Source organism: Streptomyces sp. CB01635 (assembly GCF_002803065.1).
GTDB lineage: Bacteria > Actinomycetota > Actinomycetes > Streptomycetales > Streptomycetaceae > Streptomyces.
Genome location: NZ_NNBL01000010.1, coordinates 55,615 through 164,294, shown reverse-complemented (window position 1 = coordinate 164,294; position 108,680 = coordinate 55,615). Strand labels below are relative to the sequence as shown.

Here is a 108,680-nt window from a genome sequence, read left to right as displayed (position 1 = left end):
TCTCTGCGGGGGCGCATGCCGCCCTGGACGGCCCGCTCAAGCTCATGTACTTCAGGGACGCACCGCCGCTCTCGTTCGTCGAGGCCCCCAGCATGGGGCAGTTGACGGATGATCTGGCAACAGTCACCCGCCACCAGCTGTCCTACGATCTGCTCAGGGCCGATGCACTCACTCCGAGGCAATCACTGGCCCTGATCGAATCAGTGGCGGAGGATTACGCGCATGAAGATCACGCACCCCGAGCCTGACCTCACCTCGGCCACCTGGCACAAGTCCTCGTACAGCGGCGGCCAGGGCGGCGACTGCCTCGAAGTCACCCACGACCACCCCGGCCTCGTCCCCGTCCGCGACTCCAAGAGCCCCGACGGCCCGAAGCTCGTGCTCCGGGCGGAGGCCTGGACCGCGTTCATCGACGACCTGCGCCGACACTGACCGGACCCCGCCCGGAGCCTCAGCCCCGAGCCCCGAGCCCCGAGCCCTGCTTTCAAGGATGGGGAGGTGGGTTTCAACCCACCCTCCCTCCCTGCGAGTTGGCGAAGCCTGACACTTTCGGGAAGCGACTCGGCCCGCTGACACCCCGCCCGCGACGGGCGGGTCAGAACCGCAGGCCGCACAAGCCGGGTGCGTATCCGGACGGTGCCGACGGCGCAGGGCTCCCGAAGTAGTAGAGCCCGGGCTCGTAGCACGGGGCCGGTGCGAACCCGGGCGACACCAGGCCGGCCGCCTCCGCCTCCTCGTTCGACATGATCACCGTCTGGTGCGGCGGCTCCGGATCGGCGGCGTACGCGCCCGGGGCGAAAACCCCCGCCACCGCCGAAGCCGCCAACACCCCTGTCACCAGAGCCCGCACGGGCATGTTCATCGTCATGCCCGGCGCAACGAACGGCACCGCGTCAGGTCACCCCGGAGCACCGTCCGCGAGCCCCGATGCCCCGCGATATCGTTCAAGCCGCAATCACCTTCACAGGCCGCACACATACTTCGGCCGCACACCGACGCCGGAGCATCCATGCGCGCCCCCTTGCCCTTCACCGCTGCCCTCGTGACCGCCGCCGCCCTGTGCGCGGGCTGCGGCGCGCACGACGACGCCGGGGACGGCTCCGCCGCGAAGAGCACGGCCGCGAAGGCCGCCCCGGCCGACGCCGTGCGCGCCGCGGTCAAGGCCACCCGTGCCACCTCCGCGCACACCCGGCAGAACGTCGAGATCTCCGACGGCCAGGGCCAGACCTACCGGATCGACATCACCGGCGGCTTCGACCTGGACGCCGACCGCGGCGCACTCTCGGTTCGGATGCCCGGGGGCCCCACGGGCAGGATCGACGAGGTCTTCGCCGACGACACGGTCTACGTACGCGGCACCGGCGACCTCGCCATGGACGGCTGGGGCTCGACCTCCCGCTCGGCGGCGAAGGCGCACGCCATGCTGCGCGCCCCGCTCAACGACCCCGAGTACGTCCTCGAGCAGATCTCCGCGATGCGTCAGGTCACCGAGAGCGGCACCGAGAACCTCGACAAGGTCCCCGCCACGCACTACCGCGGCACCCTCGGGCACTCCACCCTGACCCTGCGCACGACCTCCAAGATCCGCGACAAGGCCGACGAGGCCAGGGACTACCTGGGCAGCGACCTGCCGGTGTTCGCCGACGCCTGGATCGACGGCAAGGGCCGCATCGTCCGCGCCCGGACGGACCTGAACCTGGGCGGGGTCCGCATGACCGTCACGCTGTCGCTGTCGCAGCACGGCAAGCCGGTCCGGGTGGCGGTTCCCGATGCCGGGCAGACCTCCCCCGTGCCCGAGTTCGACGGCCCCATGCTGGGCTGATCGCCCTGCGGACACTCTCTCCGCATGCGACCCGTCCCGCCGTCCCGCATCCTGAATTCATGGCTGAGAGCACGTTCTCGAAGATCTCCTGGACCGAGTTCCGTCCCGATCAGGGGCGGCTGACCACCGGCGCCGTGCTGACCGGCGCCGGGATGCTGATCGGAGCGGCCGGTGTCGGCCTGCTCGTGTTCGAACTGGTCCGCGCGGGCCGTACCTGGACCAGCAGCTGGGAGGTGCCACCCGGCGAGATGGCCTCCCGGACCCTCCACCAGGCGCAGAGCGCGGTCCAGGCCGGCCGCGAAGCCTGGACCAGCTACCAGGAATCGCCGGTCCCGCACTTCTAGGGCCTGTCAGGCGGATCGTGTCCCGGTCGCGGGGCCCGGCACGCACACGCCGACCTGCACCGACCGAACGAAGCTCACCGTGCGCGGGCCGTCACTTGGCGGCCGCCCACCCCGGGATCCTCGGCAGCACCTTCTCGGCGACCTGGAACAGCATCGTGTCGTCCGGCACCGCGCCGTCCGAGCGCCACAGCGACAGCTCGAAGGAGCCACCCTTGTCCTTCGCGTCCTGCGCCACGGACAGAACACGGGCCGGGACCCCGGGAGCGCTGCTCGAATCGCTGCCGTCGAGGCGGAACCTGATGCTGATGGTGCGGTCCGAGTAGAGGACCGCCCGGTGGCCCAGGAACGTCCGCCGCTTCTGCGTGTCCCCGAAGAGGCCGGCGGTGTCGGCGACCGGATGGCCGTCGTAGGTGCCCTCCAGCGTCACGGTGTACGTCTCGAACTCGACCCGCGCCGAGGGCGTGGAGATCTCGCGTCCACCGGCCGTCTTGATCGAACTCGCGCTGCCCGACGCGGACTTCGCGATCTCCGTCGGTGTGCCGAGCAGTTCGGCGAGGTCCCGCCGGTTGAGCACTCCGCACAGTTGGGCGCCGGAGACCTGCCCCGCCGCCTTACCGGCCTTCGCGCCCTTCTCGGCCTCCCCGCCCGAGCAGGTCGCCGGCTTCGGCTCGGCGCTGCTCTCGGCGTCCGTCTTCGCGATCGCCCAGAATCCGATGGCGAGCGCGGCCACCAGCGCCACGGCCGATATCGCCTGCCCCCACGCGTTCATGCCCTTCTTGGGCACGTCGTCACTGTCGGTCATGTCCCCCACCCGCCCCGATCCCCTGACATATGCCCGGGGACCTTAACCCGTGATCACCGGGCGGACAAGGAAAACCGACCGGGGAACGCCCGAGGGCGGCACCCCTCGTGAAGAGGAGTGCCGCCCTCGGAAAGGACAGGCTGAACCGTCAGGCTCAGAAGTCCATGTCACCGCCCGGCATGCCGCCCGGAGCGCCGCCCGCGGCGGCCTTCTCCGGCTTGTCGGCGATGACGGCCTCGGTGGTGAGGAACAGCGCGGCGATGGACGCGGCGTTCTGCAGGGCAGAGCGCGTGACCTTCGCCGGGTCGAGGATGCCCTCGGCGATCATGTCGACGTACTCACCGGTCGCGGCGTTCAGGCCGTGGCCGATGGGAAGGTTGCGGACCTTCTCCACGACGACGCCACCCTCGAGACCACCGTTGACGGCGATCTGCTTGAGCGGGGCCTCCAGCGCGAGCTTCACGGCGTTGGCGCCGGTCGCCTCGTCACCGTCGAGCTCGAGCTTCTCGAAGACCGCGGAGGCCTGCAGCAGGGCCACGCCGCCACCGGCGACGATGCCCTCCTCGACGGCCGCCTTCGCGTTGCGAACGGCGTCCTCGATGCGGTGCTTGCGCTCCTTGAGCTCGACCTCGGTCGCGGCACCGGCCTTGATGACCGCAACACCGCCGGCGAGCTTCGCCAGGCGCTCCTGCAGCTTCTCGCGGTCGTAGTCGCTGTCCGAGTTCTCGATCTCGGCACGGATCTGGTTGACGCGGCCCTGGACCTGGTCGCTGTCACCGGCGCCGTCGACGATCGTCGTCTCGTCCTTGGTGATGACGACCTTGCGGGCGCGGCCGAGCAGGTCGAGACCGGCGTTCTCCAGCTTGAGGCCGACCTCCTCGGAGATGACGGTGCCACCGGTGAGGATGGCGATGTCGCCGAGCATGGCCTTGCGGCGGTCACCGAAGCCCGGGGCCTTGACGGCGACGGACTTGAAGGTGCCACGGATCTTGTTGACGACCAGGGTCGACAGGGCCTCGCCCTCGACGTCCTCGGCGATGATCAGCAGCGGCTTGCCGGACTGCATGACCTTCTCGAGCAGCGGAAGGAGGTCCTTCACGTTGCCGATCTTCGAGTTGACGATCAGGATGTACGGGTCGTCGAGCGACGACTCCATGCGCTCCATGTCGGTGGCGAAGTACGCCGAGATGTAGCCCTTGTCGAAGCGCATGCCCTCGGTGAGCTCAAGCTCGAGCCCGAAGGTCTGCGACTCCTCGACGGTGATGACGCCTTCCTTGCCGACCTTGTCCATCGCCTCGGCGATGAGCTCGCCGATCTGGGTGTCGGCGGCGGAGATGGAGGCCGTGGAAGCGATCTGCTCCTTGGTCTCGACATCCTTGGCCTGCTCGAGCAGGGCGGCGGAGACGGCCTCGACGGCCTTCTCGATGCCACGCTTGAGGGCCATCGGGTTGGCGCCGGCCGCGACGTTGCGCAGGCCTTCCTTGACGAGCGCCTGGGCGAGGACGGTCGCGGTCGTCGTGCCGTCACCGGCGACGTCGTCCGTCTTCTTCGCGACCTCCTTGACCAGCTCGGCGCCGATCTTCTCGTACGGGTCCTCGAGCTCGATCTCCTTGGCGATGGACACACCATCGTTGGTGATCGTGGGGGCGCCCCACTTCTTCTCGAGGACGACGTTGCGACCCTTGGGGCCCAGGGTCACCTTGACGGCGTCGGCGAGCTGGTTCATGCCGCGCTCGAGGCCGCGCCGTGCCTCCTCGTCGAACGCGATGATCTTGGCCATGTGAAGTGGTCCTCCCGGACGGGGTGGAAACGCAAACGGACCGTGCTGGTGCCCGCGACGGACGGCCTGCATGCCGTGTGGTTCCTTGCCCCACCCGGCCTGCGAGCCTCACCGACCCGATCCAAGTTCTGTCACTCTCACCTTCAGAGTGCTAACGCAATGATTAGCACTCGACCTAGGAGAGTGCAAGCGCCTCCGGCAGACGCGCGGTCGCCGCGGGCGGCGCGCGCGGGCCGCCCGCACACGCACGAGAGGCCCGCACCCCTCGCGGGATACGGGCCTCTCGGCGTGAGTGTGTCGGTGGCCGATCGCGCCGAGATCAGACGGCGAGCTTGACCATGTCCGCCTGCGGACCCTTCTGGCCCTGCGAGATCTCGAATTCGACTCGCTGACCCTCTTCAAGGGTGCGGTATCCGTCCATCTGGATGGCGCTGTAGTGGACGAATACATCCGCACCACCGTCGACCGCGATGAAGCCGTACCCCTTCTCCGCGTTGAACCACTTGACGGTGCCCTGAGCCATGACTAACTCCCCTATTACTGGCCCTTGCACAGGCCCGCACTTCGCGGACCCGGGTCAGACCTCACGCCCCATTGGTTGGAGGTGTGCGCCGGAACGCGTCGACCGCGGCTGAATGTATCTGCCCAACTGCCGTCTGCAACAGGTCAATCGGACGAGAATTCTGGGCACGGCAGAGCGGTAATAAGCGGCAGATTGATTGGATTCCGGGGCAACTCGGGCCCGACAAATGCCACGAACACCCGATAAGGGTGGGGCACTTTGGCTGCTTCTTGTCGGACGGCGGCCGACTTCATATATGCGCTCGGCACAAGCGCGAAGCTCGCTTCCCAACTCTACCGCGCTCAACCCTGTGGAATTGCCCCCTCCGCTTCTCTCGCGGAGGGGGCAATTCAGATAACTCTGTGTGGCCTCGTCAGGCCGGGCGATCAGCCTCCGGCGACGGCCGGGATGATCGAGACGCCCGCGCCTGCCGGCGTCGCCGTCTCGAGGCCCTGCTCGAAGCGCACGTCGTCGTCGTTGACGTACACGTTGACGAAGCGGCGCAGCTTGCCCTGGTCGTCCAGGACGCGGGCCGCGATGCCCGTGTGGTTCTTCTCCAGGTCGGCGATGACCTCGGAGAGGGTGGCGCCCTCGGCGGCGACCTCGGCCTTGCCGCCGGTGTAGGTGCGCAGGATGGTGGGGATGCGGACGTTGACGCTCATGTCGGGCTGCAGCCTTTCCGTGCGGGTGTCGCGAGGGTTCGCGGGTCTTCGCGGGGTCTTCAGTGGGCGAGGCCCGCGTCGCGGAACGCGTCCAGGCTCGGGCGGATGGTGGCGGTCGCCTGGGACGTCTCGGCGACCGCGTCGAGGGTCTTGAGGCCGTCGCCGGTGTTGAGGACGACGGTGGTGAGCGCCGGGTCGATCAGGCCGGCCTCGATCAGCTTCTTCGTCACGCCGACCGTCACACCGCCCGCGGTCTCCGCGAAGATGCCCTCGGTCTGCGCGAGGAGCTTGATCGCCTCGACGACCTGCTCGTCGTTGACGTCCTCCACGGCGCCGCCGGTGCGGCGGGCGATGTCGAGGACGTACGGGCCGTCGGCCGGGTTGCCGATGGCGAGCGACTTGGCGATCGTGTTCGGCTTCTGGGGCCGCACGACGTCGTGGCCACCCTTGTAGGCGACGGAGACCGGCGAGCAGCCCTCGGCCTGGGCGCCGAAGAGCTTGTACGGCTTGTCCTCGACGAGGCCGAGCTTGATCAGCTCCTGGAGGCCCTTGTCGATCTTCGTGAACTGGGAGCCGGACGCGATCGGGATGACCAGCTGGTCCGGGAGCCGCCAGCCGAGCTGCTCGCAGATCTCGTACGCCAGGGTCTTGGAACCCTCGCCGTAGTACGGGCGCAGGTTGACGTTGACGAAGCCCCAGCCCTCGCCGAGCGGGTCGCCGATGAGCTCGGAGCAGAAGCGGTTGACGTCGTCGTAGTTGCCCTCGATGCCGACGAGTTCGCCGCCGTAGACCGCGGCCATGACGACCTTGCCCTGCTCCAGGTCGTGCGGGATGAACACGCAGGAGCGGAAGCCGGCGCGGGCCGCGGCGGCGCCGACGGCGCCGGCGAGGTTGCCGGTGGAGGAGCAGGACAGGGTGGTGAAGCCGAAGGCGCGGGCGGCCTCGATGGCCTGGGCGACGACGCGGTCCTTGAAGGAGTGCGTGGGGTTGCCGGAGTCGTCCTTGACGAACAACTTGCCCTGCTCGACGCCGAGTTCACGGGCGAGGTTGTCGGCCTTGACGAGCTTGGTCCAGCCGGGGTTCAGGTTGGGCTTCTCGGCGACGTCGGCCGGGACGGGCAGGAGAGGGGCGTAGCGCCAGATGTTGGCGGGTCCGGCCTCGATCTCCTTGCGCAGCGACTCGGGGTCGCCCGTCGGCAGGTCGTAGGAGACTTCGAGCGGCCCGAAACACTCGGCACAGGCGAAGATCGGTCCGAGCGGGAAGCTGGTGCCGCACTCGCGGCAGGAAAGCGCCGAGGCGGGTCCGAGATCAACGGAAGTGGTGGTGGCGACAGTCTGCGCAGCCATGATGGCGAGGCCCTTTCTCCTCATCTTCCTCGCGGCGCATCTCGCCACGAGACGGAATTGGCACCTTCCCCACCTGGACCTCGGCAAGGTCGGCGGGAGGGTTGCCGGGACTTCAACGGGCCGTATCCCTCTGTCCCTCTGGATGAGCGCTATTCGGTTGTTGAGCTGGCGCTTGATCACTCAAGCGCGGCGGCGACCCCGACATGCGATGGTCACCGGCGTTGTTCAAGACTGTAACCGAAGGCCTGGACGCTTGAGATAGTCGTCCGTACCGCGAGATGGATCACAGTGCGTGACCCAGCGGGTTCGGCAGAACCGATAGAACCGAGAGATCCGACAGTGATCCGACAGTGAGGAGCCGCGCACTGTGCTGGAAGAAGTAGAGCGCTGGCTGAGCAGGCGTTCCTGGTCGGTGACCGACCGCCCGCTCCCTCAGCTGATCGCCGCGAAGCGCGCCGCGGGCACCTCGGTGAGCGTGGTGCTGCCCGCGCTGAACGAGGAGGAGACGGTCGGCGAGATCGTCGCCGAGATCCGGCGCGCCCTGATGACGGAGCGGGTGCCGCTGGTCGACGAGCTGGTGGTGATCGACTCGGGTTCGACGGACCGCACGGCCGAGGTCGCGCGGGCCGCCGGGGCACGGGTCGTGCACCGGGACGCGATCCTGCCGAGGATCCCGGCCGTGCCCGGCAAGGGCGAGGTGCTGTGGCGCTCGCTGCTCGTCACCAGCGGCGACATCGTCTGTTTCGTGGACGCGGACCTGAAGGAGTTCTCCGCGGACTTCGTCTCGGGGATCGTGGGCCCGCTGCTCACGGATCCCGGCGTGGACTTCGTGAAGGCGATGTACGACCGTCCGCTCGGGTCCGCAGCGGGTCAGGGCGGCCGGGTCACGGAGCTGGTGGCGCGCCCGCTCCTGAATCTGCACTGGCCGCTCCTTGCGGGGTTCGTGCAGCCGCTCGGCGGCGAGTACGCGGCCCGCCGGTCGCTCCTCGAGCGCCTGCCGTTCCCGGTCGGTTACGGGGTTGAGCTGGGCCTCCTCGTCGACGCGCTGCACACGGTGGGCCTGGACGCGCTCGGGCAGGTCGACGTCGGCGTGCGCAAGCACCGGCACCAGGACGGGCAGGCGCTCGGGCGCATGGCCGCGGCCATCTACCGCACCGCACAGCTGCGGCTCGCGCGCGGGCACCTCGTACGTCCGGTGCTCACCCAGTTCGAGCGCGGGGAACAGGGATTCGAGCCGCGCACGCACGACGTGGACACCGAGGAACGCCCCCCGATGACCGAAATCACCGAGTACGCGGAGCGCCGCGTGGCGTAGCCGGGGGTAATCGTATGTTTTGCCTACATTGCCCTTTATGTGGCTCAGACAAGTTTCGGGTGGGCGACGGCTGCGCGCAGCCGCGACCCGCACCGCCGGGGCGCTCGTCGCCACGGCCACCGCGCTGACGGCGCTCGGCGCCGCGACCCCCGCCTCGGCCGACGTGGTCACCCCGTTCACCAAGCGCTACGACGAAGCGCTGTACGGCGACTTCGTGACCATCGGCAACACCGTCATGGGCTGTCCGGCCGCGCCGGCCGACCTGGCGGCGCGCTGCGCGGTCGCCGCCGGCGGCCGGGGCAGCGACAACAACAACGCGTTCGTGATGCGGCGCGTCAACACGGCCGGTACGACGGCCGGTTACGGCTCGAGCACCGGCCGGGTGACGATCCCGCCGGGCGCCAAAGTGGCGTACGCCCGCCTGTTCTACGGCGGCAACGACGGCACGTACAAGGGCCCGAGCGGCGCGGAGCTCGCGCGGTGCGACATCTCCGGCGCCGATGTGGAGCCCTCGCCGAGCGCCCCGCTCGCCGCCCTGCCCGTGGTCGCCGTGAACGGCAGGGCCGCGGCGAGGGTCTCCACCGAGGACCTGGTCCGGGACCCGGCGGCCACCGACGGCCCGCACTACTACACGGGCGAGGCCGACGTCACGAGCCTGTTCGCCGGCGTCACCGGCACCGGCGCGCCCGTCCCCGTCGCGGTCGGCGGCATCTGGGCGCCCAACGGCAAGGGCTGCGCGGCCGGCTGGTCGATGACCGTCGTCTACAAGTACGACGCCCCGAACTCCATGTACGCCCCGGGCCGGCGCAACGTGTACGTCTACGGCGGGCACGTCCTCCAGCGCCCCGTCTCGCCCGCGACCACGATCGGCGTGAACGGCTTCCACCGCGCGGGCGACGGCAAGGTGCGGGCGGGCGTCACCGCGTACGAGAGCGACTGGAACATGCCGGGCGACCGGTTCCTGGTCGACGGCAAGAACGTCACCGAAGCCCACACCGGCAACACCAACAACTTCTTCATCAGCCAGGACCGCGGCGCCGTCTCTCCGAAGACGGTCAACAACCTGAGCATCGACGCGAAGGAGTTCGAGCTCCCCGACGAGACCGTCCCGCCGGGCGCCACCTCCACCGAGCTGACGTTCACCACCAAGGGCGACACCTACGTCCCCTCGGCGCTCGCCCTGTCCGTCCCGGTCCCCGACCTGGAGGTCACCAGGACGGCGAGCCCGAAGGCGGTGCGCCCCGGCGACACCATCACCTACACGCTGAAGGCGAAGAACATCAGCTCGCTCGACTACCCGAACGCCGAGTTCAGCGACGACCTGACCGGCAACCTCGACGACGCGACGTACAACGGCGACGTGCGCACGGACCTCGGCCACGTCTCGTACACCGCGCCGAGGATCGGCTACACCGGCTACATCCCGGCCGGGAAGACCGCCACCATCACGTACTCGGTGAAGGTCCACGACCCGGTCCGTGGCGACGGGAAGCTGCCGGGCGGCGTCGAGGTGCAGTCACCGCTCTCCAACTGCGGGGCCGGCAGCACCGACCCGAGCTGCGGGACCGCCCCCGAGATCGAGAAGCCGCAGCCCCCGGCGCCGCCCGCCCTGCGCATCACGAACGTGCCGGAGCGGCCCGTCGTGCCGCCCTGCGAGGAGACCGGGAACACCATCACGATCGCCGACTTCTCGGCCAGGAACCGCACCGGCGCCGCCGTCGAGTGGCCCGTGACGGCGGGCTCGGCCCCGGTCGCGTCCACGGGGACCATCACGAAGCGGGGGTCCGTCTACGTCTGGAAGGGTGACGTCGCCACCCACGGCAAGGTAGTCATCTCGCAACGTGTGAAGGCGTCCTGCACGACGGGCGGGACCACCGTGATCACCGTGACGTCGGACGTGCCGCGCACCAACTGCCCGAAGGCCCGGCGCGGCGAGGACGACCCGTGCACGTCGGTCATCACGGCCAGGCGGCAGCAGGGCCGCCCGGGCCCGCCCGGGGAGTCGCACGGGCCGCACCGGCCTGTGGACGGCTCGGAGCTGGCCACGACAGGCGGCTCGCACACGCTCCTGTACGGCGGTCTCGCGGCGGCCCTGTGGGGGCTCGGCGTCCTCGCGGTGGCGGCGGCGCGCAGCCGGCGTGACTGACGCGCAGGGGTAGGTGTCAGGACAGACGAACGGCGGATCGTATACGGCCGGGCTCCCACGGAGTCCGGCCGTACGTTTGAGCGTTTACGGGCCGGGCTACGTTTGCCCGTATGGCTTCCACGCAGGGTGCACAGATCCTCGTCGCGTCCAACCGCGGTCCGGTCTCGTACGAGCTCGGGGCCGACGGGACGCTCGACGCGCGGCGCGGCGGGGGCGGGCTCGTCTCCGGGCTCTCCGCGATCGGACAGGACCCGGACGGCGCGAGCGCGGTGTGGGTGTGCGCGGCCCTCGGCGCGGGTGACCGCGAGGCGGTACGGCGCGGCGTCGGAGAGCCGGGGGTGCGGATGCTCGACATCGACCCCGAGGTCTACGCCGACGCGTACAACGGCATCGCGAACTCGGTCCTCTGGTTCGTCCACCACATGCTGTACCAGACGCCTCTTGAGCCGGTCTTCGGGCCCGAGTTCCGTGCGCGGTGGGCGTCGTACGAGGCCTACAACCGGGCGTTCGCCGAGGCGCTGGCCGCGGAGGCCGGGCCGGGCGCGGCGGTCCTCGTGCAGGACTACCACCTGGCGCTCGTGCCGGGGATGCTGCGCGAGCTGCGCGACGACCTGCGCATCGGGCACTTCTCGCACACCCCGTGGGCGCCGGTCGACTACTTCCGGATGCTGCCGGACGACATCGCGGGGCAGCTGCTGCGCGGGATGCTGGGCGCGGACCGGCTGGGGTTCCTGACGCGGCGCTGGGCGGACACGTTCACGGCGTGCTGCGAGGCCGTGGTGGGCGGCACGTTCGGCACGGAGATCGGGGTGCACGGCCTCGGCGCGGACGCGGACTTCCTGCGGGAGCGGTCGCGGCGCCCCGACGTCGAGGAGCGGCTGGCCGCGCTGCGGGAGCAGATCGGCGACCCGGACCGCAAGGTGATCGTCCGCGTGGACCGCACGGAGCTGTCGAAGAACATCGTGCGCGGCCTGCGCGCGTACCGGCTCCTCCTCGAGGAGCACCCCGAGTGGCGCGAGCGGGTCGTGCACGTCGCCTTCGCCTACCCGTCACGGCAGGACCTGACGGTCTACCGGGAGTACACCGACGAGGTGTCCCGGGTCGCCGAGGAGATCAACTCCCACTTCGGTACGGAGAGTTGGACCCCGGTCGTACTCCATGTGAAGGACGACTTCGCGCGCTCCCTGGCCGCGTACCGGCTGGCCGACGTGGCGCTGGTCAACCCGATCAGGGACGGCATGAACCTCGTCGCCAAGGAGGTCCCGGTCGTCTCCGACGAGGGATGCGCGCTGGTCCTGTCGCGGGAGGCGGGGGCGTACGAGGAACTGGGCGAGGACGCGCTCGTGGTGAACCCGTACGACGTGTCGGCGACGGCCGAGGCACTGCACGCGGCGCTGGTCATGGGCAGCGGGGAGCGCGGCGAGCGCGCGAAGCGGCTCGCCGCCGCCGCGACCGCGCTGCCGCCCGCCCAGTGGTTCCTCGACCAGCTGAACGCGCTGCGGGGGCTGGGGGGCTAGGGCCTGCTGATCGCGCGCGCCAGGTCCGACATGAGTCCCACAACTCCCTGCGGCCCGTCCACCACGACATCCGCCCGTTCGGCCAGTTCCGTGACCTCCGAGCTGCCGCTGCACACCAGAAGGCCCGGCACCCCGTCCTTGCGGAGCTTGTCGACGGCGGCGAACGCGGGCAGGTCGCCGAGGTCGTCGCCCCCGTAGAGCACCGACGTCGCGCCCACCTCGCGTACGTACGCCGTGAGCGCCGCGCCCTTGTCCATGCCGGGCGGGCGCAGTTCCAGGACGAGGCGGCCGGGCTCGACGATCAGGCCGTGGCGGGCCGCGAGGTCGGACAGGGGCGCCCGCAGCGCCTCGAACGCCGCCTGCGGGTCGCCCGCGCGGCGCGTGTGGACGGCGACGGCACGGCCCTTCTCCTCCACCCAGGTGCCGCGCCAGGCCCCCACGGACTCCAGGACTCCGGGCAGTTCGGCGCGGACGGCCGCGACGCCGGGGTGCGGGGCGGGGGCGTGGACGGTGCCGGTGACGGCGTCCCAGCGCTCGGCGCCGTAGTGGCCGAGAACCACGAGGTGTTCGAGGCCGGGGACGCCCGCGAAACCGCCGTGGCGCACGGCGACGCCCGCGGGGCGGCCGGTGATCACGGCGACGGAGGCGACCTGGGGGGCCAGCGCGGCGAGCGCGCGGACGGCGTCCGGGTGCGCCCGGGCCTGTTCGGGGTCGGGCACGATCGGCGCGAGCGTGCCGTCGAAGTCGAGCGCGATCACGGCCCGCGCGGGGTCCGAGAGGAGTGCGTCGAGGCCGTCACGCCCGGCGGAGGTCACAGGCGACGGCAGGTCGTGCTGTGGGCTGCCCATGGGCCGAGCCTATCCGCGTAAGGCGGACCGTACTCCGATGCACGGGTGCGGGTCAGCGCTCCCCGCGGCGGGCCTCCCGTATGCGGCGCAGCCGGTTGACCGTGACCGGGTCGTGGGCGAGGGCCCTCGGGTCGTCGAGGAGCGCGTTGAGGAGCTGGTAGTAGCGCACCGGGGCGAGGCCCAGCTCCTCGCGCACGGCGCGTTCTTTGGCCCCGGCCGACGCCCACCCGCGCCGCTCCAGGGCGAGAACGCCCTGCTCACGCGGGGACAGGCCGACGGGCGGCGCATCCTCCGCGTCCTCGGCGGGCGGTTCGGGCTCTGCGTACGGCGGTTCGCTCACGGCAGCGACGCTACTCCGCGTTCTCCGCCGCGTCGGCCGCCCGCTCCAGCCGGCCGAGGGTGGCACCCGGGTTGCCGTTGGGGCCGACGGTCGAGCCGATCTCGCGCTTGACGCCGGCGCTGACCTGGGCCCAGGACGTCTTGCCGACGGGGTAGAGCTCCGAGTTCTGCAGTTCGCCGAGGAACTTCCAGAGCTTCTGGTCGCGCTTGTCGTCGGCCATCGTGTCCGACGCGGAGTTGGTGACCGGCAGGAGGTCGTACTCGCGGGAGAAGTCGAGGACGTTCTTCTCGCTGTAGACGTAGTCGAGGAACTTGCCGACCTGGTCCTTGTGGCCGTTCTGCCGGAACGCCATCATCCAGTCGGCGACGCCCATGGTCGACCTGGCCCTGCCGTTGATGCCGGGCATCGGCACCGTGCCGAACCTCACGCCCTTCTTGGCGGCCATCTGCATCAGCGTCGGGTGCCCGTTGAGCATGCCGACGTCACCGCGCGTGAAGGCCGCGAAGGCCTGCGCGCGGTCGAGCTTGGCGGGCGGCGTCGGACCGGTGAGGCCCTGGCCGACCAGGTCGTTCTTCAGCCACTCGAAGGTCTTGACGTTCTGCGGGGAGTCGAGGCTGTAGGTGCCGACGTCGTCGGTGTAGCCGGAGCCGCCGCTCAGCATCCACATCATGGTCTCGGCCTGCGCCTCTTCGGGGCCCAGCGGCAGCGCGTAGGGGATCTTCACGCCGCGCGCCTTGAGGGCCTTGGCGTCGGCCTGGAGCTGGGCCCAGGTCTGCGGCGGGGTCAGGCCGGCCTTGTCGAAGAGGGTCTTGTTGTAGAACAGCAGCCGCGTGGACGACGCGAAGGGCATGCCGTACTGGACGCGGGAGACCTCGCCGGCGTCGGCGAGCTGCGGCAGGAAGTCGGACTGCACGGGGATGGAGAGCAGGTCGTTCGCGCTGTAGAGCTTGCCGCTCGCGGCGTAGTCGGAGTACGCGCCGATCTGCGCCATGTCGGGCGCGTGGCCGTCCGCGACCATCTTCTTGACCTTGGCGTCGACGTCGCTCCAGGAGTAGACGCTGACGTCGACCTTGATGCCGGGGTTCTTCTTCTCGAAGGCGGCGGCCAGCTTGTCCCAGTACTTCTGGGAGCTGTTCGCCGGGGAGTCGCCGTAGTCGGCGGCCACCAGCTTCAGGGTCACGTCCTCGGAGCCGGGGCCCCCGCAGGCGGCCAGCGTCGCCGCCATGCCGAGCGCGGCCACCGCCGCCGTCAGACCTGTCATGCGCCGCTGCACAGCCGGTTTCCCACCCTCTTGATGTCGCTCGTCAGGATTTCGGACCCGGAATGCTCACGAGGCCCGGTCATAAGGTCTACACCACACGGGTTTCGCACCCGCAACGGGCCTTCGCCGGGAAAGCGGAAACGCATCATCCGTACACATCGACGCAAGATCCATGCAAGTGGACTAGACCTCTCGCGGGTCGAGGCGCGAGACTGTCCCCGTGAGACACGTCATCGCCCTCGATGTGGGCGGCACCGGAATGAAGGCCGCCCTGGTCGGGGCCGACGGCACCCTGCTCCACCAGGCGCGGCGCGCCACCGGCCGCGAGCGGGGGCCCGACGCGATCGTCGAGACGATACTCGGCTTCGCCGCCGACCTGCGCGCGTACGGCGAGGAGCACCTCGGGGAGCCGGCCGCCGCGGCCGGCGTCGCGGTGCCCGGCATCGTCGACGACGAGCACGGCATCGCCCTGTACGCGTCGAACCTCGGCTGGCGCGACGTGCCGATGCGCAGGCTGCTGAGCGAGCGGCTGGAAGGCATCCCCGTCGCCCTCGGCCACGACGTGCGCACCGGCGGCCTCGGTGAGGGGCGGCTCGGCGCGGGCAAGGGCGCGGACCGCTTCCTGTTCGTGCCGCTGGGTACGGGCATCGCGGGCGCCATCGGCATCGGTGGCCGCATCGAACCCGGCGCGCACGGCTCGGCCGGGGAGATCGGCCACATCGTCGTACGCCCCGGCGGCACGGACTGCAGCTGCGGGCAGCGCGGCTGCCTGGAGCGCTACGCCTCCGCGTCGGCGGTCTCGCTCGCCTGGGCCGAGGCCACCGGCGACCCGGAGGCGGACGCCGCGGACTGCGCCAAGGCCGTCGAGTCCGGGGACCCCAGGGCGCGGCAGGTCTGGCTGGAGGCCGTGGACGCGCTCGCCGACGGGCTCGTCACGGCGCTCACTCTGCTGGACCCGCGCACCCTGATCATCGGTGGCGGTCTGGCCGAGGCGGGGGAAACCTTGTTCACACCACTGCGGGCCGCCGTCGAGGAACGCGTGACGTTCCAGAAGCTGCCCACGATCGTCCCGGCGGCCCTCGGGGACACCGCCGGCTGCCTGGGCGCGGGCCTGCTCGCCTGGGACCTGCTCGCCCAGTCCACCGATTCCACGGAGGTAGTCGCCTGATGGCCGCTCTGAATGTTCTCTCCGGCGCCCGCGTCGTCCTGCCGGCCGGCGTCGTCGAGAACGGACGCGTGATCGTGGACGGCGCGAGGATCGCCGGCAGCGCGCCGGCCGGCGCCCCCTCCACCGATCTGACCGGCCACTGGGTCGTGCCCGGCTTCGTCGACATCCACAACCACGGCGGCGGCGGGGCCTCCTTCACCTCGGGATCGATCGACGACATCCTCAAGGGCGTCCGCACACACCGCCTGCACGGCACCACGACGGTCGTCGCGTCCTTCGTCACCGGCGCTTCGGACTTCCTCACCCAGCGCGCGGGCCTGCTGTCCGAGCTGGCCGAGCAGGGCGAGATCGCGGGCATCCACTTCGAGGGCCCGTTCATCTCCCCGTGCCGCAAGGGCGCCCATGACGAAACGCTCCTGCGCGACCCCGACCCGGCCGAGGTCCGCAAGCTGCTCGACGCGGCGCGCGGCCAGGCCAAGATGCTCACCCTCGCCCCCGAACTCCCCGGCGGCATCGACTCCGTACGCCTCCTCGCCGAGCACGGCGTGATCGCCGCGATCGGCCACACCGACGCCACGTACGAGCAGACCGTCGAGGCCATCGACGCGGGCGCCACCGTCGCCACGCACCTCTACAACGCGATGCCGGCCATAGGCCACCGCGCCCCGGGCCCCGTCTCGGCGCTCCTGGAGGACGAGCGGATCACCGTCGAGCTCATCAACGACGGCACGCATCTGCACCCGGCCGCCCTGGAGCTGGCGTTCCATCATGTGGGCAGCGGGCGCGTCGCATTCATCACCGACGCCATGGACGCGGCGGGCTTCGGCGACGGCCGCTACATGCTCGGCACCCTGGAGGTCGAGGTGAAGGACAGCGTCGCGCGGCTCGTCGAGGGCAACTCCATCGCCGGTTCGACGCTCACCCTGGACCGCGCGTTCAAGCGCGCCGCCACCATCGACAAGCTGCCCGTCGAGGACATCGTCCGCGCGATCTCCGCCAACCCGGCCCGCCTGCTCGGCGTGGACGACAGGGTGGGCTCGCTGGAGCCCGGCAAGGACGCCGACCTCGTCGTCCTGGACGAGGACTTCGACCTCAAGGGCGTCATGCGCAAGGGCCGGTGGATCGTGGAACCCCAGCTCGCGTGAGGTCTGGGCCTACCGCCCGGTCTTTGGCATGATCAGGCCGCGTTACTGAAGGTAGTCCCGAACTGAGGGGTGGGCTGGGGTCTCGTGATCCTCACGGTCACACTGAACGCCGCGCTCGACATCACGTACGACGTGCCGGCGCTGCACCCGCACGCGTCGCACCGCGTCACCAAGGTCACTGAACGCCCCGGCGGCAAGGGCCTCAACGTCGCGCGCGTGCTCGCCGCGCTCGGCCACGACGTGACCGTCACCGGCTTCGCTGGCGGCGGCACGGGCCGCGCCCTCAGGGAACAGCTCCTGGACTCCCCCGGCATCCGGGACGCGCTCGTCCCGGTCTCGGGCGCCACCCGCCGCACCATCGCCGTCGTCGACGGCGCGTCAGGCGACACGACCCAGCTCAACGAGCCGGGCCCGCTCGTCGCCCCCGCCGAGTGGTCCGCGTTCACCGAGGCCTACGAGGAGCTGCTCACGTCCGCGTCCGCGGTGGCCCTGTGCGGCAGCCTCCCGCCGGGCGTCCCCGTCGGCGCGTACGCCCAGCTGGTCCGCGCGGCCCGCGCCGCGTCCGTGCCCGTGCTGCTCGACTCGTCCGGGGAACCCCTGCGCCGGGGGCTCGCGGCCCGCCCCGACGTCATCAAGCCGAACTCCGACGAGCTCGCCGAGCTCACCGGCTCCCACGAGCCCCTGCGCGCCACCCGCGACGCCCGCCGCCGCGGCGCGCACTCCGTGGTCGCCTCACTCGGCCCGGAGGGCCTCCTCGCGGTCACCCCGGACGGCAGCTGGCGCGCCCCGGCCCCGGACCGCGTGAAGGGCAACCCGACGGGCGCCGGCGACTCGGCGGTCGCGGGCCTGCTCTCGGGTTACGTGGAAGACCTGCCGTGGCCGGACCGCCTGGCCCGCGCGGTCGCCCTGTCCGCGGCGACGGTACTGGCCCCGGTGGCCGGGGAGTTCGACCGCGCGGCGTACGAGGAACTGCTCGGCCGGGTCTCGGTGACGCAACAGACGACGACAGCGGCCTAGGGCTCGCGCCCCGGCCGCTGCTGTCCCAGTCTGGATTGCTCAGCCCTTGGTGCCCTTGACCAGCCACATCTGGTCGAAATTGGCGTCGCACTGGTTGCCCTGCTCGCACGAGATCGTGATCGCGTTCGTGCCCTTGCTGAGCTGGACGACGGACCAGGTGGTGGTCCACCCCTTCTCCCAGTCGCCTTCCTTGGCACCGGAGAAGTTGTCCATGTTGAGCGGGCGGGTCTGCACCTTGCCGTTGACCGTGATGGTCGCGTCGGCGTGCTTGCCGGGCACGCCGTAGTTGACGCGCAGGCTGTACGCGCCGTCCTTCGGGATGCCGTTGACCGTCCAGGTGAGCTTGGCGCCCACCTGGTTGAAGCCGGCCACATAGGTGCCGCCGTCGGCCTTGGCGCCCTTGACGTCCGACGCGGTGGCCGTGCCGCCCTCGAGCTTCAGCGCCTTGGCATCGGTCTTCGGGAGGTCGACCGGCTCGTCGGCCTTCTTGGAGGCCGTCTCGCTCGGCTGGACCGACTGCGAGCCGCCGGACGGCTGCCCGCCCGCGTCGCCGCCCTTCGCGTCGTCGTTCGAGTCGCCGCCGAGGACCGCGACCCCGATGCCGATGACCACGGCCGCCACGACGGCGAGCGCGCCGATGAGCAGGCCCTTGGTGTTGGGCCCGCGTCCCCGGCCGCCGCCACCACCGTGCTGCGTGGGCGTCACCGTGGTCGGCGCGCCGCCGGGCAGCGTCTCGGGGGCCGAGTAGTGCGCGTTCGGCTGGCCGTAGCCCTGGGGCTGCTGCTGCGGGGGCGCCTGGCCGTACGCGGCGGTCGGCGCCTGCTGCGGCTGCTGCCCGTACTGGCGCTCACCGACCGGCCGGACCTGGTGGTAGGACCGGGGACCCGGGTAGCCGTAGCCGCCGCCCCCGCTGGGCGGTGTCGCCCCGGCCGCCTGCCCGTCGGCGTACAGATAGCCGAACGGATCGTCGTCCGCGGGCGTGCCCTCGCCGTTGTCAGCGGGCGCCATCCCTGATCACTCCCTACGTATCGCTTACCCGGCGAGCGTACCCGGTGGGAGTGGTCCGAAGGGGTGGCGTTGACCTCACCGATACCCGCGGAAGGAGATCATCCGGCCCGTCGGTGCTGCTTGGCACGCGACCTTTTCTCGATGTACATCCGCTGGTCAGCGGATTTCAACACCTCGTCGGCCGTCATCCCGCAGTGCGCCCAGCCGATGCCGAAACTGGCGCCCACACGAACCGCTCTTCCGTCGACCCGGATGGGCGGAATGATCGCGTTCCGCAGACGGACGGCGAGGTCCTCTGCGTCGGCCCGGCCGAGCCCGTCGGCGAGCACGACGAACTCGTCACCACCGAGCCTCGCGACGGTGTCCCCGTCACGGACACCGCTGGTCAGCCGCCGTGCGACCTCGATCAGGACGACGTCTCCGGTGTGGTGCCCGAACCGGTCGTTGATCGACTTGAAGCCGTCCAGGTCGCAGAAGAGGACCGCCAGGCCCTTCGTGCCGTCGTCGGTGTCCCCCTCGGGCGCGTCGATGTGGACGTGGTGATCGAAGCCATAGTCGTCGTAGATCCCGCCGGAGGGCCCGGACCCGCCGGTCTGCTGTCCGGCCACGGCGGCAGCGGCCCCCGCGAAGTCGAATCCGTGCCCGTTCGTGTCGTACGAGCCGCCGGTGCGGTCCCCGTACGCCGCGTCCAGGGAGTCCACGGCGCTCGGCTCGGGCAGCTGGGGGCGGTGGCACAGGCGGGCCGAGAGGCGGGAGCGCAGCTCCGCCGAGTTCGGCAGGCCGGTGAGGGAGTCGTGGGACGCGCGGTGCGCGAGATGCTGCTCGCGGCGCTTGCGCTCCTCGATGTCCTCGACGTGGGTGAGCAGGAAGCGCGGCCCGTCGGCGGCGTCGGCCACCACCGAGTTCCGCAGGGACACCCACACATAGGTGCCGTCGCGCCGCCCGAGGCGCAGCTCGGCGCGGCCGCCCTCGGCGGAGGTGCGCAGCAGCGTGCCGATGTCCTCGGGGTGGACGAGGTCGGAGAACGAGTAGCGGCGCATGGCGGACGCCGGGCGGCTGAGCAGCCGGCACAGGGCGTCGTTCGTGCGCAGGAGCCGCCCGTGCTGGTCGCCGCCCATCTCGGCGATGGCCATGCCGCTGGGCGCGTACTCGAAGGCCTGGCGGAAGGACTCCTCGCTGGCGCGCAGGGCCTGCTGCTCGCGTTCGAGCCGGACGAGGGCGCGCTGCATGTTGGCGCGCAGCCGTGCGTTGCTGATGGCGATGGCGGCCTGGAAGGCGTACATCTGCAGGGCCTCGCGGCCCCAGGCGCCGGGGCGCCTGCCGTTGCGCGGGCGGTCGGCGGAGATCACGCCGAGGAGTTCGCCGCCGGAGCCGCCGGTGGCGTACATCGGGGCGAAGAGGCGGTCCGACGGGTGCCACTCGTCCTCGAAGCGGGGCGGCGGCCCGTCGGTGAACCACTGGGGTACGTCGTCCTCGTCGAGGACCCAGCCCTCGGTGTGCGGGATGAACCGCAGGTCGCCCCAGGCCTCGCCCATGGACAGGCGGCGGTCCCAGGAGGCACGGGAGCCGACCCGGCCGGTGATGAGGGCTTCGGCGGAGGAGTCGCCGGAGAAGGCGGCAACGACGAGGTCACCGTCGGGGCGCACGAGATTGACGCAGGCCAGCTCGAATCCGAGGCCGTTCACGACTCCGTCGGAGACCGTCTGCAGGGTGTCGGCCAGGCTGCGGGCGGTGTTCATGTCCGCCATCACCTGGTGAAGCTGCCGCAGGGTCGCAAGACGGACGTACGGCTCCGACTCGGTCTCCATGCTCAGCTCTCCCCGAGACCTCGACAGCACTCCAGAATTCTGATCGCCGATTCCGCACGCGCGTATGCACGCTCTTGTTGCAGTGTCTCCGCCACTGAATCACAGCGAGCTGTCCACCCGGTACACAGGGTCAACAAAATATGGCTCCTGTGACTCAAGTCACAGGAGGAGATGAAGGGTTGAGGAGTGCCCCGGCGCGCGCCCCCTGCACTTCCTGAACGAAAAACACCCCCGAACACCTCCATATCCGGACGAGATCCACCACAGGTCCTAGGACCGGCCTCGGCCCAAGGCCCGATGTGGCGGGCACGGCACCGAAGCTAGCGTCGAGACGTGCTGAAGACTCCCCCGCCGCTGAAGAATCACCCGCTCTCCCCCACCGCCCGCACGACCCCCACATACCCCCCTGGCGCTTTCGTCCCCGCGCCCGCCCTGGCCGGGCATGCTGAGGGGGTGAGCAACGACGAGTTCCGCGCCGCCATGTCCCGACTGGCCGCGGGCGTGGTCCTGGTGACCGCGCGCGAGGTGCCGCTCGACCCGGACGACCCGTCGGCTCCCCTGGGCGAGGACGTCGGCATGACGGCCACGGCGTTCCTGTCCGTCTCCCTCGACCCGCCGCTCGTCCTCGTCAGTCTGCGCAACGGCTCCCGCATGGACGACCTGCTCGACGAACAGCCCCTGTGGGCGGTGTCCGTACTCTCCGAGAGCCAGCGCCACATCGCGGGCCGCTTCGCGATGAAGGGCCGCATCAGCGACCGTCTGCTCTTCGAGGACATCCCGTACGTACGCGGCGAGGTGTCCGGCGCGCCCCTGGTGGGCGGCGCGCTCGCGACGCTCGAGTGCCGTACGGAGCAGCGGGTGCCGGCCGGGGACCACACGCTGGTGATCGGCCGGGTGCTCGCGGCGTCGCTGCCCGGCGGCGAGGGCGGACCCCTGGCCTACTTCAAGGGGAAGTACCGGCAGTTGGGTTGATGCCCGACGCCCGGCCCTCTGAGGCCGTTCAGTCCCAGCCGCGCCCCGACCGGCCCCGTTTCGTGTCCGACCGTGCCTTCTTGTTGCGCAGGCGGCGCTCGTTGATCCCCCGGGGTATGCGGGTCGCGCGGCGCGGCTTGGGCGGCGGGGCGGTGGCCTCCGCGAGGAGGGACGCGAGGCGCACGGCGGCGGTCTCGCGGTTGCGCCACTGGGAGCGGTGCTCCGAGGACCGTACGGAGATGACGCCGTCGACGAGTCGGGAGGCGAGCCGCTCCAGGGCCCGCGCCTTCCACACCTCGGGCAGCGCCTCGGTCCTGGCGAGGTCGAAGCGGAGCTCGACCTGGGAGTCGCTGGTGTTCACATGCTGGCCGCCCGGCCCGGACGACCGCGAGAATCGCCAGAGGAGCTCGGCCTCCGGAAGGACCACCGAGCCGCGGATGAAGTAAGGACCGGACATGGGTTCCATGGTCGCGCCTGTACACGCACCGCGTCACCCCCTTTTCCCGGCGGCACACCCATCCCGGCTAAAGCGGGTAAAGAAAGTAAAGACACCTGGAACCCTGGATCCCCCCTTGGCGTTCATAGGGGTACGAGTAGCTTCGTCTACGAAGCGCACGCATCGCTAACGAGGGAAGGACTCCCAACAATGGCAGTAAGCCTGTCCAAGGGTGGCAACGTCTCGCTCACCAAGGAGGCTCCGGGCCTGACCGCCGTCACCGTGGGCCTCGGCTGGGACGTCCGCACCACCACCGGCACCGACTTCGACCTCGACGCCTCCGCGATCGCGGTGAACCCGCAGGGCAAGGTCTACTCGGACGGCCACTTCGTCTTCTTCAACAACAAGGCGACGCCGGACCAGACCATCGTCCACACCGGTGACAACGTCACGGGCCAGGGCGAGGGCGACGACGAGCAGATCAACGTCAACCTGGCGGGCCTCCCGGCCGACATCGACAAGATCGTCTTCCCGGTCTCGATCTACGACGCCGAGAACCGCTCGCAGAACTTCGGCCAGGTGCGCAACGCGTTCATCCGCATCGTCAACCAGGCCGGCGGCACCGAGATCGCCCGCTACGACCTCTCCGAGGACGCCGCCACCGAGACCGCCATGGTCTTCGGCGAGCTGTACCGCAACGGCGCGGAGTGGAAGTTCCGCGCGGTGGGCCAGGGTTACGCGTCGGGCCTCGTCGGCATCGCGCAGGACTTCGGCGTGAACGTCTGACGTTCGCACGGCAGTTGAAGGGGCCCGCCGGCCCGGTGTCGCTCCGCGCACACACCGCCGGCGGGTTCGGCCGGGCCATCCGGGACTACGGATGGTCCGGCTTTCCCTTGCCGTACAGCCAGTCGTCCCACACCGGCTGCAGATCCTTGCCCGGGTTCTGCTTCTCCACGTACCCGGTGAAGTCGGCCGTGTCCGCGTTGCCGTAACGGTGCGCGGCGGGCCAGCTCTTGAGCAGCTCGAAGAACTTGGCGTCCCCGACCGTCTCGCGGATCTTGTGCAGCACCATCGCGCCGCGCTCGTAGACCGGCGGATCCGAGATGTGCGCGGCACTCGACGGCCTGGCGGGCGGGAAGGCCCAGATCGGGTTGCCGCTGCCCTTCGCGTAGTAGGAGTCGAACGTCTTCTGCGCGCTGTCGCCGCCGTGCTGCTCCGCCCAGAGCCATTCGGCGTAGGTCGCGAAGCCCTCGTTGAGCCACATGTCGCGCCATGACTCCGGTGTGACGGAGTCCCCGTACCACTCGTGGGCCATCTCGTGGACGAGCGTGGACAGAGGAGGGGTGCCGGGGAAGACGGGCCGGTTCTGGGTCTCGAGCGCGTACCCGGCGTCGCCGTGCCGGTCGACGACGGCGCCGGTGGAGGAGAAGGGATAGGGGCCGAAGGTCTTGGACTCCCACGCCATGACGGCCGGGATCTTGGCCAGGACCTTGGCGCTCGCGGCCGCCTCGACCGGGTCCACGGCGGTGTACACGGGCAGCCCGTCGGGCGTCTTGTAGGCCTTGGTCTCGAACTTCCCGATCGCCAGCATCGCCAGGTAGCCGGCCATGGGCTGCGGGACGTGCCAGTCGAACGTCGTCCGCCCGCCGGCCGTCCGCTCCTTCGTCAACTCCCCGTTGGATACGGCCTTCAGGCCCTTGGGAACGGTGACGTGGAGGTCGTACGACGCCTTGTCGGAGGGGTGGTTGTTCCCGGGGAACCAGGCCATGGATCCCGTCGGCTCGCCGAGCGCGAGGACCCCGTCCTGCGTGGGGAGCCAGCCCTCCTCGGAGCCGTCCGGGTCGGTGATGGTCACGGGTTTCCCGGAGTACCGCACGACCGTGCGGAACGTGGAGCCCTTCCGCAGCGCCTCGGCCGGACGGATCGTCAGCTCGTGCCCCGCCCGCTCGAACCGGGCCTTCCGACCGTCGACGGTGACGCCGTCGACCGTCAGGCCCTTGAGGTCGAGATTGAACGCGCTGAGGTCCTGGGTGGCCTTCGCGGTGATGTCGGCGGTGCCGGTCAGCCGGTGCCGGTCGGCATCGAGGGTGAGGTCGTAGTGCGTGGCGTCGTAGCCGCCGTTGCCCAGCTTCGGAAAGTACGGGTCCCGCACGCCCGCGGCACCGGGCGTGCCGTGCACACCGGCGGCGGAACAGGCGCCGAGGGCCAGGACGAGAGCGAGCGCGTGGGCGGGGGCACTTCGTGGGCTACGGGGCACAGAGCGATCGTAGGGGCGAACGCCGTGGAGGCGCCTGCCAACGGGCGGGCGCCTCCACGGGGGTCATGGCGTCACCAGGGTCCTTCGTTCGGATCGGGCTGGATCAGGGAGCGAGGTCATGGGGGTCCCCCTCCTCGAGCGCAGTCGAGAACTCGGGGGCGTGCGTGCCGGACCCCGCGAGCCCGGCCTGATCCAAACGACTGGCCCTAGCGGTTCAGCGCGGCGACGCCGGCCTGGGCGAACTTCTCGTCCAGGTCGCCCGACGGCGCACCCGCGACGCCGATGCCCGCGACCGGGGCGCCCTTCGCCGCGACGGGCGCGCCGCCCGCGAGGAACAGGGTGCCCGGGATGTCCTTCAGGTTCGGGGCCTGCTCGAGGCGCTTGGCGAGCTCGGACGTCGGCGCGTTCCAGGACACCGCGGTGTACGCCTTCTTCACGGCGGACTCGTACGACTGCGGGCCGGCGCCGTCGCCGCGGAGGGTGACGATCGTGTTGCCGTTGCGGTCGACGACGGCGACGGAGACGCGCTGGTTCTCCTTCTTCGCGGCGTCGAGGGCGGCCTGCGCGGCCTTCGTGGCGGCGGCCGTCGTCAGGTGCGTGGACTGGGTGAGGTTCTTGGCCGGGGCGTCCGCGGTCACGGCGGCGGGGGCCGCGGCCGGGGCGTCGGCGCTGGCCGAGACCGCGCCGAAGGTACCGGCGAGGACGCCGGCGAGGACGGCGCCACCGGTCAGGACACGGGCGCGCTTCGAGATCTTCTTCATGACGGGTGCTCCTTGGAGGCGGTCGGGTCGGTCAGAGGCGGTCGGTGAGTCGCTCTGCCATCGATCCTCCGGCCGGAAACCGGCCCGCACCGTCGACGTACCGGCTGCGACCGGAGCGCGGCTCGGCTGACGTCAGGGTCAGCCGATCGGTTGACCCGCGTACCGCCCGAGGGGGCCACAATGGGGGTGTTTGACCAGTTCAGCAGCGCGAGAGCGGTGCGGTGACGGCGCAGCGGCGGAAGCTTCCGCGGCGCGACGGCCGGGCAGCGGCGGAAGCGGAGAGGGGCACGGGCGTGGAACACGAGACGCGGGATCCGGACGCCCGCTGGCTGGCCGCGGTCATGCACGCCGCGTTCTTCCTGCTGCTCGGCGGAGCCCTCGCCCGGTTCCTGCTGCGCCACCCCGGCGAGACCCGCACCCCGTGGATCATCGCCCTGTCCGTGGTCCTGGCCGCGCTGTACGTGCTCGGCCCCGCGCTCGGCCCGGGCAGCGGCACCCGCCCCACCCCGCGCCGCATCACCTGGCTGGCCCTGGTCGTCGCCGTGTGGGTGGTCCTCGTCGTCCTCGCGCCGAGCTTCGCCTGGTGCGCGGTCCCGCTGTTCTACACGGGCCTGCGCACCCTGCCCGCCCGCGCCGCGCTCGTCCTGATCGGCGTGCTCACGGTGTTCGTCGTCGCGGCTCAGCTGCGCCTCGCGGGGAACTTCGACCCGAATCTGCTGCTGGCGCCGCCGGCCGTCGCGGCCCTGGCGACCGCCGTCTTCGTCCACATGGAGCGCCAGGCGGAACGCCAGCGCGCCCTGATCGACGACCTCCGGCGCACCCGCAGGGAACTCGCCGCGACGGAGCGCCGCGAGGGCACGCTCGCCGAACGGCAGCGCCTGTCGATGGAGATCCACGACACGCTCGCCCAGTCCCTCTCCAGCCAGCAGATGCTGCTCCAGGCGGCGGACCGGCTGTGGGACGCCGACCCCGAGCGGGCCCGCGCCCATGTGCGGACAGCGGAATCGGTGACCGAGCGGGGCCTCGTGGAAGCGCGCCGGTTCGTGCATGACCTGGCGCCGGCGGACCTTGCGGGCGGCGGCCTGGACGAGGCGCTGCGGACGCTTGCGGCGCGGGAGTCGGAGGCGGGGCTCGCGGTCCGCTTCCACGCGGAGGGCACCCCGGCGCCGCTGCCCGACCGGGTCGAGTCCGCGCTGCTGAGAATCGCGCAGGGCGCCCTCGCGAACGTACGGGAGCACGCGGACGCGACGGCCGCCGCGATCACGCTGACGCACCTCGGCGACCAGGTCGTCCTCGACATCGCGGACAACGGCCGCGGCTTCACGCCCGAACCCCCGCGGGAGGGCGGCGTGCGCGGGCACGGCCTCCCGGCGATCCGGGCGCGCACGCGGCAGCTGGGTGGCACCCTGACGATCGAGTCGGCGCCGGGCGAGGGCACGGTGCTGTCGGTGGCGATTCCGCTGGAGGCCTCGTGAGTGACCCCGTACGACTGCTCGTCTGCGACGACCACGTGGTGGTGCGCGCGGGACTGCTCGCCCTGCTCGGCAGCACGCCCGGCATCGAGGTGGTCGGCGAGGCGGGCACGGGCGACGAGGCGGTGGCGCTCGCCGCGAAGCTGACGCCGGACGTCGTCCTGATGGACCTCCAGCTGGGCGAGGGCATCGACGGCGTGGAAGCCACGCGGCGCATCACGACCGCGCCGCCCGAGGCGGGCCCGCACCCGCACGTCCTCGTACTGACCACGTACGACACGGACGCGGACATCACCCGGGCCATCGAGGCGGGCGCCACGGGCTATCTCCTCAAGGCGGAGCGTCCCGAGGAGCTGTTCGCCGCGATCCAGGCCGCCGCCGAGGGCCGTACGACGCTGTCCCCGCCGGTCGCGAGCCGCGTCATGGCCCGCATGCGCAGCCCGCGCCCGTCCCTCACGGACCGCGAGCGCGACATCCTCGCCCAGCTCGCCCAGGGCCTGGGCAACCGGGACATCGCCCGCGCCCTGTTCATCAGCGAGGCGACGGTGAAGACCCACCTCGGCCGGATCTACGACAAGCTCGGCGTGGACACGAGGGCGGGCGCGGTGGCGGTGGCGAAGGAGCAGCGGCTGCTGGGCTGAACTCGGCGACTGCTGCGACGGCGACCGTGGTGACCGCGACAGCCGTGCGGGCACCCCTCCCGCCCATGGACGGCACCACCTCCCGCCCGTGACACCATCAGCTACGTGCTCGACATCGGCTACGCCCTCTCCCGCCGCTTCCCGGACCCGATCCAGCTGGACTACCGCCGCGCGGACGTCCGCACGCTGCGCCACGACCTCTTCTGCGGCGACGTCTACCTCGCCGACACCAAGGCCGACCGGGAGCTGTCCACAGCCTGGGGATGGGTGCCGGTACTGGACTTCGCGTGGGCGCTGTGCGACATCGTCGAGCAGCTGGACCGCGACCCGCGCGGCAGCCGCGCGTCGAGGCCTCAGTACGCCGAACTCGACTTCACCGAGTCGACGGACCGGATGCTCTTCGAGCGCCGCTTCGGGTGGGTCGACATCGAGGCCGACTGGATGGAGGCCGACGAGCCGCCCCTGACGTTCTCCCACACCGCGCTGCGCCGCGAGGCCCGCGACTTCCTGCACGACCTGATCGCCGACCTCACCGATATGCACGAGGATCTGGCGGACAATCCGGCGATCTGGGACCTGCAGGCCCGCTTCCCCCGCATCCCGGACGAGCGCTAGCCCCAAAAACGCACACAAGCCCTCCCGGCTACTCCACCCGCACCCCGATCTGCGCCGCGAACGCCGGTGCCAGGTCGAAGAGCTGGGCCGGGCTGATGACCGCCCCCGCCAGCCGGTCCACCCCGCGGGCGATCCCCAGCTCCGCCACGCCCCGCAGATCCACGTCAGCCATCACCGCGCCCGTGAAGTCCGCACCCCGCACGACACAGCCCTGGAACTCGACCCGGTCCAGCCGCGCGCCCCCGAAGTCCGGCTCCACCAGCACGCACCCGTCGAAGACGACATCCTTCAGGCGCGCCTTGCGCAGATTCAGGTACTCGATCTTCCCGCCGCGCACCACCACCCGCTCCAGCACGCTCCCGTGCAGCTGGACCCCGCCGAGGCGCGCGTCCACCACCTCGACGTCCCGCAGCGTCGCCTCCGCGAGGTCCGTGCCCACACCCCGTATCCCTGTCAGCGTGGAATCGAGGATCCGGGCGCGGGTCAGACGCGTCTCGTCGAGCGCGCACCCTTCGAGCGCGCAGTCCATGAAGCGGGCGCCCCCGCCGTCCTGCCCGGTGAAGTCGGCCGCCGTGAACTCCACCCCGTCGTAGTCCCCGTCCGGCTCGAGCTCGCCGCCGGTCCAGGGCGCCGGCGGGGGCAGCCGCACCTCGGGCCGCCGCGCCTTCTTCACCGCCGCCGGTTTCGCCGACGACGACTTCGCCGACCGCACCACTCGTTTCTCCGCCATGTCCCCATGCTGCCCGCCCTCACTGACAATCGGTGACCGCCGCCTCTCCCCCGCCCATGTCACATTCCGCCACTCGCAGCCGTCGTACAGACAAAGGCAGCCCGAAGGGAAGAGCGGTATGGCAACGACCAAGCCCGACCTCACCGTCATCGGCGGCGGATTCGCCGGCCTCACCGCGGCCGTCACCGCCGCCGAGGCCGGAGCGCGCGTCACCGTCCACGAGTCGCACCACACCCTCGGCGGCCGCGCCCGCACCGCCGAAGGCCCGTACCGCACGCACGACGGACCGCACGCCCTCTACAACGGCGGCCCGCACTGGACCTGGCTCAAGCAGCGCGACCTGCTCGGCCCGCTCGCCCCGGTCCCGCCCGTCGAGGGCTCCCGCCTGCGCTTCCACCACCGCGGAGCCCTGCGCCGCACCCCGCCCCTGGCCCTCCTGCGCCTCCTTCGCCACCGGTCCGAACACGCGCCCGTGGACCTGGACTTCATGACGTGGGCGACGCGTCACGTCGGCGAGGAGGGGGCCCGCGCGGCCGCCCACTACACGTCCGTCGCGCTCTTCCACCACGACCCGGGCTCCTTGTCCGCCGCCTTCGTCCAGGAGCGCCTGCGCCGCGCCGCGAAGGTGCCGCCAGAGGCGCACTATCCGCGCGGCGGCTGGGCCTGTGTGATCGACCGGATGGCGGCCCGCGCCTGGAATCTGGGCGTGCGCGTGGAGACGCTGTCCCGCGTCGACACCCTTCCGACGGGCGGCGGCCCGGTGATCGTGGCGACGTCCCTCGACTCGGCGCGCCGCCTCCTCGGGGACTCGTCGCTGACGTGGGACAGCGGCCGTACGACGCTGATCGACCTGGCCGTGCGCACCCGCCGCGGCGACGCCTTCGCCGTGTCCGGGCTCGACTTCCCGGCCTGGCTCGAGAGGTTCACGGCCCAGGACCGGAGCCTGGCGCCGCATGGGCAGCAGCTCGTCCAGGGCCAGGTCCCCGTAGCGCCGCACGAGTCGAAGGCCGACGGCACGGCACGCGCCGAACGCCTGCTCGACCTGGGATTCCCCGGCTGGCGCGACCGTGTGATGTGGCGCAGGGACGCGCTCGCGAACGGGCGTACGGGGGCGGTCGACCTGCCCGGCACGACCTGGCGGGACCGGCCCGCGATCGACCGCGGGGACGGCGTCTATGTGGCGGGTGACCAGGTCGCGGCGCCCGGCGTGCTCTCCGAGGTGTCGTTCAACAGCGCCGTCGAGGCGACCACGCTCGCGCTCACCGCCTCCCGCCCGGGCCTCCGCGCGGCCTGACCCCTTCGCTTGACCTCAAGTGGGCTTGAGGTTGAAAGGTGGTGCACACCTGGCCCAGCACGGGGCCGTACGCCCGAGGGAGCCCACCATGCACGCCGTACGACTGCACGCCTTCGGCCCCGCCGAGAACCTCACCTACGAGAAGACCGACGACCCCCTGCCCGGCCCCGGCCAGGTCCGGATCGCCGTGGCCGCGGCCGGCGTGCACCTCCTGGACACCGCCCTGCGCGAGGGCATGAAGGGCCCCGCGCCCGAGCCGCCCGCGCTGCCCACCGTCCCCGGCCGCGAGGTCGCCGGCACCGTCGAGTCGCTCGGCGAGGGCACCGACACGTCCTGGCTCGGCAAGCACGTCGTGGGCCACCTCGGATTCGCCCCGGGAGGCTACGCCGAGCTCGCCGTCATCGACGCGGCCCGCCTGCACGAACTCCCGCCGGGCCTGGACTTCGCCGAGGCCGTCGCCCTGATCGGCACGGGCCGTACGACGATGGGGATCCTGCAGTTCGTGGCGCTCGGCCCCGCGTCGGTGGCCGTGATCCCGGCCGCGGCCGGCGGCATCGGCACCCTGCTCGTCCAGTACGCGAAGCACGCGGGCGCCACCGTCGTCGGCCTCGCGGGCGGCCCCGAGAAGGTGGCCCGCGTCCGCGCGAACGGCGCCGATCTGGCCGTCGACTACACCGCCCCCGACTGGCCCGAACAGGTCCGCTGGTTCCTCAGCGGCCGCACCGCGACCGTCGTCTTCGACGGGGTGGGCGGCGACGCGGGCCTGGCCGCCGTCGACCTGCTCGGCCCCGGCGGCGTCCACGTCGTCTTCGGCTGGTCGGGCAAGGGCCTGCACGACGGCGAGCCCCTCACCTTCTCCGAGGACGAACTCACCCGACGCGGCATCACCCAGGAACAGGTGCTCGGCCCGCCGATGATGCGGCGTGCGGGCGGCGACAACCCCGTCCGCACGCTGGAACTGGCCGCCCTGAAGGAGGCCGAGGCCGGCCGCCTGCGTCCCGCGGTGACCCGCTTCCCGCTCGCCGAGGCGGCCGCGGCCCACCGCGCCCTGGAGAACCGCGGCACGATCGGCAAGGTGGTCCTGATCCCGTGACCCGCAGCCCGGGTCCGAGGGCGCGCCGGGCCGGCTGGGCGCGCTACGACCCGAGCCGCGCCAGCGCCCCGTCCGTCAGCCGGTACACCGTCCACTCGTCCTGCGGCGCCGCGCCGAGCGCCTTGTAGAAGTCGATCGACGGCTCGTTCCAGTTGAGGACCGACCACTCCAGGCGCGCGTACCCGCGCTCGACGCAGATCCGCGCAAGTTCGGTCAGCAGCGCCTTGCCGTGGCCGCCGCCGCGCGCCTCGGGCCGTACGTACAGGTCCTCCAGGTAGATCCCGTGCACGCCGCGCCACGTGGAGAAGTTCAGGAACCAGAGGCAGAAGCCGACGGGCTCGCCCGTCGTGTCGTCCTCGGCGATGTGGGCGAACGCGGCGGGCCGCTCCCCGAACAGCGCCTCGCGCAGCTGCTCCTCGGTGGCCCGCGCCTCGTGCAGCGCCTCCTCGTAGTCGGCGAGTTCACGGACCAGGGCGTGGATGACGGGGACATCGGCGGACGTGGCGGTACGAATCATGACGGCAGGCTAACCAGTCACCGCGGGACGGCGGACGGCCCGGTTCACCAGTCACTGTGGCCGCGCCCCGCACGTGGGCCGACCCGTCACCGCGTCCCGCCCCGCACGGGCCCGCTCACCGCCCGAGCAGCCTCCGAGCCGTCTCCATGTGGTCCGGCGCCAGGGGCCGCCCGTCCTCGATCTCCCACAGGGAGTCCTGAAGCACCCGCCCGAGCGTCCAGGCGCGCGCCCGCTCCCGGTCGAGCCCGAGCACCCCGCTCATCGCGTCGAACCGCCACACCACCTCGTCCGCGTCGAAGCGGTTGTCGATGGCGGGCTTCAGGTCGAAGCCCGGATCGCCCGCGAGCGGCTTCGGGTCGATGGCGAGCCACGGCTCGCGCGCAGCGGCCAGCACGTTCTCGAAGTGCAGATCCCAGTGCAGCAGCCGGTTCCCCGCCTCGCCGGCGACCTCGCGCACGGCCGCCGCGCAGTCCGCGAGCAGCGCGCGGTCGGCCGGGTCGGCCACGGCCGCGAGCGCCGAAGGCACCTGGGCGAGCATGTCCGCCGCGATGTCGGCCAGCCGCCGCATCCCTTCCGGGGCGGGCCCGGACGTGAGCCGGGCGAGCAGTTCGGCGATGACGAGGACGGCCTTGCGGGAGTCCTCCACGGAGTCCAGCATCCGCCCGGAGTCGAGCCGTTCGAGGAGCATCGTGCCGGTGGCGTCGTCGTGGTCGAGCAGCCGGACGGCGCCGTCGCCGTCCCAGACGCGCAACGCGACCGGCTCGCCCTCGGTCTCCTCGTCGAGGATCTGGAACTTGACCGCGGCGGGCGTCCCGTCGCCCCGCACCACGGGCAGGACGAGGGCGGCCATGCCGTGCATCGCGGGCCCGTCGACGCGCAGATCCCAGCGTTCGACGAACTCCTCCACGCGCGCGGGGAGCCCGGCGATGAAGGCGCGACCGGGGTCACCCGCGTAGGTGTACTGCGACTCGACCAGGCCGTCCGGAATGTCGATCACCCGAACGACCCTACGTGCGTGCCTGAATGCAGTCCATGCGTCGTTTCCTCCTCGCCGTGTGGTCGTACGTACGGCACGCCCCCGGCACCTATCTCTGGCTGGCCGCCCTGTTCTTCACCACGGTCGCCATGCACCACATGGACCCGCACTTCGAGCACGAGTTCCTGCTCCAGCGCTCCACGAACCTGCACGAGCTGTCGACGAACCCGGTCCGCGTGTTCGTCGCCTCCCTGTTCTGGATCGACGACAGCAGCTGGTGGCCGTACGCCGTCCTCTACACGGTGTTCCACGCGCAGGCCGAGCGCTGGCTCGACACCTGGCGCTGGCTGGCCGTCGCGGGGGCGGCGCACGTCCTCGCGACGGTGATCAGCGAGGGCGCGCTGCTCTGGGCGATCCGCGAGGGCCACGCGCCCGCCTCATCGGTCGACACCCTTGATGTGGGGGTGAGTTACGCGCTGGCGGGCGTCGTCGGCGTCCTCACGTACCGGCTCGCCCCGCCCTGGCGCTACGTCTGTCTGGTCGTCGTCCTGATCGTCTACGGCGGCCCGCTGCTCACCGGCCGCACCTTCACCGACCTGGGGCACTTCGTCTCGGTCCTCATCGGCCTGGCCTGCCACCCCCTGGTACGCGACCGGGGCGAGCCCTTGAATCCCCTGACGCTCCTGCGGCGGGACCGGACAGCGAGGCGTAACGACGACCCCCGAACCCAGGAAGGCGGCCGTCCCCCCTGCCCGAACCCCCCTGCGGAGCGCTAACGTCCGGGGCCATGAGCAGCAAGAACGGCACCCACGGCACCCAGGCCACCGTCAATGGCGGCATATCGTTCTGGTACGCGGACGACGGCATCCCCACCGCCCGCGAACCCCTGCCGGGTGACGCGTCCGCCGACGTCGTCATCGTCGGCGGCGGCTACACGGGCCTGTGGACCGCCTACTACCTGAAGAAGGCCGCGCCCTTCCTCCGCATCACCGTCCTGGAGCAGAAGTTCTGCGGCTACGGCGCGTCCGGGCGCAACGGCGGCTGGCTCTACAACGGCATCGCCGGCCGCGACCGCTACGCGAAGCTGCACGGCCACGACGCGGCCGTCCGCCTCCAGGAAGCCATGAACGACACGGTCTCCGAGGTGATCCGCGCGGCCGCCGAAGAGGAGATCGACGCAGACATCCACCAGGGCGGCGTACTCGAAATCGCCTACACGCCGGCCCAGCTGGCCCGCCTCAAGGCCTTCCACGCGGCGGAGCTCGCGTACGGCGAGAAGGACCGCACCCTGCACGGCGCCCGCGAGACCGCCGAGCGCGTCCGCGTCTTCGGGGCCGTCGGCTCGACCTGGACCCCGCACGGCGCCCGCCTGCACCCCGTCAAGCTCCTCAAGGGCCTGGCCGCGGCCGTCGAGGCCCTCGGCGTCACGATCCACGAGTCGACGCCCGTCACGGAGATCAAGCCGAAGCACGCCGTCACCCCGTACGGCACGGTCCGCGCGCCCTACATCCTGCGCTGCACCGAGGGCTTCACCGCGTCCCTCAAGGGCCAGCGCCGCACCTGGCTCCCCATGAACTCCTCCATGATCGCCACGGAGCCGCTGACCGACGCCCAGTGGGAGTCCATCGGCTGGGAGGGCCGCGAGACCCTCGGCGACATGGCGCACGCCTACATGTACGCCCAGCGCACCGCCGACGGCCGCATCGCGCTCGGCGGCCGGGGCGTCCCGTACCGCTACGGCTCGAGGACCGACAACGACGGCCGTACCCAGCCCGCCACCATCGAGTCCCTCACCGCCCTCCTGACCCGCTTCTTCCCCCAGCTCGCGGGCGTCGCCGTGACCCACGCCTGGTCCGGCGTCCTCGGCGTCCCCCGCGACTGGTGCGCCACGGTCACCCTCGACCGCGCGACGGGCCTCGGCTGGGCGGGCGGCTACGTCGGCTCGGGCGTCGCCACCACCAATCTCGCCGCCCGCACCCTGCGCGACCTGGTCCAGCAGGACTCCGGCCAGTCCGGCCCCACCGACCTCACGACCCTCCCCTGGGTCAACCACAAGGTCCGCAAGTGGGAGCCGGAACCCTTCCGCTGGCTGGGCGTCCACGGCATGTACGCCACCTACAACGCGGCCGACCACCGCGAACTCACCACCCACACGACGGGCTCCTCCCGCCTGGCCCGAGCCGCGGACAAGGTGGCCGGCCGCAGCTGACAGGACCCCACCGGGCACAACCAACGACGAAGGCCCAGGCCACACCCGTGACCTGGGCCTTCACCTCGATGGAGCCCCCTGTCGGATTCGAACCGACGACCTACGCATTACAAGCTGTCCGGGCTTGTTCCACGGCGGTCCGGGGGTGTCCGAGAAAGGGCTCGCCTCGCAGGTCAAGTGACGTGCCGGACGTTCGTGGACGAGTGCAGACCGCGTCGGATTAGGCAGCAATCGAGACTAGAACTGAGACTGCCCCAGCCGTACAGCCGCATCCTGCTTCAGCGCACCAGCCAGGATTCAGGCATGCAACCTTCTGATCCGTAGGCGGGTGCGCCCCTGTCAGCCACACAGCGCCCATGCCTCTGCTCCACAACCACCGTGGGCCTACACGGCGATGGGGTCCGTCAGTGTCCGCCACTGTGCACGGACGTTGATGTCACCGGCTGTCAGTCAGCCCGGGTTAGCCGTTCTGCCCCTATCTGTCACAGGCATGGTCTACCGTCCGTCGCAACACTTGCCTCGCTCGCCCTATCTAGATCATCCCAGCACCCGCCGCCAAGCCACCGGCCGTGGTGTAGAGCGGAGGGCGGCAGATGTGTCGCCGCAGGACACTGATCAAAAAAGAGGAGTCGCTGATGAGTTGGGTCTCGTGGGCTTTCGGTGGAGTAGGCGTAGCGGTCCCCATCGCGTTGATCGGTTGGTTTTATTTCGACCGAAAGAAGAATCAGGATCGCCAGGTCCAAAAATCTGGAAATGATTCGATCAACTATCAAGCAGGAGGGAATATGAGAGTGGACGGAAACAGCGAAATCCGGCGGCAGGAACCGTGAATCAACGCCAAACGGGCGGAGACAACTCCACTAACTATCAGGTCGCTGGGGACCTGCATGCAGGGTTGTCCTATCGCGACGTTAAGGAGATCGCGGACGACGTCTTTCACCAGAATTACACTCGCCTTGCTACTGAAGCGGCAAGCACCGCAGAGGAGCGAGCCAGAGAGGTTTGCGATAAATTTCTTAAGAAACTCACCGAAGAGTCACCCGAGTCGCTAGAGAATGCACGAAATCCCGACTTCCAGCGCGCTCTTTTCAGGGTCCAGGAGGAGGTTGCCACTACTGGCGATGAAAACCTCAGCGATCTCCTCGTAGACATTCTTGTCGATCGATCCAAGCAGTCTGGTGGATCCTTTAGGCAAGTAGTACTGAATGAAGCGCTCAAAACAGCACCCCGGCTCACCAGCACACAGGTATCGGTACTGGGTGCGATATTCATGGCTCGCTACGTGAACGTAAGCGTCAACGGTATTCCGCAACTGTACGAAACTCTTCGCGAATTTTGGCTCCCCCTAATCAAGGGCCTACCTCAACCATCAGATGCGAATATGGGGCACATCGCGTACGCCGGATGCGGATCGATCAGCATGGGCGAGGTGACATTCACGCAGCTCTTCCTCAAAAGATATCCTGGACTTCTTACGTTGGGATTCGAAGAGGAGTCGCACCCTTGGATCTCCGAGTTCAAGAAAAAAGGGATCGTGATGCCATGCTTGCGCGACCCTACGAAGATGCAAGTGGCCGCAGTGAGCCTAACTGACCTCGAAAATAAACTGTCCACTCAAGACGTCGGGGAACATGCCAACGAGCTTCGGGGGCTCCTCGAGTCAAATCCTATCTCCGGTGAAGCAATTCACGCGGAGATCGAAGCCATCGACCCGGAATTCACGAGGTTCTCCGAGGCATGGAGGAACTCTGCTATGAAGAATTTCGACCTGACTAGCGTCGGCATCGCAATCGCTCACGCTCATTGCCGGAAAGTCCTTGGATCGGCCATGCCGTCCGTTGACCTTTGGCTGAGCTGATCAGCGAGACACCTGATCGGGAATCTGGCGCGACGCCGGGAAAAGACACGCTCGCAGGGCGAGCGTGTCGCAGCCGATTCAGCCCTCGGAAAATGTGCAAGCTTGATTACTGCTCACCCATGTATGGCACACCTCAAAGTGAAGCCGATAGGCACGCGATCCGCCGCCTTTCGGTAGCGGATCGCAGACACCTTACGTGCGCAGATCCTCAGCGCTTTCCTACAGCCAACGGCTGCTCCGGGAGAGAAATGGTATCTGCCGGCCTCTGCGCAAGCCAGCCGGATCGACGGTGCGAAGGCGCCTCCGTACGAACGTGCTTGAACCCCAGTCGTTCGTAGTAGGCGTGCAGTCCCGTGTTCGTGCGCCAAGTGTCGATGCGAACCCAGTCCCGCCCTTCCAGTGCAGCTACACGGGAGGCCCAGTCGACGATTCGAACGCCAAGCTGCCTGCCTGCCGCGGACCTTGCCACGATCAGCTTGTAGAGGTAGAAGGCTGACTCAGGCTTGTCGTCGTCGTTCCAGAAGTCCCGGTCAATGGGCCCACGGCTGACCGTGGCCAACGCTGCCCCACTGTCATCTACGACAATCCAAGCCCGACCGTCATCGATCGTGGCGTGCCATTTGCTGATAGCTCTCGCGCCAGCCTCGCGGTCATTCCACTGGTCCGTGCCCTTCTCATGCAGCCACTGTTCAGCTTCCGTCCTCAGCACCATGAGCGCGGGAACGTCCTCGGCTGCGGCAGGGCGAAGGTACTCAGTCGGCATCGACTTCATAGAGGATCTTGTGCCTGTCTCCTGGGAGGATCGTGACCATGCAGCGGAGAGGCTTCCCGTCCGCGTCGTAACCAGTCCGGGTGTGCTCGGCAACAGGCGTCGCCGCCGGCAGCGCTAGCAACTCGGCTTCCTTGAGGGTCGGCATCCGTACGGCGATCTCATCGCGGTACTTCGCTTGAACGAGGCCGACGGATGCGAGCACGCCGCCGGGCGCCGAGACGTCCCGGGGCTCCATAAGCGGGGTGCCCGAGACGAGTTCCTGCGGAAAGTAGGAGTCCGCGAGCGCATAGGGCCGGTTGTCGACGTATCGGACTCGCTTGCGCGCTACAGCCAGCCCGCCCTCAGGCAGCCCCAGCGCGGCGTGCACATGCTTAGGCGGCTCAACGATCGAGACGCTGATCTCCTGTCGGGGACTCTTGCCCTCGTCGGCAACAGCACTGGCCCATTGGTCTCCAGCGGTTCGCCCTTCGACGGCCGTCTCGTGACGCTTGCGGCTCTCTAGGGTCGTCCAGTTCCAGACGACCGGCGGGTAGTCCTCCCGGACGTACTTGCCCTGCCCCTGGCCTGTCACGACCAGTCCTTCATCGACCAGGACACGCACGCCGGCGCGGACGGTCTCTCTGCTGTACCCGTAGTGGCCCATCAGCTTGGACTCGCTCGGGAGTGCTTGACCGCCTCCAAGCTCACCAGAAGCGATCTGTTCTCGCAGGTCAGCCGCAATCTCTTGGGCCTTGGTAAGTCCCCGCCGCATGCGTTCCCTCCAGGTAGCCACTCCAACTCCTCCGTACAAGTTAGACCAGGGGGCTTGACTCTCCAAGAGGGGAGTAGGCATTCTCATGTCACGACACTCCTCCAGACAAGTCGTACGGGGTGTCACGTACACAGCTATGCCTGCTGGTTCGGGATAGTCCGTGATCGCTGCGGGCCCCCTGCCAGTCGTTCCTTGAGAACTAAACAGGGTTACGAGGTTGCCGCCTCCTACGCAAAGGCGGCCGGCGCGGCTCAGGTCCGCGCGCTCCTCAACGTCGCCGCCGCACGTGTGCGGCGGCCGGTTGCCTCCGCCGCTCGTCTCGTACGAGCGGCACTGAGGGGCGCCGGATCACCCGACTTCAACGGCGTGCGGCCCCGGAGCTGTAACTCCGGGGCCGCTTTCGAGCCGTATTGCCTGCTAGGGAGAACACGACTCATGAACATCATCGCTGCACTTCAGGCGGTCGTTACCGCGCACGACTCCGATCGTGAGCCGACGGCTGCAGAGCTGGACGCCATCGAGCACGAGATGCCCGTCATCACTGCGGAACTCGCGCTGCTTGACGCGCAGATCATCGCTCTGGACCACGCCCCGAACGAGATGGACCAGCGGCGCATCCGCCGCGCACGCCGCAAGGTCCTGGCCGAACGCCGTGACTTCGCCAACCGGACCGCCGACGCGACATCGGCGGACGGTGCGGCATGAATCTCCACCGCAAGGGGCGGGCCGCCCTCGTCCTGGCCCTGGTCGCCGTCGTCGCCATGGCGTTTCGCGTCTCGTGGAACGCATTGCGGGACATCGCCAACGCGGTCGGCGCGGACAGTACGGCCGCGATGCTCTACCCGTTCGTGGTCGATGGCCTGATGGCGCTGGCCTTGATCGCCACGTTGGTCCTGGCCGGCAAGGACCGGAAGTTCGCACTGCGTGTACTCGGTGCCTACACGGTCGCATCGCTGGTCCTGAACTACGTGCACGGTCTGGTTCCGGAGCTGCACGGCCGAACGGTCGAGTGGGGTCGTCTGGCCGACTGGGACCCGGCGAACTGGGCGCTGGTCCTGCTCGCCACGTCGCTGCCGGTCGGGTCGATCTACTTCGGATCCGATCTGGTCGCGAAGGTGCTGCACCACCGACCGGATCCGATTCCCACCGCAGGCACGGATGCGGAGGAATCCACCGAGACCGAGAGGAATCGGTCTACGGCTGACCTCGTGGAATCGACCCCCGAGCCGGTGCCCGGGAACCCGGTCGTTCTGCCCCCGGCGGTCGAGGTCGGGTTCCTGAAGTCGACTCTGGCCTTCAAGCCTGTCCCCGCCATCGAGCCGACCCCTGCGCCGGTCCCGACTCGGCGCCCGATCGCTGCCGAGTCGACCCGATCGCGCCGCGCGACCGGCCGCGTGCCGGACGTTGCCCGATCGGCCCGCCCCAAGCGGACCGCGACCGAGCTGCTCGATGAGGCCCGCACCGTGACGGCCGACTGGCCGGACGCCAAGCTGACCGGCGAGGGCATCCGGCTTGCGCTGCACACCTCGCCGAAGAACGCCCGGACCCTGCGCGACACGCTGCGCGCCGAGCGCGACCTCAAGGCCGCGTGATGGGCACCGCGTACGCACGCTGCTACGACCCGTCAGGGGCCCGCTACGGGATCCCCACCTATCCGTGGAAGTTCGCCCCCGAGGGGCTGGCCACCCGCCGGCAGCTTCGGGCGCAGGGCTTACGGCCGGGCGGTCAGCCGATAGCGGCCCAGCTCATGCGCACTTCGCGGCGCCGCAAGACCGGCGCCGCGGTGGCCTACCTCTACCGCGTCGACCGTGCCCGTCCGGTGCGGCCGATGACCTCGCGCAAGTGGGGCGCGCTCGCGATGGCGATGCTCGCCCGCCGCACCTGCCCCGTCTGCCGGATCACCTACAGCTACTGCCTGCCGACCTCGCTCGGCATGTGCGTGACCTGCGCCTACTCCGACCCTTCCGACTTCCAGAGGAGTGCCTGACATGGGTAAGCCCGATACCCGCCGCCTGGACCGCGCCATACGGCAGGTGAACCGGAAGCTCGAAGCCGTGCAGAACCGCGAGATGTGGCCGCTGGACGGCCGCGAGCGCCGTGCCGTCGTCGCCGGTATCGCCGGCGGCTCTTACAGGGTCGTGCGGCACAAGAGCACTGACCGCGCGGAACGGAAGGTGGAGAGCGCGTGGAGCGCGGCCGAGATGCGGCTCATCGCGGAGATCGCCGCGCTCACGAGCGAGCGTCAGCGGGTCGTGAGTGAGGACGCCAAGGCCAAGGCCGCCAAGAAGTCGTCGGGGTGGTGGTGACCATGACCGGCAAGGAAACGCCTCGAGGCGAGTGCCCGCAGTGCTGGCAGCACGCCCACGACCGGCGCGCACACCGGCACCTGCGCCCCCGGCAGGACTGCCCGCAGTGCGTTGACCACATGGTCAACGGTTGCCCGTCCGTCGCGCCCAAGAAGTGAGCTGGCAGCACCCGCACGCCCCGGCGTCCCCTTTCCTCAACTCCCGCCCTGATCTGGGCAGTCAGGAGTAGTCCCCGCATGTCCGAGAACGTCGTTCACCTGCACAAGGACACCGAACCGACCACCGAGGCGGCGACGGTGACCGCCCTGACCGTGGTGCCCGATGCGGCGCCGGCCAAGCCCGTGCCGCTGTGGGTCCGCTCCGGCCGCGCCATTCGTACGGCCGTCACTCACGAGACGACCAGGACGACCGCCCGTGCGGTGGCCCGCCACGGCCTCTACACCGTCAACGGGGGCCGGATCGTGGCCCGCCGCGCGTGGGACGGCAAGACCGGTGCCCGCTACGAACGGATGCTGCGGGCCGCTGAGGCGGCCGGAAACTTCGAGGTCGCGGAGGAGTGGGAAGACCGTCTCCAGCGCTTCCGCGAGGCACGGCACCGCCGCCGCATGGACCTGCTGCACTCCCCGGTCGACGCCGCCAAGGGCGTCGCGGTCGGCGCCGGCATGAGCGTCGGCGTGCTGGTCACGCTCGGGGTCGTGATGGCCATCAACAACCACGACATCGGTGACGTCATCACCCCACTCGCGGCCGTCATAGAGTTCATCGGCCTGCTGATCCGGATCGTGCAGGTCGTCTGGGGCCCCGCCCTCACGATCGGCCCGTTCCTCGCGCTGCTCGCGCTGTGGGCGGTCGGCAGCAAGCAGCAGGCCGCCCCGGCATGGGCCCTGCCGGACAACATCCGCTCGGACGAGGGCGAGCCGATCACGCCGTCGATCGTGGTCAAGGCCCTACGTGACCTGGGCGTTCCGGCGCTGCGCAACGCCATCAAGGAGATGGGCGACGCCGGGGCGGGCATGCTCGGTCCGATCCGGATCGCCGGATGCGGCGTGGAAGTCGACGTCACCCTGCCCTCCGGGGTGTCGACGATCGAGGTGCAGAACCGGCGCAGGAAGCTCGCAGAGAACCTGACCCGGCACGAGCACGAAGTGTTCATCACCATCCCCCAGGCCGCCCGCACCGTGCGGCTGTGGGTGGCCGACTCGGGTGCGCTGGACGAGCCGATCGGCCCCTCCCCGCTGGTCACCGACGACACCATGACCGCCGACTACAGCAAGGGCCGCGCCCCCTGGGGCCAGGACCTGCGCGGCGACGCCGCCGCGCTGAGCCTCTACCAGCGGCACCTGCTCATCACCGGCCTGTCCAACCAGGGCAAGACCGTCGCGCTGCGCTCCCTGGCCCTGTGGCTGGCGCTGGACAAGTCGGTGCAGTTCCTGATGGGTGACCTCAAGGGCGTGGGCGACTGGGCCATGTTCGACGGCCTGGCCACCACCCTGATCCAGGGGCCGACGGATGAGCACGTCATCCAGGTGACCGAGATGGTCGAGGGCGCCGTGGACGAGATGAACCGCCGTCTGATGGCCCCGCCCGGCACCGTGTTCCCCGCGCTCATCGTCCTGGTCGACGAGGCGCAGGTCGCGTTCATGTGCCCGCTCAAGGACGAGGACGGCCGCTTCTACGGCGGCTCCAAGGCCACGTCCCGGTACTTCATGGCCGTCCGCAAGATTCACAACCAGGGGCGAGCAGTCAACGTCTTGATGTGGCAGGGCACCCAGGACCCGACGGATCAGAACCTTCCCAAGCTGGTGCGGGAGGGAGCCCACACCCGGGCCTCGCTCGCGCTCGGCACGGAGTCGCAGGCGCGGATGGCCCTGGGTGACAAGGCGGTTGACGGCGGCGCCGCGCCGAACCTGCTGCGTCCGGGCCTGGATCAGGGCACGCTCGTGGTCGCCTCTTCCGGCATCGACATCCCCAAGGGCCAGTCGTCCATCACGGTCCGCACGCACTACGTCGACGACGACGGAGCGGAGGCCATCACCGACCGCGCCAAGGCCATGCGGGATGGGGTCACCACCCTGCACGTCATCGAGCGGGGCGAGGAGCGTGACCCGCTGCGTGACATCTTCTCCGTGCTCGGGGACGCCTCGCGGGTGCTCACCCAGGACGTCCTCAAGCGGCTCGCCGCTCTCAACCAGGACGCCTACGGCAAGTGGTCGTTCATCGACCTCAAGCGCGTCCTGGACGGCACCGGAGCCGAGCCCTACAAGTCCGACGGACGCATGGTCGTCGGCCGCGACCGCGTCGCCCGCGCCCTCACCAACCAGGGCAACGAGGGTTCCGCTTCCGCCTCTGAGTAGAGGGAGCCGCGCCCCGCGCGGGCCAGGGAGGCAGGGAGAACTCCCTGAACCCCTCCCTGACCCGCCTCCCTGGCGCTGACCAGCACGAATGATCCATCAGGGAGTCAGGGAGGCCCGCAGGTCAGCACCCCTGAAACCCCCTCCACAGCGCCCCCGGCAGGGGGTGCTTCCGCCTCCCTGCCCTGCCTCTCGAAGGGATTCCGGATGTACCCCGAGACCCCCGGCCACGTGCCCGCCGAACGGGCCGTGACCATCCACCAGCCCACCCCCATCACGCCCCTACAGGCGGCGCCGCTCGTGCCCGTGCAGCCGGGGAACGTCCCGGCCGTGGCGAGCATCGTCCTGCCCGACGGGCGCGTCGTCACCGGCTACGCCATCGAGCCCGCCAAGCCCGAACCCGTCGTGGCCAAGCCGCTCGTCTCCCGAACGGCCGTGAACATCGCCCTCGGGGGCATCGGGTTCGGTGCCGTGTGCGGCGGACTGGTCCTGCTCACCACGTTCATCGCCGCCCTCGCCGCCTTGATCCAGCAACTCATCATCCTGGCCGCCGTCGTCTTCGGCGGATTCATCGCCGTGCAGGTCCTCGGCGGCTCGCGCGCCGGCACGACCGTCAACATCCGCAAAGCAGTCTTCAAGCGCAACAAGTTCCACGGCTGAACAGTCATGGCGCTCCTGAACTGGCGGGACGCCCGCCACTTCGACGCCACCCAAGACCTGCCCTGCGCTCTGTGCGGCAGGCCCACCCCGATGCGCTCACACGACCGCGAACCGGTCCACAAGGTGTGCGCCGAGGACTGGTGCGACCAACACCCAGGCTCCACCCGCTTCCACAGCTGACAAGGAGTTCACGTGACCTACCGAACCCGCACCCGCGCCGCAGCGGTCGCCGTGACCGTAAGCGCGCTGGCGCTGCTCGCCGGATGCTCCCTGCCCGACGGCCCGGCCGGCGTCGTCGTCGCCCGGGCCGAACGGACACCACCGGCGAGCAAGAACCGCCCGTACTTCCTGACCGTGCGCACCGCCAACGGCGACCGCAAGGACTTCCAGGTCTACATCGACGACTACGACCAGTGCTCCATCGGCGAGCGCTACCCCGCCTGCAAGCAGTAGCTACGCCAAGGGCGGCCCCCACGTCTCGCCAAAGTCACGGGGCCGCCCTTGCCAGCCAGTACCCACGAAGGAACTGGAGACCTCCAGCATGACTCAACCCACCGACATCAGGCGAGAGCACTCCCGGCTCGAACCCTTCCGCGTGCTCGATGCGTTCTCGTGCATCGGCGGCGCCACCAACGGCTACCGGCGCGCTTTCGGGCCGAACTGCCACATCACCGGCGTCGACATCCAAGCCCAGCCGGACTACTGCGGTGACGCCTTCCACCAGGGCGACGCCATCGATTACATCCGCGCCCACGGTCACGAATTCGACTTCATCCACGTCTCCCCGCCGTGCCAGGGAGAGGGCGCCCCGACCAAGGGCACGAACGCGGCGCGGAACGCGGCCATCGGACGCACGTATCCCCGGCTGATCGTGCCGACCCGGGCGGCGTTGGAGGCAACGGGGCGGCCGTACGTGATGGAGAACGTGGCCGGCTCCGACGTTCGCAAGGACATCCGCCTCTGTGGGGAACAGTTCTGCCTCGCGGTGCTCATGCACCGGTACTTCGAACTGGGCGGGTGGACGTTCCCGCAGCCCGTCCACCCGCGTCATCGCGGCTACGTCCGGGGCTACCGCCACGGCGTATGGCGTGACGGCCCCTACGTCGCCGCGTACGGCAAGGGCGGCGGGAAGGCCACCGTGGAGGAGATCCGGAAGGCCAAGGGAATCGACTGGTCCACTGATCACCTGCGCCTCCGCGAGGCTCTCCCGCCCGCCTACACGGAGTGGATCGGCGCCGCCTACCTCACCACCCTCGCCCCTCGGCTGGAGGACGCGGCATGAGCGAGCACATGCACACAGCCCTCCGCCTCGCGGCCCACGGCGTGCCCGTGCTGCCGTTACGGGCTGGGAAGGTGCCGTTCGGGAACTGCCCGGCCTGCGCCAAGAACGCCTGCGGTGGCCGACCGAACATGAAGACTCCCGGCTCCTGCACCTGCCCGAACCCGTGCCACGGATGGGCCGCCGCCACCACCGTCCATCCCATCGTCAACTCGATGCCGTGGGCGCGGGCGTGGCGGGAGGCGGCGGGCGTGGCCTATCACCCCGGGGGTGCCGGCCTCACCGTCGTGGATCTCGACAACGCCGAAGCCATCACGTGGGCCCGTGCGTGCCTGCCCGCCACTCGGATCGTGCCCACGACTCGGGGCGAGCACTGGCTCTACCGGGGTGCGATGCAGGGCGCCAACGCCGTACGGCCCGGCGTCGACATCAAGTCGACCATGGCCTACGCCCGTTGGCTCGGCCCTGGCACCGGCCCCATGGCTCCCCTGCCGGATGTCGTGCGTGCCCTGACCGTCAAGGAGCCGACCCCCGCCCGTCCGGCCTCCGTCACGGTGCTTGCGCCAGCCAGCGGCGGCGAATGTCCGCACCGCACGCCCACCTATCTGGACCGTGGCATTGCCATGGCTGAGCAGCGCATCACCGAGGCCCGGGAGGCGGTGCACGCGACCGTGTATCGGACGTTCCTCGCGGTGCTGTCCACACACGGTCGGTGCGGCTGCCTCACCGAGACGCACACCGCCCGGCTGTTCACCGCCGCGCAGGCCAAGGGCGAGTCGCCCCGGCACTGCACGGACGCGTGGACCAACGCCCTGACCACGTTGGGACTGAGCCATGGCTGAGGACGACAAGACTCCCGCCCGCGAAGTCATCGCGGCCTACGCGCAAGAGCACTTCCGGTACTTTCGCACCGCCGACGGGACCGTGTACGCGCAGAAGAAGGGCCACCCCGTGGCCCGTCCGATTCGCTCACAGGGCACCACCGGCAGCCACCGCCAGGAACTCATGGTCGGGCTGTACAGGGATGGACGTGGCGCGTTCAACGGGTCCGCCCTCAAGGAGGCGTTGGACTTGATCGAAGCGCTCGCGCTCACCGAGGACGTCCAACCGGTCCACATCCGCGTGGCCCCCGGGTTCGACGGGGCAACGTGGCTGGACCTGGGACGCGACGACGGACAGTCCGTCCGCATCCACCCCTCGGGCTGGGACGTCCTCACCCCCGACCCGCGCGAGGTGTGCTGGAGGCGCACGCAGCTCACCGGGGAGTTGCCCCTGCCGGTCAAGGACACCGACGGCAAGGGCATCGATCTTCTGATGCGGTTGTGCAACTTCGCCAACGCGGAGACCGAGTGCCTTGCCGTTGCATGGCTGATCGGCTGCCTCGGTCCGTCCGTGCCAGTCCCCGCGCCGTTCCTCACAGGTCCGCAGGGAGCGGGCAAGTCCACCGGGGGCCGGATGCTCACGAGGATCATCGAGGGGATGAGCGGCGACCTGCGGCGGGCGCCGAAAGATGAGGAGAACCTGATCGCGGCAGTGGCGGCCGGATGGATCACCGCCCTGGACAACCTGTCCCACATGACGCCGGACCTGTCCGACGCGATGTGCTGCATCGTGACCGGAGCCGAGAGCGTCAAACGGGCCCTGTTCACCGACGGGGACGTGTTCCGCGTCGGCTACCGCCGGCCCCTGCTCCTCACCGGCATCGACGTCGGTGTCATCCGACCCGACCTTGCTGAACGGCTCCTGCCGCTGCGCCTGGAGCGGCCCCGCGTCCGGCGCACAGAGGCCGAACTGTGGGCGGACTACGCGGAAGTGCTCCCCGTTGTCCTCGGCTCGCTCCTGGACCTCACGGTCAAGGTCCGTGCCGTGGAAGCGGAGACCCCCACCGACCTGCGGATGGCGGACTTCGCGCACCTATGCGCGCAGTTCGACGCGGCAACCGGCCTCGGGGCGCTTGCCGCCTACCGGGCGAGTCTGGACGACCTGAACGACGACGTGATCGAGGGTGACCTCCTCGCGCAGACCGTCCTCAGGCACGCCGACACCATAGAGCCGGGCGCCGCGCAGCAGATGACGTCCACCGAGTGGCTGTCGTGCCTCAGCCGCCTCTACAGCGGCGACGAGTGCCGTCCCCTGCCCAAGGGGTGGCCGACCACCGGCAAAGTCCTCTCTGACCGCCTCAAGCGCCTCCAGCCAACGCTGGCCGCCCGGGGCGTCCTTATCGATTCGGGCCGCACCAAAGCGGGCCGCTATCTCGAAATGACCCGCACGCTCCCCCCGGCCCCGCACGAGCAATCGCGGGCGTTCTGAACCGCGACCCGCACGCTCAAGCGAACAGCAAGAGGAGCACGTGCTCCTCTTGCTGTTCGGCGGAACGCCGCCCCAAGGTCGCGCCGCGCAGCGGCTCCTTCATCGCTCTGTAAGGCGCGCCCGAGCACTACAGGCAGCCCCTTCTTTGTCCTAAGTAGGAAGACGCTGCGTCACCTGCGTCACCCGGCTCGAAAAACGGCACCTGACCTGCGGCAACAGCGGTGACGCAGGCGGCCGGCTTTGCGTCATCCTGCGTCACCTGCGTCACCCGGTAACGCAGGTGGTGACGTACCGGTGACGCAGGCCCAATCCGTCGCGTCACCCAAAGCCACAGGTCAGAGCCCTAAATGACGCAGGTGACGCGGTGACGCAGAAATCCGAGCTTCGGACACACACCGGTCTAGGACCCGCGCACGACTCCCCTTGGCAATGCCGAACTGCCCTGGAGGCACCCGGATGAGCACCGCGATTGCCGCCCCCGTCGACCGACTCCTGTACAAGCCCGAAGAGGCGGCCGAAGCCCTCGCTATCGGCCGCTCCACCGTCTATGAGCTGATGGCCGAAGGCTCCCTGAAGTACATCAAGTTGGGTCGCACACGCCGGATTCGACGTGCGGACATCGAGGCGTACGTAGAGAGCCTCGTCACGCTGCCCAACTGACCAGAGCCCGCATCAGAGGCGCCCCGAGCACTCCGCCCGGGGCGCCTCTCGCATGGAGGACTACATGAGCCCCCGCAAGTCGAACCTGGAATCCACCATCTACTTCGGCGATGACGGCTGGTGGCACGGCCGCGTGACCATGGGCGTGCTGCCCGACGGGAGCCCCGACCGCCGGCACCGCATGGCCCGCACGGAGCCTGCGGTACGCCGCAAGGTCCGCGAACTGGAGAAACTGCGTGACGAGGGGCGCGCGACCAAGGCGGGCCGTAAGCCCACGGTCGGACAGTGGATGGAGACTTACCTGACCGACATCGCGAGCCTGAAACTCAAGCCGCGGTCTCTGGACGACTACTGGTCCAAGACTCGCAACGACATCATTCCTGGCGTCGGGAAGCACCGCATCGACAAGCTCGCGCCCGAGCATCTTGAGCAGATGTACCGGGCGATGCTCGATGCCGGGCACGCGCCGTCCCATGTGGTCAAGGTGCACCGCATCCTGTCGCGGGCCCTGAAGATTGCCCACCGCCGCCGGATGATCGGCGAGAACGTCGCCACCCTGGTAGACCCGCCCAGCATCGACGAGACCGAGACGAACCCGTTCACCCAGGAAGAGGCCAAGGCGTTCCTGGAAGCGGCGGCCAAGCGGCCCACGTTCATGCGGTGGATCGTCGGTGTCGGCATGGGGTTCCGGCAGGGCGAGACCCTGGGACTGCGGTGGCCGTACGTCGACCTACAGGCCGAGCTGTTTCACCCTCGGTGGCAGCTCCAGCGGCTCACGTGGCGGCACGGCTGCGGCGACGCGCACGCCTGCGGGGCGCGCCTGCACCGCTTCGAGCCCTGCCCGCCGGACTGCGCCACCCACAAGGGATACAAGCGCGGCTGCCCGAAGCCGTGCACCAAGACATGCGTCAAGCACGCGAGCATCTGCCCCGACCGCAAGGGCGGAGGACTGGCCTTCACCCGCCCCAAGACGAAGAAGAGCACGAACCCGGTGCCGATCCCGCCCTCGTTCATCCCCTATCTGATCGCGCACAAGGCACAGCAGGACGAGCTGCGGGAGGCCGCCGGCGAACTCTGGCAGGAGCACCAGGCCGTGTTCACTCGACCCGACGGACGCCCCATCGACCCCCGCGACGACTGGGAGGAGTTCAAGGAGCTACTGGCGGAGGCGGGCATCGGTGACCGTCGCCTCTACGACGGAAGCCGCCACACGGCGGGCACGATCCTGAACGAGCTGGGAGTGGACATGCCCACGATCATGGAGATCCTTCGGCACACCCAGATCAGCCAGACACGGCGCTACGTGAAAGGCAGGTCACACCTCTCGAAGGACGCGATGCGCCGCATGGGAGACGCCTTCCTGCCTGCCCCGCAACTGGCCCCTGAGCCCGCGACTGAGACTAGAACTGAGACTGGAGACCGTCGCGCGGCCCGTTCCCGCGCCCGCCGCCGCATCCGCTAAAAACAAAAGCCCAGCTCAGACGGTGTCTGAGCTGGGCTTGACGTTGAGCCCCCTGTCGGATTCGAACCGACGACCTACGCATTACAAGTGCGTTGCTCTGGCCGGACTGAGCTAAGGAGGCAGCAGCCCGAGCAGTGTAACCAACGACGGGCGGCACCCCGTCGAATATTTCGTCGAAGATCACTTCGCTCCGGCTACTGACAGACCCGACACCGGACAGGTACCGTCCAGAAACAGTTCACCCGTGTGGACTACACCACTGCGGCAACGGCTGCGGTGGATCACCACCTTTACTCGGATCGTCCGGCACGTTCCTGCCGGTGAAGGGGGCTTAACAGCCATGGCTACTGTTTCGTTCGACAAGGCGACCCGGATCTACCCGGGCTCCACCAAGCCGGCCGTCGACGGCCTGGAGATCGAGATCGAGGACGGCGAGTTCCTCGTCCTCGTCGGCCCGTCCGGCTGCGGCAAGTCGACCTCCCTGCGCATGCTCGCGGGTCTCGAGGACGTGAACGGCGGAGCGATCCGCATCGGCGACCGCGACGTGACCCACCTGCCGCCCAAGGACCGGGACATCGCCATGGTGTTCCAGAACTACGCGCTCTACCCGCACATGTCGGTCGCCGACAACATGGGCTTCGCTCTCAAGATCGCCGGCGTGAACAAGGCCGAGATCCGCCAGAAGGTCGAAGAGGCCGCGAAGATCCTCGACCTGTCCGAGTACCTGGACCGCAAGCCGAAGGCCCTCTCCGGCGGTCAGCGCCAGCGTGTGGCCATGGGTCGCGCCATCGTGCGTGAGCCGCAGGTGTTCCTCATGGACGAGCCGCTGTCGAACCTCGACGCCAAGCTCCGTGTGTCCACGCGTACGCAGATCGCTTCGCTGCAGCGCCGCCTCGGCATCACCACCGTCTACGTCACCCACGACCAGGTCGAGGCCATGACGATGGGTGACCGTGTGGCGGTCCTCAAGGACGGTCTGCTGCAGCAGGTCGACACCCCGCGCAACATGTACGACCGCCCGGCCAACCTCTTCGTCGCCGGCTTCATCGGCTCCCCCGCCATGAACCTGGTCGAGGTCCCGATCACCGACGGCGGCGTGAAGTTCGGCAACTCGGTCGTGCCGGTGAACCGCGAGGCGCTGAAGGCCGCCTCCGACGCCGGTGACCGCACCGTCACGGTCGGCGTCCGCCCGGAGCACTTCGACATCGTCGAGGCGGGCGGCGGCGAGGCCGCGAAGTCCCTCTCCAAGGACACCGAGGACGCCCCCGCCGGCCTCGCCGTCTCGGTGAACGTCGTCGAGGAACTCGGCGCCGACGGCTACGTCTACGGCACCGCGCAGGTCGGTGGCGAGGCCAAGGACCTCGTCGTCCGGGTCAACGGCCGCCAGGTCCCCGAAAAGGGCACCCAGCTCCACGTCGTGCCGCGTCCGGGCGAGACCCACGTCTTCTCCTCGTCGACCGGTGAGCGCCTCACCGACTGACACCCCGCCTGTTCCGCTGTGGAGCCCCGCACTTCGGTGCGGGGCTCCCTGCGCTCCCGGCCGCTCCCCACCCCAAACACAGGCCATGTTGTCGACAAATACCCCGGCACACCGGCCATTTCGCCCCCGTACGTCAACACGCGGGAATCAAAACCGGATTACCCATCCCTCGACCGAGTGACTAAATGTCGCCAAATCATCACCGACCGCTACGCTCACTCGCGTGACGCACTCCGCCAACTACACCCAGAAGCCGCGCCGAGGCCGGGGCCCCGCCCGCCGCATCGGCCGCACCCTCGCTCTCGTCCTGCCGGTGATGCTGGTGCTCTCCGGCACACTCGCGGTCACCCGAGTGAACTGGTCCGGCAGTTCACCGGACTCGATCCTCACCGCTTCCTCGCAGAACGTCTCGGCGCGCGCCAAGTCGCGTGCCCCCCAGGACGTCCTGCGCGACAAGCTGCTGCTCGAACTCCAGGACAAGGACCCCGGTATCGCCCTCACCCACCTCCAGCAGGAGATGCACGAGCGGCCGTCCCTCGCCAAGCACTGCGTCTCCATCGCCCGCGCCTTGGGCCGCGCCGCCGTGCAGGCCTACGGTCCCTCCCGCGCCCAGTCCTTCGCCCGCCCCGTCTGCGACACCGCGTTCGCGACGGGCGTCGCCACGGCAGCGCGCGGCTGACGCCCTCACGGCCGGCCGGGAAGGGGCCGACGTACAGTGCGGGCATGACGAGCGCCCAGGCCCAGGACCCGCACAGCCAGCACCACCCCACACAGGCCGTCGTCCTGGCCGGCGGCCAGGGCTCGCGCCTGCGGCCCTACACCGACGACCGGCCCAAGCCGATGGTCGAGATCCCCGGAACCGGGACCCCGATCATCGGCCATCAGCTTTCCTGGCTCGCCGAAGAGGGCGTGACGGACGCGGTCGTCTCCTGCGGGCATCTCGCCGAGGTGCTCCAGGAGTGGCTCGACGGCGCCGAACTCCCGCTGCGTGTCACCACGGTGGTCGAGAAGGAACCCCTCGGCCGTGGCGGCGGCCTCAAGTACGCCGCCGCGCACCTGCCGCACCCCGACCGCCCCTGGTACGCGACGAACGGCGACATCTGGACCCGGTTCTCGCTGCGCGAGATGGCGGACTTCCACGCCGAGCGCGACGCCACCGCCACCCTCGCCCTGGCCCGCCCCCGCATCCCGTGGGGCGCCGTGGAGACCGACGCGTTCGGCCACATCACGGACTTCATCGAGGCCCCGCCGTCCCCGTATCTGATCAACGCGGGTGTCTACGTCTTCTCCCCCGACTTCACGGACCGGCTCCCGGACCGCGGTGACCACGAGCGCACCACGTTCCCGCGCCTGGCCCGCGCGAAGCGCCTGGCCGGCTTCCCCATCCCGCAGGGCGCGTACTGGAGGGCCATCGACACGGCGAAGGACCTCACCGAGGCCGCCAAGGAGCTGGCCGCACTGGGGCGTTGAGCCCGCCGTTCCCGGTCTCCCGGGCTCCCGATGTCCCGATGTCCCGATACGGGAAGGGGCCCGCACACACAGCGTGTGCGGGCCCCTTCAGGTTTCTACGGGGTGTGGTCAGCCGCCGAGTACTCCGCCGAGGAGCCCCCCCGGCTTGTCCCCGCCGGAACCACCCGAGCCGCCGGTGCCGCCACCGGTACCGGTGCCTCCGCCCGTGCCCGTGCCGCCGCTGGAGGCGGGACCGCTGCTGGACGCCGGGGGCTGCTGCTGGGCCGGCGGGGCCGACTGCGGGGGCGCCTGGCCGGTGCCCTGCGTCTGGCTGGGCTGGCCCGCGCCGCTGGCGGTACCCGTGGCCGGGGCGGATCCCGGCGAGCTCGCCGCGCCGGACGGCTTCGCCGAAGTGGCGCCCTGCGTAGGCGTGTTGGACGCCGACGGGCTCTGCGAGCGGTGCTGCTTGCGGCCGGGCTCCGACGGGAGCGGGGAGCCGGGCAGTTCGTTGCGCGGGGCCTCGCCGGGTCCCGGGGCGGTGACGCGGCCCGCGTCGCGCACGGCGCCGCCGAGCAGCGAGCCGATGAGCAGGGTCAGGCCGACGACCACGGTCGTCACGACGGTGCCGCGGCGCAGCACGTACCGCCGCAGATCCCACAGTTCGGCGCGCGGGCCGAGCCGGCGCCAGGCGCCGCCCGCGAGGCGTCCGTCGATGGAGTAGACGGGCGCCCCCGCGATGATCAGCGGGGACCAGGCGGCCAGGTAGATGATGTCGGGCGCGTCGTAGGCGGGCACCGTCTTCCAGCTGACCGTGACGATGAGTGCGGCCGAGAGCAGTACGCCGAAGACGGCCGCGACGCGCTGCCAGAGGCCGAGCACGGTGAGCACGCCGACGACGACCTGGAGGAAGGCGATGCACAGTCCGGCGCCGACGGGGTGCTGGAGTGCGAAGTCGCGCAGGGGTTCGGCGAGGGCCCACGGGTGCAGCGAGTTGAGCCACTTGACCATGGAGCCGCGGTCGCCGCCGTCGAAGTAGACGGGGTCGCAGAGCTTGCCCATGCCGGCGTACATGGAGATGAAGCCGAGGAAGACGCGCAGCGGGAGGAGGACGACGCCGAGGTTCATCCGGCGGCCGGGGTAGTACGCGTGCCGCACCGGGTCGGCACCGTGCCGCCGGGAGGCGTTCCGATCGTCCCCGTCGCCGTATTCGTCGTCGCCGAACCCGCCTTCGTCGTACGAGGGTTCCTCGTACGGCGGCGGCTCTTCGAAGGCGCTGCCGGACTGACGCATCTGCGGGAGGAGGCGGGTGCCCTGTGCGGTGACCGTGGGCAGTTCGCCGGTGGCGTCGTCCCTGAGGTCGCTGTCGAGGTCGATGCGCGGGATGACCTGGGTGGCGCCGCCCTCCCCTCCCCCGTAGCCGTGCTGGGGAAGCGTGCCCTCGCCTGCTCTGCGGGCCGCCTGGAGGAGACCGGTCGCGCCGGGGTCGCCGGGCGCGGACCGGCCGCTCCAGACGACGGGGGCGCGGCGGCGCGCGGCGGCCGCGCCGACGACGGGGATGCGAGCGGTCTGGTCCAGCGAGCCCAGGTGCCGGGCGATACGGGGAGACTGCGTCTGCTGCGCCCGGGGGAGCTGCACGCGGAAACTCGCGTGATTGACGACGACCTGCGCGGGATCGCACGGCACCTTCACCATGCTCAGCGCGGGACCGTCGTCGAATCCGGAATCGAATCCGGGGCCGAATCCGGGCGAGCGGTCCCCCGTAGGTGTGCGGGGTGTTCTGGTGTCCACACTCATCTAACCGAGTGATGTGTGTTTAGGACACTGCCTTGACCGCGTGCAAATGTCCGGACCGCGTCAAGATCGCGGCCCGGACACCTCGTCAGGAACGGCGGCGGGACGCCTCGTACAGGACGACGCCTGCCGCGACACCGGCGTTGAGGGATTCGGTGCCGCCCGGCATCGGGATCCGTACGCGGTAGTCACAGGTCTCGCCGACGAGGCGGGACAGGCCCTTGCCCTCGCTGCCGACCACGATGACGACGGGCCCGCCGAGGGCTTCGAGGTCACCGACGGTGTGCTCGCCGTCGGCCGCGAGGCCGACGATGGCGATGCCCGCCTTCTTGTAGCCCTCGAGGGCACGCGTCAGGTTCGTGGCGCGGGCGACGGGCGTACGGGCCGCGGCGCCCGCGGACGTCTTCCAGGCACCGGCGGTCATGCCGGCCGCGCGCCGCTCGGGCACGACGACGCCGTGGCCGCCGAACGCGGAGACGGAACGCACGACGGCGCCCAGGTTGCGCGGGTCGGTGACGCCGTCCAGGGCGACGATCAGCGGGTCCTGGCCCTGGTCGTACGCGGCGGCGGCGAGGTCCTCCGGGTGCGCGTACTCGTACGGCGGGACCTGGAGGACGAGGCCCTGGTGGTTGAGGCCGTTCGTCATGCGGTCCAGCTCGGGGCGGGGGGCCTCCATCAGGTGGATGCCGCCGCGCTCACCGGCGAGCTGGAGCGCCTCGCGCACCCGCTCGTCGTTGTCGATGAACTGCTGGACGTAGAGCATCGAGGCGGGCACGCCCTCGCGCAGCGCCTCGACGACGGAGTTGCGTCCGACGACCATCTCGGACGTGCCCTTGCCGCCACGGCTCTTCAGCGTCGCGGGGCGGCGGGTGGCCTGCTTGGCCTTGGCGCCCGCGATGCGGTTCTTCTTGTGTCCCTTGCGCGCCTCGGCGGGCGGCGTCGGACCCTTGCCTTCGAGTCCCCGGCGTCGCTGGCCGCCACTGCCGACCTGCGCGCCCTTCTTGCCGGACATGCGGCGGTTGTTCGCGGCCATGATCTACCTGTCTGTGTGGTGCGTATGTGCGTACGTATATGAAGTGTGCCGCCCGGAGGCCCGAGCGGCACATTCGCGCAGGTCGTCAGCGCGGGCCGAGCGTCCAGCGCGGCCCGGTCGGGCTGTCCTCGATGACGAGCCCGGACTGGCCGAGCTGGTCGCGGATGGCGTCGGCGGTGGACCAGTCCTTGCGGGCACGGGCGGACTCGCGCTGCTCCAGGACGAGCCGTACGAGGGTGTCGACGGCCCCGTGCAGGTCCTCGCCGCGCTCGGTCTCGCCGGCCCAGTGCGGGTCGAGCGGGTCCAGGCCGAGGACGCCGAGCATCGCGCGGACCTCGGCGAGGCGGGCGACGGCGGCTTCCTTGTCGTCGGCGGCGAGGGCGCTGTTGCCCTGGCGGACGGTGGTGTGGATGATCGCGAGCGCCTGCGGCACGCCCAGGTCGTCGTCCATGGCCTCGGCGAAGGCGGGCGGCACCTCGTCGGCGGGGGCGACGACGCCCCCGGCCAGCTCGGTGACGCGCTGCACGAAGCCCTCGATCCGCGCGAACGCGGACTCGGCGTCGCGCAGGGCCTCCTCGCTGTACTCGATGGTCGAGCGGTAGTGCGGGGTGCCGAGGTAGTAGCGCAGCACGATCGGGCGCCAGTCCTTGACCATCTCGGACACGAGGACCGAGTTGCCCAGGGACTTCGACATCTTCTCGCCGCTCATGGTGACCCACGAGTTGTGCACCCAGTACTTGGCGAACTCGTCGCCGAAGGCCTTGGCCTGGGCGATCTCGTTCTCGTGGTGCGGGAAGATCAGGTCGATGCCGCCGCCGTGGATGTCGAAGGCGGAGCCCAGGTACTTGTGGGCCATCGCCGAGCACTCCAGGTGCCAGCCGGGCCGGCCGCGGCCCCACGGGGTCTCCCAGCTGGGCTCCCCGGGCTTGACGGCCTTCCACATGGCGAAGTCGCGCGGGTCGCGCTTGCCGGTCTCGCCGTCGCCGGAGGGCTGGCGCAGTTCGTCGAGGTCCTGGTTCGACAGCTCCAGGTAGCCGGGGAAGGAGCGCACGTCGAAGTAGACGTTCCCGTCCGCCTCGTAGGCGTGCCCGCGCTCGATGAGGCCGCGCATCATCTCGACCATCTCGGTGACATGACCGGTGGCGCGCGGCTCGTAGGTGGGCGGCAGGCAGCCGAGGGCGGTGTAGCCGTCGTTGAACGCGCGCTCGTTCTCGTACCCGATCGACCACCAGGGCCTGCCCTGTTCGGCGGCCTTCTTGATGATCTTGTCGTCGATGTCGGTGACGTTCCGCACGAACGTCACTTCGTAGCCGCGGTACGTGAACCAGCGGCGCATGATGTCGAAGTTGAGGCCGGACCGGATGTGCCCGATGTGCGGAGCGGCCTGCACGGTCGCACCACAGAGGTAGATCGAGACACAACCCGGTGTCAGCGGGACGAAGTCACGGATCTTCCGGGCGCTGGTGTCGTGCAGGCGAATAGTCACTCCTCCAGGGTAGTGGGCCCAAGGCAGTGCCCCGCGACCCCTTCGGGGACACGGGGCACAACCGTGACGTTGTGACGTGTGTCAGGCCGCCGTTCAGACGCGGCCGACGACCTTACGGGGGGTGATCCGCACGACGACGCGCTCGGCGTCGTCCGCGGAGCGGGGGTTGAACTCCGCGTACTTCTTGCCCGTGTACTTGAGGGACAGCTCGTCGATGAGTTCCTGGCCGCCCTCGGTGGTGAGGTCCGCGCTGCCGCGGATCTCGGCGTAGGTATAGGGGTTGTCGGTGGGCTGCACGACGACGGTGACCCGGGGGTCGCGGCGCAGGTTCTTCTCCTTGCGCCGGTCGACGGTCGTGGAGAACAGCACGTCGTCCCCGTCCCGCTTCACCCAGACAGGCGACACCTGCGGGCTCCCGTCGGGCTGGATGGTGGCGACCGTGATGAAGACCGGGGTGTCGAGCAACGCCTTGAGCTCGTCGGACAGCTGGGCGGACATGGAGCCTCACTCCTTGGGGGGATGCCTGTACGAGTACCCGATACTGCGCCAACATCCGCCCCCGCAGCGGTATTTCAGCCCGTCCTGACGACCAGTGCCGTGGCGATCGCCGCGAGGCCGTCACCGCGGCCGGGGAAGCCCAGGCCGTCGGTGGTGGCGCCGGAGACGGAGACGGGGGCGCCGGCCGCGTCGGAGAGCACCTTCTGCGCCTCTTCACGCCGCTTCCCGATCTTCGGCCGGGGGCCGATGACCTGGACGGCGACGTTGCCGATGGTGAAGCCCGCCTCGCGCACGATGCGGGCGGCCTCGGTGAGCAGGGTGAGCCCGGAGGCACCGGACCACTCGGGGCGGCCTGTGCCGAAGTGGGCACCGAGGTCACCGAGCCCGGCGGCGGAGAACAGCGCGTTGCACGCGGCGTGCGCGACGACATCGGCGTCGGAGTGCCCGGCAAGGCCGGGGCCCTCGCCCTCCCACTTCAGTCCGGCGCACCACAGTTCACGGCCCTCTTCGAAGGCGTGGATGTCGGTGCCGATGCCGACGAGGGGGATGACCGGCATCTCAGAAGCCATCGTTGGCCCTCCTGCGGGCGAGTACGGCCTCGGCGAGCACGAGGTCGAGGGGGCGGGTGACCTTGAAGGCCTCCTCGTGCCCGGGCACGACGACGACCGGTTCGCCGAGCTGCTCGACCATGCTGGCGTCGTCCGTGACGTTGTCCGTGACGGTCTCGTGGGCGCGCACGAGCGTGGCGCGGTCGAACCCCTGCGGGGTCTGCACGGCGCGCAGCCGGGCCCGCTCGGGCGTCGCGACGACGAGCTCGGGTCCGCCGTCGGTGCGGGCCTCGACCTGCTTGACGGTGTCGGCGAGGGGCAGCGCGGGGACGACGGCGGGGGCGCCTTCGCGTACGGCTTCGATGACGCCGTCGACCGTGTCGACGGGCACCAGGGGGCGGGCCGCGTCGTGGACGAGGACGACGTCGATGCCGGGCGGCAGGGCGTCGAGGCCGAGCTTCACGGACTCCTGGCGGGTCTCGCCGCCGGGTACGACGACGAAGTCGGTCCGCTCGGGCAGCGCGTGGTCGGCGAGGAGGGTCTTCACCTCGGCGGCGGACGCCTCGTCGGGCGGGGCGACCACGACGACGAGGGAGACGGACCGCGAGGCGGCCATCGCCCGGACGGCGTGGATGAGCATCGGGGTGCCGTTGAGCGCGCGGAGTGCTTTGGGGGCGCCCGGACCGAGGCGTACGCCCCGGCCGGCGGCCGGAATCACGGCCGCGGTGCGCGAGGGCCGCGTTTCGTCAGACATCGCTTCCGTTCAGGTTTGTGTGCTCGACCGAGGTGGGTATGGCCAACACCAGTGCCGGGCGCGACGCCTTGACCGGACCCCTTCCGTGACATCCGGTCGAGCCAGCTGCCCGGGCCCGGCACACCAGCTGAGTCAAGCGGGTAGGCACCACGAGTAGGCACAGAGTGCGGGTACGAACATGCCGCAGCGCCCGGCGACACCATCAGGGTCAGCGGGCACCGCGGCATTATTCATGCGCCCGGGCTTTCACCCGGGACTTCTTGTCGCAGCCGCGTGCCGGTCAGGGCACGCGTCAGGACGCGAGGACCTCGTCGAGCAGGGCCTCGGCCTTGTCCTCGTTCGTGTTCTCAGCGAGCGCGAGCTCGCTCACCAGGATCTGCCGTGCCTTGGCGAGCATGCGCTTCTCACCTGCGGACAGTCCGCGCTCACGCTCCCGACGCCACAGGTCACGGACGACTTCCGCGACCTTGATGACATCGCCGGAGGCGAGCTTCTCGAGATTTGCCTTGTAGCGGCGCGACCAGTTCGTGGGCTCTTCGGCGTACGGCGCGCGAAGCACCTCGAAGACCCGGTCGAGACCGTCCTGACCGACCACATCACGTACGCCGACGAACTCCGCATTGTCCGCTGGCACACGCACCGTCAGGTCACCCTGCGCGACCTTCAGCACCAAGTAGGTCTTGTCCACGCCTTTGATCTGGCGAGTTTCGATAGCCTCGATCAGCGCGGCCCCGTGATGGGGATAGACCACGGTGTCGCCAACCTTGAACGTCATGTGACAGGTACCCCTTCCGTGGCTATCCAGGGTAACACGGAAACGGCGTCTTCTGAATGGCGTTTTCGCAGGTCAGGGCATATCTCGGGGCTTGACAACAACAACCGGAACGTGCTGCGGAGGGCCTGCGGAAGGGGGTATTCGCAGGTCGGAGCGGCTCTTCGACGGAGACGAAACGCGCACCGTACACCTACCTGGAGAGGCCCGCAGGGGGTTGAACGTCCCGTTTTGCGCGGTTCGAAGCGCTGCACTTCCGCTACTCCGTTCGGTGACTCGGAGGCGCGTGCGACCCGAATCCGGAATTGATCACCGTGAGGGGTGATCAGTTTTCCGTACCGCCATGCATTCCTTACCGGAAATCCGCAGGTGCTCTCCCGGGGCACTTATGTGAATGGTGAACGGGGGGCCAATGCGGCCTGCGTGTTTGGCGAGGTGAGAAGGGCCGAGGCGGGGCCGGCAGGTCTTCGGTGAGTTCGGTGAGTTCGGTGAGGGCGTGACCCCGAGGGTGATCGCGGGTGCGGCAGGTGGTGCCCGGGCCGGTCGGAGCGGGGGATCGGCCGGGGCCGGGATCCATCCGAAACTCCCTAGGGGCGGGTCGGGTGCAGCGGCGCGCGAACGGCTCGGTAACCTGAGCCCGCTGACAGACCCTTAGGGCGGCTTTACACCCGTCCAGGGCGTCCAGACCCTTACCGCCCACGTTCTAGGAGTTGCCGCCGCCGTGAGCAGCAGCCTTCGACGCGGCACCCTCGCCGCCGCCGCCCTCGCGTTCTCGATCGCCTCGCTCGCCGCGTGCGGCGCTGGAAACAACGCCCAGACGCTGGAGGTCAAGCCGGACAACGCGGAGACCTCCGTCGGGGACATCCGGATCCAGAACGCCACCGTGATCACGCAGCCCGACCTGAAGTCCACGGGTCCGGCCGTCGTGACCGCGACGCTCTTCAACAACGGCTCCAAGGCCCAGACCCTCGACTCGATCCTGCTCGACGGCGTCGGCAAGAAGGCCGAGTTGTCGGCCGCCGACGGCAAGAAGACCGTGACGATCCCGGCCGGCGGCTCCCTCGTGCTCGGCGGGAAGGACAACGCGTCCGCGCAGCTGCCCAACAGCCGCACCGCCGACCTCGACGGTGACGTGCGGACGCTGACCTTCACGTTCAGCACCACGGGCGCCGTCAAGATCCAGTCGTTCGTCGTGCCGGCCGAGAGCTACTTCAAGAAGTGGGGGCCGAGCGAGATCCCGGCCGTGCCGAGCACGGAGCCGTCGGAGTCCGCGACGCCCTCCGGGTCGGCCACCCCGTCCGGCTCCGCCTCGCCGTCCGAGTCGGCCTCGGGCAGCCCGGCCGCCGGGGCGTCCGCCTCGGAGAGCACCGCCGGGCACTGAACACGTACGTACGCAATGGCGAAGGGCGGGACCCCCGTGGGAGGTCCCGCCCTTCGGCGTTCCATGGCTGGGATCTCTCCCCGGTGCACTCCTCGCACCGCTACGCGGGCTTCGAAGCGCTGCGCCGGACTCCGTTCCGGACGGCCCGGCGCAGCCCCACCGCGGTTTACGGCTCGAACTTGTACCCGAGGCCGCGAACCGTCACCAGGTAGCGCGGGGCCCCCGGGTCCGGCTCGATCTTGGCGCGCAGTCGCTTGACGTGGACGTCGAGGGTCTTGGTGTCGCCCACGTAGTCCGCGCCCCACACGCGGTCGATCAGCTGCATGCGGGTCAGGACGCGGCCCGCGTTGCGCAGAAGCATCTCCAGGAGGTCGAACTCCTTGAGGGGCAGGTCGACCTTGGAGCCGGAGACCGTGACGACGTGGCGGTCCACGTCCATGCGGACCGGGCCGGCCTCCAGGGCCTGCGGGGCGACCTCCTCGGGCTCGCCCCTGCGGCGCAGGACCGCGCGGATACGGGCGACCAGCTCGCGGGACGAGAAGGGCTTGGTGACGTAGTCGTCGGCTCCTATCTCGAGGCCCACGACCTTGTCGATCTCGCTGTCCTTGGCGGTCACCATGATGACCGGGACGTTGGATCGGCCGCGCAGCTGGCGGCAGACCTCGGTGCCGGGCAGACCCGGCAGCATCAGGTCGAGCAGGACGAGGTCGGCGCCGTTGCGCTCGAACTCGTCGAGACCGTCGGGGCCGGTGGCCGCGATGGCGACCTCGAAACCCTCCTTGCGGAGCATGTACGACAGGGCGTCGGAGAAGGATTCCTCGTCCTCGACGACGAGCACTCGGGTCACGGAAGGACCTCCGGGGCGGCAGGAATGGGATCGTATGCGGTTGTCTCGTCGGGCCCGTCGGCGTCGTTGCCGACGTGGTGTCCGTATGCGTCGCCGCCTACGTGTCCTGGGCCGCGGTCGCGGGTCGCGCCTGCCTCCGGCAGCCGCAGGGTGAACGTGGAGCCCTGGCCTTCGGAGCTCCACACGGTGACTTCCCCGCCGTGCGAGGCAGCCACATGCTTGACGATGGCGAGGCCGAGGCCGGTGCCGCCGGTGGCCCTGGATCGGGCCGGGTCGACTCGGTAGAAGCGCTCGAAGATGCGCTCCTTGTCCTTGTCGGAGATGCCGAGGCCCTGGTCGGTGACCGCCACTTCTATGAGGTCTCCGCCGGGCGCGGTGACCCGGCGCGCGGCTATGCCCACGCGGGTTCGGGCCGGACTGTAGTTGACGGCGTTCTCGACGAGGTTGCCGAGAGCCGCGGCGAGCTGGCCGCGGTTGCCCCAGATCTGGAGGTCCGCGGTGCCTCCCGCGGCCATGGTGATCTGCTTCGTGCCGGCCTGGTGGCGGCAGCGGTCGATCGCCTCGGCGACGAGTTCGTCGACGCGGACCGGCTCGGCGTCCTCCAGCGGGTCGTCGTTCTGCACCCGGGACAGGTCGATGAGCTCCTGGACCAGGTTCGTCAGGCGGGTCGCCTCGATCTGCATCCTGCCTGCGAAGCGCTCCACCGCCTCCGGGTCGTCGGACGCGTCCATGACCGCCTCGGAGAGGAGGCTGAGCGCGCCGACCGGGGTCTTCAGCTCGTGGCTGACGTTCGCCACGAAGTCGCGGCGGACCGCCTCGATGCGGCGGGCCTCCGTGAGGTCCTCCACGAGGAGCAGGACCAGGCGGGAGCCGAGGGGGGCCACACGCGCGGAGACCGCGAGGGCGTCCCCGCGGCCGGTGCCGCGGCGGGGCAGGTCGAGCTCGACCTGTCGTATCTCCCCGTCACGGCGGGTGTCCCTGGCCATGAGGAGCATCGGCTCCACGGCCAGCTTGCCGCCTCTGACCAGGCCGAGGGCGTACGCCGCCGAGCTGGCCTTGACCACGCTGTCCGCCTCGTCCAGGACGACGGCGGAGGAGCGCAGTACGGAGAGGACGGTGTCGACGCCGGGCGGAAGGACCGGGTCCGTGTGCAGGGAAGTACGGGTGGGGCGTTTCTGGTCGCGTTCGCTCCAGCGAAACGCCAGCATGGCGATCACGCCGGTGCACACCCCGGCGATCGCTGCCGCTGCGGCGACCGCCGCGTTCACGTCCATGCCTCCAGGTTATGCGCCCTGTCAGCACTGCCCACAGCCGTCCGAGTGGTACCTCGAACACTCGTCGCCCAGAGTTCACCTTGGATACAGAGGTGATTCATTTGGGGTGACGGAAACGGACGCGTACAGGGCCGAACGTGGGAGCGTGGGGCACAGCAGCCCCGCAGTGAGTGAGAGGGACAGTTGTATGCGTGACGCGTACCACGAGGAACTTGACTCGATCGGCGAGGGCCTGGTCGAGATGGCCCGCCTTGTCGGGTCGGCGATCGGGCGCGCCACCACGGCCATGCTCGACGCCGATCTGAAGCTGGCCGAGAGTGTCATCGCGGGGGATCAGAAGGTCGACGATCTCCAGCATGACCTGGAGGCGCGGGCGATAGCCCTGCTCGCGCGCCAGCAGCCCGTCGCCACGGATCTGCGGATCGTCGTGACCTCGCTGCGGATGAGCGCGGACCTGGAGCGCAGCGGTGACCTGGCGCAGCACGTCGCCAAGCTCGCCCGGCTGCGGTTCCCGGACCAGGCCGTTCCGCACGATCTGCACGCGACCGTCCTGGAGATGGGGCAGCTCGCGCAGCGGCTCATGGCGAAGTCCGCCGAGGTCATCATCACCAAGGACGTCGACCTCGCGCTCCAGCTGGAGCAGGACGACGACGAGATGGACCAGCTGCACCGGACGCTGTTCCAGCACCTGATGGACGACCGGTGGAAGCACGGCATCGAGACGGCCGTGGACGTGACCCTGCTGGGCCGTTACTACGAGCGCTTCGCCGATCACGCGGTCTCCGTGGCCAAGCGTGTGGTGTACCTCGTGACCGGTGAGCACGCCGACGAGATCCAGGCGCCTCAGCCGCAGCCGGTCGACGGCAGCTGACCCCTCTCGGGGTGGCCTGTCTGACGGGGGCCCCGCACCTGTGTGGTGCGGGGCCCCCGTCATGTTCCGTCATGTCAGTCCGATCAGCCGCCGCACTGGCACGGCGCGCCCGACTGGCAGCCGCAGCCGCAGCCCGAGCCGCAGCCGCAGGCGCCTAGCAGGACCAGCCGGTGCGGCTGCGGGACTTCCGTGGGCTGCTCTGCGATGGCTTCGGGGGTGGGGGACTCGGCCATGGTGTTCCCTCCTCGGGGCGAACTGCCTGTCTCCCAGTTCATGCCCAGCCCGGCGGGCGCGTCAACGGCGCACGCGCGCGCGGTCGTTCGCCGCCCCGGCCACTGCGTGACCGATGGTGCCGATGAGGAGCAGGGCGACGACCGTGCCCAGCGTGAATGCCTCGAACGCCGTCCGTGACACGCCCCACGTGCCGCGGAAGTCGTACGTGATGCCGAGCAGCGCCTCCAGCGTGCCCGGGAACAGGGCCGTCCATGAACCGGTGAGGATCCACGCGTAGGCCAGCGTCGCGCAGATCATGAACCCCTTCGTCCCGAACGGGACCTGGTAGGGGCGCGGTACGTCCCTGTGGCGCAGGCGCAGGACCGCCAGGGCCGGGATCACCGTCAGGTACGAGAGCAGCAGCGTCGTCACCGCGACGGTCAGGACGACCGAGAACACCGCCGCCGCGTCGCCGTCCGCGAGCCGCATCGCCGCCACCATGAACACCGTCGCGATCGCCCCCGACAGCAGGTTCGTGCGCACCGGTGTGCCCAGCCTGGGGTGGAACGCGCCCAGCTTGCGGCTGAAGAACCCGCCGTCCGCCGCCGCCATCGCCTGCATCCGGTCGCTCACGATCATCCATGCGCTGCCCTGGGTGAGGAGCGCGAAGACGAAGAGGAGCGCGGTCGTCTTCAGGAGCCCGCCGCTTGCACCTCCGTAGATCGTGAAGATGGTCTGCGCGCCCTCCATGAAGCCGCCGATGCCGGTCACCTTGCCGGGCGGGACCACGGAGAGGATCGCCAGTACGGGGAGCAGGTAGCAGGCCGCCGCGATCGCCGCGGAGCGGCCGAGGGCTGTGGGGACGTCGCGTTGCGGGTTGTGCATCTCCTCGCCCGCGGCGTTCGGGGCCTCGAAACCCACGTACGCGAAGAGGAGCACCGGGACCAGGGCCAGGAAGCCCGCTGTGGTGGGGCTGAAGGTGGTGGCGGCTGTGGTGTTGTCCGCCGTTCCTGTCAGGCCCTGGAAGCCGTGGGCCAGGCCGTACGCCACTGCCGTCGCCGTGAACACGGTGAGCGCGAGGACCTTGGCCGCCGCGCCCGCCGTAGTGATCCATTTGCCATTGCGCAGCGAGACCACTGCCGTGAGGATCGCCGTCCAGATGAACACGGTCTTGAACGCGTAGTCCGCGAACGTGCCCTGGCCCAGGCGGAACACGAAGCCGTCCCACGTCTGTGCCGCGATGAACACGAGCGAGCCGCCCAGCCAGATCGGGTTCGTCACCCAGTAGAAGAGCGTCGTGACCGCCGCCGTCAGCCGGCCGAACGCCAGTTTCACCCAGACGTAGGGGCCGCCCTCCTGGGGGAAGGCCGCGCCCGTCTCCGCGAAGAGCAGCGCGTACGGGATGAGGAACGCGACCGCGATGACCGCCGTCCACGTCACCGCCTCTCCGCCGCCCGTCGCGATCTGGCCCACCGTGTCGAAGGAGATCACCGCCGCCACCGCCATCGCCGTGATGTCGAAGCGGCGGAGGCTTCTGTGGAGGTTGGGGGTCGGGGTGGGGGTGGGGGTGGTTTCTTCGCCGGTGGACTCCGCGGCGGCGGCGGAGTCCACGGCGGCGGTGCTTGGTGGTGGTGCTGCTTGTTCTTTGTGGTCGGGCACGTCTGTGTCCTCGGGGCTGGGGACGGGTGGGACCGTGCGGGTGGCTGTGGGGCGCGACTGATGTACGCGGTGCGGAGCCCGGGGGCTACTTGGTGATCTCGCCCGTCGGTGTCGTGCGTTCGAGGACCGAGCGCATCGCCGTAGCCGCCTCCTTCGCCTCCTGCTCCGTCATGATCAGCGGCGGGGACAGGACCAGGCTGTGGGCCGAGTCGCGGACGATGACGCCCGTCTCCTTGCGGATCACGTCGTGCGGCATGCGGGCCGGGTTCAGCGGGAGAGGGGTGCGGGTCTCGCGGTCGGCCACCAACTCGACCGCCAGCATCATGCCCACCGAGCGGATCTCTCCCACGATCGGCAAGTCGCCCAGTTCATCGGCGAGTTGGGTGTGTAGGTGTTCGCCCATCGTGATCGCTCGGGGCAGGAGGTTCTCCCGTTCGATGATGTCCAGGTTCGCGAGGGCCACCGCCGCCGCCACCGGGTGGCCGTTGTACGTGTAGCCCATCGGGAAGCCGTGGTCCTGGAGCAGCGCCTCCGTCACCTCGTCGGAGACGAGCAGGGCACCGAGCGGGGTGTAGCCCGACGTGATGCCCTTCGCCGTGGTGATGATGTCCGGCTTCACGTTGAAGTGCTGGGCCGCGAACCATTCGCCCACGCGGCCGTACGCCGTCACCACCTCGTCGAAGATGAGGAGGATGCCGTGGCGGTCGAGGACCTCGCGCACGCGCGGCCAGTAGTCCGCCGGCGGGACCAGCATGCCGCCCACGCCCATGATGGGTTCGCCGATCATCGCCGCGATGTTGGAGGCCCCGATCTCCGCGATGCGGCCCTCCAGCTCGGCGATCAGGAAGTCCGTGGGGTCGGCGTTGCCGTAGAGCTCCGTGCGGTACGGCCACGGCGGCGTCAGGTGGCTGACGTGCGGCATCATCGGGGCGAAGCCCTCGTGGTAGACCGGGAACCCGGTGGCCGAGCCGCCTCCGTAGCCGATGCCGTGGTACGCCTTGTCGCGGGCCAGGATCCAGGTGCGGGAGCCCTCGCCCCTGCGGTGGTGGTAGTAGCGGGCCATCTTGATGGCCGCCTCGTTGCCCTCGGAGCCGCCCGACGTGAAGTAGACGTGGTTGAGGTTGTCGGGGGCCAGCGTGGTGAGGCGTTCGGCCAGCTGGATCGCCTTGTCGTTCGAGAACTCCCAGAAGCTCGTGAAGTATTCGAGCTGCTGCATCTGCGCATGCGCCACGTCCGCGATCTCCTTGCGGCCGTGGCCGACCTGGGCGAGCCAGAGCCCGCCTGTCGCGTCGAGGTAGCTGCGGCCCTCCGCGTCGGTGAGGCGGCAGCCCTTGCCCTCCGTCATCACCACACGTTCCTCGGCGGTACCGGGGAGGTAAGGGTGGATGATGTGCGCCCGGTCCGTGGCGGCGAGCTGCTGTGCGGGGGTGAGGGTCATGGTGTTCGTCCCTTCAGGAGAGGGTGGGGAGTTGTCCGGGCGGTCGTGGCCGGGCCCGGCTACGCGTACGTGATCCACGTCGTCTTCAGGCCCGTGTACTTGTCGAGCGAGTGGAGCGACAGGTCCCTGCCGTGGCCCGACTGCTTGAAGCCGCCGAACGGCGTCAGCGGGCTCAGCGCGTCGACCGTGTTCACCGAGACCGTCCCTGCGTGCAGGGCGTCCGAGACGCGGTGGGCGCGGGCCAGGTCCCTCGTCCACAGCGAGGCCGCCAGGCCGTACGGGGAGTCGTTGGCGGTGCGTATCGCCTCCTCCTCGGCGGTGAAGGCGTGGACCGTCAGGACCGGGCCGAAGAGTTCCTCGCGGGCCAGGGGCGCATCGGGGTGCAGACCGGTGACGATCGTGGGGGTGAGGTAGGCGCCGTCGCGCGTGCCGCCCGTGATCACCTTGCCGTCCGATGCCTCGACCGCCGCGAGGACCCGGGTCGCCTGGGCCTCGTCGACCAGCGGGCCGAGGTTCGTGCCGGGGTCCAGGGGGTCGCCCGGCACGAAGCGTGCCGCGTGCTCCGCGACGCGGGCCGTGAAGTCGTCGGCGATCGAACTCTCCACCAGGAGGCGGGTGTTGGCCGAGCAGACCTGGCCCGCGTTGTACGCGAATCCCCAGGCCGCGCGCTCTGCCGCCGCGTCCAGGTCCGCATCCGCGAAGACCACGTTCGGGCTCTTGCCGCCCGCCTCCGGCCAGACCTGCTTCATGTTCGACTCGGCGGAGTAGGAGAGGAAGAGGCGGGCGACCTCCGTCGAGCCCGTGAAGACCAGGGTGTCGACGTCCTTGTGCAGGCCGAGCGCCCTGCCCGCGGTGCCGCCCATGCCGGGGACGACGTTCAGTACGCCGTCGGGCAGGCCCGCCTCCGCTGCCAGTTCGGCCAGGCGCAGGGCCGACAGCGGGGACTGCTCCGCCGGCTTGAGTACGACGCTGTTGCCCGCCGCGAGGGCCGGCGCCAGCTTCCAGCTCGCCAGGTCCAGCGGGAAGTTCCACGGGACCACGGCGCCCACCACGCCCAGCGGGGTGCGGCGGACCGTCGCCAGGTGACCCGGGGGCGTCGGCGCGATCTCGTCGTACAGCTTGTCCGCGGCCTCCGCGTACCAGGCGAAGACACCGGCCGCGCCGGGCACGTCCGTGCCGTACGACTCCGCGATCGGCTTGCCCATGTCGAGGGTGTCGAGGAGGGCCAGCTCCTCGGCGTTGGCGGTGATCAGGTCGGCGAGCCTGAGCAGGACGCGCTTGCGTGCCGCCGGGTCGGTGCGGGACCAGCGGCCGTCGTCGAAGGAGGCGCGGGCCGCGCGGACCGCCGCGTCGATCTCGGGCGCTTCGCCGCGCGTGACGTGTGCGGTGACCTTGCCGGTGGCCGGGTTGGTGGTGGGGAAGGTGGCTCGGGTGTGCGACTCGGTCCATGTGCCGTTGATGAACGCCCTTGTACGTGGCGTCAGTTCGGCTGCTCGGCGCTGCCAGTCTGCGTAGGTGTTCATGCGGCGGCTCCCCTCTATTTCTTTGAGATCGGATTCAAACAATGGGGCGCCAGGCCGTCAATGCCCTGGACGCAAGGAACTTGATTTATTTGAACCGAGTAACAGAGAATTAACCCATGGGGAACAAGCCTGGGAGACCGAAGAACCAGACGGCGCGCCGCGAGGCCCTCGTCGACGCGGCGGGGCGCGCCATCGCCGAGCGGGGCCTGGAGGGGCTGCGCATCAAGGACATCGCTGCCGAGGCGGGGATGTCGGCGGGGTCTGTTCTGTACTACTACCCGGAGATGGGCGAGCTGGTCCTGGAGGTGCACCGGGGCGCCGTGGAGCGCTATCTCGCCGCCCGGCAGGGGGCCGTGGACGGGGCGACCGGGGCCGCCGCACGGCTGCGGGCTCTCGTGGGGAGCGGGCTGCCGGGCGGCTCGGGGGACGCCGTGCACGGACTGCTCTTCGAGCTGCACCGGCGCGCAGACCGCAGCTCAGGGCACGCGACCCTGATGGCGTCGCTCTTCGCACGCGAGGCCGCCCTGTACGCGACCGTGCTCGAAGTCGGCGCGGCAGTCGGCGAGTTCACGCTCACGGAGCCCGTCGCCGACCTCGCGCGCAACCTCGTCGCGCTGGAGGACGGCTACGGGCTGCACATCGTCAGCCGCAACGCCGAGCTGACGCCGGACGTCGCCCGGCGCCTGCTCCTCGGCTACGCGCGGACGGTCACCGGCTGCCCGGAGCTGTGAGCCGGGCCCTCTCGCCGTCGTCGCCCGCGAGGGCCACCGCGGTGAGGGCCATGCCGAGCGCGCCGTCGAGGACCGCCCGGTCCGCGTCCGGGGTGACGCACGCCGCCGCGAACTCCTTCTGATGGTTGACCGCGGGCAGCGAGTTGATGCCCAGGTAGGGGTGGATGGCGGGCAGGACGCGGGAGACGTTGCCCATGTCCGTGGAGGCGCGGTTCATCCGGGCCGCCGGGGATCCGGAGCTGTCGAACGTACGCCCAAGGGACTCGGCCGCCCGGCGGTAGACGGCCAGCATCGCGGCGTCGTTGCGGAACTCCGAGTACGGGCGGGACTCCGGCTCGATCTCCAGGTCGCAGGCCGAGGCGAGCGCGCCGGCCTCGAAGCACCTCTCGACGCGCGGCTGGAGCGCGGACAGCTCCTCAAGGCTGCCCGCGCGCACGTACCAGCGGCCCTCGGTCAGCTCCGGGATCGCGTTCGGGGCCTCCCCGCCGCGCGTCACCATGCCGTGCACACGCGTCGTGGAGGGGAGCTGCTGGCGCAGGAGGCCGATGGCGACCTGGGCGACCGTGAACGCGTCCGCCGCGTTGCGGCCCTGCTCCGGGTAGGCCGCCGCGTGCGCCGCCTTGCCGTGGAAGCGGACCTTGAGGTGCGCGACCGCGTACGGGGCGGCCTCGGCGACGTCCGCGGGACCGGGGTGCACCATCATCGCCGCGTGCACCCCGTCGAAGGCGCCGCGCTCCAGCATGAGGATCTTGCCGCCGCCGCCCTCCTCGGCCGGGGTGCCGAAGACGGTGACCTTGAGTCCCAACTCGTCCGCCACCGGCGCCAGTCCGGCCGCGGCGCCCACCGCCGCCGCCGCGATGACGTTGTGCCCGCAGGCGTGGCCGAGGCCGGGCAGTGCGTCGTACTCGGCGCAGATCGCGAGGTGGAGCGGGCCGCTGCCGACGGTGGCGGTGAAGGCGGTGGGCAGGCCCGCGGTGCCGGTCACGACGTCGTAGCCGAGGTCGTCGAGGGCGTACGCGGTCCAGCGCGCCGCCTTCTCCTCCTCCCACGCCACCTCGGGGTTCGCGTGGATGCGGTGGCTCAGGGCGAGGAGTTCGGGCGCCGCCTTCGCGACCGCCTCGCGCACGGGCCTCACTCGTCCCCCGGCACGCCGTAGTTCGGCGCCGCGTCCGGGGCAAGGGCCCGCTGCACGTACGCCTCCTCCTGCGGCTCCCACAGTTTCCACAGGTGCGCGAGCTCGGCGATCGGGTCGCCCTCGGTCCAGTCGACGCGCAGGTCCGTCACCGGCCACTGCTGTACGTCGACGACGAGGAGTCCGGCCGAGTGGACGGGTCCCGCCTCGCCGCCCGCCGCCGCGCCCGCCGTGAGGGCGTCGACGAGGCGGCGGGCGAGCGGAGCCTCGGGGTCCGCGCCCGTGAACGCGTCGAGTACCGCCCGGGGGACGCCGGGGCCCGACAGGAGGTTCCCCGCGGCCACGGCATCGGGGCCGACCGCCTCCGCGTACGTGCCGAGGGTGCGCGCGCCCGAGAAGACCGCGCCGGGACCGGACGCGCCGACAGCGGTCAACTGCCGCCACTCGGCGTGAGGTTGGGCCGCCACTTCATGGACGGCCGTCTCTGCGGGCACCCCGGATTCCAGGAGGTCGAGCAGGCGGGTGCCGAGGCGCGGGTCGGTGACGTTCTGCGAGCAGACCGCGCCCACTCCGGGCCGTACGTGCGCGCAGCGCGCGGCGACGGCCGGCGAGGACGAGGTGACGGCCACCCCGAACCGGCCCGTGCGCGGGCACCGCGCGGCGATCGAGAACGTCATCGGCGCTCCTTCGGGATGACGGCCGTCGCGTCGATCTCGACGAGCCATTCCGGGCGGGCGAGCGCCGACACGACCAGGCCCGTGGAGACGTAGTGGACACCCTTGAGCCGGCGGCCCATGACGCGGTAGACGGGCTCGCGGAAGCGGATGTCCGTCAGATAGACGGTGACCTTGACGATGTCCTCCAGGCGGCTGCCGGACTCCTCCAGGAGCATCGCGATGTTCGCCATGGCCTTCTCGGCCTGGGCGGCCACGTCCCCGACGCCGACGTTCTCGCGGGTGTCGAGATCCTGGCCGATCTGGCCGCGCAGATAGACGGTGCCGTCGGCGACGACCGCCTGCGCGAGGTCGTTGGACAGGTCCTGCTCGGGGTACGTGTCCGCCGTGTTGAAGGGGCGGATGCGCCGGTGGGTCGTCACTTGGCCTTCCTCCCGAGGGTGCCCAGCACGTTGTCGCTGAGGCCGGCCGCGTCCTTCACCAGGTCGAGCGGGCCCTCCCAGTCGAAGTTGCGGTACACCGCGCCGAGGTGCGCGAACGGCGGGGACTGCGCGAAGAGCTGGAACGTCAGGCGGTGGCCCGCGTAGTCCGAGTTGAGCAGGTCGCGGGCGTATGCAAGGAGCTTGCGGCGGTCCTCGGCGACCCAGTGCTCGTTGATCGAGTAGAACTTGTCGAGCCACGGCTTGGTGTCCGGGTGATCGAAGGACGCCTTGTCGGGCGTGATGCAGATCTGGCCGCCGCACAGCTCGCGCGCGATGTGCATCATCTCGTGCAGCTGCGAGCAGGCCAGGACGCGGCCGGTGTACAGGAGCGACTGGTTCGGCATGAGGAGCCCGCCGGGGCTGGGCTCCGCCATCGCGATGGACGCGGTCAGGTGCGCGTTGATGCCCTCGCGGTAGCAGGCCAGCGTCGCGAGCTTCTCCTGCACGGCCTGCTGCTTCTCCAGGCCGGTCTGCTTCACGTTCCACAGCGCGGCACCGATCATCAGGTCCGCGAGCCGCAGATTGCGCTGCGTGAACGCGAACGCGCTGTAGCGGTGGAGCGTGGCGCGGATGAAGGTGGCGGCCTTGGTGTCCCGGTAGAAGAGGACGTTCTCCCAGGGGATCTCGACGTCGTCGAAGACGACCAGGGTGTCGACCTCGTCGAAGCGGCTGGAGACCGGGTAGTCGGCGGGTGGCTTCGTACCGGCGAAGCCCGTACGGCAGATGTACTTCAGGCCGGGCGAGCCCATGTCGGCGATGAACCCGAGGGCGTAGTCGGAGAGTTCGGAGTCGCCCCAGTTCGCGATGGTCGGCTTCGTGAACGCCTGGTTCGAGTAGGCGGCGGCCGTCTCGTACTTGGCGCCGCGCACGACGATGCCGCTGTCCGTCTCCCGCACCACATGCAGGAGCATGTCCGGGTCCTGGTCCTGGGGGCGCTTGGAGCGGTCGCCCTTCGGGTCGGTGTTCGCGGAGACGTGGAAGGGGTCGGCGTACAGTGCGTGGTCGATGTGCCGCTTGACGTTCTCCGCGTACGCGGGGTTGATCGCGTTGAGGACGTCCTGGCCGTCGATGAGCGACCAGACCTCACCGATCGTCTCGTCACCGACGCGGGTCACGACACCGCCGACATCGCTCAGCACGGCGTCCGTCGCGGCCCGCTTCGCGTCCCAGTCCTCGCGGGTGCGCGGCGGCTTCTGCTGGATCGCGTTGACCTCACCGGTCGTCTCGTCCTTGTACGTCATGGAGTCCCGGGTCTGCGGGTCGTGCGCCATGTCGTAGATCCGGGCGCGTATGTCGACCAGCGGCTTGAACGCGGGGTGCGTGGTCACGTCGGTGACCTTCTCGCCGTTCATCCATACGTCGCGGCCGTCGCGGATCGACTCGCGATACTGGTCTCCGGTGCGGATCATGCGCCGTGCTCCTTGAGGGAGTTGAGAGGGCTCGGGGTGGCATACGTACGGGCGTGGTGGACGAGGGGGTGCGCGCCGGACACCGCGGAGGCGACGACCGCGCCGAACAGGACCTGGTGGGTGCCCTGCGTCACGGAGTCGGCCAGCCGGCAGTCGAAGGCGGCGGCCGCGCCGCGCAGGACGGGGGCGCCGGTGGCGAGCACGTCCCACTCGGCGCTGTCGAAGTCGTACGGGCCGCTGCCGCGGGCCGGGCGGCCCGCGAACACGTCGGAGACGTGGGCCTGGCCGGCGGCGAGGACGCTCACGGCGATGACGCCGTTGCGCACGGCGGCCGCGGCGAGGGGGCTCCGCTCGTTCACACACACCAGCAGCGAGGGCGGGTCGGCGGAGACGGAGCACATGGCGGAGACGGTCTGGGCGAAGCGACCGGCCGGTCCTTCTGTGGAGACAACGGTCACGCCCGTCGCGGCGTTCCCCATCGCTGCCACGAAGTCCTGGCGGGAAGTGAGGAGTTGGTCCGGAGCAGTGGTCACGAGCGGCCTCCCTCGGAGCGAGTGGGCTGTGGTGGGACCACTATGGGAGCCGGGACCTGCATCCGTACAACAGATCTTTTAGCGCTACTGCATTGATTTTAGAGATGATCGGCCTGAGCTGGTCGTTCAGGCGCGCAGAGCCTCCCTGCAGGCCGTCGCGAACGCCTGCGCGCGGCCTGTCAGCCGGACCCCGCGCAGCTTCGCCAGGACGACGGGGAGCGCGGGCAGGGGGTCGGCGAGCGGCAGCGCGACGACGCTCGACCCGTCGTATGTGCGGTCGTGCGCGGGCCTCTGGTTGAGCAGCGACCAGCCGTATCCGGCGGCGACCAGGGCGCGCACGGTCTCGTAGCTGCGGGTGCGGTGGCTGATGCGCGGTTCGACGCCGGCCTTGGCCGCGACGGAGCAGAAGTAGTCGCGGCTCGCGGGCAGGTCGAGCAGGATCATCGGCTCGTCCGCGAGGTCGGCGAGACGGGCCCGGCCACCGCCCGCGAGCCGGTGCCCCTCGGGGACGAGGGCGTAGGGCGGGGCCATCGCGAGGACCTCGCACTCGATGTCGGCGTCGAGATCCATGTCGTAGAGCAGCGCCAGTTCACAGGCGCCCGTGCGCAGGCTCTCCTGCACGGCCGGGATGTCGCCCTCGACGACCTCGACGCGTACGGCGGGCTGGCGCTCGCCGAACTCCCGCAGCAGGCGGGGCAGATAGAACGGGGCGAGGGTCTGGAAGCAGCCCACGGCCAGCTCGCCGACGAGGTCGGCGCCCAGGCTCCTGGCCGACTCGGCGAGCTCGTCGGCGTGCGTGAGGAAGCCGCGCAGCTCGTGCAGGAACCGCTCCCCCGCGGCCGTCAGCTCCAACCCCTTCGCGTGCCGGCGGATCAGGAGCTGCACGCCGAGCTCGCGCTCCAGGTGGTGCACGGCGGTGGAGACCGCGGACTGCGAGACGTTGATGCGGTGCGCTGCGGCGGTCATGCTGCCGAGCTCGGCGGCGGCGAGGAAGTACCGCAGCTGCACGAGGGTGAAGTTCGCGTCCTTGGCCATGGCGGGATTGTGCCCCCGGCGCCCGCGAGCTGTCTGCATCTCGAAATCAGATGTAACTCCCGGGAAATCAATGTTTGACCGTTGGCCGAAACCGTGGCGAGACTCCCCCGACCAACGCCGCCCCGTACTCCCCCCGCCCCGCTCAGACAGGGAGTCCCACATGACAGACCCTTCCCCGTCCCCTTCTCCTGCTGCTTCCGCTTCTGCATCTCCCTCGGTGGAGCAGCACACCATCGACCACGTCCCCGAGAACGAGCGCCACGGCCGCGTCCGCGACCTGTTCACGATGTGGTTCGGCACGAACATCGCGCCGTTGCCGCTGGTCACCGGCGCCATGGGCGTCCAGGTGTTCCACCAGTCGTTCTGGTCCAGCGTCCTCGCGATCCTGGTCGGCCAGCTCGTCGGCGCCGTCTTCATGGCGCTGCACTCGGCGCAGGGCCCGCAGCTCGGCGTCCCGCAGATGATCCAGAGCCGGGCGCAGTTCGGCAGCGTGGGCGCCCTGCTGATCGTGGTCGTGGCGGCGGCGATGTACCTCGGCTTCTTCGCCTCGAACATCATCCTGGCCGGCAAGTCCCTGCACGGCCTCGCGCCCGCGGTGCCGGTCGACGCGGGCATCGTGCTCGGGGCGCTCGGCTCGGCCCTGATCTGCTGGGTCGGCTACCGCCTCATCCACACCCTCAACAAGATCGCGACGTGGGTGCTCGGTGCGGGCGTCCTGGTCGGCCTCGCCGTGGTGGTCGGGCGCGGCCTGCCCGACGGCTTCTTCTCAGCGGGCTCCTTCACGTTCGCGGGCTGGCTCGCGACGGTGTCCCTGAGCGCCTTGTGGCAGCTGGCCTTCGCCCCGTACGTCTCCGACTACTCGCGCTACCTGCCGCGCACCGTCCGTACGGCGTCGACCTTCTGGGCCACGTACTGGGGTTCGTGTCTCGGCTCGATGCTGCCGTTCCTCGCGGGCACGGTGATCGGCCTCGCGTCGCCCGGCACGGACGACACGGTGGCGGGCTTCGACAGCGCGGCGGGCGCCTTCGGCCCGGTCGTGCTGCTCCTGTTCCTCTTCTCGGTCATCAACCACAACGCGCTCAACCTCTACGGCGCGGTGCTGTCGCTGATCACCATCTGCCAGACGTTCCGCCCCTCGTGGACCCCGCGCCAGAGGGCACGCGGCGTCGTCTCCGCGGTGGTCCTCGTGGCCGCGCTGATCATCGCGACGGCCCTGTCCAGCGACTTCGTCTCCAGCTTCGTGAACCTCGTACTGGTCCTGCTCGTCGTCCTCGTCCCCTGGACGGCGATCAACCTGATCGACTTCTACCTCGTCCACCGCGGGCGCTACGCACTCGGCGACCTCTTCGCTCCCGACGGCGGACGCTACGGCCGCTTCAACCCGGTGGCCCTGACGTCGTACGCGATCGGCATCGCGGTCCAACTCCCCTTCGTCGCCACGTCGCTGTACACGGGCCCGCTGGTAGCACCCCTCGGCGGCGCGGACCTGTCGTGGCTCGTGGGACTGGTGGTGACGGCGCCGGTGTACTACGTGTGGGCGCGGAGGGTGGCGGTGCGGCGCGGGAGCGATGTGAGGGAGGCGGGGACCGGGACCGAGGCGGGGACGATGACGCCGATGCCAAGCAGCGCGCGGAGCTCCGACGGCTCTGGGAGTCCCTGAGCCCAGAGGCCAGGGCGCAGTTGTGGGCCGAACACAAGGACGACCTGACCGCAACTGGTATCTGGCGGTGGGCAGCGCGACGACGAACACGACCGGAGCCGTGACCGTCACCCCGGGCGCGGACGGAAAGCCCAAGGTGTCGCTCGACTACCAGGTCAACGTCTGGGACCGGTACAACTGGGACCCCGGAAAGTCCACCGAGATCGGCCCGACCGAAGTGACTGACGCGGACATGGCGCGCCTCCACACGACGGGTCTGGCCAGGGAGTTCGACATGCGAGGCAGCGGTTCGGTGCAGCACTACGACCTGGGGTCGGGTCCCGCGAAGCTTCCTGACCCTGCAGATCCCGGGCGGGACGGGACCCGTACCGACCTCGGACGCAATGGTGATGCACGATGAAGGTGCGGCCCTTCTCGATGCTTGCCGTGCGAGGCGTGACCGGCGGCGCGCTGTGTCTCTCGGCATGCGTCGTGCTCACTGCCTGCTCGGGCGGCACCGCACGCGATGCAGACGCACGTACGCAAGTCCCCCACTGGAAGCCGGGCGTGACCGCTGCCGACGTCGGCGACCAGATGCACGTGCGGATCCCCGCTGAGGCGACGGACCGGCATGCCGCCTACCAGAACGGGTTCCAGGACGACGGGCTTCTTCTGGCCTTTACGGTGCCCACCGCGCGCGTGGGCGCGTTCCTGAGCGGGCTCGCGCCCGAGCAGGAGCTCACCCACCGCGCCAAGCCCCTCGCGCAGACGGTGAAACCCACGACGCCGTTCGCGCACCTCGGGCTCAAGGAGCCGGAGACGCTTGCGGACGTGCGCAGCGGGCCGGTGTGCGCGCCCTGCGCCGGGGAGTTGAACTCCCTAGAGGTGGCCGTGCATCCGGTCGATGCGCAGCACAGCCGGGTCTATCTGCGCGGGGTCGACTGAGGGGGCCTGATCCACCGACCGGTGGACACCGGGTGGTGGTGGCGATGGACGAGGGGCTGCTGGAGAGGCGGTGACCGGCGTTGCCCCAGTGGCTGCAGGCCGTGGTGACTGGACAGGCGGCGAGTGGGGCCCCGCCCTACGATGGTTCTGAGTTCTTCCTGTGAGTTCTTCCTCATATGGTCGGAGTCAGCTCATGACGCACTCGAGCCGAGGATTGCGCAGGGGGGCTGTGACCGCCGTAGCCGTGGGAACGCTCGCGGTGCCGATAGCGGGTGGGTCCGCGTTCGCCACACCGGCCGCCGTATCCACCGGCTCCAGCTCCGCCTCCCTCGTCCGTGCCACCGACCCGCCCTCCCCTTCCGATTCCGGGTCGACAGCTCCGGGGCAGGTCCAGAAGCTCACTCCCGCTGTGGAGAAAGAGCTCGACGCCGCCGTGCAGAAGGTCATGCGTGAGGCGAACGTGCCGGGTGTCACCTTCGGTGTGTGGACGCCGGACAAGGGCGAGTACGTGAAGTCCTTCGGCGTCGCCGACAAGAGCACCGGCCAGAAGATGTCGCCCAACCTGCACATGCGTATCGGCAGCGAGACCAAGACGTTCACCGTCACGTCGATCCTGAAGCTGGTCGACGAGAAGAAGGTCGGCCTGGACGACCCGATCGGCAAGTACATCGACGGCGTCCCCAACGGGGACAAGATCACCATCCGTCAGCTCGCCGAGATGCGCAGCGGACTCTTCAACTACTCGGAGGACGAAGACTTCTACAAGGCGCTGACGTCCGATCCGAACCGGCCGTTCACTCCGCAGCAGCTCCTCGACTACTCGTTCAAGCACCCGGTGCTGTTCGCGCCGGGCGAGAAGTTCTACTACTGCAACACCAACCTCATCCTGCTCGGCCTCGTGGTCGAGAAGGAGAGCGGCCGGCCGCTCAACGAGTACATCAGGGACAACATCCTCACGCCCGCCGGCATGAAGCAGACGCTGTTCCCGACCGGCAACGAGTTCCCGGAGCCGCACTCGCAGGGCTACACGAACCAGACCGCGAGCGGGAAGACCAAGGACTCGGCGGACTGGAACCCGTCCTGGGGCTGGGCGGCAGGCGCGATGATCTCCACCCTCAACGACCTGCGGATCTGGGCACCCACGGTCGCCACGGGCAAGTTCCCCGACGGCAACACGATGATCAGCCCCGCCACGCAGAAGCAGCGCCTCATCACCCCGAAGACCACGATCCCGGGCGCGGGCTACGGCCTCGGCATCTTCAACGTCCAGGGCTGGATAGGCCACAACGGCTCCCTGCCGGGCTACGAGTCCCTGACGATCTACCTGCCGTCGGCCAAGGCGACCCTCGTGGTGGTCCTGAACACGGACGTCAACCACGACAACTCGGAGCCGAGCACCCTCGTCGGCCAGGCGATCACAAAGATCATCTCCCCGTCCAACATCTTCAACCTCCCGGCACAGCCGGCGGCGCAGTGACGAACTCCGGCACGGGGCCCAGGCCATGAAAATGCCCCTGAGCCGCGCCATATGCGCAGCTCAGGGGCATGATCATGTCCTCTACTTCTTCTTGCCCTGGTTCTTGACCGCCTCGATCGCCGCCGCGGCCGCGTCCGGGTCCAGGTAGGTGCCGCCCGGGGTCAGGGGCTTGAAGTCCGCGTCGAGTTCGTAGGACAGCGGGATGCCCGTCGGGATGTTCAGGCCCGCGATGTCGGCGTCGGAGATGCCGTCGAGGTGCTTGACCAGCGCGCGCAGGCTGTTGCCGTGGGCCGCGACCAGGACCGTCTTGCCGTCCAGGAGGTCCGGGACGATGGCGTCGAACCAGTAGGGGAGCATGCGGACGACGACGTCCTTGAGGCACTCCGTCTGCGGGCGCAGCTCCGGCGGGAGGGTCGCGTAGCGCGCGTCGTTGAACTGGGAGTACTCCGCGTCGCGGGCCAGCGGCGGCGGCGGGGTGTCGTACGAGCGGCGCCAGAGCATGAACTGCTCCTCGCCGAACTCGGCCAGCGTCTGTGCCTTGTCCTTGCCCTGGAGCGCACCGTAGTGCCGCTCGTTCAGGCGCCACGAGCGGTGGACGGGGATCCAGTGGCGGTCCGCGGCCTCCAGCGACAGCTGGGCCGTCCGGATCGCGCGCTTCTGGAGCGAGGTGTGGACGACATCGGGGAGCAGGCCTGCGTCCTTGAGCAGCTCACCGCCGCGGACTGCCTCCTTCTCGCCCTTCTCGTTGAGATTGACGTCCACCCAACCGGTGAACAGGTTCTTCGCGTTCCATTCACTCTCGCCGTGGCGGAGGAGGATCAGCTTGTACGGTGCGTCGGCCATGGCTCCGAGCCTAATCCACGCCTCCGGCGCCCTGCGCGCCCGGCCACGGGCCGGACGGTACGGGTCCGACGGTACGGGAGCGGGTCCCGCCGACGATTGACGGCCGCCGTCAATTGAGTGGCTCCCCCGGCCTCCTCCCCCGTAAGTTTCGTACACCAGCTGCGCCGCTTACCAGCACTCCCAGGGGGGAACCGTCCCGATGTCCGTCACCGCTCTCAGACGGGCCGCACACGAGAGTGTGTCCGGTCTGCCGCGCCAGTTCTGGTGGCTGTGGACCAGCACCCTGATCAACCGCCTGGGCGGCTTCGTCCTCACATTCATGGCGCTGTACCTGACCACCGAGCGCCACTTCTCCGCGTCGTTCGCGGGTCTCGTCGCCGCGCTCGTCGGGCTCGGCGGAATGATCGCGTCGGTGCTCGGCGGGGTGCTCGCGGACCGGATCGGGAGGCGGCCCACCCTCCTCGCGGCGCAGCTCGCGACCGCCGTGACCGTCGCCGTCCTCGCCTTCGTGCGCGACCCCGTCGGGATCGCGGTGACCGGCTTCCTGCTCGGCGTCGCCTCGAACGCGTCGCGGCCCGCCGTGCAGGCGATGATGGCCGACCTCGTCGCGCCGAAGGACCGCGTGCGGGCGTTCTCCCTCAACTACTGGGCCATCAACCTCGGCTTCGCCGTCTCGTCCGTCTACGCCGGTTTCCTCGTCGCCGCCAGCTACACCGCCGGCTTCCTCCTCGAGGCCGCGATGACGCTGGCCTGCGCGGTCCTGGTGTTCGTGAAGGTGCCCGAGTCGCGGCCCGAGCGCGCCGAGCCGAAGCCCGACGCGGCGCCCGTCGCCGACGTGACGATGCTGACCGTCCTGCGCGACGGCCGGTACATGCTGATGGTCGGCCTCTCGTTCCTCATCTCCGTCGTCTTCACGCAGTCCTCGTCCGGGCTGCCCATCGTCATGGGGCAGGCAGGGCTGAGCAGTTCGGACGTCGGGCTCGTCGCCGCCGTCAACGGCATCGTGATCGTGGCGCTGCAGATCCCGCTCACCCGCTTCATCGAGAAGCGCGACGCGGGCCGGCTCCTGACGGTCTCCTCGCTCCTCATCGGCTACGGCTTCGCGCTCACCGCGTTCGCCGGGTCGATGGCCGCGTACGCCCTGATCGTCGTCGTGTGGACCCTCGGCGAGATGGTCAACGCCCCCACGCAGTCCGGCCTGGTGGCGCGGCTCGCCCCGACCCACGGGCGCGGCCGCTACCAGGGCATGTACTCGATGTCGTGGTCCGTGGCGGCCCTGGTCGCCCCGCTCGCGTCGGGCGTGACGATCGACCGGTTCGGCGCGGAGTGGCTGTGGGCGGGCTGCGCGGCGATCGGGACGGTCGCGGCGGCCGGGTACTGGATCCTGATGCGGGGGCTGCCCACGGAGGAACACCCCGTCGCACCCGTCCCCAGCCCCGAGAAGACCGTGACCGAGCCCGAGCTCACCGCCTGACACTCACCGCCCGACGCTCACCGCCCGACCGACGACCGCTGCGCGTCGTACAGGTTCCGCGGCCGGACCGTGTCCGACACCCCGTCGCCGTACAGCTCGAGCCGCGCATGCAGGTCGCCGGTGAAGTCCGGGACATCGATCTGGTCGAACTCGCGGACGGTGTTGACGGCGACGGTCGCGCTGTACGGCGCGAGTCCGTCGATGCGCATCAGCCCGGCGCGCTGATTCGTGACGCGGATGTTCCAGTGCGTGAAGCGCGCGCCGAAGAGTGGTCCCGCCGACGCGTCGCCGCCGTGCCGGCCGTCGTTGTTCACCGTGATGTCGGTGCGTACGTTCGCGAAGGGCATGCCGCGGTGCGAGTCGAACGTGCCCATCTCCATCTCGCCGCGCGACCACACGTTGTACGACGACAGGCCCTCGACGTTGATGCCGTGCAGCTGCGTGCCGGCGGGGGCGGGGACGGTGCGCTGCTCGATCGTGAACGACTCGACGAGGTTGTCGTGGGAGCCCTCGCGGCAGAAGTACGGGTGGTGCGAGCCGCGGCCCGCGACGCGGGTGCGGCGCAGAGTGCAGGCGGACGCGGCGACCAGGCCGAAGCCGTTGTCGACGTGGCGGACGGTGACGTCGTCGGCCCAGCAGTCGTACGCGCACTGGAACGCGACGCCGTTGTAGCCCTTGTCGAGGAGGTGCTGGGACTGCGGGGTCTCGACCGCTTCGAGGGTCAGCGCCTCGACGCCCGAGCCGGTCAGGGCGCCGGCGTGCGTGGTCAGCCGCGGGTCCCACTCCGGGCGTACGTCGAGGGGGAGCGGGCGTTCGAAGGTGACGCGGCGGCCGTGCACGGATTCGATCCGTACGGGCCATTCGTAGGGGACGTACGAGGTCAGCTTGGTCTTGTCGTCCCAGAAGTACGCCTCGGGGCCGGGGCCGCCGCCCGCCATGTGTTCGAGGAGGGTGTGCCCGGGGTCGTCGACGAGGCGCAGGAGGACCAGGTCGCCGCGCGAGAGGCGGGTCGCGTCGGCAACCGTCACCGACCAGGAGCCGCGGGTGGCCGGTTCGACCGCCGTCAGCGTGTCCCACTCGTCGCGCTTGTTGCCCGTCCAGCCCTCGAAGGGCCAGGCCTTCGCCCTGATCGCGTCGGTCAGGGTGCGGAAGCGGTCCTCGGGGCAGAGCCAGACCAGGCCGCCCGCCCAGGACCAGCTGGACTTGTCGCCGCCGTAGCGGGAGCCGTAGACGCCGATGAGTTCGGTGAGGCTGCGGGTCGCGTACAGCTTGGTGCGGGTGCTGCCCGCGCCGCGCAGGACGACGCCACAGTGGCCGATGCGGATGAGGTCGTCGATGCGGTACGTGCCCGGGGGAAGGTGGACCGTGCCCCCGCCGGCCCGTCCGGCGTCGGCGAGGGCACGGTTGATCGCGGGGGCGGCGTCGGCCGAGCCGTCGGGCCGGGCGCCGTAGTCGCGTACGACGTCGGCGACGACGCGGGGGCGGGCGAAGCCGTGCCGGCCCACGCGGTATCCGGCCCGGCCGACGTACGGGATCTGCGGGTGCGTATAGGGGGTGCGGGTGAACTCGCGCCAGATGGGCGGCACTTCACCGGGCCGGGCCGTGGCGGCCCGCGCGCCGGTTCCCGTCGCCGTCATGGCCGCCACCGCGATCGCGCTGCCCAACAACCCGCGTCTGCTGAGGTTCTCCACCGCCGCCACCCTCCACACGATTCCACACGTTCAACTATGTGAACGTTGTTCATGTCTGCGTCGGCCGCGAGCATGCCACGGCGACCCCCGCGACGGAAGGGGGCGTGCAGCAGTGAACGGGCGGGAGGGAAGGGCTACTTGGTGGGGCGCTGGGTCAGATTCGTGAACGCGTCGAGGTTACGCGTGGACTCCCCGCGCGACACCCGCCAGGCGTACTCGCGGCGGATCGCGCTGGCGAAACCGAGCTCGAGGAGCGTGTTGAACGCGCCGTCCGCGGCCTCCAGGACCGAGCCGAGGAGGCGGTCGACCTCGTCCGGGGTGACGGCCGCGAGGGGCAGCTTGCCCGTGAGGTAGACGTCGCCGAGCTGGTCGACCGCGTAACTCACGCCGTACAGACGGAGGTTGCGCTCCAGGAGCCAGCGGTGGACGCCCTGCTCGTTCTCGTCCGGGTGCCGGATCACGAACGCGTTCAGCGAGAGCGAGTGCTTGCCGACGAGCAGCGAGAGCGTCGTCGACAGCTTGCGCGTCCCGGGCAGCTTCACGACGTACGACGAGCCGGGCTCGGGGCTCTCCCACTCGAGCTCGGCCTCGGTGAGGACCTGCTCGATGACCGCCGCCGCGCCGGCCATGGTGCTGTCAGCCATGCAGCGAGGGTACGTGACGGGGGTGTCGGTGCTCGTAGGTGGCCGCCGTGTACACATCGGCCGTCGCGGAGGCCGCCGTGTCCCAGCCGAAGCCCTGCGCGTGCGCCGCCGCCGCGGCGCCCATGCTGTCCACAAGCTGTGGACGGTCGGCGAACTGGCCGAGCCTGCGCGCGTACACCGTCGGGTCGTGGCCCGGGACCAGGAAGCCGGTCGACTCGTCGCGCACGGCGACGGGCAGACCGCCGACCGCGGCCGCGATCACCGGCGTACCGGCCGCCTGCGCCTCTATGGCGACGAGCCCGAAGGACTCGTTGTACGACGGCATGACGAGGACGGATGCCGCGCGGAACCAGTCCGCGAGCTGGTCCTGCCCGACCGGCGGGCGGAAGCGGACGACGTCGGCGATGCCGAGCTTGGCGGCGAGCTTGTGCAGCCCCTCCGGCTTGGCCAGACCGCTGCCGCTGGGGCCGCCCACGACGGGCACGACGATCCGCGAGCGCAGCTCGGGCCGCTCGTCGAGGAGGACGGCGACGGCCCTGAGCAGGATGTCCGGCGCCTTCAGGGGCTGGATACGGCCCGCGAACAGCGGGATGAGGGCGTCCTGGGGCAGGCCGAGGCGGTGCCGGGCGGCGGCGCGGCCGTCGGCGGGGCAGAAGCGCTCCAGGTTCACGCCGGGGTGGACGACCGCGACCTTGCCGGCGTCGGCCTCGTAGTGGCGTACGAGCTCGTCGGCCTCCTCCGCGGTGTTCGCGATGAGGCGGTCGGCGGCGCGGACGACCTGGGTCTCACCGATGACGCGCGCGGCGGGCTCGGGGGTGTCGCCCTCGGCGAGCGCGGCGTTCTTGACCTTGGCCATGGTGTGCATGGCGTGCACCAGGGGGACGCCCCAGCGCTCGGCAGCCAGCCAGCCGACGTGACCGGAGAGCCAGTAGTGCGAGTGGACGAGGTCGTAGTAGCCCGGCCGGTGGCCCGCCCACGCCTGCATCACGCCGTGCGTGAAGGCGCACAGCTGGGCCGGCAGCTCCTCCTTGGCGAGGCCCTCGTACGGGCCCGCGTCCACGTGCCGGACCAGGACACCGGGCGACAGCTCGACCGCAGGGGGCAGCGCGCCGGTCGTGGCGCGCGTGAAGATCTCGACCTCGATGTTGATCGCGGCGAGGCGCTTGGCGAGCTCGACGATGTAGACGTTCATGCCGCCCGCGTCGCCGGTGCCCGGCTGGTGGAGCGGTGACGTGTGCACGCTCAGCATGGCGACCCGACGCGGTCTGCGGTGCGCGCCGGGGAACCTGAGCCGCTGGGACGAGGCCCCGGAACGGCGGAGCCTGGACACGTACTGGCTCACGTGGCGGTCCTCCTTGCTGCGGGCACGGCGTCGGGGGCCCGTGATCGCGGGCGCGGAGCCCGGGCACGAACCCTCCTTCAGCGGCTGCAACACCGGAGCTCTCCGCTCCATTTCCGTTTTGCCGAATCATTACCGTCGGGGACTCAACCCTGGGACCGCGGACCCGGGCGCATACCCTCGTAGCCATGAGCCCGCGCCCCCCGTCCCGCCCCGTGGGAACGGTCACACGCGGGACCACCAACCCCAATCGCCTGCGCCGCATGGACCGCTGGATCGCGGCCACGCACGGCCCCGCCCTGCGCCGCGCCGACCACCCCGTCGCCGTCGACCTCGGCTACGGCGCCGCGCCCTGGACCGCGGTAGAACTGCTCCAACGGCTGCGCACCGTGGCGCCGCGCACGCGCGTGGTGGGCATCGAGATCGAGCCCGCGCGGGTCGCCGCCGCCCTCCCCTACGAACGGGACGGCCTCACCTTCCGGCACGGCGGCTTCGAGGTGCCCCTCCCCCACGACCCGCTCCTGATCAGGGCCGCGAACGTGCTGCGCCAGTACGACGAGGACCAGGTCGCCGAGGTCTGGCGGCGGCTGACCGCGCGGCTCGCGCCCGGCGGGCTCCTGGTCGAGGGGACCTGCGACGAGATCGGCCGCCGCCACGTGTGGGTGGCGCTCGGGCCGGAGGGCCCGCGCACGGTCACCTTCGCGACGCGCCTCGGCTCCCTCGACCGCCCCTCCGACCTCGCCGAGCGCCTCCCCAAGGCGCTGATCCACCGCAATGTGCCGGGCGAGCCGGTCCACGCGTTCCTGCGCGACTTCGACCGCGCCTGGGCGGCGGCCGCCCCCTACGCCTCGTACGGGGCGCGGCAGCGCTGGATCCGGACGGCACGGGCGCTGAGCGCGGACTGGCCGGTGCTCGACCGGCCCGCGCGGTGGCGGCAGGGGGAAGTGACGGTCGCCTGGGGGGCGTTGGCGCCACGGGGCTGACGACGGACCACCCGGAGCCGGAGGGAACGATCTCGCAGGGCGGTACGTCAGACGATGCGGGAAGGGGCGTACGGGGCTGAGGGGGTGGGCCGGGAGCGGATGGGGAGTTGTTGCCCGGGTCTGTCACATTCGGCGCCGCCATGGCACCATCCCCAGGGCATCCGTAAGTTACTGACGGTAAATCAGTTCTGGTGAGTCTTCACTGCTTGGGGGCGGAGCGCGATGAGCAAGCGGACCACGACAGTCATGGCGGCCGTGGCACTGGTCAGCGCGCTGACCGTACTGACGGCGCCGGGCGCCGCGTACGCGAGTCCCGCGCGGCCCGCGCCGCCGTCAACAGCAGGCAGAGGCCCGGACCTCGAAGCGGTCCGCGCCAAGCTCGACGGGCTCTACCACGACGCGGCCGTCGCCACGGAGGCGTACAACGCGGCCGAGGAGAAGGCCCGGAAGCAGTCGGGACAGATCGTCCAGCTGGCCAAGGACATCGTCGCCGGCCAGAAGAAGCTCGACCGTCTGAAGTCCCGCGCGGGCGCCGCGGCCCGCCAGCAGTACCGCAACGGCGGGATGCCGCCGGAGGCGCAGCTGATGCTCTCGGACAACCCCTCCCGGTTCCTGGACGGCGCGGACCGGATGCGGCAGGGACAGCACGCCACCAAGGGACTCATGGGCGAGCTGACCCGGACGCAGGAGGACCTGCAGACGTACGCCCAGGACGCCACGCGGAACTGGAAGAAGCTCGAGGCCAACCGCAGGGAGAAGGCCCGGGCGCAGAAGAAGATCAAGAGCAGGATCGCGGAGGCCGAGAAGCTCGAGTCACAGCTCGAGAAGAAGGAGCGGGAGCGCCTGAAGGAGCTGGAGCAGCAGGCCGAGTACAAGCAGCAGACGGCCTGGCTCAGCTCGGGGGTCCTCAAGGACATCAAGGGCAGCGCGTCGGCGCGGGGCAAGAAGGCGGTCGCGTTCGCCACCGGCCAGCTCGGCAAGCCGTACGTGTGGGGCGCCGAGGGGCCCGGCTCGTACGACTGCTCGGGCCTGACCTCGCAGGCCTGGTCGGCGGCCGGGCGGCCGATCCCGCGGACCTCGCAGGAGCAGTGGAAGCAGCTCAAGCACATCGACATCAAGGACATGCGCCCCGGCGACCTGATCATTTACCACGACGACGCCAGCCACGTCGGGATGTACATAGGGGACGGCGCGATCGTGCACGCCCCCCGGCCCGGGCGGAACGTCACGGTCGCGGGCGCGGGCTCGATGACGATTCTCGGGGTCGTCCGCCCCGACGCGTAAAGGTCCGCGCAGGTCCGGCTGCCGTGAGCTGGGCCACGTGACCCACCGCACTCCGAGGCCTCCGGTTGCAGTGAAACGACGTGACCTTCGTCATCCCCTAAAGGGCCGAAGGGCCCTTTGGCGTGCCCAATTCCGTTAGCTGATGCGGCATATGACAGTGGCGGTTTGCCTCTCACCATTCCGTTGCCGGGCCGCCTACCGCTAAGGTCCACCGTCGGTGGTGCGACGATCCTTCGCTCCACCACGCCCTCGGGGGGAGGGAAGGAACCGAGCGATGCCCGTACCCGTACCGCGGCAGAGAGCGATCCCGGCCGTGGAAGGTGGTCAGGCTCCGACTGTGCCGACGCCGCCCGTCACGCTGCCCCGGCAGTCCACGACCTCCGGCGCCCAGAGCGGCGGAGGTGGCCCTCTGACGCTCCTCGTCATCGAGGACGACCCCACCGCCTCCCTCGGCGTGCCCGAACTGACCGACTCGGCGGGCAAGCCGATCCGCGTCCGTACCGCCCGCAACCTCACCGAGGCCGAGCGGCTCCTCACCGACGACGTCCACTGCATCCTGCTCGACCTCGCGCTGCCCGCGCCCGGCGCGGCCACGGACGCCGACGAGCTGGAGACACTCCGGCACGTCCTGCGCCTCGCGCCGCGGCACGCCGTCCTCGCCCTCACCGCGTCCGGCGACGCGGAGCGCGGCGCCGAGGCCGTGCGCGTCGGCGCCCAGGACTATCTGTTCCGCGACGAGCTGGACGGCCGCCTCCTCGGCCGCGCCGTCCGCTACGCCGTCGAGCGCAGGCGCGCCGACGTCGCCCAGCGCAAGCTCGCCGAGTCCCGGCTGCGCGCCCAGGAGAACGCCCGCCTGGAGCGCGGCCTGCTCCCGACGCCGCTCCTGGACGGCTCCCCGCTGCGCTTCGCGGCCCGCTACCGGCCCGGCCGCTCCCGCGCGCTGCTCGGCGGCGACTTCTACGACGCCGTCCGTACGCCCGACGGCACAGTGCACGCCATGATCGGCGACGTCTGCGGGCACGGCCCCGACGAGGCGGCGCTCGGCGTCGAACTGCGCATCGCCTGGCGGGCGTTGACGTTCGCCGGCCTGTGCGGCGACGAACTGCTCTCGACGCTCCAGCAGGTCCTCGAACACGAGCGGGCGGACGACGAGATCTTCGCGACGCTGTGCACGGTCGACATCTCCCCCGACGGCCGCCGCGCGGGCCTGTGCCTGGCCGGGCACCCGTCGCCGCTGATCTCCCGTCCGACGTACTCCCGGGTCCCCGGCTCCGCCCGCGTCCCCGGGACCCCGACCGCCGAGCTGCTCCCGTACGAGGACAACGGCCCGGCGCTCGGTCTACTGCCGCGCGCCCGCTGGCCGCGCCGCCAGGTGGAGCTCGGCCCGACGTGGAGCCTGATGCTCTACACGGACGGCCTGATCGAGGGGCGGGTCGGCGACGGCAAGCAGCGCCTCGGCCAGGACGGCATGGTGGACATGGTGCGCCGCAGGCTGGCGGAGGGGCTGCGCGGCGAGGAACTCATCGACGCGACGGTGAACGAGGCCCGCGACCTCAACGGCGGCGACCTCACGGACGACGTGGCCGTCGTCCTCCTGGACCGGGGGAACGAAAGCCCCTAGCCCCTGAACCGGGGCGCTGACCGCGCCCCGGGAGCCGGAGGGCTCAGCGCCCGCCGTTGTACGGCCCGTACGGACCGTCGCTGCTGGAGCCGCCGCCACGGCGGCCCCGACCGCCGCCCGACACCTGCTGGAGCGCGGGCCGCACGTCCACGAAGAAGACGATCGTCGCGACGAGCCCGGCGAGCTGGAGGAACAGCATCGGGATCAGGAGATTCACCGCGACCGCGATACCGAGGATGATCAGCCAGAACATCTTGTTCTGCTTGTCCGCCGCGCGGAACGCGTCCTCGCGCGAGAACGCAGCCATCACCAGAGCAACCACCGCGAGCACGAGCATGGCGGTGTAGAGCAGCCACATCAAGCCGCCGAAAGCCGACATCAGCACAACGCCCACCACCCGAGTCAGATCAGTCCTACGCGGTCACCGTACCCGGTGAACGGGCCGGACACTCGGTAAGTGCCCGGCCCGTCCCTCGGTACGCTCCGTACCGCTTTCCTTACCCCGCCGTGCCGCTACTTCGCGGAGGGCGTGCTCTTCTTCACGGTCGTCGCCTTCTTGGCCGGGGCCTTCTTCGGCGCCGCCGGCTTCGTGGCGGACGCGTCGGCCGGCTGGGGCTTCGCGGCGGCCCGCTCGTCGGCCACGGCGACGGGCTCCGCTTCCGGCTCGACGGCCTCAGCGACCTCGAGGATCTCGTCGGCCGCCTCACCTCGCCAGGCCCGCACGGTCTCCTCGCCGTGCTCGGCGACCTTCTCGTACGTCTCGCGGGCCTTGACGGCGTACTCGGCGGCGACGCCGACACCGCGCAGCGCGAGGTCCTGAGCGGTCTCGCCGATCTTCTTCAGGTCGGTGTCGAGGGTGCCGAGCACCTCGTTGACCTTGGCCTGGATGACCGCCTGGGCCTCCTTGGCGCGGCCGGCCGCCTTCTCCTGAACGTCCTTCGGGTCGGTGTTGCGCACGGCCTCGAACCGGGCCGGGGCCTCGGCACGCAGCTGCTCCACGATGCCGGGCACCTTCTTCGCCTGCTGGTAGGCGAGCTCGGCCGTACCGGCGGCGAAGTAGAGGGGGGTCGGGTTGCTGAGGGTCTTGCGCAGGTCGTCGGTGATGGCCATGGCGTGGTCCTCCCGGATCACATCGGCTTCAGCTTGAGGGTTCGGCACCGCTGTCCCCGGCCGTGCGGGGGCCGTCGGCGGGGTGTTCCTGACTGCTGTGCTGTGCCTCGGTCCCGTTTTCTTTTCTGAAGGACTCGTAGATCTGCAACAGCACTTGTTTCTGGCGTTCGTTGAGCGAGGAGTCGGCGAGGATGACGGCGCGCGTCTCCACCTCTTCCCGGTCCCGCTCCGCATCGAGGATCCCGGCCCGCACGTACAGCGTCTCCGCGGAGATCCGCAGGGCCTTGGCTACCTGCTGGAGAACCTCCGCGCTCGGCTTGCGAAGGCCGCGCTCGATCTGGCTCAGATACGGATTGGACACCCCGGCGGCATCGGCGAGCTGCCTGAGCGAGAGCTGCGCACTGCGGCGCTGCTCGCGCAGGTACTCACCGAGATTGCCGACGTTGAGCGATGCCATGCTCCGATAGTGCCTCGCCGGTGCTAACTATTGCAAGCGGCTGCTTGCAATAGTGTGCCACGCCACCCGGAAGGCGGCGCGAACCCAGCCCGACCCAGGCGCGAGCCCAGCCCGACCCGAACGAAAGGCCCTACGCGCGAGGGCCCGCTTCCGGTTCTCCGTCGAGGACCTGAGCGCTGCCCACGGGTCCGTTTCTGACCGGTCGGGTGAGGATCTTGGCGACGCACGCGGGTATGACCGCGCCGGGCTCGTGACTGCGGGCCCGGTACGCGCTCGGGGTCTCGCCGACCAGCTCGGTGAAGCGTGAGCTGAACGACCCCAGCGACGTACAGCCGACCTCGAAGCAGACCTCCGTCACGCTCAGATCGCCCCGCCGCAGCAGCGCCTTGGCCCGCTCGACACGGCGGGTCATCAGATAGCTGTACGGGGTTTCGCCGAAGGCGGCACGGAAGCTGCGGGAGAAGTGGCCGGGCGACATGTGCGCCGCGCGCGCCAGGGCCGGGACGTCGAGGGGCTGCGCGTAGTCCCGGTCCATCATGTCCCGGGCCCGGCGCAGCCGTACGAGGTCATCGAGCGTCACGCTGCCAGCGTACGGCGGGGCCCGGGTCCCCGTACGGCCACTCGCCGTACCACCCGCAAAGCCACGACTCCGCAACCGCGACAGATAATCCGCAACGGATCCAATTCGTTACCCTGGCACTCATGACCTCCATGGCACCCACCCGCACCGAACCGGACCTCTCCTTCCTGCTCGACCGCACCAGCCATGTGCTGCGTACGCAGATGGCGGCGGCCCTCTCCGAGATCGGCCTCACGGCCCGCATGCACTGCGTGCTGGTGCACGCCCTCGAGGAGGAGCGCACGCAGGCGCAGCTCGCGGAGATCGGTGACATGGACAAGACCACGATGGTGGTGACGGTCGACGCCCTGGAGAAGGCGGGCCTCGCCGAGCGGCGCCCGTCCGCGCGGGACCGGCGGGCGAGGATCATCGCGGTCACGGAGAAGGGCGCGCAGGCCGCCGTGGAGAGCCAGGCGATCGTCGACCACGTCCACGAGGAGGCGCTCGGCTCGCTCCCCGAGACGGAGCGCGAGGTTCTGCTGCGGGCGCTGAACGCCCTGGTCGACGGCCACCTGGCCACCCCGTCCGAGGGTCCGCACCCGGCCCCCCGCAGGGCGCGTCAGCACTAGCCCCCACCCCACTCCCCGCCCCACTCCCCACATGCGCCCGTAAAAGATAGTCTGCAACAAAACTATCTGCTACGGTCATTCCTGTTGGCCCGCAGCGGCTCCCGCTGTGGCTCTTTGACAGGAGATGACCGTAAATGGCTGCCGTTTCCGCACCACTCCGCGCCCTTCCGGCGCTCCTCGCCCCCCAGCGCTCCCGGTGGCCGGCCCTCGGTGTCCTGGCCACGGGGATGCTGATGACGGTCCTCGACGGCAGCATCGTGACCGTGGCGATGCCGGCCATCCAGAACGATCTCGGGTTCACCCCGGCCGGACTCAGCTGGGTCGTCAACGCCTACCTGATCGCGTTCGGCAGCCTGCTGCTGCTCGCCGGGCGGCTCGGCGACCTCGTCGGACGCAAGCGGCTCTTCCTCGCGGGCACGGTGGTCTTCACCGCGGCCTCGCTCCTGGCCGGCGTGGCCACGAGCCCCGAGGTCCTGATCGCCGCGAGGTTCCTCCAGGGCGTCGGCAGCGCCCTGGCGTCCGCCGTCAGTCTCGGCATCCTCGTCACGCTGTTCACCGAACCCCGCGAACGAGCCAGGGCCATCGCCGTGTTCAGCTTCACCGGCGCCGCCGGGGCCTCGATAGGGCAGGTCCTGGGAGGCGTACTCACCGACGCGCTCAGCTGGCACTGGATCTTCTTCATCAACCTGCCCATCGGGCTCGCGGCCCTCGCGGTCGCCGTGCCCGCCCTGCCCCGCGACCGCGGCCTCGGGCTCAGGGCCGGCGCCGACACGGCCGGCGCGCTGCTCGTCACCGGCGGCCTGATGCTCGGGATCTACTCCGTCGTCAAGGTCGAGGAGTACGGCTGGACTTCGGCACGCACGCTCGGGACCGGGGCCGTCGCCGCACTGCTGCTCGCCGGGTTCTTCGTCCGGCAGGCCAGGGCCCGTACGCCGCTCATGCCACTGCGGATCCTGCGCTCGCGCAGCGTCGCCGGGGCCAACCTCGTCCAGATGCTGATGGTCGCCGCGCTCTTCTCCTTCCAGATCCTCGTCGCCCTCTACCTCCAGAACGTCCTCGGCTACGGCGCCGCGGAGACCGGCCTCGCCATGCTCCCCGCGGCTGCCGTCATCGGCGCGGTCTCCCTCGGCGTCTCGGCCCGCCTCGGCGCCCGCTTCGGCGAACGGAACGTGCTGCTCACCGGGATCGTGCTCCTCATCGGCGTACTCGGACTCCTCGCCCGCGTACCCGTGCACGCGCACTACGCCACCGACATCCTCCCGGTGATGTTCCTCGCGGCGGGTTTCGGCCTCGCCCTGCCCGCGCTGACCTCGCTCGGCATGTCCGGGGCGAGCGAGGCCGACGCCGGGGTCGCCTCCGGCCTCTTCAACACCACCCAGCAGATCGGCATGGCCGTCGGCGTCGCCGTGCTCTCCACGCTCGCCGCGTCCCGCACCCGCTCGCTCACCGCGCACGGCGCCACCCGCGCCGAGGCCCTCACCAGCGGCTACCACCTGGCCTTCACGGTCGGTACGGGTCTGCTCGTCGCCGCGTTCCTGATCGCTTACATGGTGCTGCGCAGGCCCCGTACGACGACCTGATCAGCCCCGCCCACCACCACACCCCCCCACCGACGGAGGCGTCATGACGGCGAAGAGTGGCCCCGCACCCCGGATCCTCACCGACGAAGAGCTCCAACTGCTCCTCTCCCGCAGCCGGTTCGGAACGCTGGCGAGTGTCCGGCGCACCGGGCACCCGCACCTGTCCACCGTGCTCTACCACTGGAGCCCCGAGGAGCGCGTCGTGCGCGTCTCCACCACGGCCGACCGGCTCAAGGCCCGCCGGCTGCGGAGCGACCCGCACGCCGCGCTGCACGTCAGCGGCCCCGACGTGTGGTCCTTCGCGGTCGCCGAGGGCGAGGCCGAGGTGTCGGAGGTGACAGCCTCGCCCGGCGACGCCGTCGGACGCGAACTACTCGCCATGACACCGGGGTTCGACAACCCGGAGCAGGAGACGGAGTTCCTTGCACAGCTGGTCGAGGAGCGCCGCGTGGTGATCAGGCTCCGCGTCTGCCGCCTCTACGGGACGGCGCTCGACATCCCGGAGTGAGCGGGCGGCTCAGACCGCGTCCGGCCCGAACGGCAGTGGCCGGCTGTGCACGACGTCGAGGCGGGAGGCTGCGCCGGTCAGGACGACGTACAGCCGGTGCAGGCCGCGGCGCTCGGCCTCGGCGACGGCGGCCGGCTCGACGGCGACGACATGGTCGTACTCGAGGCCCTTGGCGACAAAGGCCCCGAGGACGGTCACGCGAGCACGCGGATCATCCGGCCGTCGAGCACTATGCGCCACCCCCTGCGCCAAGCCCCCGCTCCAACTGCCGAAACCCCAGCTCAGCAGCCTCCACCGCATCCGGCCACACCGCGTCGGCGCTCTCCCCCGCGGCGATCCGCCGCCAGTTCTCCATGGCGAGAACCCGCTGCACGGCAAAGATCTGCCCGGCCCCGAGCGCCGCCCCGACCCCCTCGCCGAGCGCGCCCGCCAGGATCTTCTCCGACCGCTCCTGATACCCGTACGCCCGCGCGACCAGCGACGGGGTGCCGTAGAGCAGCCGGTGAAAGGCGAGCACCGCGGGGTGGTCGTTCAGTCCGGTCACCGGGTCGCGCCGCTCGAGCCCGTCGAGAAAGTGCGCCCGCAGCGCGGCGAGCGGGGTCACGCCCTCGCCCCGCCCGGCGACGACGCGCGCGGCCTCGTCCTCGTGATCGGCGAACCGGTGGAGGACCAGGTCCTCCTTGGTGGGGAAGTACCGGAACAGGGTCGGCTTGGAGATCTCGACGGCGGCCGCGACCTCGGCGACGGACACCTTGTCGAACCCCTTCTCCAGAAACAGCCCGATGGCCGCCTCGGAGATCGCCTGATACATCCGCCGCTTCTTCCGCTCGCGGAGGCCCATACCACCGGTCTCGCCACTCATGGGGGGAAGCGTACGGGCCGACCACCGCCGCTCGGCTTCAGGTGGCGGCCCCGGGCCGCCAGGAGGGCTCAGCTCCCAGACTCCAGATCGTTGAGCCGGACCGAGAGGCACGAAACAGGATCCGGTCGTACTCCTGGCACTGCACTTGAGCTCGATACGCCGACGGAACTCCGGGTCGTCGACCGGTTCCCGGTTCACGCCCACCCGTGAGGGCACGGTCATCGGCTGGGCACCATCACCCTGATCGAGACGCGCTTCGTCGGACCGGGATCGTCCAGGAACTCCTCAAGGCGGTGGCAGAGCTCGTTGCAGAGCGTCGCCCCGGTCGGGCATACGAGCCCTCCTCAAGGCCAGGGCATCCACGGGGCGTTCACACTCCGGTGGGGACTCCAGCAGTCTCCGGATGCCCATGGTCCCCACTCGGCAACGCCCGGGCAAGATAGGGGTTCGTCCGACCCGGGGGCATTCCCAGCCATGCCAGGGCCTTGTGCAGCGTGGTCGCGTATGTGCCCACGGCTCGCAGCACGTTGGGGGCGTCGAGTCCCGCGCCGGTGACGAGCCGGTCCAGGTCCACATAGGCCGAGCGGACGATCTCGATGGACCGGTACACATGCCGATCGGCGCGCCACCCGTTGGTGAATCGTTCGGGCAGCTGCCTCGTCCAGCGCGCGAACATGCGCTGGCGGATCTCCGATTTCGTCGGCGTCAGGTGCATGTGCCGGACGAGGTCGTAGAGCGGGTCCCCGACCATCGCCATCTCCCAGTCGATGAGGGTCAGCCCACCGTCCTCCCGCCGTACGAGGTTCCACGGGTTGAGATCACCGTGCAGCAGCGCACGTCCCCGCGGTGACACCACGTGACGCCCCAGACCCCACTCCAGCCAGCGGGCGCCTGGAAGTCCCAGCTTGTTGGCCAACTGCCTGGACTCCTTGGGCAGTCCGTCGACGAGCCGGACCAGTTCATGGCCCAGCCAGGCATAGAAACTCTGGCTCCCCATGGGAGCGTCCAACACGCTGGTGTCGACCTGCGTCAAGGCACACAGTTGGTCCACGAGGTCGTCGGCCTCATGCGGCAGGAGCCCGTCCACGGGATGCTCCGGCGGGCGGAGCCCTCGGGAAGGGCCCTCGTAGGAGTGAATGGAGAACTGGTCCTCGAGATTGCTGACCCCCAGGGCCAGCACACGGGGAGCGCGGACGGCGCCCCGTGACTGCTCGATCGCCCGCAGGACCGCGTGCTCGTCGAGGAATCGGCGTTCCGTGTGGCTCACCGAACCCGCCTTCCGACGGACCATCACGGGGAAGCCGACCGCAGGAACACGCACCACTGTGCTGAGGTGGGCCGTTCCCTTGAAGACCTGGTCGGCGGTCGCTCCGCCTTCGGCCAGCAGTGCCTGGACAACCGCGTGCTCGGGAAACTCCGGGTGCTCCGGCACTCGCTGGTCCCGCGTCCAGGAGATCCCCGAGATCGTCGGCTTCCCCTTGTACCGGCCGTTCTGTGCCTCACGCCAGCGGAAGAGGATCGGCTCGATCTTGGCCACGTCGGGCACTCTCGTGAGCCGCAGTGGCTTTTCCGCCCGCCGCAGCGCCCTGTGCACCGACTGGGCCGCGACGTCGAGGTCCCGCTGGCTGAAGGAATCGCCCAAGGAGGTGACGGCCCTCATGACATCGGGATACACGGACTGCGCGTGCTCGAAGTCGATGTAGTGCCGCAGGTCCGAACCGAGTCCGACCGTCGCCTCGGAGCGGGCGCACTGCATCGCCTCGCGCCATCCACCCGTGACCTCGGCCCACTGTTCCTCGGGATAGTCCATGCGCACCAGGTGCGTGGCCAGGTCGTGCAGCGGATCGCCGTACGAGGCCAGCTCCCAGTCGACGCAGATGAGGGGCGGGTCGCCGTGGTACGACACGATGACGTTGTCCCGGTGCAGGTCTCCGTGGAGCAAGCTGAAGGGCCTCCGCATCAGGGTGGGAACCCGTTCGGCGAACCTGGTCAACGCGTCCTCAGCGATACCGAGCGCCGCGAACAGTCCACCAAAAGCAGTCCAATTGGGCTTCCGGATCTGTTCCTCTGCCGCTCGAGCCAGCGCCCTCAGGAAAGCCCCGCTGTCGCGACCCCTGCGAGGCCAGAAATCCGGGAGCGGAGGCAGGCCACGGCCGGACACACGCGTCATGTCGGCGAGCAGTCCCGCCAGAGCGGAAATCAGATGGGAGTCGACCGGCTTGCCGTTCGGGCAGACGCTGGAGAGCGGCACACCCTCCACGTAACTGTGAATAGCCAGGTCAGCACGCTTGAACAGACACTGTGGAACATTCGGCAGCACACCGCCGATGGCGTCGAGGATGCCCTTCTCGTCCGGCCACGTCCTGATCACCACGGGAAGCGCCTCGGTCTTGCGCACCCGCACCGTCACCCGGGTTCCCGGGGCCTGCCCCAGGCGCCGCGCCATCGGTTTGGCCAGGGGAATTACGTAGTTCCGGTGGTGGTGGCTACTGAGCGATTCGCCCTCCAGCGCCGCCTGCCGCCTGAAGCGATCCCAGATGTCCTCGTCGGAACTTCCTCGCTGACAAGAACTCGGGGCGTGAGATGCGCCCACGGGCCTCTCCTGAATACTCGCGCAACGGGCCGGAAAGTGATGCACACCTTAATGGCCCCGATGGCGACCCACGAGTCGAGCAGGACAGTCCCGGGTCTCAATGCCGTAAACGCCACTCTCCGGTGTCACGCGTTCGAAGAAGGAACAGGTCAGCCGCCCGGCTCGGCGAGGCGGCTCCACACCGAGTCGAACCACGCCTGCCAGGCGTCCACGAAGACGGAGCCTCGCGAGTTCTCGTCGTCGTCCTTCACGTAGTGGGTGAGCGTCGCCCCGAGCCCGAGGACGTCGAGCGCCGCGATCTCCTCACCCGTCTCCAGCACTATGGGCCGCTCAATGACTTCATACGGCCCGTGCAACGCTTCGGTTCCGTTGAGCAGGTAGAGCTTGAAGGCCGGCGTGAGCGCCACATGACGTATCTCGATGTCGGCGGCCGGGACAAGGCCCTCCGCGCGCAGCTGGCGCAGCTCCCGGCGGAGTGAAGCGGTGTGCCGGCGCGTGATGCCGTGGAGCCGGTCGCGCAGCCTCGGGTCGTCCGACCGGTCCAGTGCGCGCGGATAGGGCAGCTCAAGGGACTCGGAGGGCAGCAGCATGCGCAGTCCGATCCGCTGCGGGGCGATCTCCCCGGTCCGGATCCGCTCCGCCTGGAGCCTGATATGGGTGTCGAGCGACTCGGACGTCAGGGTGTAGACATCCAGCGTGACATTCGGCCGCTCGAACGCCTCGCTGATCAGTGGGCCGAGGGAGACCCGGCCCTCGTGCGACGCCTTGGCCGTGTACGACTGGATTCGCTGGGTCTTGATGACGCGGGATCCGCTGCCCTGGCGTGATTCGATCCAGCCCTCGCTCGCGAGTTCCCTCAGCGCCCGCTGCACGGTGTCCCTGGAGACCCCGAACGAATCCGCAAGCTCTCGCTGCGGGGGAAGCAGACCGTTGAGCGGGTAACTCCCGTCGGCCATACGCGCACGCAACGTTTCGGCGACGCGCCAGGCCTCCCTGCCACCGCCGTCACGCCTGCGTTCACCGGCCATGGAGCGACCGTACCTCTTTCAGCCCAACTACACGCCGGAATCAGTCAAGTTGAAGCCCAAACCGAGTCGGCGGTTACTGGATCAGACCGCTCGGGGAAATCCAATTCAAGTCAACCAGTCCAATTGGACAGGTAGTTGATCGCTGAAGGCATACGCCAAGGGGTGGGAACATGGTCATCATCCAGCTGCTGTCGACCCTGGTGGTCCTCGGGTTCGAGCAGCTCGTCCAATGGCGCTACGGGGCCTTCGGGCTCTTCGCGCTGATACTGCTCACCACGGGCATCCGCATGCGCAGCGAGCGGTGGCTCACGGTCGGCGCCGTGCTGCTTGTGCTCCTGACCATGCAGGCGTGAACCAGCGGACGCGACGCGTCAGCCCCGCCCCCGCAACACCCCGAGCACCGGCTCCAGGGAGGACACCACCACCTCCGCTCCCGCCTCCCTCAGGACCTTTGCCTTGCGGTCGGTTCGGGCGTAGCCCAGGAACGCGATGCCCGCCGCTGTGGCCGCTTCGAAGTCCGAGGGGGTGTCGCCGATCATCAGGGACGTTTCGGGGGTCGCGCCCAGGGCGCCGAGGGCGCGTTGTACGCAGTGCGGGTGGGGCTTCAGAAGGTGGAGGTCCTGGGTTCGGCCGTAGATGTGCGGGGCGAAGCAGCTGGTGAGGCCGCGCGTGGCCAGGTAGCGGGACGCCACCGCCGGGGAGTTGTTCGTCGTGACGGCCAGGTGGGCGCCCACCGCGAACCACGTCCTGATCAGCGGGTCGGCGAACTGCGTGGGCCACGCCGAGGCCACCGCCGTGAGCTCCTGCTGAGTGAGGCGCTCCTCCAGCTCGACGACCAGGTCGCTGCCGGGGCGCCGGCGGTCGACGGCGCGCAGGACGGCGTGCGGGTCCGGTTCCGCGCGCTCCTCCTCGGTGAGCAGACCGTGCAGCCCGCGCTCCTCGAGCCACCGCACCTGTTCGACGGCCACCCGCTCCGCCGAGTGCCCCGCGAAGAGCCGGCAGATCGGCCCGTCGAAGTCGAAGAGCACGAAGCGCGCCCTTTTGATCAGTTCCCGCAGTGATTCCGTCGCTTCAGCCACCGGAACAGTCTGCTTCGTTGCATCAGAAGTCACTAGGAGAGTGTCAGGTCCGTGGTGATGGTTTCCCAGAGGGCGTCGAACCACTTCTGCGATTCCTCCACGAACGCCGTATCCCGCTGCCCGGCCCGCTTCTCGAACGAGAACAGCAGCGACTCCGTGCCGAGCGTGTCGTACATGTCGAGCGTGCCGCTCTCGATCTCCTCCTCGCGCCGCGTGACCAGGTAGTACGAGAGGAGCGCCTCATTCCCGTTGAGCAGGTAGAGCTTGACCGGCGGAGTGAAGGGCAGCGCGCGGAACGTGACCCGTACGTCGATGCCGTGCGAAGACCGCAGCGAGCGCAGATTGTGGCGCAGGACCTGGCCCTGCGCGTTGCGCTGGTCGAGCCAGCGCTGGTGCACGACATCACCCTCCCCGCCTCCGGCGTCCTCGACCGATACGGGGAAGGCGAGATTGATGTCCCTGCCCGGCAGCAGGATGCGCACGTCGACCGAGTCGGGGCGTATACGGCCCTCGTGGATGAAGCGCAGCGGCTCGCCGAGCGCCAGCATCAGGGTCTCCGCGGTGAGGCAGACGGCGTCGATCCGCACCTGCGGCGACGCGAACGCCTCGGACAGGCGCGGCGCCAGGCCGACCATCGTGCGCTGGGGTTCGTCGCGGGCCGGGGCCTGCTCGGCGATCCTCGGCGGGCTGCCCTTGCTCACGTTGCTGAGCAGGCCGTCCTCCTGGAGGGAGCGCAGGGCCTGCCGTACGGCGCCGCGCTCCACGCCGAACTCCTCGGCCAGCTCCGCCTGCGTCGGCAGCCGCTCGCCCGCGCGCAGCTCACCCGCCTTGATGCGCTCCCGCAGGACGTCGGCGATCTCCTGTGGTGAGGACCTTCTGCTGCCGTTCACTGCAACGCTCTCCTGGGTCACAACCAAACGCTACAACTAACCATCACTTGGCGGGAGTTGTTGAGAAGTTGTTTATTCACCTTGACCAAGTGGGGACAACTTCATCGTAGTTGGTTACCAACTTGGAGCAAGATGGCCGAAGGAGGAACCACCATGCCCGTCCTCACCTTCTTCTCCGCGGTGTTCGTGATCACTTTCGAGCAGCTGGTCCAGTGGCGCTACGGTCCCGTCGGCATCGCCGGCCTGCTGCTCCTCACGATCGGCGTCAAGACGAAGAGCCCCACCTGCAGCTCCATCGGAGCCGTACTCCTGGCTCTGATGATCGCCGGACCCGCGCTCTGACACAGGCGGGTCCCCACGCCCTCACGGCGTGAGCGTCAGGTCCGAACTGATCGTGTTCCAGAGGCTGTCGAACCACAGATGGGACTGCTCGACGAACGTCGTCTCCCGCAGCCCCTGCCCCTGCCCCTGTTCGAACGGGAAGAGCATCGACCGCGTGCCCTGCACCCCGTACGTCTCCAGGTACTCCTGGTCGATCTGCTCGTCCCGCCTCGTCAGTGTGTAGTACGCGAACAGCGCCTCGCCGCCGTTGAGCAGATAGAGCTTGATCGGTGGCGTGAACGGCAGTGCCCTGAACGTGACGTGGACGTCGATCCCGTGCGTGGAGCGCAGGGCGAGGAGGTTGTGGCGCAGGACCTGCCCCTGCGCGTTGCGCTGCGCCAGCCAGTTCCTTTGGAGCCGGGCGTCCGCCGTGCCCACCCGCGTCGGGAACGCGAGGTCGATGTCGCGGCTCGGCAGCAGGACGCGGACGTCGACCTTGGCCGGATTCGAACGGCCGGCGTGGATCTGACGGAGCGGCTCACCCATCGCGAGCGTCAGCGAGACCGCAGTCAGACAGAGGGCGTCGATCTGGACGTGCCGGGCGCCGAACGCGGCGGTGACCCGCGGGCCGAGCCCCACCATCGTGGGCTGGGGCGGCGCTCCCGGGCCGGTGAAGACGGGGCCCGTGTGCTGCGCGACGGTGGCCGGGGCTCCCTTGGACACATCGGCGAGCAGGTGTTCCGAGCGCAGGACGCGCAGGGCCTGGCGCACGGCGGCGCGCTCCACGCCGAACTCGTCGGCGAGGCGGGCCTGGGTCGGAAGACGTTCACCCGGCCGCAGCCGGCCCGCCCTGATCCGGGCGCGCAGCTCGTCAGCCACCTGGCGATACGTCGCCGGCGGCTCCTGGTGGCCATTGACCGCGGCAGGTTCCGAACCCACAGAAGAACCCTACAACTTCCCGCCATCTTTGGGGAGTTGAAGGAGAGGTGGTTATGAGTCGGCGTTAGGTGGAGATAAGTTCAGTGGAGTTGGTTGCCAACTTGAGCCACATGGTCAGACATCCTCAAGGGTTGGCCCGGTTGGTCATCACTCCCGAACTGAAGGGGGACCAGACATGCCGTTCATCGCCATCGCCGTAGCAGCCCTCGCCATCGGGTTCGAGCAGCTGATCCAGTGGAAGTACGGGCCGATGGGCATCATCGCGTTCGTCGCGCTCTCCATCGGCCTCAAGGCCAAGAACAACCTCATCAGCGGCATCGGGGCCGTGATCCTCGTGATGCTGCTGGCCCAGAGCGGCTGACCGGGCTCCCTTCCGGAGGGGAGCCGGGAGCCCGGTCACGCCACGGCGTCACAGCGCGCCGGAGCACCACAGCACGCCTCAGTAAATGCGCCTCAGAAGACGCGTCTCAGCACATGCGCCTCAGAAGACGTCCGGGCACCACGGGCGCCTGGACGTACGCAGCAGGGCGTCGGCAATGGCGGCGGCGCCCGCCCTCTCCTCCCTGACGCGGCCGAGCGCGGCGAGCCGCACCGCGGACTCGTCGCCCAGCCACAGCGTCCCCAACTCGCTCACGTCCAGCGTGAGTTCGGGTTCCTCCGAGGTCGGTGCGCACACCGCACCCCCGGGCTCCGCGTCCAGCCGGTAGCGGCCCCCGGAGAGGCCGGCCGCGTCGCCGACCTCGAGGACCAGCGATCCCGTCCCCGCGTACGTACGCGCCTCAAGCGCCCTTACGACGTCCAGGATCCGCACCCACAGCCAGTCCGCGTGCGTGACGACGCGGGCCGCGCGCGGGTCGGGCAGCAGGTGCGGCAGCAGGTCGTCCGGGGGCCGGTAGCCCGTGCGGACGGTCGCGATCCAGTCGACCGAGCAGACGTAGTGCCACAGCGCGCGCTCGGCGGCCGGGGTGACGGCGATCAGGTCGCGCACGGTCGCCGTGTTGTGCGGCTGCTTGGTGTCGCCCCAGTTGTCGTCGACGGAGTAGACGATCAGGCCCTCGGCCTCGCCGTTCGGCGCGCGGTAGACCGCGTAGAAGGGCTCCTTCCAGGGCTCTTCGGGGGTTTCGAGGAGTCCGGTGTTGCGGCGCCACCAGAACCCGTCGCGGTCCACGACTCCCGGCCGGCTCGCGCGCAGCCGCTCGTGCAGCTCCGGGCCCGTCTTGCGGACGTCCTCGCCGTCGACGAGATCGATACGGCCCCCGTCGTCCGGCACCGGCCGGCGCGGGTCCAGACCGGCGCGCGGCACGTCCACCGCCCACTCGGCGAGCGACGTGGCGGGCCCGAAGCCGAACCGGCCGTAGATCGGGTACTCGGCGGCGATGAGCGTCGCGACGACGTCGCCGCGGGTCTTCGCGTCGGCCAGGTCGGCCGCCATCATCCGGCTCAGCAGGCCGCGCCGACGGTGGGTCGCGCTGACCGTGACGTTCGAGATCGCGTCGGCGGGGACGGCCGCGCCGCCCGGCACGGTGAGCTCCTGCGGGAACGAGCGGAAGGTGGCGACGCAGCGCCCGCCGTCGAACGCGCCCAGGATCCGGGAGCCGCGCGCCTGTTCCCTGCGCTTGTCGAGGGTTTCCCGTGAGTCGGGGGTACTCCGCAGGAAGCCGGTGTTCAGCGCCCGGGACCAGTCGGCAAACTCGTCATCGGTGATCGGCCGTACGTCGATGTCGTCGCGGGTCATCCCGTCACGCTAAGCGGGGTCCCCGGGGTGAGGCCACCCGTTTACCGCGTGGCCCCGCCCCGGGGGGCGGCAGGGCCTAGAAGACCGCCCGGATCTCCCCCACGACGCCCCCGCCGCCGTGCAGCGGCGCCGCGCCGATGCGGGCCACGACCTCGCCGTCCACGCCCAACATCCGCAGCGCGCGGGCCAGGACCGGGCCGAGGGCCCGCGTCGAGCCGTCGTCGATCTTGAAGGCGAGCGCCCGCCCGTCCGGGAGCGCCACGGCCTGGACCGCCTCGGCGCCCATCTTCGACAGGGTGCCCGGCACCTCGCGCATCAGCCACGTGTCGGGGCGGCGCGTACCGGCGACGTACTCGGGGTGCGCGCGCATCGCGTCGGCGACCCGGCGCTCCGCCGAGCCCTCGGGGGCGAGCACGAAGTGCCGGAAGGCGCGGGCGAGGCCGGTGAGGCTGATGGCCATCAGGGGCGCCCCGCAGCCGTCCGTACCGACCGCGGCGACGGGCTCGCCCGCGGCCTCCTCCACGACCTCGTGGATGAGCTTCTGGAGCGGGTGCTCCGGGTCCAGGTAGGAGTCCTTGGGCCAGCCGTTCACGTCGCAGACGGCCAGCATCGCCGCGTGCTTGCCGGAGCAGTTCATCGTGACCCGGTCCCGTACGGCGCCCGCCGCCAGGTACGTCTCGGTCTCGACCGGGTCGAGCGGCAGGTCGGGCGGGCACTGGAGCTCGGCCGGGGTCAGCTCGTGCTCGGACAGCATCTTCTGGACGAGATCGCGGTGGAAGGTCTCACCGGAGTGGCTTGCGGCGGCGAGCGCGAGCCGCTCGCCCGACAGGTCGAGGCCCGCGCGCAGCACGCCCGCCGCCTGCATCGGCTTGTTCGACGAGCGGGGGAAGACGGGAGCGGTCACGTCCCCCAGGGCGAGCTCCACGGTCCCGTCCGCGGCGAGCACGACCAGGCTGCCTCGGTGATGGCCCTCGACGAAGCCGGAACGGACGACCTCGGCGAGGACCGGGGGTATGGCGGCGGCGGAGGAGGGGGACATCGGTGGCCTTCCGGGGCGGGTCCATGGCGGGCCATGGACAGACCCGCCCCGCAGCGGGCCACCGGGGTCACCGGTGCGGCTGCGTCACGCGAGCAGGTCGTCTACTTGTGCTTCGCCTTCACGGTACCTGCGGGCGATCTCGGCGCTGCAATCGTCGGCCGTCGACTGGAGCAGGTGACGGCGGCGCGAGACCTGCTGCTCGTAGCGCACGAGGCGGCCCATCGCCGTGTGCAGCTCATCGTCCGTTCGGGCGTCCAGGTCCGACAGCTCGACCTCGGCGAGCATCTCGGCGGCCAGGCCCCGGTACTCCTCGCTGCGGGGCGTGCCGAGGGTGACGTGGCGGGCGGAGGAGCGGTGCCCGGCGGCCTTGTCGGTGAGGATCTCGGAGAGCCGGTCCACGACCGGCGCCTCGGGGTCCCTGCGGCGGGCGACCTCGGCCCGCAGGATGTCGATACGGCCCTGGAGCAGCCGTCGTACGTAGCTCAGGTCGGCCTCGTCCTGCTGGGCGTCGCGGCGCAGTGTGCGCAGCTCGGGAAGCCGGAGCGCGGACAGGTCGTGCCCGGGTGGCTCCGGAAGGTCGGGACCGGCGACCCGCTGCTTCGGAGGGCGCGCCGTGCTGAGGCGGTTCGTACCGGTGATGCGACTGGCGTGCGTCAACGAAATGGGGGCCTCTGGAGGCTGCCCGATGCTCGATGTGTGGCTCATTGCGTCCCTACCGTCCCCTCGACCGGACCGACGCGGTGCACCGCGCGTGGGAGCCGGTCTTCGAACCCCGGCTCCGAGCATCGTGCCACTCCGAGTGGCCGCTCTGTGCACGAGTGCCCCTAATCCGCCCCGGATGGGCGGTTCGGGCGCACGGCATGATGGTGCGTATGCGTGCAGTGGTGCAGAGAGTGGACGGCGCGAGCGTCGTCGTAGAAGACGAAGTCGTGGGCGAGATCAAGGGCGAGGGGCTGTGTGTCCTCGTGGGGGTCACCCACGAGGACACCAGGGAGAAGGCGGCCCAACTGGCTCGCAAACTCTGGTCCGTACGGATGCTCGCCGACGAGAAGTCGTGCAGCGACATCGACGCGCCGCTCCTGGTGATCAGCCAGTTCACGCTCTACGGGGATGCCCGTAAGGGCCGCCGCCCCACCTGGAACGCGGCGGCGCCCGGACCGGTGGCCGAGCCGCTGGTCGACGAGGTCGTGGCGCAGCTGCGGGCCCTTGGGGCGACCGTGGCGACGGGCCGGTTCGGGGCGCAGATGCGGGTGTCCCTGACGAACGACGGCCCGTTCACGGTGCTTCTGGAGATGTAGCCCGACCCCTGAGGGGTGTCAGGGCTCGACGACGACTTCCTGCGCGGCCGCGGTCGTGTCCACGATGAGGTCCGCGTCCACCGGCACGTTCCGCTTCACCAGGGCGAGCGCGATCGGGCCGAGTTCATGGTGGCGTACGGACGTCGTCACGAAGCCCAGCTTGCGGCCCTCGGGGCCGTCGGACGCGAGGCGGACCGGGGCGCCGTGCGGGGGCAGGTGCACATCGCTGCCGTCCAGGTGCAGGAAGACGAGGCGGCGCGGGGGCTTCCCGAGGTTCTGCACGCGGGCGACGGTCTCCTGGCCGCGGTAGCAGCCCTTCTGGAGGTGGACGGCGGTGCCGATCCAGCCGAGCTCGTGCGGGATGGTGCGGTGGTCGGTCTCGAAGCCGAGGCGCGGCCGGTGGTTCTCCACGCGCAGCGCCTCGTGGGCGAGGAGCCCGATCGCGGGCCCGTTCCGCTCCGCGTACGCCTCCAGGTCGGCGCGCGGCAGGAACACGTCGCGGCCGTACGCCGTCTCGCGCACCGCGACGCCGTCCGGGACCGGCGCGATCGAACCGGCCGGCAGCTGGACGACCGCGAACTCCTCGGTGCGGTCGGCGACTTCGACCCGGTAGAAGAACTTCATCGACTCCAGGTACGCGATCAGCGCCTCCTGGGAGCCGGGCTCGACGTGCGCCCACGTGGTGGTGCCGTCGTCGACGATGTACAGGGCGTGCTCGATGTGGCCGTGCGCGGAGAGGACGAGCGCCTCGGTGGCCTGGCCGGCCGGGAGGTCGCTGACGTGCTGCGTGAGGAGCAGGTGCAGCCACGCGAGCCGGTCGTCGCCGGTGACGGTGATGACGCCGCGGTGGGAGAGGTCGACGAGGCCGTTGCCGTCGGCGAGAGTGCGCTGCTCGCGGAACAGGTCGCCGTAGTGCGCGGCGACGCCTTCGTCCACGCCCTCGGCGGGAACGGCGCCGGGCAGGGACAGGAGGGGGCTCTTCATGTTCACAGACACTACGACGAGCACACGGACGCGCTTATTCCTGCGGGGCGGCGGATTCGTCGCCGCCCTTGATCTCCGTGCCGTCCCGCTTGGAGCAGTCGGCGCAGCGGCCGAAGATCGCGAAGTGCTTGAGGTCGGTGTCGAACCCGAAGGTGTCGCGCAGCTTCGCGGTGAACTCGGCGGCGACCTCGACGTCGGCCTCGATCACGTTCGTACAGTCCCGGCACACCAGGTGCATGTGGTGGTGCCGGTCCGCGAGGTGGTACGTCGGCGCGCCGTGCCCGAGGTGGGCATGGCTGACGAGGTCCAGCTCCTCGAGCAGCTCGAGGGTGCGGTAGACGGTCGAGATGTTGATCCCCGACGCCGTCTTGCGCACTTCGCAGAGGATGTCGTCGGGGGTCGCGTGCTCGAGGGTGTCGACGGCCTCGAGGACCAGCTGACGCTGAGGCGTCAGCCGGTAGCCGCGCTGCCGCAGGTCGCTCTTCCAGTCGGTGCTCACCACACCGCCGAGTGTAGGTCTACTTGCCGGGAACGACTTCTGGACTGCTGGACTTCGGGACTACTGGACCATTGGGCCGCCGGACTACTTGAAGAAGGCGATGCCGTCGTCGGGCAGGTCCGGCAGGTTGCGGGCCATCTCGGCCACGTCGTCCGGGGAGACGACCTTCTTCAGCTGGGCCGACATGTAGGGGCGCAGCTCGACCTCCGGGGTCTGCTTCTCGCCGACCCACATCAGGTCGCTCTTCACATAGCCGTAGAGCCGCTTGCCGCCGGTGTGCGGTGCCGCGGTCGCGGTGCGCGCGACGGCGTCCGTGACCAGGTCGATCTGCGGCTTCTGGTCGGCCAGCTCGCCGTACCAGATCTCGACGACGCCGTCGTCGCGGACCATGACGACGTCGACCTTGCGGTCCTTGTCGATCCGCCAGAACCCGGACTCGGTCTCCAGGGGCTTCACCTTGTTGCCCTCGGAGTCGAGGATCCAGGTGTGCGAGTGGTACTCGAGGAAGTCCCGCCCGTCATGGGTGAAGGAGACCTCCTGCCCGAAGTTCGCCTTCTCGGCGCCGGGGAAGTCGGTGACACCCGCGCCCGCCCAGTTGCCGAGGAGGAACACCAGGGGGACGAGGTCGGGGTGCAGGTCGGACGGGATCTCGATCATGGTCTGCGAAGCGTCTCTCTGGTGGGGGTCAGCGCTGGCCCTGGTACAGCTTCTTCACGGTCAGCCCGGCGAACGCGAGAACGCCGACGCAGACCAGGACAAGGAGAGCGGAGAAGAAGGCCTCAAGCACGGGGTGCTCCTCGGTGAGCGGTGGTCGGTACAGAGCCGGGCCCCACTTTAGTCGGGTGGGGCCCGGCTCTCTCGATGAGGTCACCCAAGCGGGGTGCGGGCGGTCAGCTCAGGAGCTGGCTCTGCAGGACGACCGCCTGCCGGAAGGGGACGGCGGGGGCGGTGCCCTTACGGGACTGGACGACCAGGCCGACCGTGTCGCCCGCGACCAGATAGGCGCTGCGCACATGCTCGGCGCCGCGCGGTCGTGCCTCGTCGTAGACGTACTCCGTGACGTTCTTGACGTGCGCGTCGTCCGGGTACGACTCGTCGAGGGCCGCGTCGGCGGTCCCCGCCAGTTGCCGGACGGGGGTGAAGCTGCCGACCAGCCCGTCGGAGAACTCCTGGGCGGCCGCTCCGGTGCCGAAGTGGAGCAGGAACACGCGGCTCGTGGTCCCGTCCGGCATGATCCAGCCACGCCCGGCGATGTGCCGCAGGCCGGCGTCGGTCAGGTCCTGGCCCAGCTCCTCGCGCTCCTCCCTCATGAACTGCGCGAGCAGGACGGACTTGGGCACCCAGCCGTCGTCGGTCTTGACGCCCGGGTCGGGCCGGGCACCCTCGGGGGCCTTCAGTACGAGGGCGCGCGGGTCGGCGTAGTGCGCCTGCGCGGTGTTGGCCTCGGCGAAGGGGGCCGGGCTGCCCTCGGGCAGCGGGGGCCGCACCAGCTCCGGGTAGGTCCAGCGCCCGTCCGAGGCCGTGGCGAGGCCCGGCAGGCGGGTGCGCTGCTGCTCGGTGACGCCGTACGCGGCCGCCCCGGCGAGCGCGCCGAAGACGACGACCGCGGAGGTCCAGCGCAACACGGCGCGCAGGACGCGGCGGTCCTTGGGCGCCTGCTCGGGGGCGGCGGGTGCGGGTGCGGGCTCAGCCGAGGGCACGGGCAGGGGCAGGGGCAGGGATGCGTCGGTCGGCATCGTCTCGGCGCTCACACCGCCTCCCCGGGCGACTCGACGGCGTCGAGCTGTTCACGCATCAGCTCGGCGGGTTCGCCGGAGGAGACGAGGCCGTCCTTCGTCCCGTACGCGGTGAAGCTCACCAGCACGTCCCCGCTGTATCCGGAGCAGACCATGATGTCGAGCTTCTCCTCTTTGTCCGCGGGCGGCAGGAAGCAGCCGGCGTCCTTGTGACCCTTGATCTTCGGGCCCTTGCGGAACACCGTCATCGCCTCGGCGAAGCGCGACTGGAACCGGGAGATCTGCCGGGCGGCCTGCCGGTTGCCCATCCGCGACAGCGAGATGGTGACGACGATGCCGCCGTCGGCCCGGTTACCCGACGCGTAGCTGCGCATCGCCATGCCCTTGATCTCCTGCCGGTCGAACTCCCCCTCCAGCCGGCGCCGCTCCTTGAGCGGCAGCGGACGCAGGGACTGCTTGCGCAGGGCGGCCGCCTGCCGGCCGCTGAGCTCGGTGTCGGCGCCGAACCCGGCGATGTCGGGCCCGGCCCGGTATCCCTCGGGCATCGGGAGCAGGGAGGCCTTCAGGCCCGTACGCCCCTTGTCCCGCGCCGGCCTGTCGCGGGGCGT

115 protein-coding genes, 1 tRNA gene, 1 pseudogene and 1 riboswitch (2 of these 118 only partly in view) are annotated in these 108,680 nt (G+C 70.3%); of the genes and pseudogenes, 55 read left to right on the top strand and 62 right to left on the bottom strand.

Translation table 11 applies throughout. The features are described 5' to 3' along the window. Together CG723_RS25090 and CG723_RS25085 are read left to right on the top strand one after the other, a co-directional pair. A protein-coding gene (locus tag CG723_RS25090) for a helix-turn-helix domain-containing protein (RefSeq protein ID WP_199841886.1) crosses the window boundary here: on the top strand, nucleotides 1-248 show its 3' portion. It extends 598 nt beyond the left edge of the window; the window shows 248 of its 846 coding nt (coding positions 599-846); its start codon lies beyond the left edge, outside the window; its stop codon occupies nucleotides 246-248. Continuing rightward, nucleotides 223-432, top strand: coding sequence for a DUF397 domain-containing protein (locus CG723_RS25085; RefSeq protein ID WP_100595716.1), 210 nt, complete (start codon nucleotides 223-225; stop codon nucleotides 430-432). The genes CG723_RS25090 and CG723_RS25085 overlap by 26 nt, the downstream gene beginning before the upstream one ends. 163 nt (nucleotides 433-595) lie before the next feature. Here the strand turns inward: CG723_RS25085 and CG723_RS25080 are convergent, their stop codons facing one another. Continuing rightward, complete coding sequence (locus CG723_RS25080; RefSeq protein WP_100595715.1) at nucleotides 596-889, bottom strand: hypothetical protein; 294 nt, start codon at nucleotides 887-889, stop codon at nucleotides 596-598. A gap of 120 nt (nucleotides 890-1,009) precedes the next feature. Between CG723_RS25080 and CG723_RS25075 the strand changes: the two genes are divergently transcribed. Then, nucleotides 1,010-1,822, top strand: a complete 813-nt coding sequence (locus CG723_RS25075) for a hypothetical protein (RefSeq protein WP_100595714.1) — start codon at nucleotides 1,010-1,012, stop codon at nucleotides 1,820-1,822. A 59-nt stretch (nucleotides 1,823-1,881) separates the two neighbouring features. After that, complete coding sequence (locus tag CG723_RS25070; RefSeq protein WP_100595713.1) at nucleotides 1,882-2,166, top strand: hypothetical protein; 285 nt, start codon at nucleotides 1,882-1,884, stop codon at nucleotides 2,164-2,166. 91 nt (nucleotides 2,167-2,257) lie between these two features. On the opposite strand, the gene CG723_RS25065 is transcribed toward CG723_RS25070, so the two are convergent. The 5 genes from CG723_RS25065 to thrC all read right to left on the bottom strand — a co-directional run bounded on the left by CG723_RS25065 (nucleotide 2,258) and on the right by thrC (nucleotide 7,342). Further along, a complete protein-coding gene (locus CG723_RS25065; protein ID WP_100595712.1) occupies nucleotides 2,258-2,968 on the bottom strand; it encodes a DUF6215 domain-containing protein in 711 nt (236 codons plus the stop codon). Between the two features lie 154 nt (nucleotides 2,969-3,122). Then, nucleotides 3,123-4,748 (bottom strand): chaperonin GroEL, encoded by a 1,626-nt coding sequence (gene groL, locus CG723_RS25060; RefSeq protein ID WP_100595711.1) that lies wholly within the window; start codon nucleotides 4,746-4,748, stop codon nucleotides 3,123-3,125. A 319-nt stretch (nucleotides 4,749-5,067) separates the two neighbouring features. Continuing rightward, the gene (locus CG723_RS25055) at nucleotides 5,068-5,271 is read right to left on the bottom strand and encodes a cold-shock protein (protein WP_005315736.1); all 204 of its coding nucleotides are present in this window, start codon (nucleotides 5,269-5,271) and stop codon (nucleotides 5,068-5,070) included. Between the two features lie 425 nt (nucleotides 5,272-5,696). Beyond that, nucleotides 5,697-5,972 (bottom strand): MoaD/ThiS family protein, encoded by a 276-nt coding sequence (locus CG723_RS25050; RefSeq protein WP_100595710.1) that lies wholly within the window; start codon nucleotides 5,970-5,972, stop codon nucleotides 5,697-5,699. Nucleotides 5,973-6,031: 59 nt separating this feature from the next. Then, nucleotides 6,032-7,342 (bottom strand): threonine synthase, encoded by a 1,311-nt coding sequence (thrC, locus tag CG723_RS25045; protein ID WP_100595709.1) that lies wholly within the window; start codon nucleotides 7,340-7,342, stop codon nucleotides 6,032-6,034. Further along, a riboswitch (SAM riboswitch) is annotated at nucleotides 7,336-7,467 on the bottom strand. It overlaps the preceding gene by 7 nt. 218 nt (nucleotides 7,468-7,685) lie before the next feature. Between thrC and CG723_RS25040 the strand changes: the two genes are divergently transcribed. The 3 genes from CG723_RS25040 to CG723_RS25030 all read left to right on the top strand — a co-directional run bounded on the left by CG723_RS25040 (nucleotide 7,686) and on the right by CG723_RS25030 (nucleotide 12,296). Continuing rightward, nucleotides 7,686-8,633, top strand: coding sequence for a glucosyl-3-phosphoglycerate synthase (locus CG723_RS25040; RefSeq protein WP_100595708.1), 948 nt, complete (start codon nucleotides 7,686-7,688; stop codon nucleotides 8,631-8,633). Nucleotides 8,634-8,670: 37 nt separating this feature from the next. Further along, the gene (locus tag CG723_RS25035) at nucleotides 8,671-10,779 is read left to right on the top strand and encodes a DUF7927 domain-containing protein (protein ID WP_100595707.1); all 2,109 of its coding nucleotides are present in this window, start codon (nucleotides 8,671-8,673) and stop codon (nucleotides 10,777-10,779) included. A 110-nt stretch (nucleotides 10,780-10,889) separates the two neighbouring features. After that, nucleotides 10,890-12,296, top strand: coding sequence for an alpha,alpha-trehalose-phosphate synthase (UDP-forming) (locus tag CG723_RS25030; RefSeq protein WP_100595706.1), 1,407 nt, complete (start codon nucleotides 10,890-10,892; stop codon nucleotides 12,294-12,296). Here CG723_RS25030 and otsB read toward each other — a convergent pair. The 3 genes from otsB to CG723_RS25015 all read right to left on the bottom strand — a co-directional run bounded on the left by otsB (nucleotide 12,293) and on the right by CG723_RS25015 (nucleotide 14,757). Then, nucleotides 12,293-13,144: a trehalose-phosphatase gene (gene otsB, locus CG723_RS25025; protein WP_100595705.1), complete on the bottom strand. Its 852-nt coding sequence runs from the start codon at nucleotides 13,142-13,144 to the stop codon at nucleotides 12,293-12,295. The two genes, CG723_RS25030 and otsB, sit on opposite strands and share 4 nt — an antisense overlap. 52 nt (nucleotides 13,145-13,196) lie before the next feature. Next, entirely contained in the window at nucleotides 13,197-13,415 is a 219-nt protein-coding gene (locus CG723_RS25020; RefSeq protein ID WP_234374510.1) for a DUF3263 domain-containing protein, read from the bottom strand. Between the two features lie 79 nt (nucleotides 13,416-13,494). Beyond that, nucleotides 13,495-14,757, bottom strand: a complete 1,263-nt coding sequence (locus CG723_RS25015) for an ABC transporter substrate-binding protein (RefSeq protein WP_442802584.1) — start codon at nucleotides 14,755-14,757, stop codon at nucleotides 13,495-13,497. A 208-nt stretch (nucleotides 14,758-14,965) separates the two neighbouring features. Here CG723_RS25015 and CG723_RS25010 point away from each other — a divergent pair, with 208 nt between their 5' ends. The 3 genes from CG723_RS25010 to CG723_RS25000 all read left to right on the top strand — a co-directional run bounded on the left by CG723_RS25010 (nucleotide 14,966) and on the right by CG723_RS25000 (nucleotide 18,075). Continuing rightward, nucleotides 14,966-15,913 carry an ROK family protein gene (locus CG723_RS25010; RefSeq protein WP_100595703.1) on the top strand — a complete coding sequence of 316 codons (948 nt, stop codon included), beginning with the start codon at nucleotides 14,966-14,968 and terminating at the stop codon, nucleotides 15,911-15,913. Beyond that, complete coding sequence (nagA, locus tag CG723_RS25005) at nucleotides 15,913-17,058, top strand: N-acetylglucosamine-6-phosphate deacetylase (protein ID WP_100595702.1); 1,146 nt, start codon at nucleotides 15,913-15,915, stop codon at nucleotides 17,056-17,058. The genes CG723_RS25010 and nagA overlap by 1 nt, the downstream gene beginning before the upstream one ends. 84 nt (nucleotides 17,059-17,142) lie before the next feature. Further along, nucleotides 17,143-18,075, top strand: a complete 933-nt coding sequence (locus tag CG723_RS25000; protein WP_100595789.1) for a 1-phosphofructokinase family hexose kinase — start codon at nucleotides 17,143-17,145, stop codon at nucleotides 18,073-18,075. A gap of 39 nt (nucleotides 18,076-18,114) precedes the next feature. Here the strand turns inward: CG723_RS25000 and CG723_RS24995 are convergent, their stop codons facing one another. Together CG723_RS24995 and cdgB are read right to left on the bottom strand one after the other, a co-directional pair. Next, the gene (locus tag CG723_RS24995; RefSeq protein WP_100595701.1) at nucleotides 18,115-19,083 is read right to left on the bottom strand and encodes a carbohydrate-binding protein; all 969 of its coding nucleotides are present in this window, start codon (nucleotides 19,081-19,083) and stop codon (nucleotides 18,115-18,117) included. Between the two features lie 98 nt (nucleotides 19,084-19,181). Continuing rightward, a complete protein-coding gene (cdgB, locus tag CG723_RS24990) occupies nucleotides 19,182-20,891 on the bottom strand; it encodes a diguanylate cyclase CdgB (RefSeq protein WP_100595700.1) in 1,710 nt (569 codons plus the stop codon). Nucleotides 20,892-21,371: 480 nt separating this feature from the next. On the opposite strand from cdgB, the gene CG723_RS24985 reads away from it, so the two are divergent. Continuing rightward, the gene (locus tag CG723_RS24985; protein WP_442802586.1) at nucleotides 21,372-21,863 is read left to right on the top strand and encodes a flavin reductase family protein; all 492 of its coding nucleotides are present in this window, start codon (nucleotides 21,372-21,374) and stop codon (nucleotides 21,861-21,863) included. A 28-nt stretch (nucleotides 21,864-21,891) separates the two neighbouring features. Here the strand turns inward: CG723_RS24985 and arfB are convergent, their stop codons facing one another. Continuing rightward, the gene (arfB, locus tag CG723_RS24980) at nucleotides 21,892-22,329 is read right to left on the bottom strand and encodes an alternative ribosome rescue aminoacyl-tRNA hydrolase ArfB (protein ID WP_100595699.1); all 438 of its coding nucleotides are present in this window, start codon (nucleotides 22,327-22,329) and stop codon (nucleotides 21,892-21,894) included. 180 nt (nucleotides 22,330-22,509) lie between these two features. Here arfB and CG723_RS24975 point away from each other — a divergent pair, with 180 nt between their 5' ends. Beyond that, the gene (locus tag CG723_RS24975) at nucleotides 22,510-23,085 is read left to right on the top strand and encodes a TerD family protein (RefSeq protein ID WP_100595698.1); all 576 of its coding nucleotides are present in this window, start codon (nucleotides 22,510-22,512) and stop codon (nucleotides 23,083-23,085) included. An 85-nt stretch (nucleotides 23,086-23,170) separates the two neighbouring features. On the opposite strand, the gene CG723_RS24970 is transcribed toward CG723_RS24975, so the two are convergent. Together CG723_RS24970 and CG723_RS24965 are read right to left on the bottom strand one after the other, a co-directional pair. Next, nucleotides 23,171-24,556: a M1 family metallopeptidase gene (locus CG723_RS24970; protein ID WP_100595697.1), complete on the bottom strand. Its 1,386-nt coding sequence runs from the start codon at nucleotides 24,554-24,556 to the stop codon at nucleotides 23,171-23,173. 206 nt (nucleotides 24,557-24,762) lie between these two features. After that, nucleotides 24,763-25,317 (bottom strand): GlcG/HbpS family heme-binding protein, encoded by a 555-nt coding sequence (locus CG723_RS24965; RefSeq protein ID WP_100595696.1) that lies wholly within the window; start codon nucleotides 25,315-25,317, stop codon nucleotides 24,763-24,765. Nucleotides 25,318-25,658: 341 nt separating this feature from the next. Between CG723_RS24965 and CG723_RS24960 the strand changes: the two genes are divergently transcribed. The 3 genes from CG723_RS24960 to CG723_RS24950 all read left to right on the top strand — a co-directional run bounded on the left by CG723_RS24960 (nucleotide 25,659) and on the right by CG723_RS24950 (nucleotide 28,045). Next, complete coding sequence (locus CG723_RS24960) at nucleotides 25,659-26,792, top strand: sensor histidine kinase (RefSeq protein ID WP_100595787.1); 1,134 nt, start codon at nucleotides 25,659-25,661, stop codon at nucleotides 26,790-26,792. Further along, nucleotides 26,789-27,430 (top strand): response regulator, encoded by a 642-nt coding sequence (locus CG723_RS24955; protein ID WP_100595695.1) that lies wholly within the window; start codon nucleotides 26,789-26,791, stop codon nucleotides 27,428-27,430. The genes CG723_RS24960 and CG723_RS24955 overlap by 4 nt, the downstream gene beginning before the upstream one ends. A gap of 105 nt (nucleotides 27,431-27,535) precedes the next feature. After that, the gene (locus tag CG723_RS24950) at nucleotides 27,536-28,045 is read left to right on the top strand and encodes a hypothetical protein (protein ID WP_100595694.1); all 510 of its coding nucleotides are present in this window, start codon (nucleotides 27,536-27,538) and stop codon (nucleotides 28,043-28,045) included. A 28-nt stretch (nucleotides 28,046-28,073) separates the two neighbouring features. Here the strand turns inward: CG723_RS24950 and CG723_RS24945 are convergent, their stop codons facing one another. Beyond that, a complete protein-coding gene (locus CG723_RS24945) occupies nucleotides 28,074-28,775 on the bottom strand; it encodes a pentapeptide repeat-containing protein (RefSeq protein WP_100595693.1) in 702 nt (233 codons plus the stop codon). A gap of 118 nt (nucleotides 28,776-28,893) precedes the next feature. On the opposite strand from CG723_RS24945, the gene CG723_RS24940 reads away from it, so the two are divergent. Together CG723_RS24940 and CG723_RS24935 are read left to right on the top strand one after the other, a co-directional pair. Next, complete coding sequence (locus CG723_RS24940) at nucleotides 28,894-30,069, top strand: FAD-dependent oxidoreductase (RefSeq protein WP_100595692.1); 1,176 nt, start codon at nucleotides 28,894-28,896, stop codon at nucleotides 30,067-30,069. 88 nt (nucleotides 30,070-30,157) lie between these two features. Further along, the gene (locus CG723_RS24935; RefSeq protein ID WP_100595691.1) at nucleotides 30,158-31,162 is read left to right on the top strand and encodes a zinc-binding dehydrogenase; all 1,005 of its coding nucleotides are present in this window, start codon (nucleotides 30,158-30,160) and stop codon (nucleotides 31,160-31,162) included. Nucleotides 31,163-31,205: 43 nt separating this feature from the next. On the opposite strand, the gene CG723_RS24930 is transcribed toward CG723_RS24935, so the two are convergent. Further along, entirely contained in the window at nucleotides 31,206-31,679 is a 474-nt protein-coding gene (locus CG723_RS24930; RefSeq protein WP_100595690.1) for a GNAT family N-acetyltransferase, read from the bottom strand. Nucleotides 31,680-31,794: 115 nt separating this feature from the next. Continuing rightward, a complete protein-coding gene (locus CG723_RS24925) occupies nucleotides 31,795-32,676 on the bottom strand; it encodes an aminoglycoside phosphotransferase family protein (protein ID WP_100595689.1) in 882 nt (293 codons plus the stop codon). A gap of 26 nt (nucleotides 32,677-32,702) precedes the next feature. Here CG723_RS24925 and CG723_RS24920 point away from each other — a divergent pair, with 26 nt between their 5' ends. The 3 genes from CG723_RS24920 to CG723_RS46415 all read left to right on the top strand — a co-directional run bounded on the left by CG723_RS24920 (nucleotide 32,703) and on the right by CG723_RS46415 (nucleotide 36,722). Then, complete coding sequence (locus tag CG723_RS24920) at nucleotides 32,703-33,431, top strand: rhomboid-like protein (protein WP_234374503.1); 729 nt, start codon at nucleotides 32,703-32,705, stop codon at nucleotides 33,429-33,431. An 11-nt stretch (nucleotides 33,432-33,442) separates the two neighbouring features. Then, entirely contained in the window at nucleotides 33,443-34,864 is a 1,422-nt protein-coding gene (locus CG723_RS24915; RefSeq protein ID WP_100595688.1) for an NAD(P)/FAD-dependent oxidoreductase, read from the top strand. Nucleotides 34,865-35,690: 826 nt separating this feature from the next. After that, entirely contained in the window at nucleotides 35,691-36,722 is a 1,032-nt protein-coding gene (locus tag CG723_RS46415; RefSeq protein WP_159032543.1) for an LPO_1073/Vpar_1526 family protein, read from the top strand. A gap of 208 nt (nucleotides 36,723-36,930) precedes the next feature. Here the strand turns inward: CG723_RS46415 and CG723_RS24910 are convergent, their stop codons facing one another. Both CG723_RS24910 and CG723_RS24905 read right to left on the bottom strand, forming a co-directional pair. After that, entirely contained in the window at nucleotides 36,931-37,494 is a 564-nt protein-coding gene (locus CG723_RS24910; RefSeq protein ID WP_100595687.1) for a GNAT family N-acetyltransferase, read from the bottom strand. Beyond that, nucleotides 37,475-38,332, bottom strand: coding sequence for a GntR family transcriptional regulator (locus tag CG723_RS24905; RefSeq protein ID WP_100595686.1), 858 nt, complete (start codon nucleotides 38,330-38,332; stop codon nucleotides 37,475-37,477). The genes CG723_RS24910 and CG723_RS24905 overlap by 20 nt, the downstream gene beginning before the upstream one ends. A gap of 348 nt (nucleotides 38,333-38,680) precedes the next feature. Between CG723_RS24905 and CG723_RS24900 the strand changes: the two genes are divergently transcribed. From CG723_RS24900 to CG723_RS24840, 14 genes are all read left to right on the top strand, one after another. After that, nucleotides 38,681-38,950: a DUF6284 family protein gene (locus CG723_RS24900; protein ID WP_100595685.1), complete on the top strand. Its 270-nt coding sequence runs from the start codon at nucleotides 38,681-38,683 to the stop codon at nucleotides 38,948-38,950. After that, nucleotides 38,947-39,837, top strand: coding sequence for a DUF2637 domain-containing protein (locus CG723_RS24895; RefSeq protein WP_100595684.1), 891 nt, complete (start codon nucleotides 38,947-38,949; stop codon nucleotides 39,835-39,837). The genes CG723_RS24900 and CG723_RS24895 overlap by 4 nt, the downstream gene beginning before the upstream one ends. Then, nucleotides 39,837-40,232, top strand: a complete 396-nt coding sequence (locus CG723_RS24890; RefSeq protein WP_100595683.1) for an RRQRL motif-containing zinc-binding protein — start codon at nucleotides 39,837-39,839, stop codon at nucleotides 40,230-40,232. The genes CG723_RS24895 and CG723_RS24890 overlap by 1 nt, the downstream gene beginning before the upstream one ends. A gap of 1 nt (nucleotide 40,233) precedes the next feature. Next, nucleotides 40,234-40,551, top strand: coding sequence for a hypothetical protein (locus tag CG723_RS24885; protein ID WP_100595682.1), 318 nt, complete (start codon nucleotides 40,234-40,236; stop codon nucleotides 40,549-40,551). A gap of 2 nt (nucleotides 40,552-40,553) precedes the next feature. Beyond that, on the top strand, nucleotides 40,554-40,709 hold the full coding sequence (locus tag CG723_RS47820; RefSeq protein WP_100595786.1) for a pRL2-8: 156 nt from the start codon (nucleotides 40,554-40,556) through the stop codon (nucleotides 40,707-40,709). A gap of 78 nt (nucleotides 40,710-40,787) precedes the next feature. Next, complete coding sequence (locus tag CG723_RS24875; RefSeq protein ID WP_100595681.1) at nucleotides 40,788-42,905, top strand: FtsK/SpoIIIE domain-containing protein; 2,118 nt, start codon at nucleotides 40,788-40,790, stop codon at nucleotides 42,903-42,905. Nucleotides 42,906-43,109: 204 nt separating this feature from the next. Beyond that, nucleotides 43,110-43,562, top strand: coding sequence for a hypothetical protein (locus CG723_RS24870; RefSeq protein WP_100595680.1), 453 nt, complete (start codon nucleotides 43,110-43,112; stop codon nucleotides 43,560-43,562). Between the two features lie 6 nt (nucleotides 43,563-43,568). Continuing rightward, nucleotides 43,569-43,742 (top strand): hypothetical protein, encoded by a 174-nt coding sequence (locus tag CG723_RS47015; protein WP_199841885.1) that lies wholly within the window; start codon nucleotides 43,569-43,571, stop codon nucleotides 43,740-43,742. A gap of 12 nt (nucleotides 43,743-43,754) precedes the next feature. After that, nucleotides 43,755-44,015 (top strand): hypothetical protein, encoded by a 261-nt coding sequence (locus tag CG723_RS24865; RefSeq protein ID WP_100595679.1) that lies wholly within the window; start codon nucleotides 43,755-43,757, stop codon nucleotides 44,013-44,015. An 88-nt stretch (nucleotides 44,016-44,103) separates the two neighbouring features. Continuing rightward, the gene (locus CG723_RS24860) at nucleotides 44,104-44,844 is read left to right on the top strand and encodes a DNA methylase (protein WP_100595678.1); all 741 of its coding nucleotides are present in this window, start codon (nucleotides 44,104-44,106) and stop codon (nucleotides 44,842-44,844) included. Beyond that, nucleotides 44,841-45,683, top strand: coding sequence for a bifunctional DNA primase/polymerase (locus CG723_RS24855; RefSeq protein WP_100595677.1), 843 nt, complete (start codon nucleotides 44,841-44,843; stop codon nucleotides 45,681-45,683). Before CG723_RS24860 ends, CG723_RS24855 begins: the two co-directional genes overlap by 4 nt. Then, nucleotides 45,676-47,151 carry an ATP-binding protein gene (locus CG723_RS24850; protein ID WP_100595676.1) on the top strand — a complete coding sequence of 492 codons (1,476 nt, stop codon included), beginning with the start codon at nucleotides 45,676-45,678 and terminating at the stop codon, nucleotides 47,149-47,151. Before CG723_RS24855 ends, CG723_RS24850 begins: the two co-directional genes overlap by 8 nt. A gap of 456 nt (nucleotides 47,152-47,607) precedes the next feature. After that, nucleotides 47,608-47,811 (top strand): helix-turn-helix domain-containing protein, encoded by a 204-nt coding sequence (locus CG723_RS24845; protein WP_100595675.1) that lies wholly within the window; start codon nucleotides 47,608-47,610, stop codon nucleotides 47,809-47,811. A gap of 64 nt (nucleotides 47,812-47,875) precedes the next feature. Next, entirely contained in the window at nucleotides 47,876-49,273 is a 1,398-nt protein-coding gene (locus CG723_RS24840; RefSeq protein ID WP_100595674.1) for a tyrosine-type recombinase/integrase, read from the top strand. Nucleotides 49,274-49,319: 46 nt separating this feature from the next. On the opposite strand, the gene CG723_RS24835 is transcribed toward CG723_RS24840, so the two are convergent. Next, a tRNA-Thr gene (locus tag CG723_RS24835) sits at nucleotides 49,320-49,394 on the bottom strand. Between the two features lie 219 nt (nucleotides 49,395-49,613). Here CG723_RS24835 and CG723_RS24830 point away from each other — a divergent pair. The 3 genes from CG723_RS24830 (at nucleotide 49,614) to CG723_RS24820 (ending at nucleotide 52,223) form a co-directional block, all read left to right on the top strand. Then, nucleotides 49,614-50,753 carry an ABC transporter ATP-binding protein gene (locus tag CG723_RS24830; RefSeq protein WP_100595673.1) on the top strand — a complete coding sequence of 380 codons (1,140 nt, stop codon included), beginning with the start codon at nucleotides 49,614-49,616 and terminating at the stop codon, nucleotides 50,751-50,753. Between the two features lie 223 nt (nucleotides 50,754-50,976). After that, entirely contained in the window at nucleotides 50,977-51,432 is a 456-nt protein-coding gene (locus CG723_RS24825; RefSeq protein WP_100595672.1) for a hypothetical protein, read from the top strand. 44 nt (nucleotides 51,433-51,476) lie between these two features. Continuing rightward, nucleotides 51,477-52,223, top strand: coding sequence for a nucleotidyltransferase family protein (locus CG723_RS24820; RefSeq protein ID WP_100595671.1), 747 nt, complete (start codon nucleotides 51,477-51,479; stop codon nucleotides 52,221-52,223). Between the two features lie 108 nt (nucleotides 52,224-52,331). Here the strand turns inward: CG723_RS24820 and CG723_RS24815 are convergent, their stop codons facing one another. The 7 genes from CG723_RS24815 to CG723_RS24785 form a co-directional block, all read right to left on the bottom strand. Continuing rightward, nucleotides 52,332-53,990: a DoxX family membrane protein gene (locus CG723_RS24815; protein ID WP_100595670.1), complete on the bottom strand. Its 1,659-nt coding sequence runs from the start codon at nucleotides 53,988-53,990 to the stop codon at nucleotides 52,332-52,334. Between the two features lie 91 nt (nucleotides 53,991-54,081). Further along, the gene (gene rlmB, locus CG723_RS24810; protein WP_100595669.1) at nucleotides 54,082-55,026 is read right to left on the bottom strand and encodes a 23S rRNA (guanosine(2251)-2'-O)-methyltransferase RlmB; all 945 of its coding nucleotides are present in this window, start codon (nucleotides 55,024-55,026) and stop codon (nucleotides 54,082-54,084) included. 85 nt (nucleotides 55,027-55,111) lie between these two features. Next, complete coding sequence (gene cysS, locus CG723_RS24805; protein ID WP_100595668.1) at nucleotides 55,112-56,512, bottom strand: cysteine--tRNA ligase; 1,401 nt, start codon at nucleotides 56,510-56,512, stop codon at nucleotides 55,112-55,114. Between the two features lie 93 nt (nucleotides 56,513-56,605). Continuing rightward, entirely contained in the window at nucleotides 56,606-57,010 is a 405-nt protein-coding gene (locus CG723_RS24800; protein WP_100595667.1) for a PPOX class F420-dependent oxidoreductase, read from the bottom strand. Nucleotides 57,011-57,084: 74 nt separating this feature from the next. Continuing rightward, entirely contained in the window at nucleotides 57,085-57,579 is a 495-nt protein-coding gene (ispF, locus tag CG723_RS24795; protein WP_100595666.1) for a 2-C-methyl-D-erythritol 2,4-cyclodiphosphate synthase, read from the bottom strand. Beyond that, a complete protein-coding gene (ispD, locus tag CG723_RS24790; RefSeq protein WP_100595665.1) occupies nucleotides 57,569-58,312 on the bottom strand; it encodes a 2-C-methyl-D-erythritol 4-phosphate cytidylyltransferase in 744 nt (247 codons plus the stop codon). The genes ispF and ispD overlap by 11 nt, the downstream gene beginning before the upstream one ends. Before the next feature lie 292 nt (nucleotides 58,313-58,604). Beyond that, nucleotides 58,605-59,087, bottom strand: a complete 483-nt coding sequence (locus CG723_RS24785; RefSeq protein ID WP_003953493.1) for a CarD family transcriptional regulator — start codon at nucleotides 59,085-59,087, stop codon at nucleotides 58,605-58,607. 718 nt (nucleotides 59,088-59,805) lie between these two features. Between CG723_RS24785 and CG723_RS24775 the strand changes: the two genes are divergently transcribed. After that, complete coding sequence (locus CG723_RS24775) at nucleotides 59,806-60,465, top strand: DUF461 domain-containing protein (protein WP_100595664.1); 660 nt, start codon at nucleotides 59,806-59,808, stop codon at nucleotides 60,463-60,465. A 166-nt stretch (nucleotides 60,466-60,631) separates the two neighbouring features. Here CG723_RS24775 and CG723_RS24770 read toward each other — a convergent pair whose 3' ends face one another. Next, complete coding sequence (locus CG723_RS24770) at nucleotides 60,632-61,312, bottom strand: response regulator transcription factor (RefSeq protein WP_018527980.1); 681 nt, start codon at nucleotides 61,310-61,312, stop codon at nucleotides 60,632-60,634. Then, nucleotides 61,309-62,586, bottom strand: coding sequence for a sensor histidine kinase (locus tag CG723_RS24765; protein WP_100595663.1), 1,278 nt, complete (start codon nucleotides 62,584-62,586; stop codon nucleotides 61,309-61,311). The genes CG723_RS24770 and CG723_RS24765 overlap by 4 nt, the downstream gene beginning before the upstream one ends. Nucleotides 62,587-62,773: 187 nt before the next feature. On the opposite strand from CG723_RS24765, the gene phoU reads away from it, so the two are divergent. Further along, complete coding sequence (gene phoU, locus CG723_RS24760) at nucleotides 62,774-63,457, top strand: phosphate signaling complex protein PhoU (RefSeq protein WP_100595662.1); 684 nt, start codon at nucleotides 62,774-62,776, stop codon at nucleotides 63,455-63,457. Between the two features lie 83 nt (nucleotides 63,458-63,540). Here phoU and CG723_RS47010 read toward each other — a convergent pair whose 3' ends face one another. The 4 genes from CG723_RS47010 to CG723_RS24745 all read right to left on the bottom strand — a co-directional run bounded on the left by CG723_RS47010 (nucleotide 63,541) and on the right by CG723_RS24745 (nucleotide 68,290). Then, nucleotides 63,541-63,690, bottom strand: a complete 150-nt coding sequence (locus tag CG723_RS47010) for a hypothetical protein (RefSeq protein WP_199841884.1) — start codon at nucleotides 63,688-63,690, stop codon at nucleotides 63,541-63,543. A 61-nt stretch (nucleotides 63,691-63,751) separates the two neighbouring features. Beyond that, nucleotides 63,752-65,329 (bottom strand): APC family permease, encoded by a 1,578-nt coding sequence (locus CG723_RS24755; protein WP_234374502.1) that lies wholly within the window; start codon nucleotides 65,327-65,329, stop codon nucleotides 63,752-63,754. Between the two features lie 85 nt (nucleotides 65,330-65,414). Further along, a complete protein-coding gene (locus CG723_RS24750) occupies nucleotides 65,415-66,767 on the bottom strand; it encodes an aminotransferase family protein (protein ID WP_100595661.1) in 1,353 nt (450 codons plus the stop codon). 59 nt (nucleotides 66,768-66,826) lie between these two features. Continuing rightward, nucleotides 66,827-68,290, bottom strand: a complete 1,464-nt coding sequence (locus CG723_RS24745; protein ID WP_100595660.1) for an aldehyde dehydrogenase — start codon at nucleotides 68,288-68,290, stop codon at nucleotides 66,827-66,829. Between the two features lie 116 nt (nucleotides 68,291-68,406). Between CG723_RS24745 and CG723_RS24740 the strand changes: the two genes are divergently transcribed. Then, nucleotides 68,407-69,021 carry a TetR/AcrR family transcriptional regulator gene (locus tag CG723_RS24740; RefSeq protein ID WP_100595659.1) on the top strand — a complete coding sequence of 205 codons (615 nt, stop codon included), beginning with the start codon at nucleotides 68,407-68,409 and terminating at the stop codon, nucleotides 69,019-69,021. Here the strand turns inward: CG723_RS24740 and CG723_RS24735 are convergent. The 6 genes from CG723_RS24735 to CG723_RS24710 form a co-directional block, all read right to left on the bottom strand. Further along, the gene (locus CG723_RS24735; RefSeq protein WP_234374501.1) at nucleotides 68,999-70,147 is read right to left on the bottom strand and encodes a M20 family metallopeptidase; all 1,149 of its coding nucleotides are present in this window, start codon (nucleotides 70,145-70,147) and stop codon (nucleotides 68,999-69,001) included. The genes CG723_RS24740 and CG723_RS24735 overlap by 23 nt on opposite strands. 5 nt (nucleotides 70,148-70,152) lie before the next feature. Beyond that, nucleotides 70,153-70,830, bottom strand: a complete 678-nt coding sequence (locus CG723_RS24730; RefSeq protein WP_100595657.1) for a DUF1028 domain-containing protein — start codon at nucleotides 70,828-70,830, stop codon at nucleotides 70,153-70,155. After that, entirely contained in the window at nucleotides 70,827-71,249 is a 423-nt protein-coding gene (locus CG723_RS24725) for a RidA family protein (protein ID WP_100595656.1), read from the bottom strand. The genes CG723_RS24730 and CG723_RS24725 overlap by 4 nt, the downstream gene beginning before the upstream one ends. Continuing rightward, nucleotides 71,246-72,718 (bottom strand): 4-hydroxyphenylacetate 3-hydroxylase family protein, encoded by a 1,473-nt coding sequence (locus CG723_RS24720; protein WP_100595655.1) that lies wholly within the window; start codon nucleotides 72,716-72,718, stop codon nucleotides 71,246-71,248. The genes CG723_RS24725 and CG723_RS24720 overlap by 4 nt, the downstream gene beginning before the upstream one ends. Beyond that, nucleotides 72,715-73,251 carry a flavin reductase family protein gene (locus tag CG723_RS24715; protein WP_100595654.1) on the bottom strand — a complete coding sequence of 179 codons (537 nt, stop codon included), beginning with the start codon at nucleotides 73,249-73,251 and terminating at the stop codon, nucleotides 72,715-72,717. The genes CG723_RS24720 and CG723_RS24715 overlap by 4 nt, the downstream gene beginning before the upstream one ends. 126 nt (nucleotides 73,252-73,377) lie before the next feature. After that, the gene (locus CG723_RS24710) at nucleotides 73,378-74,286 is read right to left on the bottom strand and encodes a LysR family transcriptional regulator (protein ID WP_100595653.1); all 909 of its coding nucleotides are present in this window, start codon (nucleotides 74,284-74,286) and stop codon (nucleotides 73,378-73,380) included. Nucleotides 74,287-74,503: 217 nt separating this feature from the next. Between CG723_RS24710 and CG723_RS24705 the strand changes: the two genes are divergently transcribed. The 4 genes from CG723_RS24705 to CG723_RS24690 all read left to right on the top strand — a co-directional run bounded on the left by CG723_RS24705 (nucleotide 74,504) and on the right by CG723_RS24690 (nucleotide 78,347). Continuing rightward, nucleotides 74,504-75,946: a purine-cytosine permease family protein gene (locus CG723_RS24705; protein WP_234374500.1), complete on the top strand. Its 1,443-nt coding sequence runs from the start codon at nucleotides 74,504-74,506 to the stop codon at nucleotides 75,944-75,946. Nucleotides 75,947-76,046: 100 nt separating this feature from the next. Next, nucleotides 76,047-76,346, top strand: coding sequence for a hypothetical protein (locus tag CG723_RS24700; protein WP_199841883.1), 300 nt, complete (start codon nucleotides 76,047-76,049; stop codon nucleotides 76,344-76,346). Next, nucleotides 76,343-76,870: a hypothetical protein gene (locus CG723_RS24695; protein ID WP_159032542.1), complete on the top strand. Its 528-nt coding sequence runs from the start codon at nucleotides 76,343-76,345 to the stop codon at nucleotides 76,868-76,870. The genes CG723_RS24700 and CG723_RS24695 overlap by 4 nt, the downstream gene beginning before the upstream one ends. Nucleotides 76,871-77,063: 193 nt before the next feature. Then, a complete protein-coding gene (locus CG723_RS24690) occupies nucleotides 77,064-78,347 on the top strand; it encodes a serine hydrolase domain-containing protein (RefSeq protein WP_100595650.1) in 1,284 nt (427 codons plus the stop codon). A gap of 81 nt (nucleotides 78,348-78,428) precedes the next feature. On the opposite strand, the gene CG723_RS24685 is transcribed toward CG723_RS24690, so the two are convergent. Next, complete coding sequence (locus tag CG723_RS24685) at nucleotides 78,429-79,190, bottom strand: phosphoglyceromutase (RefSeq protein WP_100595649.1); 762 nt, start codon at nucleotides 79,188-79,190, stop codon at nucleotides 78,429-78,431. 199 nt (nucleotides 79,191-79,389) lie between these two features. Between CG723_RS24685 and CG723_RS24680 the strand changes: the two genes are divergently transcribed. Further along, complete coding sequence (locus CG723_RS24680) at nucleotides 79,390-80,664, top strand: MDR family MFS transporter (RefSeq protein WP_100595648.1); 1,275 nt, start codon at nucleotides 79,390-79,392, stop codon at nucleotides 80,662-80,664. 17 nt (nucleotides 80,665-80,681) lie between these two features. On the opposite strand, the gene CG723_RS24675 is transcribed toward CG723_RS24680, so the two are convergent. From CG723_RS24675 to mshA, 3 genes are all read right to left on the bottom strand, one after another. Then, nucleotides 80,682-82,301 carry a glycosyl hydrolase family 28-related protein gene (locus CG723_RS24675; RefSeq protein ID WP_100595784.1) on the bottom strand — a complete coding sequence of 540 codons (1,620 nt, stop codon included), beginning with the start codon at nucleotides 82,299-82,301 and terminating at the stop codon, nucleotides 80,682-80,684. A gap of 188 nt (nucleotides 82,302-82,489) precedes the next feature. Next, nucleotides 82,490-82,984: a YbjN domain-containing protein gene (locus CG723_RS24670; RefSeq protein ID WP_100595783.1), complete on the bottom strand. Its 495-nt coding sequence runs from the start codon at nucleotides 82,982-82,984 to the stop codon at nucleotides 82,490-82,492. Nucleotides 82,985-82,991: 7 nt separating this feature from the next. Further along, the gene (gene mshA, locus CG723_RS24665) at nucleotides 82,992-84,341 is read right to left on the bottom strand and encodes a D-inositol-3-phosphate glycosyltransferase (RefSeq protein ID WP_199841882.1); all 1,350 of its coding nucleotides are present in this window, start codon (nucleotides 84,339-84,341) and stop codon (nucleotides 82,992-82,994) included. A gap of 185 nt (nucleotides 84,342-84,526) precedes the next feature. On the opposite strand from mshA, the gene CG723_RS24660 reads away from it, so the two are divergent. From CG723_RS24660 to CG723_RS24650, 3 genes are all read left to right on the top strand, one after another. After that, a complete protein-coding gene (locus CG723_RS24660; protein ID WP_100595646.1) occupies nucleotides 84,527-85,321 on the top strand; it encodes a class I SAM-dependent methyltransferase in 795 nt (264 codons plus the stop codon). A gap of 222 nt (nucleotides 85,322-85,543) precedes the next feature. Next, nucleotides 85,544-86,605: a C40 family peptidase gene (locus tag CG723_RS24655; protein WP_100595645.1), complete on the top strand. Its 1,062-nt coding sequence runs from the start codon at nucleotides 85,544-85,546 to the stop codon at nucleotides 86,603-86,605. Nucleotides 86,606-86,879: 274 nt separating this feature from the next. Continuing rightward, nucleotides 86,880-88,226: a PP2C family protein-serine/threonine phosphatase gene (locus tag CG723_RS24650; protein ID WP_100595644.1), complete on the top strand. Its 1,347-nt coding sequence runs from the start codon at nucleotides 86,880-86,882 to the stop codon at nucleotides 88,224-88,226. Nucleotides 88,227-88,269: 43 nt separating this feature from the next. Here CG723_RS24650 and CG723_RS24645 read toward each other — a convergent pair whose 3' ends face one another. The 4 genes from CG723_RS24645 to CG723_RS24630 form a co-directional block, all read right to left on the bottom strand. Then, entirely contained in the window at nucleotides 88,270-88,611 is a 342-nt protein-coding gene (locus CG723_RS24645) for a DUF2516 family protein (RefSeq protein ID WP_100595782.1), read from the bottom strand. 128 nt (nucleotides 88,612-88,739) lie between these two features. Next, entirely contained in the window at nucleotides 88,740-89,336 is a 597-nt protein-coding gene (locus CG723_RS24640; protein WP_100595781.1) for a hypothetical protein, read from the bottom strand. Between the two features lie 28 nt (nucleotides 89,337-89,364). Next, nucleotides 89,365-89,793 carry a helix-turn-helix domain-containing protein gene (locus CG723_RS24635; protein WP_100595643.1) on the bottom strand — a complete coding sequence of 143 codons (429 nt, stop codon included), beginning with the start codon at nucleotides 89,791-89,793 and terminating at the stop codon, nucleotides 89,365-89,367. 130 nt (nucleotides 89,794-89,923) lie between these two features. Beyond that, nucleotides 89,924-90,373, bottom strand: a complete 450-nt coding sequence (locus CG723_RS24630) for a helix-turn-helix transcriptional regulator (RefSeq protein WP_100595642.1) — start codon at nucleotides 90,371-90,373, stop codon at nucleotides 89,924-89,926. 122 nt (nucleotides 90,374-90,495) lie between these two features. Between CG723_RS24630 and CG723_RS24625 the strand changes: the two genes are divergently transcribed. The 3 genes from CG723_RS24625 to CG723_RS24615 all read left to right on the top strand — a co-directional run bounded on the left by CG723_RS24625 (nucleotide 90,496) and on the right by CG723_RS24615 (nucleotide 93,069). Beyond that, complete coding sequence (locus tag CG723_RS24625) at nucleotides 90,496-90,981, top strand: MarR family winged helix-turn-helix transcriptional regulator (RefSeq protein WP_100595641.1); 486 nt, start codon at nucleotides 90,496-90,498, stop codon at nucleotides 90,979-90,981. A 134-nt stretch (nucleotides 90,982-91,115) separates the two neighbouring features. Next, on the top strand, nucleotides 91,116-92,561 hold the full coding sequence (locus tag CG723_RS24620; protein ID WP_100595640.1) for an MFS transporter: 1,446 nt from the start codon (nucleotides 91,116-91,118) through the stop codon (nucleotides 92,559-92,561). A gap of 43 nt (nucleotides 92,562-92,604) precedes the next feature. Further along, nucleotides 92,605-93,069: a PPOX class F420-dependent oxidoreductase gene (locus CG723_RS24615; protein WP_100595639.1), complete on the top strand. Its 465-nt coding sequence runs from the start codon at nucleotides 92,605-92,607 to the stop codon at nucleotides 93,067-93,069. Nucleotides 93,070-93,078: 9 nt separating this feature from the next. Here CG723_RS24615 and CG723_RS24610 read toward each other — a convergent pair. The 4 genes and pseudogenes from CG723_RS24610 to CG723_RS24595 all read right to left on the bottom strand — a co-directional run. After that, a pseudogene (locus CG723_RS24610) lies at nucleotides 93,079-93,288 on the bottom strand (AAA family ATPase); the annotation flags it as partial. A 10-nt stretch (nucleotides 93,289-93,298) separates the two neighbouring features. Further along, nucleotides 93,299-93,931, bottom strand: a complete 633-nt coding sequence (locus CG723_RS24605; RefSeq protein WP_100595638.1) for a TetR/AcrR family transcriptional regulator — start codon at nucleotides 93,929-93,931, stop codon at nucleotides 93,299-93,301. Nucleotides 93,932-94,301: 370 nt separating this feature from the next. Then, on the bottom strand, nucleotides 94,302-96,377 hold the full coding sequence (locus tag CG723_RS24600) for an aminoglycoside phosphotransferase family protein (protein ID WP_100595637.1): 2,076 nt from the start codon (nucleotides 96,375-96,377) through the stop codon (nucleotides 94,302-94,304). A 296-nt stretch (nucleotides 96,378-96,673) separates the two neighbouring features. Beyond that, nucleotides 96,674-97,552, bottom strand: a complete 879-nt coding sequence (locus tag CG723_RS24595) for a winged helix-turn-helix domain-containing protein (protein ID WP_100595636.1) — start codon at nucleotides 97,550-97,552, stop codon at nucleotides 96,674-96,676. Between the two features lie 170 nt (nucleotides 97,553-97,722). On the opposite strand from CG723_RS24595, the gene CG723_RS24590 reads away from it, so the two are divergent. Then, nucleotides 97,723-97,905 (top strand): hypothetical protein, encoded by a 183-nt coding sequence (locus CG723_RS24590; protein WP_100595635.1) that lies wholly within the window; start codon nucleotides 97,723-97,725, stop codon nucleotides 97,903-97,905. 18 nt (nucleotides 97,906-97,923) lie between these two features. Here the strand turns inward: CG723_RS24590 and CG723_RS24585 are convergent, their stop codons facing one another. Both CG723_RS24585 and CG723_RS24580 read right to left on the bottom strand, forming a co-directional pair. Next, complete coding sequence (locus CG723_RS24585; RefSeq protein ID WP_398378388.1) at nucleotides 97,924-98,664, bottom strand: HAD family hydrolase; 741 nt, start codon at nucleotides 98,662-98,664, stop codon at nucleotides 97,924-97,926. After that, complete coding sequence (locus CG723_RS24580) at nucleotides 98,664-99,548, bottom strand: GntR family transcriptional regulator (RefSeq protein WP_100595634.1); 885 nt, start codon at nucleotides 99,546-99,548, stop codon at nucleotides 98,664-98,666. Before CG723_RS24580 ends, CG723_RS24585 begins: the two co-directional genes overlap by 1 nt. Before the next feature lie 126 nt (nucleotides 99,549-99,674). On the opposite strand from CG723_RS24580, the gene CG723_RS24575 reads away from it, so the two are divergent. Next, entirely contained in the window at nucleotides 99,675-99,863 is a 189-nt protein-coding gene (locus CG723_RS24575; RefSeq protein WP_100595633.1) for a hypothetical protein, read from the top strand. Between the two features lie 21 nt (nucleotides 99,864-99,884). Here CG723_RS24575 and CG723_RS24570 read toward each other — a convergent pair whose 3' ends face one another. Continuing rightward, complete coding sequence (locus tag CG723_RS24570) at nucleotides 99,885-100,781, bottom strand: winged helix-turn-helix domain-containing protein (RefSeq protein WP_234374499.1); 897 nt, start codon at nucleotides 100,779-100,781, stop codon at nucleotides 99,885-99,887. A 175-nt stretch (nucleotides 100,782-100,956) separates the two neighbouring features. Between CG723_RS24570 and CG723_RS24565 the strand changes: the two genes are divergently transcribed. Beyond that, nucleotides 100,957-101,142, top strand: a complete 186-nt coding sequence (locus tag CG723_RS24565; protein ID WP_100595631.1) for a hypothetical protein — start codon at nucleotides 100,957-100,959, stop codon at nucleotides 101,140-101,142. A 120-nt stretch (nucleotides 101,143-101,262) separates the two neighbouring features. Here the strand turns inward: CG723_RS24565 and CG723_RS24560 are convergent, their stop codons facing one another. From CG723_RS24560 to CG723_RS24550, 3 genes are all read right to left on the bottom strand, one after another. Further along, nucleotides 101,263-102,516 (bottom strand): GNAT family N-acetyltransferase, encoded by a 1,254-nt coding sequence (locus tag CG723_RS24560; RefSeq protein ID WP_100595630.1) that lies wholly within the window; start codon nucleotides 102,514-102,516, stop codon nucleotides 101,263-101,265. A gap of 76 nt (nucleotides 102,517-102,592) precedes the next feature. Next, the gene (locus CG723_RS24555; protein ID WP_100595629.1) at nucleotides 102,593-103,555 is read right to left on the bottom strand and encodes an asparaginase; all 963 of its coding nucleotides are present in this window, start codon (nucleotides 103,553-103,555) and stop codon (nucleotides 102,593-102,595) included. An 84-nt stretch (nucleotides 103,556-103,639) separates the two neighbouring features. Next, on the bottom strand, nucleotides 103,640-104,260 hold the full coding sequence (locus CG723_RS24550; RefSeq protein ID WP_234374498.1) for an RsiG family protein: 621 nt from the start codon (nucleotides 104,258-104,260) through the stop codon (nucleotides 103,640-103,642). 167 nt (nucleotides 104,261-104,427) lie between these two features. On the opposite strand from CG723_RS24550, the gene dtd reads away from it, so the two are divergent. Continuing rightward, nucleotides 104,428-104,853, top strand: a complete 426-nt coding sequence (gene dtd, locus CG723_RS24545; RefSeq protein WP_100595628.1) for a D-aminoacyl-tRNA deacylase — start codon at nucleotides 104,428-104,430, stop codon at nucleotides 104,851-104,853. 18 nt (nucleotides 104,854-104,871) lie between these two features. Here dtd and ygfZ read toward each other — a convergent pair whose 3' ends face one another. The 5 genes from ygfZ to CG723_RS24515 all read right to left on the bottom strand — a co-directional run. Continuing rightward, complete coding sequence (gene ygfZ / locus CG723_RS24540; RefSeq protein ID WP_100595778.1) at nucleotides 104,872-105,837, bottom strand: CAF17-like 4Fe-4S cluster assembly/insertion protein YgfZ; 966 nt, start codon at nucleotides 105,835-105,837, stop codon at nucleotides 104,872-104,874. Nucleotides 105,838-105,871: 34 nt separating this feature from the next. Next, entirely contained in the window at nucleotides 105,872-106,339 is a 468-nt protein-coding gene (locus tag CG723_RS24535) for a Fur family transcriptional regulator (protein WP_100595627.1), read from the bottom strand. An 81-nt stretch (nucleotides 106,340-106,420) separates the two neighbouring features. Next, nucleotides 106,421-106,993 carry an FABP family protein gene (locus CG723_RS24530; RefSeq protein ID WP_100595626.1) on the bottom strand — a complete coding sequence of 191 codons (573 nt, stop codon included), beginning with the start codon at nucleotides 106,991-106,993 and terminating at the stop codon, nucleotides 106,421-106,423. A 233-nt stretch (nucleotides 106,994-107,226) separates the two neighbouring features. After that, nucleotides 107,227-108,087: a hypothetical protein gene (locus CG723_RS24520; protein WP_234374497.1), complete on the bottom strand. Its 861-nt coding sequence runs from the start codon at nucleotides 108,085-108,087 to the stop codon at nucleotides 107,227-107,229. After that, nucleotides 108,084-108,680: the 3' portion of a hypothetical protein gene (locus CG723_RS24515; RefSeq protein ID WP_100595625.1), read on the bottom strand. 297 nt of this gene lie beyond the right edge of the window; only the last 597 of its 894 coding nucleotides appear in the window; its start codon lies off the right edge, out of view — the gene reads right to left on this strand; the stop codon is at nucleotides 108,084-108,086. The genes CG723_RS24520 and CG723_RS24515 overlap by 4 nt, the downstream gene beginning before the upstream one ends.

What these genes read in the sequence shown, in the direction of transcription:
- CG723_RS25035 (WP_100595707.1), top strand. Translation starts at nt 8,671, where the DNA reads ATGTGGCTCAGACAAGTTTCGGGTGGGCGACGGCTGCGCGCAGCCGCG.
- CG723_RS24920 (WP_234374503.1), top strand. Translation starts at nt 32,703, where the DNA reads ATGCAGTCCATGCGTCGTTTCCTCCTCGCCGTGTGGTCGTACGTACGG.
- CG723_RS24625 (WP_100595641.1), top strand. Translation starts at nt 90,496, where the DNA reads ATGACCTCCATGGCACCCACCCGCACCGAACCGGACCTCTCCTTCCTG.
- CG723_RS24905 (WP_100595686.1), bottom strand. Translation starts at nt 38,332, where the DNA reads ATGAGAATGCCTACTCCCCTCTTGGAGAGTCAAGCCCCCTGGTCTAAC.
- CG723_RS24945 (WP_100595693.1), bottom strand. Translation starts at nt 28,775, where the DNA reads ATGGCGGAGAAACGAGTGGTGCGGTCGGCGAAGTCGTCGTCGGCGAAA.
- CG723_RS24910 (WP_100595687.1), bottom strand. Translation starts at nt 37,494, where the DNA reads ATGAAGTCGATGCCGACTGAGTACCTTCGCCCTGCCGCAGCCGAGGAC.
- CG723_RS24605 (WP_100595638.1), bottom strand. Translation starts at nt 93,931, where the DNA reads ATGAGTGGCGAGACCGGTGGTATGGGCCTCCGCGAGCGGAAGAAGCGG.
- CG723_RS24765 (WP_100595663.1), bottom strand. Translation starts at nt 62,586, where the DNA reads ATGGACGTGAACGCGGCGGTCGCCGCAGCGGCAGCGATCGCCGGGGTG.
- CG723_RS24740 (WP_100595659.1), top strand. Translation starts at nt 68,407, where the DNA reads ATGGGGAACAAGCCTGGGAGACCGAAGAACCAGACGGCGCGCCGCGAG.
- CG723_RS24680 (WP_100595648.1), top strand. Translation starts at nt 79,390, where the DNA reads ATGTCCGTCACCGCTCTCAGACGGGCCGCACACGAGAGTGTGTCCGGT.
- CG723_RS24730 (WP_100595657.1), bottom strand. Translation starts at nt 70,830, where the DNA reads ATGACGTTCTCGATCGCCGCGCGGTGCCCGCGCACGGGCCGGTTCGGG.
- CG723_RS24870 (WP_100595680.1), top strand. Translation starts at nt 43,110, where the DNA reads ATGTACCCCGAGACCCCCGGCCACGTGCCCGCCGAACGGGCCGTGACC.
- CG723_RS24935 (WP_100595691.1), top strand. Translation starts at nt 30,158, where the DNA reads ATGCACGCCGTACGACTGCACGCCTTCGGCCCCGCCGAGAACCTCACC.
- ispF (WP_100595666.1), bottom strand. Translation starts at nt 57,579, where the DNA reads ATGGCTTCTGAGATGCCGGTCATCCCCCTCGTCGGCATCGGCACCGAC.
- CG723_RS24575 (WP_100595633.1), top strand. Translation starts at nt 99,675, where the DNA reads ATGCCCGTCCTCACCTTCTTCTCCGCGGTGTTCGTGATCACTTTCGAG.
- CG723_RS24620 (WP_100595640.1), top strand. Translation starts at nt 91,116, where the DNA reads ATGGCTGCCGTTTCCGCACCACTCCGCGCCCTTCCGGCGCTCCTCGCC.
- CG723_RS24830 (WP_100595673.1), top strand. Translation starts at nt 49,614, where the DNA reads ATGGCTACTGTTTCGTTCGACAAGGCGACCCGGATCTACCCGGGCTCC.
- CG723_RS24660 (WP_100595646.1), top strand. Translation starts at nt 84,527, where the DNA reads ATGAGCCCGCGCCCCCCGTCCCGCCCCGTGGGAACGGTCACACGCGGG.
- CG723_RS24965 (WP_100595696.1), bottom strand. Translation starts at nt 25,317, where the DNA reads ATGAAGAAGATCTCGAAGCGCGCCCGTGTCCTGACCGGTGGCGCCGTC.
- rlmB (WP_100595669.1), bottom strand. Translation starts at nt 55,026, where the DNA reads ATGGCCGCGAACAACCGCCGCATGTCCGGCAAGAAGGGCGCGCAGGTC.
- CG723_RS24650 (WP_100595644.1), top strand. Translation starts at nt 86,880, where the DNA reads ATGCCCGTACCCGTACCGCGGCAGAGAGCGATCCCGGCCGTGGAAGGT.
- cdgB (WP_100595700.1), bottom strand. Translation starts at nt 20,891, where the DNA reads ATGGAGACCGAGTCGGAGCCGTACGTCCGTCTTGCGACCCTGCGGCAG.
- CG723_RS24995 (WP_100595701.1), bottom strand. Translation starts at nt 19,083, where the DNA reads ATGGCGCCCGCTGACAACGGCGAGGGCACGCCCGCGGACGACGATCCG.
- phoU (WP_100595662.1), top strand. Translation starts at nt 62,774, where the DNA reads ATGCGTGACGCGTACCACGAGGAACTTGACTCGATCGGCGAGGGCCTG.
- CG723_RS24530 (WP_100595626.1), bottom strand. Translation starts at nt 106,993, where the DNA reads ATGATCGAGATCCCGTCCGACCTGCACCCCGACCTCGTCCCCCTGGTG.
- CG723_RS24885 (WP_100595682.1), top strand. Translation starts at nt 40,234, where the DNA reads ATGGGTAAGCCCGATACCCGCCGCCTGGACCGCGCCATACGGCAGGTG.
- CG723_RS24695 (WP_159032542.1), top strand. Translation starts at nt 76,343, where the DNA reads ATGAAGGTGCGGCCCTTCTCGATGCTTGCCGTGCGAGGCGTGACCGGC.
- CG723_RS24600 (WP_100595637.1), bottom strand. Translation starts at nt 96,377, where the DNA reads ATGGCGCGGCGCCTGGGGCAGGCCCCGGGAACCCGGGTGACGGTGCGG.
- CG723_RS24860 (WP_100595678.1), top strand. Translation starts at nt 44,104, where the DNA reads ATGACTCAACCCACCGACATCAGGCGAGAGCACTCCCGGCTCGAACCC.
- CG723_RS47820 (WP_100595786.1), top strand. Translation starts at nt 40,554, where the DNA reads ATGACCGGCAAGGAAACGCCTCGAGGCGAGTGCCCGCAGTGCTGGCAG.
- CG723_RS24750 (WP_100595661.1), bottom strand. Translation starts at nt 66,767, where the DNA reads ATGACCCTCACCCCCGCACAGCAGCTCGCCGCCACGGACCGGGCGCAC.
- CG723_RS24745 (WP_100595660.1), bottom strand. Translation starts at nt 68,290, where the DNA reads ATGAACACCTACGCAGACTGGCAGCGCCGAGCAGCCGAACTGACGCCA.
- CG723_RS24915 (WP_100595688.1), top strand. Translation starts at nt 33,443, where the DNA reads ATGAGCAGCAAGAACGGCACCCACGGCACCCAGGCCACCGTCAATGGC.
- CG723_RS47010 (WP_199841884.1), bottom strand. Translation starts at nt 63,690, where the DNA reads ATGGCCGAGTCCCCCACCCCCGAAGCCATCGCAGAGCAGCCCACGGAA.
- dtd (WP_100595628.1), top strand. Translation starts at nt 104,428, where the DNA reads ATGCGTGCAGTGGTGCAGAGAGTGGACGGCGCGAGCGTCGTCGTAGAA.
- CG723_RS24800 (WP_100595667.1), bottom strand. Translation starts at nt 57,010, where the DNA reads ATGTCCGCCCAGCTGTCCGACGAGCTCAAGGCGTTGCTCGACACCCCG.
- CG723_RS24940 (WP_100595692.1), top strand. Translation starts at nt 28,894, where the DNA reads ATGGCAACGACCAAGCCCGACCTCACCGTCATCGGCGGCGGATTCGCC.
- CG723_RS24855 (WP_100595677.1), top strand. Translation starts at nt 44,841, where the DNA reads ATGAGCGAGCACATGCACACAGCCCTCCGCCTCGCGGCCCACGGCGTG.
- groL (WP_100595711.1), bottom strand. Translation starts at nt 4,748, where the DNA reads ATGGCCAAGATCATCGCGTTCGACGAGGAGGCACGGCGCGGCCTCGAG.
- CG723_RS25070 (WP_100595713.1), top strand. Translation starts at nt 1,882, where the DNA reads ATGGCTGAGAGCACGTTCTCGAAGATCTCCTGGACCGAGTTCCGTCCC.
- CG723_RS24595 (WP_100595636.1), bottom strand. Translation starts at nt 97,552, where the DNA reads ATGGCCGGTGAACGCAGGCGTGACGGCGGTGGCAGGGAGGCCTGGCGC.
- CG723_RS24930 (WP_100595690.1), bottom strand. Translation starts at nt 31,679, where the DNA reads ATGATTCGTACCGCCACGTCCGCCGATGTCCCCGTCATCCACGCCCTG.
- CG723_RS24820 (WP_100595671.1), top strand. Translation starts at nt 51,477, where the DNA reads ATGACGAGCGCCCAGGCCCAGGACCCGCACAGCCAGCACCACCCCACA.
- otsB (WP_100595705.1), bottom strand. Translation starts at nt 13,144, where the DNA reads ATGGGCAGCCCACAGCACGACCTGCCGTCGCCTGTGACCTCCGCCGGG.
- CG723_RS24785 (WP_003953493.1), bottom strand. Translation starts at nt 59,087, where the DNA reads ATGACGTTCAAGGTTGGCGACACCGTGGTCTATCCCCATCACGGGGCC.
- CG723_RS24845 (WP_100595675.1), top strand. Translation starts at nt 47,608, where the DNA reads ATGAGCACCGCGATTGCCGCCCCCGTCGACCGACTCCTGTACAAGCCC.
- CG723_RS24670 (WP_100595783.1), bottom strand. Translation starts at nt 82,984, where the DNA reads ATGGCCGGCGCGGCGGCGGTCATCGAGCAGGTCCTCACCGAGGCCGAG.
- CG723_RS25055 (WP_005315736.1), bottom strand. Translation starts at nt 5,271, where the DNA reads ATGGCTCAGGGCACCGTCAAGTGGTTCAACGCGGAGAAGGGGTACGGC.
- CG723_RS24960 (WP_100595787.1), top strand. Translation starts at nt 25,659, where the DNA reads ATGCACGCCGCGTTCTTCCTGCTGCTCGGCGGAGCCCTCGCCCGGTTC.
- CG723_RS24850 (WP_100595676.1), top strand. Translation starts at nt 45,676, where the DNA reads ATGGCTGAGGACGACAAGACTCCCGCCCGCGAAGTCATCGCGGCCTAC.
- CG723_RS24840 (WP_100595674.1), top strand. Translation starts at nt 47,876, where the DNA reads ATGAGCCCCCGCAAGTCGAACCTGGAATCCACCATCTACTTCGGCGAT.
- CG723_RS24615 (WP_100595639.1), top strand. Translation starts at nt 92,605, where the DNA reads ATGACGGCGAAGAGTGGCCCCGCACCCCGGATCCTCACCGACGAAGAG.
- CG723_RS24555 (WP_100595629.1), bottom strand. Translation starts at nt 103,555, where the DNA reads ATGTCCCCCTCCTCCGCCGCCGCCATACCCCCGGTCCTCGCCGAGGTC.
- CG723_RS24635 (WP_100595643.1), bottom strand. Translation starts at nt 89,793, where the DNA reads ATGGCATCGCTCAACGTCGGCAATCTCGGTGAGTACCTGCGCGAGCAG.
- CG723_RS24985 (WP_442802586.1), top strand. Translation starts at nt 21,372, where the DNA reads ATGTCCCGACTGGCCGCGGGCGTGGTCCTGGTGACCGCGCGCGAGGTG.
- CG723_RS24640 (WP_100595781.1), bottom strand. Translation starts at nt 89,336, where the DNA reads ATGGCCATCACCGACGACCTGCGCAAGACCCTCAGCAACCCGACCCCC.
- CG723_RS24565 (WP_100595631.1), top strand. Translation starts at nt 100,957, where the DNA reads ATGCCGTTCATCGCCATCGCCGTAGCAGCCCTCGCCATCGGGTTCGAG.
- arfB (WP_100595699.1), bottom strand. Translation starts at nt 22,329, where the DNA reads ATGGAACCCATGTCCGGTCCTTACTTCATCCGCGGCTCGGTGGTCCTT.
- CG723_RS47015 (WP_199841885.1), top strand. Translation starts at nt 43,569, where the DNA reads ATGGCGCTCCTGAACTGGCGGGACGCCCGCCACTTCGACGCCACCCAA.
- CG723_RS25030 (WP_100595706.1), top strand. Translation starts at nt 10,890, where the DNA reads ATGGCTTCCACGCAGGGTGCACAGATCCTCGTCGCGTCCAACCGCGGT.
- CG723_RS25050 (WP_100595710.1), bottom strand. Translation starts at nt 5,972, where the DNA reads ATGAGCGTCAACGTCCGCATCCCCACCATCCTGCGCACCTACACCGGC.
- CG723_RS25085 (WP_100595716.1), top strand. Translation starts at nt 223, where the DNA reads ATGAAGATCACGCACCCCGAGCCTGACCTCACCTCGGCCACCTGGCAC.
- CG723_RS24550 (WP_234374498.1), bottom strand. Translation starts at nt 104,260, where the DNA reads ATGAGCCACACATCGAGCATCGGGCAGCCTCCAGAGGCCCCCATTTCG.
- CG723_RS25075 (WP_100595714.1), top strand. Translation starts at nt 1,010, where the DNA reads ATGCGCGCCCCCTTGCCCTTCACCGCTGCCCTCGTGACCGCCGCCGCC.
- thrC (WP_100595709.1), bottom strand. Translation starts at nt 7,342, where the DNA reads ATGAGGAGAAAGGGCCTCGCCATCATGGCTGCGCAGACTGTCGCCACC.
- CG723_RS24720 (WP_100595655.1), bottom strand. Translation starts at nt 72,718, where the DNA reads ATGATCCGCACCGGAGACCAGTATCGCGAGTCGATCCGCGACGGCCGC.
- CG723_RS24685 (WP_100595649.1), bottom strand. Translation starts at nt 79,190, where the DNA reads ATGGCCGACGCACCGTACAAGCTGATCCTCCTCCGCCACGGCGAGAGT.
- CG723_RS24690 (WP_100595650.1), top strand. Translation starts at nt 77,064, where the DNA reads ATGACGCACTCGAGCCGAGGATTGCGCAGGGGGGCTGTGACCGCCGTA.
- CG723_RS24975 (WP_100595698.1), top strand. Translation starts at nt 22,510, where the DNA reads ATGGCAGTAAGCCTGTCCAAGGGTGGCAACGTCTCGCTCACCAAGGAG.
- CG723_RS24875 (WP_100595681.1), top strand. Translation starts at nt 40,788, where the DNA reads ATGTCCGAGAACGTCGTTCACCTGCACAAGGACACCGAACCGACCACC.
- CG723_RS24560 (WP_100595630.1), bottom strand. Translation starts at nt 102,516, where the DNA reads ATGACCCGCGACGACATCGACGTACGGCCGATCACCGATGACGAGTTT.
- CG723_RS24900 (WP_100595685.1), top strand. Translation starts at nt 38,681, where the DNA reads ATGAACATCATCGCTGCACTTCAGGCGGTCGTTACCGCGCACGACTCC.
- nagA (WP_100595702.1), top strand. Translation starts at nt 15,913, where the DNA reads ATGGCCGCTCTGAATGTTCTCTCCGGCGCCCGCGTCGTCCTGCCGGCC.
- CG723_RS24590 (WP_100595635.1), top strand. Translation starts at nt 97,723, where the DNA reads ATGGTCATCATCCAGCTGCTGTCGACCCTGGTGGTCCTCGGGTTCGAG.
- ispD (WP_100595665.1), bottom strand. Translation starts at nt 58,312, where the DNA reads ATGTCTGACGAAACGCGGCCCTCGCGCACCGCGGCCGTGATTCCGGCC.
- CG723_RS24675 (WP_100595784.1), bottom strand. Translation starts at nt 82,301, where the DNA reads ATGACGGCGACGGGAACCGGCGCGCGGGCCGCCACGGCCCGGCCCGGT.
- CG723_RS24710 (WP_100595653.1), bottom strand. Translation starts at nt 74,286, where the DNA reads ATGGCCAAGGACGCGAACTTCACCCTCGTGCAGCTGCGGTACTTCCTC.
- CG723_RS24655 (WP_100595645.1), top strand. Translation starts at nt 85,544, where the DNA reads ATGAGCAAGCGGACCACGACAGTCATGGCGGCCGTGGCACTGGTCAGC.
- CG723_RS25065 (WP_100595712.1), bottom strand. Translation starts at nt 2,968, where the DNA reads ATGACCGACAGTGACGACGTGCCCAAGAAGGGCATGAACGCGTGGGGG.
- CG723_RS24895 (WP_100595684.1), top strand. Translation starts at nt 38,947, where the DNA reads ATGAATCTCCACCGCAAGGGGCGGGCCGCCCTCGTCCTGGCCCTGGTC.
- ygfZ (WP_100595778.1), bottom strand. Translation starts at nt 105,837, where the DNA reads ATGAAGAGCCCCCTCCTGTCCCTGCCCGGCGCCGTTCCCGCCGAGGGC.
- CG723_RS24890 (WP_100595683.1), top strand. Translation starts at nt 39,837, where the DNA reads ATGGGCACCGCGTACGCACGCTGCTACGACCCGTCAGGGGCCCGCTAC.